An 88,678-nucleotide genomic window follows, 5' to 3' on the forward strand; every position below is an offset into this window, starting at 1 on the left:
TATTTAACGGTAATAAGCTTGTGTTCATTATTAAGCCCAATCCTAAGAAAATACAAGCTAAAACTGGTGAAGATACAATGGTGGTCATTGCGTAAGAGGCCGCACCAACAAGTAATACTGTAATTAATACACGGTCATAAGATTTGATAAGGCTTTTATTTTTCTTGAATAAGTAGTCTGTAAATTTACCTACACCAATTGCGAATACTGTACCTGTAATACCCATTCCAGCGAATATTAAGCCCATACTTTGTGGTTTGAGACCAACGATTTTTGTTAAGTAAGTTGGTGCCCATGTAAGAACCCAAGTTGTAATCCACATTGACACGAAACCTACAAGTACAATTGATAATACATACGGGTTGGTGATTACATTTACAATATACTTGAACGGTACTTCCTTGTTAGAAGCTAAAGACTTTACGTCTTCGACCAGTGGCTGCTTTGGCTCGTCTCTCATAAACAAGAAGAAGAGTGCCCATACAAAGCTTGCTACCCCTAACAATGCGAAAGTATGCTGCCAACCAAAGTTTGTAATACCCATTACTAAAAGTGGTGCAGCTAAATACGTACCAACTGTTGTACCAGAAGTCATAATAGCTGTAGCGACACCACGCTGTACACTAGTGAACCATCGTGCAAGGTGTACTAGGCAAAAACTGAGTGTAGCACCCTCGAAGAAACCTAAGACAATGCGCAGCAAAATTAATTGTGTTAACGTTTCGACAAAATAAGCACTTGCTAATGAAAGTGTCCATCCAGCAGCAATCATCATTAATAAATATTTTGAGTTGAAGCGATACGTTAACGTCCCTAAAATAATACTTCCGACAGCGTATGCAGCGAAGAAGCTACTTCCCACTAAACCAAACTGATCGTAAGATAAATTTAGTTCAGTCATGATTGGTTCTGCGGCTAATCCTAGTACTGATTTATCAGTATAGTTTAAAACCGATAGCAAGAATAAAAATCCTAATACAACCCAACGCATGAAAATCCCCCTTGTATCACCGTATTTTACCATCCACTTTGTTTCCTTGTTAAATTGTTAGTTTTTTCTGAATTTAAAAAAGAAAATTCATGTCTCATATTCTCTCTTAGGTGATGTCAGCGTTTTCAAAAAATGATTTGGTTCGTTTCACACCTCCATTTGTTTCGCAAGAAACTCATTCATTTCAGCATTTTTTTTACTTTCTTAAAAAAAATACTAGTGTCTAATCGGAAAATTCGGACTACGAATCTTCCATGAAAAGAATTCTATTTGAAAAAAAAGAGATTTACAAGAAAAAAAAGAATGATACTAATTTGTGTTTTGATAGAGAACAAAAAAAACAAAACCAAATTCTAATTCCAAAAAGGGTAATTTTTGACATTGTGATATATTGATAAATCTGAGTTTATCAAAGAAAAAATTCACAAAAAATTCATATTTGGTTTTGTGTAAATTTTATTGCTATTGACTGAATTTTCAATAAAAAATACCATGATAATATTTAATAGACTCAATTATGATTAAATTATTCGATTAAGAATGGAGGAATTGGGATGGATGATCGTTTATTTAGAGATGCAATGGGAAAGTTTGCTACAGGCGTGACGGTTCTATTAACTGAAAACGAGGGAGAAACGCATGGAATGACAGCAAATGGTTTCATGTCAGTATCATTGGATCCGAAGCTTGTCTTAATTTCTATTGGACATAAAGCAAAATTCTTAGAGAAAGTTTCACAATCTAAAAAATATACAGTAAATATTTTAGCGGAAGATCAAGAGCATTATTCACGTCATTTTGCTGGGAAACCTGGCGAAGAAGTAGTGTTTGAAACGTTAGCTGGGCTACCGGTATTAAAAGGGGCTATCACTCAAATCGCATGTCAAGTCGTATCAGAACATGTAGAAGGTGACCATACATTATTCATCGGTAAAGTAGTAGGTCTACATCTTGAGGATAAAGATCCCTTATTGTTCTTCAGTGGTAAATATCGTCAATTGACTGAGGTAGAAACAGTTAAGTCATAAAAGGAGAATTGTCTATGAATATTAAAATAATGGCAGAAGCATTGCTTGAAGCAGAACGTACGAAACAGCCAATTGCACCATTAACTGAAACCTATGAAAATATTACAGTTGCTGATGCTTATGCAGTGCAATTAGCGCAAATTCGTCAAAAGATTGACACAGGGGCGACTGTAAAAGGGCTAAAAATTGGTTTAACAAGTAAAGCGATGCAAGAAATGTTGAATGTATATACACCAGACTACGGATTTATTTTAGATACGATGGTATATGACGAGGCAGGTGGTTTAGTTGCTGAGTCTTTTATTCAACCAAAGATAGAGTTTGAAATTGCATTTGTTTTCAATAAAGAGTTAAAAGGGCCAAAAGTGACGGTGCAGGATGTAATCGATGCAACGGATTATGTTGTACCAGCAGTAGAAGTAATCGATAGCCGTATCGCGAATTGGAAAATAAAATTCGAGGATACAGTGGCAGACAATGGTTCTTCAGCAGGTGCAATTTTAGGTGAAAAGCGTACACTACTTAAAGATATCGAAGACATTACAAATATTCCAATGATTGTGAAGAAAAATGGTGAATTTTTAGACGAAGCAACGAGCTCGGCAGTGTTAGGTAACCCACTCAATGCGGTTGTTTGGTTAGCAAATGAAGTGAGTGCATTTGGCATTTCTATCGAACCAGGCATGTTTGTTTTATCAGGAGCCCTATCAAAAGCTGTTACCTTTGAAACAGACGATGAATTCGAAGTGGACTTCGGTTTACTCGGAAAAGTAAATGTTAACATCTCGAATGAAGTAGTGAAAAAATAGTAAAGCACAAAGTGGGAATGATTGGATCAGGACGGACTTAATGTATTAAATTGACACATAAACGAAAAAGGAGAGAATCGCAATGAAGGTAATCTATGTGGATGCTAATAACTTACATGAGATTAGACAATCATCTCCTAATTCAGCAATGGCGCTTGGTTATTTTGATGGTGTGCATTTAGGGCATCAAAGTGTAATTCAAACAGCTAAAGAAAAAGCACAGGCACAAAATTTATCACTAGCGGTTCTCTCTTTTTTCCCGCATCCAAAAAGTGTGTTATTTTCGAATATAGAAATCTCATATCTAGAGCCACTAGAACAAAAAGTTGAAAAGTTAGAAAAGTTGGAAGTGGATATTTTTTATATCGTAGAATTTACAAAGGCATTAGCTAAGGTAGAAGCGAACGATTTTTTAGATGATTATATTATAGGTTTGAATGCTAAGGAAATTATTTGCGGTTTCGACTATACATATGGGGCAAAAGCAAGTGGTACTGTTAAAACACTGGCAGTTTATGCAGCTACACAGCAAGTAGGCCTAACTGTTGTCGAGGAGCTAAAGTGGAATAATCAAAAGATTAGTTCGACTTTGATTCGGAAGCACTTAACAGAACGAAAGCTTAGTGAATTGCCCAATCTATTGGGAGGCTTTTATAAAACTAAGTATTGTCAAAAGAATGGTATACTACCGAATTATTCGTTACCGAATGTAGGCAGTTATAAAGTATTGATTGAAGATCGTCATTCTTTTATTGAGTGTGTGGCGACCGTAAAGTGTAAAAAATATATTCAGATTCATCATGAAATATCCAGACTACCGAATTTATTAACGATACAATGGGTTGATCGATTCGAAACAGTACCAAGCTGATTACCCCGGCTACCATTATAATGAAACCAATTAAAAAATGGTTAACAAAAATATAAACTGTACCCGATAGAGTAGACACTAAAAAAGGTCTGCCCTGTCGGGTACTTTTATAATGGAAGTAAAGATTTCCGATCAATTTGATAAAAAGTGCCTAAGCATGGTATAAGTGTAAGAGAAGCAGGGACATTCTGCTTTTTTATTTTGGGATAAGGGATTGGTCTGGTATCCGATAATGAGAGGATTTGAATATAAATATGATAGAAAATTTTTGGCGTGATTTACCACGACCATTTTTTGTACTTGCACCAATGGAAGATGTGACAGATGTTGTTTTTCGTCACGTAGTAAGTGAGGCCGGTCGACCGGATGTATTTTTCACAGAGTTTACCAACTCGGATAGCTATTGTCATCCAGAGGGCATGAAAAGTGTGCGTGGCCGTTTGACTTTTACAGAAGATGAACAGCCAATCGTGGCACATATTTGGGGGGATAATCCCGAAAATTTCCGTCAAATGAGTATTGGCATGGCAGAGCTAGGATTTAAAGGCATCGATATTAATATGGGCTGCCCTGTACCGAATGTGGCATCGAGAGGCAAAGGTAGTGGCCTTATTCTGCGTCCAGACGTTGCGGCAGAACTTATTCAAGCAGCAAAAGCGGGCGGACTGCCTGTCAGCGTGAAAACACGACTTGGCAATAAGGATGTTCAGGAGTGGGAGGAGTGGCTAACGCATATTTTTAACCAAGATATTGCGAACCTTTCTATTCATTTACGTACAAGAAAGGAAATGAGCCAAGTAGATGCGCATTGGGAGCTAATTCCGGAAATCAAAAAATTACGTGACCGTATCGCACCAAATACGCTGCTAACAATCAATGGAGACATTCCTGACCGTCAAACTGGGCTGCAGCTTGCTGAACAATATGGTATTGATGGAGTTATGATCGGGCGAGGTATTTTTAAAAATCCTTTTGCTTTTGAAAAAGAGCCAAAAGAGCATAGCAGTAATGAATACCTTGATCTTTTAAGACTGCAGCTTGATCTTCAAGATCAATATGCGGAAGAACTGCCACGTTCAATCACAGGGCTTCATCGCTTTTTCAAAATTTATGTCAAAGGATTCCCTGGAGCTGCTGAATTAAGAAATCAATTGATGAACACGAAATCAACAGATGAAGTGCGTGCATTGCTTGATAACTTTGGAAAAGAATGAGTCCCAATAATTTAACACTCCCTCATTTATTATACATACCTTATTATGTAGGATTTATTAAGGGAGTGAGGTATGTGTTTTGGAATAACACTTGGACTGCAGGGTATCGAACCATAAATTATGTTGTGCAAAAGGGAGATACGCTGTATTCAATTGCAAAGAGATTTAATACAACCATTCAAAATATAAAGAATGCAAACCATTTAATAAGCGATTCAATATATCCTGGACAATCGTTAACTATTCCAGAAGCTATATCTTATGTTGTAAAACCAGGAGATTACTTATATACAATTGCTAATAAGTTTAATACTACTGTCCAGAATATAAAGATTGCTAACCATTTAACAAGTGATTTAATATATCCCGGACAAACACTAATAATCCCTGCACCACTTGGAATAACCCTGCCAGAGGGAGTATTTGGTATTGGAAGCCATGGTCCCAATGTAGTAAGAATACAACAAGCATTGGTATCTATGGGTTTTAATATTCAACCGGACGGTGTTTATGGTCCTATAACTTCAAAAATTATCTTGGATTTACAAAATAAATACCCTGAAGTATTAATTGCTGATGGCGTATATGGACCCAAAACAAAAGAAATTTTACAAAAGCTGTTATCTTCAAACTATAAAGTAGTACAAAATCCCGATAATACAATGGTGTTAGTAAATAAATTTAATGCACTCCTCCCTTCCTATGTTCCTAAAAATTTAACTGTAACAGATATTCCATTTTACTTTTCAGAATTCCGGCAACAAAAACTAATGCGACCAGAAGCGGCTAAGGCAGTTGATGCTTTATTCGCTAAAGCAGAGATAGACAAAATCAATTTAACTGGTGTTTCGGGCTATCGTTCTTACGACTATCAAATCGATCTTTTTTCTAGAAATATAAAGGCGAATCCAAACGCCAATCAGGTTAGTGCTCGACCTGGCGAAAGCGAACATCAAACGGGCTTAAGCATAGATATTTCCAGTCCATCAGTAGGTAATTCTCTCAGCCAATCCCTTGGTGATACAAAAGAAGGTAAGTGGTTAGTACAAAACGCACCTGATTTTGGTTTTATTATACGATTTCCAAAAGGAAAAGAAAGTATCACGGGGTATCAATATGAGCCTTGGCATATTCGTTATGTAGGAAAAGAGGTAGCAAAGGAAATAGCTGGTCGAAACATAACATTGGAAGAATATCTCGGTCAACTACCTATTAATCGAACGGATTCTATTTATGGATAAGGTGTTCAAAACTGTTTGTTTTAAAATACGAATCTAAAAGATGGAGTGGAGCTTAAGCCCACTCCTTTTTGTTATATATATTTATTAACATACTACTTATATTTATTTTTTTATAATACCTATAGCCCTCTTCTCCAAAAAGTTCTTAAAATTTATGACGGCAGGAGACATATATCCATTCAATCTCCATACCATTTGGATTACTCGAAAGCATTTTGGAGATTGTACACGGACCATTGAAATTTTACTTTCGTCTAGATTAGGGATGTAAGGTACAATGGCAACACCCAATTTGGCTCCTACTAGGTCAGAGACTGTTCTCTCCTCATATCCTTCAAAGATCTTCCTAGGGAGAAATCCTGCTTCATTACAGAGATTTTGTATTAAATCATGAAGGGCTGTTTGAGGCTTGAAAAAGATAAACGGATCATCGGCTACTTCACTTAAATTTACTTGCTTTTTTCCCGCCAGCCTATGGGTAGCTGGAACAATTAGGAATAATTCTTCGGACAAAACTGGAATGGAACACAGACCTTCATGAGGTTCGAGCGGCGAACAGAAACCAATGTCAATGTTAGCTGCATCTATTTCTTTTAAGATTTTACTTGAAATATTTTGAGATAATTGAAATTGAATGTTCGGAAATTCCTTTTGGAAATCACTGATTAAATCAGGGACAAAACTGGAACCAAGTGTTTGGATAAATGCAAGTGAAATGGTCCCATGGTGTGGATCGACCATATCATGGATTGTTTGTTTTGCTTCTTTCATTTCTGATAATACCTGGTTTGCATGGCTTAGAAAAACCTTCCCATATTGGTTTAAAACGACCCCGCGGCTTTTTCTTTCGAATAAAGGGACACCAATTTCTTCTTCAAGACGCGAAATTGAACGGCTTAACGCCGGTTGTGAAAGATTTAATTCTTCGGAGGCTTTTGTAAAACTATTATATTTTGCAACTGTATGGAAATAAAAAAGTTGGTCAAAATCCATTTGGCATTCTCCTCGGTAAATCAGTGGTATTACTATTATGCATAGATACTATAAAAAATACAATTATGTGTGCATGGCAAATAGATATATACTAAATAAGTCACTTATATTTCAAGGAAACCATCGTTAAATAGATCAGTCAATTGACAAGAGAAAAAAGGAGGAAACATGAGATGGATAGACCAAAATTATGGACGAAGGATTTTATAAATATCACTACTATCAGCTTTTTTATCTTTTTAGCATTTTATATCTTATTAACAGCACTTCCAATTCAAATAACGAAAGAATTTGGCGGGGGTGCGGATCAGGCTGGTTTATTATTAACCTTATTTTTAATTGCGGCTATTATTATTCGACCATTTGCAGGGAAGTGGGTAAGTGTAGGATCACAAAAGAAAATACTGATTTATTCTGCATTAGCATTTTTTATTCCCACACTATTTTATCCATTTGTAACAAATATTTGGACATTATTTATCCTAAGGATTATTCATGGAATCACTTTTGGGGTTATAACTACGGTAAAAGGAACAATCAGTGCGGAAATCATTCCAGATTCAAGACGTGGAGAGGGAATGAGTTGGTTCTCATTAGCAATGGGACTAGCGATGGTTATTGGACCGGTTATCGGTCTTAACTTAGCTAATATTGGAGCATACAAAACAGCGTACATTATTTGTATTATCATTTCAGTACTAAATATCCTTCTATCAATGGTTATTCATGTTCCAGAACAAGGGAAGCAAGAAAAAGTTTCTAAAACAAGTAAAGGATTTGATCTTAATGATTTGATTGGTAAAAAAGCTGCACCATTTGCCATTGTCGTATTTATTTTAGCATGTGCATATTCAGGTATTGCTTCATTCTTAGCTTTGTATGCACAAGAAATTAATCTTGTAAAAGCCGCTAGTACGTTCTTTATTCTTTATGCGGGCTTAATGTTTGTATTCCGGCCTTTTACAGGTGTGTGGGCTGACCGTTACGGGGCAAACAAAATTGTTTATCCTTGTATTATTTTATTTGCAATTGGGATGGTTATGCTCTCATTGCCTCAAACAGCAGTCATTATGATTTTGGCAGGGGCAATCATTGGAATTGGGTATGGCTCTGTTACACCAATACTTCAAACACAGGTTATTAGTTCTGTTGAAAAACATCGTGTAGGAATCGCCAATTCGTTGTTCTTCAATTCAATGGATTTAGGAATGGCTATTGGTGCATTTGTGCTGGGAATTGCAGCAAACTCATTCGGTTATGGCAGTGTTTTTATCTCTGGTATTGCCCTTATTATCATAGGAGGCATAGCCTACTTCGCTTTAGCAAGCGGTAAGGAAAAAAAGACTCGCCATTCCGTTGGATTAAAGTCTGTCAATGATATTAAATATAAATAAAAATCTTTTTCAGGGTGCCTGTCTTCTGAATAATTGTTAATCTGGAGACAGGCTTTCTTTCTTAGCATAAGTAAAGGTTATATAATTAGTAAACATATGAAATTTGAAAGGAGAAAAATCTGAATGCAAGTACGTGATTTCATGATTCGAAAAACTATTACAGCCAAGACTTCAATGACTGTGAAAGAATTAATTTCTATTTTAGAAGGTAATCGAATTGGTGGTGTACCAGTCGTTGATGATAAAGGAAATTTAGTTGGTATTGTTTCAGATGGGGATATCGTACGTTTTCTTTCTCCACATAAAGAAAAACTATATTTAACTTACTATACTGTGTATGTAGAAGAAGCCCAAAAAATAGAAGATATTTTAAGAGAAAGAATGAATACTCCCATTGAGCAAATTATGATAAAGAAAAATATTAAGACCTTAGCACCTGATGATGATTTTGAAAGCGCTATACGATTAATATCCAGACATCATTTTAAAAAGATTCCAGTAGTGAATGGAGCAGGTAGAGTTGTAGGGATAATAAGCCGTGGAGATATTATCCATAGTTTATCAAAATCAATATTTAAGGAAGAATCAGTCCAGGAACAATAGACTAAATACTCACCAGCACCCCCTGTGTTGCCACATACATTCGGCACATGTGGAGTGGGGGTGCTATTAAAGGTAAAGGTGGAATAGTTTTGGTGGGTTGACCTCTTTCACACTAAAGCGTTTCCTTTTCCTCGTTGCGTTTACCAAAAACTAAATCTCAACCAATTCCTTCTCACTAATTCTCAAATTGAATTTTTTTAATCGACGAATAATATAGGATTGGGATACACCTAGTTTTTTGGCTGTTTTCCAAGTGCTATTCGTTTCGTTATAGGTTTTAATTAAAACGCTTTTTTCAATCTGATCTAAATAGACTGGTAAACTCACTTCTTCAACGTTTTGAAGGAGTAATTGTTGAGACTGCTGAATGGGGAAGTCGCTTGGTAAATCATCTATATCAATTTTTGGCCCAGCAGATGTAATCACTAATCGTTCCATTAAATTTTCAAGTTCACGAATATTTCCTTCCCAGCTGTAATTGTATAAGGTATCCATTAAGTTTTTGGATAAATAATGTTGATGGCCATATTTTTGGTCGAATTTACCTAAGTACAAATTCAAAAGTGGAATAATATCCTCTCTTCTTTCGCGTAATGGTGGAATTTTCATAGGAAGGATGTTTAGCCGATAAAATAAGTCCTTACGAAATGCTCCTTCCTTAACGCGTTCCATTAAATTTACATTGGTGGCTGCAATAATTCGCACATCCGCTTGTTGTACTTGATTATCCCCAATCATTCGATATGTCTTGTTTTGTAAAATTTGCAGAAGCTTTGATTGTAAATGAAGAGGGAATTCCCCGATTTCGTCTAAAAATATAGTCCCCTGGTCAGCCGCAGCAATTAAACCGAGTTTGCCATTCGCATTGGCCCCTGTAAATGCCCCTTTTTTGTACCCAAATAATTCAGATTCAATGAGGGATTCTGGAATTGCACCGCAGTCTAAATGAATAAACGGTTTATTATTACGACTACTTAGCTGATGAATTCGATAGGCCAAGGCTGTTTTCCCAACACCTGTTTCTCCATTTAATAGAATTGTTGTATCGATATCAGCAATCTTTTGAGACCATACAGAAATGGTTTGGGCAGCTTTACTTTTTCCGACATAGAAATCTTCATTCTGTTGATTTTTTTGCAAGATTAGTTCGCGAATTTGCTGTTTATATAGTTGTAAAATAGATTCAACTTTTCCTAATTCACTTGATTGATTGATAGCTTGGGATAGTTGTCTTGCATGGGTAACGATATATTGAATATCCCCGTTCTCGTCTGGAATGTAGTCACCAGAAACAAGCAACTGAACATTATTTTGAGTAATCTGGGCGGTACTAATAAACCGTTTTTGTTCGATAACAAGCCTTGCGATAGAAGGTGAAAATAATCCTTGTTTTTCCATTTTAAAAACATTTTGACCAATCAGTTCACCGATTGAAAAAAAATCATCGGCTGCTTGGTTCACCCACAATACATTCCCATTGTTTTCGATAATCCAAATAGGATCTTTTAATGAATTAAGAATCTTTAAAAGTAATTGCCCATCAAATTTTTGTAAGACTTTTGCTGTCAAAGTATTTCCCTCGATTCATATGTAATTACCGCATGCCAGAAAAGTTTTAAACCCTCAGTATTGATTCATAATCGACTCATTTTGAACTCCTATACAAGTAACTATAGCATATAATAAGGCGTAGTTATACGTTCTTCGACATAATTTGAGTCCAATTAGAATCATTAAGTCAGAATGGAATTATGAATCAAACATAGAATTATTCGAAAGTACTGATTTATCATTGTTTTATAATTGGCATGCTTCTTGCATCTTTATAAAATGTACTCAAATATATGGAGAATCTGGGAGAAGTCATGAATCGTATGAAACGGTTTGTAAAAACTTTATTAAAAGTAGAGGAGGTTGGTTAATTTGAAACCATTCTATTTTCTGGCGTTTATTCCGGTTGTGGCTTTCCTTATCGGTGTACCTTTAGTGAATCGGATTAAACCTTTTGTATTAGGGCTGCCTTTTTCAATGTTTTGGATCGTATTGTGGGTTATTTTAAGTTCTTTAATTCTATTTATTTTGTATAGGCTTGATCAGCATGATGAGGAGGTGTCATAATGAATATTTCATTAATGATTATGATAGCCGTTGTTATCTTTTGCATGTATACAGCTATAAAAGCAGGTAAAGGAAAAAATGACAAATTGGAAGAGTGGGCATTAGGTGGACGAGGCATGGGCGCTATCATTACTTTCTTCTTATTAGCTGGGGAGTTTTTTACCGCCTTCACTCTAACTGGGTTAGTAGGACTAGCCTATAATAGTGGGATTGCGACTCTTTATATCATGTCATATATTTCGATCGCATGTATTATTGGCTATTTTCTATTACCAAAAATTAGACATTATAGTAAAGAGCATAATCTAATTTCACAAGGAGACTTTTTTGAGAAGAAATATAATAGTCCGTTTTTAGGGAAGCTTATTACAATCGTAGGAGCTATTGCAATTATTCCAACAATAGTAATGGCATTAAAGGGGATGGGGCTGATTGTGTCTGTCGCATCCTACGGGGCAATATCTTCTAGTGCAGCAATTTGGTTTGGAAGTATTATTGTCTTAATCTATACATTAATTTCGGGACTTCATGGATCTTCTCGTGTAGCCATTATTAAGGATATTCTTATGTTTGGTGTGCTACTATTTTTGGGTCTTTACTTCCCATTCCATTATTATGATGGAGTTGGATCGATGGTTAAGGAGGTTGCAGAGGTTAAGCCTCAAGTATTAATATTTCCAGATACAGGTCTAAGTCTTGTATGGTATGTCTCTACTGTCATATTAATGTGTTTAGGGTTATATCTTTGGCCAAATTCATTTTTATCGACTTTTGCAGCGAAAAATGACAAAGCTCTTCGTAAAAATACTATTTTAATGCCGTTATATTCATTAATGCAGCTATTTGCATGTCTTGTCGGATTAACTGCGATATTAGCGATTCCAACTCTATCAGGAGCGGAAAGTGATTTGGCATTAATTAAGTTAGTATTTGAAACATTTGATCCATGGTTTGTAGGATTCATTGGAGCAGCGGGAGTATTGGCTTCTTTAGTGCCGTGTTCTGTTGCGCTCATTACAATTGGTTCAATGATAGCTTCAAATATTTATATGCCGTTGAAACCAGATACTTCAGTTCGGAAGCAAATGAATATTGCACGACTTTTCGCAATTGCTGCAGCGATTATTAGTATATACACATCATTAAATTCACACGGTGCAATCGTATTCCTGCAATTAATTAGCTATAACTTTATTATGCAGCTATTCCCAGCTCTTATTTTTAGTTTACAGAAGAAAAACTTTGTTACGAAGCAAGGTGCAATCAGTGGTATTGTCATAGGTGTATCATTAGCATTATACTCCGCAGCGACAGGTACAACTGCGGCAACACTATTCCCGAACCTACCTTCATTTATTTTAGATATTAATAATGGTTTAAATATGTTAATCATTAACGCAATCGTAACGGTAGTTGTCAGTCTTGTAACTCAAAAATCAACAGAGGAAAGTCAAAGTTTAGAAAGTGGGATTATATAAAATGAAAATTCAAAATTATAAATTGGCAAAAAAACTACGACACGAATTGCATCAACATCCTGAACTTTCTAACGAAGAGGTTTGGACAAAACAACATTTAGTGGATTTTTTGAAAGCGAATACAGAACTAGAACTTGTAGATAAAGGAAATTGGTTTTACGCAATATATCGAGCAGGAACAGATAAACCAAATATTGCTTTCCGTGCAGATTTTGATGCACTTCCTATGGATGAATTCATCGAACTGCCATGGGCTTCTCAATACCCTGGAAAAGCACACAAATGTGGTCATGATGGCCACTCAGCAACACTAGCAGGATTTGCACTTGAAATCGATCAAGTGGGTGCAGATAAAAATATCTTTTTTCTCTTTCAACCTGCTGAAGAAACAGGAGATGGTGCTATTCAATGTGTTGATTTCATTAAAGAACACAATATTGATGAAATTTATGCCTACCATAATATGAGTGGATTTCCTTACAAGATCATAGGGATTATCGATGGAACGATAATGTGTGCATCTAGAGGGATGACGATACATCTAGAAGGTGCTCCTACCCATGCCAGTCAGCCAGAAAAGGGGATCAATCCATCTTTCGCAATCGGTAATATTCTCGGAGCGATTCCTGTTTTCACCTCACCGAAAAAAAACAAAGGTCTTATCCTATGCACAGTTGTACAAATCGATGTAGGTGAAAATGCTTTTGGTATTGCTGCATCAAAAGGGGATCTTCGTATGACAATACGTGCTCTTTACGAAGAAGAGTTGGATCGACTACAAGAAAACCTTGAAAACTTTGCAAAAGTTCAGGCTGAAGAATTCGGATTAAAAGTAAGTTTCCAATATAATGATGAATTCCCGGAAACGTTCAATCATAAAGAAAGTGCAGATAAAATTCGTTTGGTTGCAAAAGCAAAGGGAATGGAATTAGTTGAAGTGAAAGAAGCATTCCGTGCTTCTGAAGACTTTGGCCACTTTACAAAGTTAACAAAAGGTGCATTTTGCTTTATTGGAAATGGGGAAGATTATCCACATATTCATACGCAGGAGTATGACTTCCGTGATGAACTGATTGAATCAGGAGTTGAACTATTCAAGGGGTTAGCTAAATAGGAATAAGCTGAACTAGTTCAAACCATTAGTTTAACTTTGAAAAATCCAGCCCCAATAATCTAATCAGGACTGGCTTTTAACCATATTAATCTCGGGCGTGTATTTGTCATTAAGTAGCCCTTATTGTTTTACACACTCCAGTTTCGGATCAAAAGTATCAAAAAACGGGACAAGCAGCGTCATATGTTCTGGTCCTAATTTATCTGTAGACTGGAGCATCCAGTCGAAGATAATTCCCCTAGTATAAATGAGAATCATGTGGGCGATAAATCCTGCATCCATATCGCGGCGGAATTCACTTTGCTCCTGTCCTTTTTGAATAATCACTTTAAAATGGGTAAACATTCGCCGTTCCTTCGAAATCATGTAGGAAGGTTGTTCGTCATTGATTTGCAAGGTATAGATTGCCTTCGTCCATTCTCTGCGGCTCTCATTTACATAATTGTACATTTCTTTGCATAGGGCGATCAATTCTTCTTTATTAGTTTGATAGGTTTGTGATGATACTCTGGTGATTACTTCCTCATCAAGATCAAACCAGGAACTAAGGATGATTTCTCCTTTATTTTTAAAATGATTATAAAAAGCCCCTTTGGTGACCCCGGCTTTTTTGCAAATGTCGTCAATTGTCGTATTCTGGTAGCCTTTTTTAATGAAGAGCTCCAAACTGATCTGGTTCAGCGTATTGCGCGTTTGTTTTGCTTCTTCCCTGCTTTTTCGAGCCATTTTGATATCGCTCCTTTACTCAAAATTCATTTTTTCCATATTGTGTAATCCATACGTAAATCATAGCACAGAATCAAATCTATCAAAATTAGAAAAAAATTCAATTGCACTTTTTATTTTTTTAAATTATTGAAAAATTCAAAAATCTATAGTAAGATTAAAAACATCAATTAGATACTAGGGTATCTAAAATGATAAAGTATATCTTTGGTTTTATCAATCAGAAAGGAGGTAAACAGGGAAAAAATTATTGTTTTTCTAAAAAAGATTAAGAGATTTAAAGGAGGGTTTTTTTATGGTCAAAAGTAAATTAAAGTTTTTATATCTTAATGTCATGATTGGTTTAATCATTGCTGTTATCCTTTCCGGCTGTTCGGGATCAAAATCCACTACCACAGATTCTGCATCCTCCTCGCAGAAGCAGGAAAATCCAGGAAATCCACAGTATGGCGGGGTATTAAAAATTTCCTCACCTATTGAACCCGCCAATTTAGGGCTGCCGCCTGAACAAGTTGGAAGCGGTTTCGTACACATGATGACACCAGTTCTTGAAACACTTGGAAAATTTGATGAGAAGGGTGAAATGCAGCCATTACTGGCCGAAAAGTGGGAAATGGATCCACAAGCAAAAACTATCACTTACTTTTTGAAAAAAGGCATTAAATTCCACGATGGCACTGACTTCAATGCAGAAGCTGTGAAATGGAATATTGAGTTATTCCAGCAAGCCAAACGCGGCGAAGTAGACGGGATTAAGTCGATTGATGTAGTTGATGAAAGCACAGTCAAGATAAATCTAGCCGATTGGAACAGCAGCTTGAACAACGCGCTCTGTTTCTGGATTCAAATGATTTCGCCGACTGCGTATGAAAAGAACGGAAAAGACTGGGCAACTACCCATCCAGTGGGCACCGGTGCATTCGCGTTTGACAGTTGGGAGCGCGGAGTTTCGATTAAATATAAGAAAAATAAAAACTACTGGCAAGAGGGCCTTCCATATCTTGATGGGGTAGAATACAAAATCATTCCAGATGCAATGACGGCCTCCGCTGCCTTCCAGCAAAGAGAAGTGGATGCATCATTCTATTTACCGGTTGATAGGGTCCTAGAATTAGAAAAGAACGATCAGTACAAAGTCGTCACACTTACAACAGGTCTTGGCAACAGAGAAAACGGGCTTATCCCGAATAGCGGAAATCCGGATTCTCCGTGGGCAAATGTGAAAGTCAGAGAAGCGTTAGCCTATGCGATTGATGCAAAAACAATCGTCGAAAAGGTCCTAAAAGGCGGCTATGAAGTAACAGACCAGTGGGGACCAATGACAGGTTCTTCTTACAATAAGGATGCAAAGAAATATGAATTTAACCCTGAAAAAGCGAAGAAATTGCTAGCTGAAGCAGGATATCCGAAGGGCTTCAAAACGAAGCTTCTCTCCTGGCCAGGCCTTGAGCATGAATCACTGCCGCCTGTTTATCAGAGCTATTTAAAGGAAGTTGGAATTGATGCGGAAGTTGTGCCTGTTGATACGGCTAGAATGTATGACCTGATTGGCACCAAGTGGGACGGGCTGATGTACTTTGACGTTATTACCTCCCCAGACCTGCCGCTATACATGGAACGTTACTTAAGCAAAAAAGCTAAATTATACGTAAACATTGACCATCCGGAAAAAGTCGAAGAGCTCATTAAAAAAGGTAAAGCTGCAACCGATCCGGAAACAAAGCAGCAGGCAAACCTTGATTTACAGAAGGCTGTCTTCGAGGAAAACCATATGTTCTTCCCATTAGCGGTTACGACGATGCCAATTGTCATGTATCCGAACATTCAAGACAGCGGATTTAATGAAACATATGGCAATGTGTATTCTCCAGAAAAGACATGGCTTTCAAAATAACGAAAAACTTTGGGGGGATGATGCTTCATCTTCCCCTCTTATCTAACAGAAAAGGAGAGCTGTCATGATTGCGTTTATTATCCGCAGGCTATTGCAGACCGTCATTGTTTTGTTTATGGTTACCCTCATCGTATTTTCCATTCTGCAGGTTCTGCCGGGCGATCCCGCACGGACTTTGTTAGGACCTGAAGCCTCACCGGAACAAGTAGAGCAAATTCGCGACGAATTAGGGCTAAACCGCCCGCTGCCAGTACAATATATCACCTGGGTTGAACATGCCGTCCAAGGAGATCTGGGCAAGTCGATTGCCATTAAAGAAGACGTAACGGGAATTATTGGCGAACACTTACCAAAAACCCTATATATCAGTATTCTTTCGATGGTATTAGCCATCGTTATCGGGGTACCGGCCGGTATTATTGCCGCCATTAGAAGGGGAGGAAAAATTGATTCCCTCATTTCCGTCGTCTCAAACTTTGGAATGGCAGTACCTGCTTTCTGGCTCGCTGTTTTATGTGTTTATTTCTTCAGCCTCAAACTGGGATGGTTTCCGGTGCAGGGATATACCTCCCCATTTAAAGATTTCTGGTTAAGTACACAGCAGGTCATTATGCCTGTTATCTGCCTTGCCTTTGCGGCGCTCGCTTCCTTTGCCCGCCAGACTAGGTCGGCCATGCTCGAAGTGATCATGCAGGATTTCACCAGAACGGCCCGTTCCAAAGGACTAAAAGAAGGAACCATTATTATCAAGCATACATTGAAAAATGCCATTATTCCTGTTATCACCTTAGTGGGGCTGCAGGTGCGAAACATCGTGGGCAGTACCATATTTGTTGAGCAGGTCTTCAATATTCCGGGTATGGGACGGCTAGTCGTTCAAAGTATCTTCAATCAAGACTTTGTTGTCGTTCAGGGCTGCGTACTCGTCATTGCCATTATCGTTGCCTTTACCAATCTATTGATTGATATTTCATATGGCTTTGCAGACCCACGGATACGGATTAAATAAGGAGGGACAAAGATGACAACAGAAATCATCGCTTCAGAAAAAGTGGTTGAACAAAAGGTAAAAAAGACAAGTAATAAAAAGCGGTTTCTTCGTGTATTTCTTGCCCGAAAAACGGTTGTTGCGAGTTTGGCCATTATCTTCATTATGATTATTTGTGCTATATTTGCCCCGTTAATTGCCCCGTTCGATCCATATAAACAAGACTATACGCAAATCCTTGCAGACCCATCTCTCGCCCATCCATTAGGAACGGACTTGATTGGAAGGGATGTCCTAAGCCGGATTATATACGGCAGCCAGGCAGCGCTGCTAGTCGGTATGGTATCCGTCGCCATTGCAAGTGTGATTGGGATCATCCTTGGATTATTTTCCGGCTATGCTGGCGGGTTGATTGATGCCGTTATTATGAGAGCAATGGATGCCCTCATGGCGATTCCTCCTATTATATTGGCGGTGGTTTTCGTCGCAGCCTTTGGCGGCGGTTTAAAGAACGTCATCATTACGTTAGGCCTTTCGCTTGTACCGACTTACGCACGATTAATGCGGGGCCAGGTACTAGCAATCAGGGAATCAGATTATATTGTGGCACAAGAGCTCATGGGCTCGACGAACATTAGAAATATGATCAAGCATGTACTTCCAAACTGTCTTTCACCGCTCATTGTCTTGATCACCCTAAACTTTGGTGTGGCTATTTTGGCTGAAGCTGGACTCAGCTTTTTAGGACTTGGAATTGTTCCGCCAAAAGCTGCTTGGGGTTCGATGATTAATGACGGATATAAATATTTATTATCCAATCCAATCCTTTCTTTTGCCCCTGGTATGGCAGTCGTACTGGTAGTGGTGGCCTTTAATATTGTCGGAGATGCATTAAGGGATGCCCTTGATCCGCGTTTGAAAGGTAGCTTGTAAGAAACAATGGGAGGTGTACATAAATGAGCCATTTGCTCGAGGTTAAAAATTTACAAACACAATTTACAGTTGACCGCAATGTCGTAAAAGCAGTTGATGGCGTTTCCTATTACGTGGATGAGGGAGAAATCGTCGCGGTCGTCGGCGAGAGCGGCAGCGGGAAATCCGTTACGCAATATTCCGGCATCCAGCTAATCCCAACGCCCCCAGGGAAAATTGCCGGCGGGGAAGTCCTGTTTAATGGGAAAAACTTGCTTCAGATAAGCGGGGAAGAACTGCGGCAGGTACGCGGCGGGGAAATCGGGGTGGTGTTCCAGGAACCGATGACGTCACTGAACCCCGTATTAACGATTGGTTATCAAATTATCGAGACAATTATCCTCCATTTAAAGATGAATAAGAAGGATGCCCGCAAACATGCGATTGAATTGCTGAAAAGTGTCGGGATACCAGATGCAGAAGAAAGGATTGACTATTACCCACACCAATTCAGCGGCGGCATGCGGCAAAGGGTGTGCATTGCAATGGCGATGGCCTGCAAACCGAAGATTCTAATTGCGGATGAAGCGACGACAGCGCTTGATGTTACCACACAGGCGCAAATCTTGGAGATGCTAAAAGATATTGTAAAGGAAACAAAAACTTCTATTGTATTAGTGACCCATAATTTAGGGATTGTGGCCCGCTATGCAGACCGTATTTATGTCATGTATGCCGGTGAAATCGTCGAATCGGGGACTACGAAGGAAATTTTTTCAAGTCCAAAGCATCCTTACACGATTTCCTTATTGAATGCCATCCCTAGATTAGATGACCCAAAAGGACGGCAGCTGATTCCAATTGATGGGATTCCCCCATCCCTGATTAACAAACAGGACATTTGTGCTTTTTTGCCAAGATGTCCGCATCGGACGGCGGCCTGTTCATTCAAGCCTGCGCCAAAGCTTGAGACTGTAAGTGGCAGCCATTATTCGGCTTGCCATGAAGATATAACGACGGAGGCGATTAAGGAAGTGGCCGCTGCTAGGGCCACTTCGGAGGATTCTTCTGCAGATGCGTTCAATGACAATCAATCGGATAATGAAAACCTTTTAGAGGTTAAAAACTTAAAAATGTATTTTCCAGTCACAAAGGGGATTCTGAAGCGCAAAGTGGCGGATGTCAAGGCCGTGGACGATGTCAGCTTTTCGATTAAAAAAGGGGAAACCCTTGGGTTGGTTGGGGAAAGCGGCTGCGGGAAAACAACGATTATTCGCAGTATTTTACGGATGTACGAACCGACTGCAGGTGATGTGATTTTTGACGGACAAAACATTGCCAAAATGCCAAAGCATAAACTGCGTCCCATCCGCCGAAACATCTCCCTTGTGTTCCAGGATCCGTTTAGTTCACTCGATCCTAGGCAAACGGCGGGAAGCATTGTCGGCGAACCATTGATCATTCATAAATTAACGAAAACAAAAGCTGAATATGAGAAACGCGTCAATGAATTATTCGAACTTGTGGGTCTAAATCCTGAATGGAAAAACAGAGTTCCCCACGAATTCAGCGGCGGGCAAAGACAGCGGATCGGAATTGCCCGCGCATTGGCGAGCAACCCTTCGTTTATTGTTTGCGACGAGGCCATTTCCGCATTGGATGTGTCGATTCAAGCGCAAATTATTAATCTATTAGAAGATTTACAGAAAAAGCTCGGTCTTACCTATCTATTTGTCGCTCACGACCTTTCCGTTGTCCGCCATATCAGCGACCGGGTCGTGGTGATGTATCTAGGCAAGATTATAGAGGTGGCAGATTGGAAGTCACTGTATGAGAACCCGCTTCATCCTTATACAAAAGGATTGCTTGCGGCAGTACCAATACCAGACCCATTTGTTGAAGAAAACCGGGAACATGTGATGCTGGAAGGGGAAATCCCAAGTGTGATGAATCGGCCAAAGGGCTGTGCCTTTTTTAACCGCTGTCCAATGGCAACCAAGGAATGCAGCGAAGCGGAGCCGCCGCTTGTTGAAACCGAAGAGGGGCATAGTGTCGCTTGTATTAAAGTTGGAAAGGAAGTTAGAGTATGAGCCATACGAAGAGAATCGATCAAGCATTACAAACAAGGGGATTCGCGGTTGGAACCTTTATTTCCTTTAACAGTCCTGACGTAGCCGAATTTGCCGGCCACGCCGGGTTCGATTTTATCCTGCTTGATGCAGAGCACAGCACCTTTGCTTTTGAAGGTTCAGTTGAAATGATCCGTGCCGCTGCGGCTGGCGGGACTGCTGCCGTCGTCCGGCTTCCATCTAGTGAGCATTCCGGCATTACGAAAATCTTGGATGCCGGCGCAGCCGGGGTACTGATAGCGAACGTCCGGACAGGGGAAGAAGCAAGAAGGATTGTGCAGGCAGCGAAATACGGACCTGCCGGCAAACGGGGATACAGCCCCAGCCTCAGGGCGATGGATGGTTATAAAAACAATAAGGAGTACCGCGAGTGGAGCGACAACAACCTCTTAATCTGGGTAATTATCGAAAGTGAAGAGGCACTCGAAAATATTGAAGATATTCTCGATTCCGGCATCACCGGCATTATGCCCGGCCCTTACGATTTATCGATGGCCATGGGGTACGAAGGAGACACGACACATCCGGAAGTCGTAAAAGCATTATACCGTGTAAGTGACCTTGCGGTTAAGAAGGGCGTCGATCTCGCCGTTTTTTCCGAGGTGCCGGAAGGGGAAGGTGCGCTAACTCCTTACGAAATCGCGGATTCTTGGAAAAATCGCGGAGCCCGGTTTATTCATTTTAGCACAGACCGGATGATCATGGCGTCTGGCTACCGAAGGATATTAGATGGGTTGAAGGAATCGCAGGGCGTTTAGTTTTATAAAAATTGGAAGGGGAAATATGAAAATGATTACTATAAATACTTCAATTAAAAGACCGGACCCTGAATTGGTAAGACAATTGGGGGAGATTACTCCAAGTGATTATGGCCATAATCTTAATTTTCAATTCATTACCGCAAGCAAAATGAAGCCGTTATTTCAGATTGAAACGCCTTTTGCAGGCACGGCGGTAACGGTACGAACCCCGCCCAACGATACGGCATTAACCTGTAAGGCACTGGATTATATCCGGCCCGGCGACATAGTCGTGATTGATGCAAACGAAGAGGAACGTTATGCATGTTGGGGTGAAGTGATAACCAGAATTGCGATGGAAAAAGGGGCAGTAGCCGCGATTGTCAATGGAGCCATTACGGACACCATTGCCATAAGAGATTTAGGGTTTAAAGTGTATTCGCATGCAGTGTCGCCTATGACGACGAAGTTCTACGGCCTCGGCGGCGATATCAATGTTCCCGTTTCTATTTCCGGCTGTGTCATCCAGCCTGGAGACGTGATTGTCGGCAGCAATGACGGGCTTTTAGTCGTGCCGCAGGATGAAATTGCATTGTATTTAAAGGTTGGGAAAGAGGCAAAGGAATTAGATGAGCAAAACCTCCGAGACATAAAAATGTTAGGAGCGGAAACTCTCTTGCGCCGCTGGAATGCAAATTGAGGGGATAAACTAGACTGTCTTTAATAGCGCCCTAGGGGGAAAATCAATAATTCACCATAATCTATAATTTAAAAATAAATAAAACTAGGGAGATGGTTGCAGATGCTTCATCTAGTCAACAAGAATGTCAGACAAATAGAATTATCCGGTATTCGAAAAGTCTTTAATAAAGTATTGAACGATCCAAGTATCGTTAATTTAACGGTTGGCCAGCCCGATTTTCCGACTCCTGAAAATGTAATTAACGCAGGAATTAGATCACTGGAGGAAAAACGGACCGGTTATACAACCAACTCGGGATTACCTGACCTGAGAAAAGCGATTGCAAGCTTTGTGGACCGCCGCTATGGGTTGAAATATGAGCCGGAGAATGAAATTCTTGTTACAATAGGTGCAAGTGAAGCTCTTGACATTGCGTTTCGTACCATTCTGGATGAAGGCAGTGAAGTGATTTTGCCCGCACCGATTTATCCGGCGTACGAACCACTGATAAGATTATGCGGTGCCATACCTGTTTTTATCGATACAAGGGAAACTAGCTTTAAGCTTAACGCAGAGATGATAAAAGCAAAACTCACGGATAAGACCCGTTGTGTCCTTCTACCTTATCCATCTAATCCTTGCGGAAGTATTTTAGAAAAAGAAGAGTTGCAGGAGATTGCTGATCTTTTAAGAGACAAGGAAATTTTTATTATCTCCGATGAAATTTACAGTGAATTAACCTATGGAACGAGACATCATTCGATTGCCTCTTTTCCAGAGATGAAAGAAAAGAGCATTGTGATTAATGGCCTTTCGAAATCCCATGCGATGACAGGTTGGAGGATTGGGTATGCACTGGCACCGAACTATCTAATAGAAGAAATGCTGAAAATCCATGTGTACAATACCGTTTGTGCAACCTCCACCAGCCAATATGCTGCCTTAGAAGCATTATCGGCAGACTTAATAGAAGTAGAGCTGATGAAGGAAGAATATCAAAAACGAAGAGATTATGTATTTGACCGAGTCAAATCAATGGGTCTTGATGTAAGTTGGCCGGATGGAGCCTTCTACTTATTTCCTTCGATCAAAAAGACAGGGATGAGTTCTGAGGAATTTAATGAAAAATTAATTGAACAGGCAAAAGCAGCGTGCATACCTGGCAGTGCCTTCTCAAGCTATGGTGAGGGATATATTCGAATTTCTTATGCTAACTCAATGGAAAATTTAGTAGAAGGGTTAAATAGGTTAGAAAAATTTTTGGAAAACACAAATATCAAAATGGATTGCTAGAATATTTTCCAAAATAGCAGTTTCAAACCTCTGAACCTGTTTTTTTAGTATTAAGCTACATATAGAAAAAAGCAAATGGCTCAGTATTGGACTGAGCTATTGTTTTTCATAATAATAATCTTGAATACATTTTCTTTTGCGATAAGAAAGACTTGGGGCGGATCCAATCGGATTTCGCCTCCTTTTCTATTTGTCCTTGCTTTTTTAGAACAAATAATAAACAAAACACATCAAATTCATTTGAAATTTTGCTAATATGGTAATAATAGATTAGAGGATGGAGAGGAGAATTAGTATGAACAATGAAAAAAGGATGTTGTCACCAGAACAACATGAAGAAATACTTAGGACATTGAAAGCCCGTTTTGAGAAAAACATGAATCGTCATAAAGAACTTGAATGGGCTAATGTTCAAACAAAGCTAGAAACTAATACTGAAAAACTGTGGTCACTTTTTGAAATGGAAAGAACAGGCGGTGAACCGGATGTTATCGATCATGATAAACAGGCGGGCGAATACATTTTTTACGATTGCTCAGTGGAAAGTCCTAAAGGCCGCAGGAGTGTTTGTTACGACCGGGAAGCGCTGGATTCAAGGAAAGAACACAAACCAAAAAACAGTGCTATAGATATGGCTGCTGACATGGGTATAGAGATTTTAACGGAAGAACAATACAGAGAGATGCAGAGACTTGGAAATTTCGATACTAAAACATCGAGCTGGGTGAAAACACCTGATAATATTAGAAAACTTGGTGGGGCCATCTTTTGTGATCGTCGCTACGACACTGTCTTTGTGTACCATAATGGAGCAGAATCCTACTATGCTGCCAGGGGTTTCCGTGGCTCGCTAAGGGTCTAAATTTTGGTGAGAAAAGAGTTGTATATGCCAAGATGGATCTTTCAAAGGTTATAAAGTGAATTTTTAAGTACCGCTAATTAATTATATTAGTGGTACTTTTTAAGTTGTGCTATCATGGCAATACTAGATTTAGAGAATGGGGAGGAGAGTGCTATGAAAATAAATCAATTAATTGCGAATAATATTAACAAATTAGATGCAGCACTTCCGGCTGATCAATCGTTAGGAATTGCTGGTTTGTCCGGATCTGGTAAAACAACTTTTTGCCAAACCATTGGAGAAGAATCCAAGAAGCGTCTTGTTTCCTTATTGCCAAAGGCCGAATATCAGTATTTATTTCCTAACATAATGGAAACCAATTTTAGTGCGATCAAGATGGAAGAAATGCCACTGGTGCTTTTTCTGGGGAGATCATCCATTTCCTCCAATTCACGTTCAACAATTGGCACACATACTGGCGTATTTACAGAGATTCGTGTGACTCTTGCTGAAAAATATAATCTATCTCCGGAAGTTTTTTCATTTAATAATCCGTTGGGCTGGTGTCCGGATTGTAAAGGACGCGGTACTACTAAAAATGTCGAATGTAAAAAGTGTAAGGGGAAGCGCTATAATCAAGAGGTTGAACAATATAAAATTGAATTACTTGATCAACTACATAGTATTTCCGATATCAACAACTTAAGTATGGAATCAATTTTATCACTAGCAGAAGTTTTACATATAAGTGAAGCGAAACAGCATATTCTCAAAAATATCATCAATATGAATATTGGCTACTTAACAATAAATCGAATCATGGGTACATTGTCAGGAGGGGAATTAACACGTCTTTACTTGGCTGAATTTATGGCAACCAGTGAAAATACTGTGATTATTATTGATGAAATATCAGTTGGTCTGGATCACCAAACACTATTGAAAATTTTAGAACAGATTAAACAATTAGGCTATAAGAACCAAATTTGGTTCATTGATCATTCTGACACCGTGCTAGATACAACGGATGAGAAAGTATTCTTTGGCCCCGGTAGTGGGAAATATGGCGGAAAAATTGTGGAAGAATCACCACGCCCCAAACCAATCATTTGGGAAAGAAATCAGGCAGTGCCAGCAGAATACTATCATTTTCAAGATCTTTACTTCCGTAATATTCAAATGGCTGAAATTCAGATACCCCAAAATAGACTTGTAACCGTTACCGGTGAGTCTGGATGTGGTAAATCTACGCTAGTCAATGAATGTATTGCCAAAGATTTTCAGAGACGTTATCCCAAAGATAAACTAGTAATGGTCGGGCAAGATCGGAACCAGTCGATTACTAGTCGTTCAACGGTTGCGACATTTCTTGATATTAAAAAGAAAATTACAAAATATAGTGAAGATATTGATGATCTTTTCGAGCGTTCGATTGAAGATATTATTGATGAACTTCCAAATCAAGACATCGCCCATAAACGTTTGAGTTTACTGATCAAACTGGGACTAGGTTATTTGACATTAGAACGAAAAACGCAAACCTTATCAACTGGTGAATTTCAATGTGTTCATTTAGTTTCGGAGCTGTTTGCGAACTCAAGAAACCCACATACACTTTTCATTTTTGACGAACCTTCAAAAGGTTTATCACAAAATATTCTAAATCAATTCATTGATAGTGTCAGAGGAATACTAAAAGATGAATCAGTTTCTATCATGATGATTGAACATAATGCCTATATGCTTGAAAGCTCAGATTTTATCGTCGATTTTGGTAAAAGAAAGATTGAAGCTGTAACGCATCTTGATGTTGTCAGTCATAACGAATATTACGAGCTTAAAAGTAAGGAGGATATTGCACTTCCTTCACAGATTTCTTCGACACTCAAAGCGCAAAATGGCATTACTTATTTAAAAGAAAATCATATCGACTATTTTAAAGATGCAGAAAATATCTATAAGGGCGGTATCTTAAAAAGCTTATCATCAATGGCCCGTTTAATTTACGGCGAATACGAATCTGACACTATTGCGCCTGTCATTGCTATAGATTTTGAAAGACATTTGTATAGTCAATATAGTTTTCTCTATGAAATGGGCGGGGTGATCAACCATATTGTGGCGGCGCATCCGACCAATAAAGATACGAGGAGCTTCGATTTCTATTCACAGGACAATCATTGTCCATCATGCTCAGGACGCCTTAAAATTGATATCTTTGATAAAGATCTTGTCATTCAAGAGAAAGCCGTTCCATTCTGGAATGGACTATTTTATCCTGAGGTGATGGAAGTATTAAAATATTATCAATATCCAAAAATAGAGTTTCTATTTGAGGAAATTAAGAATGAGCTCGGGTTTGATCTGACAAAAAGCTACAATGAGATGTCAGAAGAAGAAAAGCATGTTTTTTGGTACGGATATTTTGAAAAGACATTCTATGATAAAGCAGGCAAGACACAGAGGACCTGGGTAGGCTTTAATACCATCGTTGGTGGGTATATGGTCATTTCAAAATCAGTGATTAAAGAGAAAATGAAAGCATCAAAAGAAAAAATTACCTGTCCGATTTGTCATGGAACGGTACTTAATCATCATAAACAGCTTACATTTGGTGGCAAAGATATTCGTGAGGTAATCAATCAGCCACTTGATCAAGTGTTACAAATAGTTGGAGACTTACCTGTACTCATAAAGCTAAAATCTATTGTTGGCGGCGATATGACTTTGACAGAAGATGTCTCACTAATGCCTAGGGAAACCCAAGTCGGATTGAAAATGTTTGAATTGGAACTCGCCAGCTTTACAGGTTATGAAATGGTATTACAAAATGTCTTACCATTCTGGGGCAGTATTAAAGACAATCTCGAATCCATCAGTACCCATAATCAGATTAGCATCTGTGATTTTCCTAATATTTATGAAACAAGAGATACCATCATTGATAAGTACTTCACGAATGGAAAATACAAAAAACTAACGTATGTTTATGAAGCATTTGGTTTCAAAAAAATAGTCACTCAAATTAATAAAATTAATAAAAGTTATCCATGTCGATTCTGTAAAGGGAAGAAAGTCATTACAGAAGAGAATCTCCATGATGGCGTGTTTAAATTAGCAATACCCTGTGTGAGTTGTCAGGCAAGTGGCATCAATGATGAAGGCCGTAAGGAAATGGTTGAAGGTATACCAGTAGCAACATGGTTAACGGGCAAAGTTAGGGATGTTGTTGCTGAAAGCTTGTATACAGAAGCTGTCGCGGATATTCCAATTTATATTCGTATTCGTGAGTTAAATAAACGAGATATGATGGCGGTTTATCAATGCCTTGAACAAAATAATTAAATTAGAATGATTTTTTAGCAGCTATTTCATTACCAAGAAACAAGGAAGAGATTGTACTGGAATTCTTTAATAGTTATGTGAAGGGTGAAGGTAAATTTCAAGCAGCTAAAACGTACTAGAAACGACAAATATTTATGTTTGAATTGAGGGCTTCATTTCGATTCGCTGATAGAACATGAAAATTCGCTGATAGAACACAGGGATTCGCTGATAGAACACAGGAATTGGCTGATAGAACCTAATAATTCGCCGATAGAATGTTTTTCTCTCCGATTTCAGAGCATTTTGAAGGGGATAGTTTCAGAGTAGTCCATTTTTCTGGTATTCAAATAGTCAATTGACAAGTATTTCATTCAAAAAAACTATATTTTAATAAAAATTGAATATTATTCCATTCTTGTTATAATAATGAATAGACAATTATAAGCAATTACATTATGTCTTTAAGATATGTTAATTCTTGATAGGAGGATATTATGGGAAGATTAGTGCATTTCGAAATACATGTGAGTGACATGGAACGGGCAAAGAAGTTTTATGGAGAGGTTTTCGGTTGGTCTTTTCAAGATTGGAGTGAATATGCGGGTATGCCATACTTTGGTGCGGTGACTGGCGATGAGAATGAGCTAGGGATCAATGGTGCTTTAATGCAACGCCAAAGTGCTCCGCCGGAACCAAACCAACCTTTAAACGGATTTGCTTGTACAATGGGTGTGGAAAATTACGATGTCACGGAAGCCAAAATTATTGAGAATGGCGGCAAGGTCGCAATGGCCAAATATGCTTTGCCTGGTATGGCTTGGCAGGGATATTATATTGATACCGAAGGCAATATTATCGGAATTCATCAACCCGATGCAAATGCAAAATAGGTGTTACATAACCGCTAGAGAAAGGTAGAATCATCTGCCTTTCTATTTTTTTGCGGTCTTTTATCTTAAAGACATTCAGATACTTAGAAAAAGATTTGGAAATGTTGGGGACTTAGCCTTTCTTTTTTAAAAGGAAACATAAAGAAATTAATTATTATTTGACAAAAGATATCAAACTTCGCGAGATGCCAGGCATCGCTATTTATTTTAAATAAAATTGAATTCTTCACTTGTTCTTAATTATTGCATAAAATCCAACAATATTGGATGTGAAACCGTCCTAATAAGACTACTATATATTTAGATTAAATTGTGATGGTCTTGGAAATGAGAATATCATAAATATAAATAAATATTTAAAGGGACAAATACAATGGTTATTGGATTAAGAGAGGAACAAAAAAATGAAAAATAACAGAAATGATAAGTTATTGAACAGCCAATATATCGCTATCAATCTTATTACTTTTATCTTCTTCTTTGCTGACTATATTTTGATCACTACGATTCCCCTCTATGCCCTTGAAATTGGAGGTAACGCGTCTACTGCAGGTGCTTTTATATTTGTAATTAGCACGACTGCACTGGTTCTTCGACCGATTATGGGAAACCTGATGGATGCGAAAACTAGGAAGCTTATTATTCTAATAGGGACAATTGCTTTAGCTTTAGCGTCACTTTTTTATGGACTTGTGGTCTCCATAACATCGATTTTAGTTTTGGCGATTCTTCATGGCCTTTCCGCTAGTGCGATTACAACCTCAGCACCTACGGTTGTAGCGGATGTAACGCCTGCTTCGAGACTGGCAGAAGGGATAAGTATGTTTGGGGTTGCTACAAATCTTACAATAGCTGTTGGACCATTAGCGTCACTTTACCTTATCAATGCATTCAGCTATTCTATAACATTTAATGTAGCCTTTGTTTTGGTTCTATTAAGTATTGTCCTTACTTTTCTAATCAATTATGAAAAAAAGGAACAAAATTTTGCTGGAGAACGAATAAAAACAAAGAAAAAAATAAACATAAAAACCTTGTTTGAAAAAACAGCCTTGAAACCGTCAATATATCAACTCTTTTTAGCCTTTGGTTTGTCTGCCATATTGACATTTATCCCTATTTACGGAAAATCACGCGGAGTTGATAATATCGGCTTATTTTTTACATTCTATGCTGCTTCAGCGGTTATCGTTTCTTTTATAACCGGAAAACTCGTTCATACATATGGGGTACGCAAAGTGTTTATTGCTGGAATAATTATGCAGCTCATAACATTTCTATTCTTAGCATTTGCATACTCTTTGCCTCTTATGATTACTGCAGCTCTACTCTATGGGTTCGGGAGTGGCTCTGGTTTTGCAATAGTTAGTATTTTAGCAATGGAGTCAGTTGCCCCGGAAAGGAGAGGAGCAGCTAACGCTACCATTTTTGCTGCAATGGATATAGGTATCGCAGTGGGCTCTATTGTTTTAGGGGTTATTTCAACGAAATTTGGCTTTACAGTGACATTTATTCTTACAGCATCTATAATGCTGGTTGATATTATTGTTTTTAGTATTCTTCATAAGGAGCAAACAATAAGGAACGTAGCGTTGGAAGAAACAGAAGTATTATAATTCTTACCGAAGCAAGTAAAGCTATAACAATCTAAACAGTTTAACCACACCTCTTTACTAAAAGGTGTGGTTTTTTATTCCATCAGGCACTGGTTTAAGCTGTCTACTCTCTTGTCCTTTTATACTCTGTAGGTGTAATTCCCTTTACATCCTTAAAAACTTTACAGAAATAATTATAGCTACTAAATCCTACTTGTTCGCTGATATTAGTAATCGACGACATCCCTTGTTCAATGAGAAAGGCTGCCTCATCGATTCGCTTTTTCTGAATATAACCGATCACGGTAATGTTCATCTCTTCTTTAAATCTTTTAGCCAAATAGGTACGATTAAAACCTATTTCCTCTGCTACAGACTGTAAATTAATGTTTTCATGAAAGTGGAGGTTTATATACATGATTGCTTTCTTTACAGCCGAACTGTGACCTTTTATAGCAAAATTTTTGACTGCATTACCATATTCTTTAAGCATGGCTATTTCCAACATTTCTAGTTCGGAAATGGTTACAGCCTGTTCAATTTTGATGGCAAATTTCTCTGAAATTTCATGTAAGTATTGTGGTGGCACACCTCCCCTTCCGGCTGTGATTCTATAAATGGAATTGGAGCCAAAAGTAACATTCTTTCTTGCTCTCAATGGATTTCCAGGTACTCTATAATCAAGATCACCTGAAAAGTCAACTATCATTGCCAGTGCTTTTTCTGTATCACCTGTTTCAATGAAGTGCAAATATTTCTTTTCAAGTTCATATATAAAGTTAATATTCTTTTCTCTTTGTTCACCGTCTTGTAACGGAAGCACTTCATGATTTTTGTTTACATGATTACTATCAATTGTTATAAAATGGGACTCTAGATGAGGATTTGCTAATATATTCACAAAAACATCAGCTAACGCCATGGATGTTGACCCAACATTGGTAATGGATTTGTAGTAATTTTCTAAAGGTTTGATCCAGCTTTGCTCTAAATTATTCTTCTTCAAAACAATCCATAGAAAATGTTCATTAACTTTTTCAGTTAGAAATGGACCTACAATGGTCATTCCTTGATAGTGTTCCTCTTCTTTAATCCCAATTGTGATGTAGGATAGGTGAAAGGAATCTGTATAGAAACAGAAACTATTTTTTTTTGCTCCTAATAGTGCTTCTTGGAAAACGGGATACATACTCTTCCGTGTTTCTGTAATCACTAACGGCTCATCATCTTTAGAAATATGTAAAATTAGTTTCAAGTCTTTATCAATAAACTGTACATCAATTTTAAAAGCATTTTTAATTATCCGACATTTTTCTGTAAGTTCATTTATGTTCATACTGTAACCTTCTCTATCCCCATTTTTTATATAATACCACGGCTATGTAAATTATTAAATCTAATAAAGCGCTACCATATTTTTGTTCGATTTTGTAGAAAAAACAACAATATTAGATGTGAAACCGCTAACAAGAAAGTAATATTAACCTATCCTTAATATGAATATTACAAAAATATTTTTCCGGGGAATATTGAGTGATCTTCATTTAAGTACTTTAGGTTACTAGTAATTATTTTAATAATTGGGGGTTGGAACAATGGGTCAGCTTGCAGAAGTAAAGGAAGAACAATATGGTTCTCCTGTTACAGTCAGGAAATTCGGCTTAAGAGACAAAATTGGATATATGTTTGGCGATTTCGGGAATGATTTCTTTTTTGGATTAACTTCTATGTACTTAATGGTTTATTATACGGATGTTCTTCATATCGGCGCAGCTGCAGTGGGAGTTCTTTTCTTAGTTGCAAGGTTGTGGGATGCGGTTGCCGATGTTACTTGGGGCCGCTTCATTGATTCAAGAAAGCCTGGGAAATATGGCCAATTTAAACCTTGGATTCTAAGAATGTCTTTTCCACTTGTATTATCGGGTATTTTAATGTTTGTGAAAATCCCTGGTATGTCAGATGGTTTTCACTTGGTCTGGGCGTTTGCTACTTATATTATGTGGGGAACTCTCTACAGCACAGTAAATATTCCTTATGGTGCGATGGCGTCTGTCATCACCAATGATCCAGTAGAACGTACAAGCTTATCTACTTGGAGATCCCTTGGTGGAAACTTATCTTATCTAGTCGTTGGTTCATTAGCGCCGCTAATCTTGTTTGTCGATAATAAGGCAGATGAAAATCGTTTTTTAATAGGAGCTATTATTTTTGCCATTCTTGCTCTTTCTAGCTACATTGCCTGCTATAAATTATCAACAGAAAGAATTCTTGCTAATGATAAAAAAGAAAAACTGGACTTTAGAAAAACGGCGAGAGGCCTTATAAAAAATAAACCATTATTAGTTCTCTTAATATCAGCATTACTTTTATTAGTTGTATCTATGTTACAAGGAGCCGTAACCACTTACTTGATTAAAGATTATTTTGGAAGTGCAAAGTCATTGAGTTTAGTCTACACTCTTCAAATGGTTGCGGCATTGGCTGTCATTCCAATGATTACTCCATTAGCAAAAAAGATCGGTAAAAAAGAAATATCAGGTATATCCATGGTAATTTGCGGGGCTATCTATGCTTTGATGTATTTTATGCCGAATATGTCACTAACCACTTATATTATCCTTTCAAGCATTGCTTACTTTGCGATGTGCTTTCTTTCAACAGCAATTTGGGCATTTGTTACAGATTGTATCGATTACCAAGAATTCCTAACAGGCACTCGTGAAGATGGAACGATTTACTCTATCTACTCATTTTTCCGTAAAGTAGGGCAGGCAATTGCCGGAGGTATTGGCGGTTTTGCAATTGCAGCAGTAGGATATAACGCTTCCCTTGGTGCACAATCACCAGAAACGCTTAACGGAATATTTGCACTTAATACGCTTTGGTTGGGCATCGGCTTTTTAGTTGTTGGATTAATAATCATGTTCCTTTATCCATTAAATAAAAAACGTACAGAGCAGCTTACGATAGATTTAGCTAAGAGAAGAAGTGAAGGAAATTAATTTGTAAATTTCCTCTTAAATCATCGCTGGTTTGAGGGGATTTTATTTTTCACTATTTTTCACTACAAACTTCAATATGAAGCATTAATACAAATTCTAACAACTATCAAAAGCAAGGAGAATGCATAATGGAAAAAGTAAGATTAGGCATTATTGGAATTGGTGCACAAGGCGATGCCTATGCTGGCTTTATTGCTGAAGGAAAAGTTAAAAACATGGTAATCGGAGCTATTTGTGATATTGATCCTGAGACAAAAGCCATGTGTGCTGAAAAATATCCAGATGTTCCTTTTTACAACAACTATATCGACATGCTTGAAAGCGGCAATGTGGATGCAGTCGTCACAACTGTTCCACATTATCTTCACCCTCAAATGGGGATAGATGCGTTAAAAAGAAACATTCACATATTGTTAGAAAAGCCAGCCGGCGTTTATACAAAACAAGTTCGAGAGTTAAACAAATTTGCGGCAACAAAACCTGAATTAACTTTTGCTATTATGTTCAACCAACGCACAAATCCACTGTATATAAAATTAAAGGAAATCATTGATAATGGTGAAATTGGCAAAATCCGCCGTACAAACTGGATTATTACAACTTGGTGGAGACCACAAGGATACTATGATCAAAGTGCATGGAGAGCGACATGGGGCGGCGAAGGAGGCGGTGTTCTTGTTAATCAGGCACCACATCAAATTGACCTGCTTCAATGGATTTGCGGTATGCCAAAGAAAGTGTACTCCACTGTGAAATATGGATACCAAAGAAATATTGCTGTTGAAGATGAAGTCACTACAATCCTTGATTATGGTAATGGAGCAACAGGTGTCTTTATTACTTGTACTCATGATTTTATTGGCACTGACCGTTTTGAGATTCTAGGTGATAAAGGAAAAATTGTTGTCGATGACAGCAAGAGAATTACAATTAATCGCCTTAAAAAATCTGAAAATGAAATGAATGCTTCGATGAGTTGGGCAGATGCCTGCAGGATTTTCGAAATTGGAGACATGGGTGAGATCTACAGTGAAGAAGTACTTGAATTCGAAAGCGTTTGGGGAGCTCAGCATATAACTGTTTTAGAAAATTTTGCAGCGAATATTATTGAAGGAACACCACTAATTGCCCCTGGAACGGATGGAATTAACGGGGTAGGGTTTGCAAATGCGATACATCTATCAAGCTGGTTAGGAAAAGAAGTAGAACTTCCAGTTGATGAAGACCTGTATTTTGCTGAATTAAATAAGAAAATTGAAGAAGAAAATAAACAGCTGGTATTACAATAATTTTTCAAAAAGAAACTCATATTATTGGCATAAAAATGGGCTTGCCACTTGTTACAGGCCACAAGTTTTTTTTGGGAAAACTATGGCGGTTATTCAAATAATTGACGCATCCAGAAATCCTTCAAATTAAAGATATCAAAATGGAGTTGTAATAAGATGAATAAGGGAAAAATTGGCGTTCAAATGTACACTGTAAAAGACAAGGTTGCTGATCTTGGTGCATATGAAATAATTCGAAGAATAGCCGAATTAGGCTACCGTGCTGTAGAGGTATCACAAATTCCAATGAGGTCTAAAAATGTTGCAGAGTTAAAAAGGGCCAGTATAGATTTTGATATTAAAATTGCTGCACTATCTGCAGGCTTAGAACCAATAGTTCCTGGGGACCCTGGAGAAACACTGTCATCGGATTTTGATAAGATTGTAAATGATTGTAAAATATTAGATTGTAATTATTTAAGAATCGGCATGATGCCTATCCATCTAATGGACGATAGAGATAAAATTATGGGATTCATTGAAAGAGCAGAAGCAATGGCAAATCGCCTGGCAGAGCAGGAAATAGAATTATATTATCACACCCACCATCTTGAATTTCAAAAATTCGATGGAGTCTATCTATTGGATATAATTAAAGATAATACGACTAAACTAGGATTTGAATTAGATGTTCACTGGATTCAAAGAGCAGGTGAGAACCCGGTAGAGTTTGTGAAAAAGTATAAAGACCGTATTTCCTTATTACACTTGAAGGATTACCGCATCGGAAAACTGGATTTAAGTAATGTTGACTTTGAAAGTTGGGCTAATTTTGACGATGCCTTTATGAGCACCATTCAATTTGCAGAGGTAGGAGAAGGAAATCTTAACATACCTGCCATTATTGATGCCGGCCTTGAGGCAGGTGCCCAATATTTCTTAGTGGAACAAGACGAACAATACGGACGTGACCCATTTGACTGCTTAAAGATTTCTGCTGGAAACTTAAGAAAAATGGGATATGCTGATTGGTTCTAAACACAAATATCGCCAGTATTAAAACCAGATAAACCTATTTGTTTATCTGGTTTTAAACGTTTTAATTATACGAACTGTTTTTCCTTTGTTATTAATACGGTTTGGGTGGGCAACTGTGCAGTTCTATTTAGATTATAATAAGGAATTTCCACATCAGAAGGGTGAACTTCATGGAAATTGGTGTAGGCACTTATCTTAAAAAAATAAACAGAAGCTTGATTATAAGTAAAATTATTGAACATGGAAAGATTTCGAGGGCGGATTTATCTAATATAACAAAGTTAACGAAGGCTACTATTTCTTTACAGGTAGCAAATTTATTAGGGGAAGAGATAATTGTTGAATCTCAACAGGAGTATAACCATGTTGGAAGAAAGCCAATCATGCTTTCTTTAAATGCGGGTGCTGGTTATGCGGTAGGAGTTGATTTAGACTATCAGAAGATAATATTTACTGTATCTGATATTATGGGGAATCCAGTTTATTCTGATACTTTAAAGTTAGAAAAATCGAACTATGACGAGGTTCTTCAACTATTAATCGACCATATTAGAGAATATAAAGAAAAATATTCTACTAGTCGTTTTGGAATTGTTGGAGTAGTCATTGGAATTCATGGAACTGTGAAGAGTGAACAAACCATCGGCTTTGTTCCACAGCACCAATGGTATAATAAGGATCTAAAGGGCGATCTAGAGAAAAAATTAGGTATGAATGTAATTATTGAAAATAATGCAAATTTATGTGCATTTGCGGAAAAGGTATTTAACCGGCATCAAAGTGAGAACTTAATCAGTATCAGTATGTATTCTGGAATAGGTCTTGGGGTCTTGATTAATGGTAACCTAGTAAAAGGATATCAGGGATATGCAGGTGAAATAGGCCACATGATAATCGATCCTAATGGGGAATTATGTAATTGTGGTAATTCAGGTTGCTGGGAGCTTTATGCTTCTGAAGTCAGCTTCTTTAAACAATTATCTAAAAAACTAAATAAACCAAAATTGACCTATAAAGATATTGAAAATCTAATTATGTTAAGAGACCCAGCTGTTATGATTCAAATGGAAGAGTTTGTTAGCATATCTCTATTGGTATAAATAATATAATAAATATATTAAATCCTGATACAGTAGTGTTTAATAGTGCATTATTGCAACTGTTTCCTGATGTAGAGAGTAGAATTAAAGCTAACTTGAAATCCTCCATTAGTAATTATAAAGAGTTATTAATATCAGAGCTCGGAACTAATGCATGTGTATTGGGTGCCTGTACCCTAGCAATTAAAGATTTCTTTGAATTACCTGATATAAGCATAACAATTAATTGATATTCTAAGCCAAAAATGCCTCGAGAATGTTGATAAACCCATCAACATCCATTGTGTTGTCAATTACAGTCCACACAGGTGGAGTGCGTGTCGCAGCTTATCCTGAAGTACTCTGCAATCTACTATCAAGACATGTAAAAACTATTATATAACAAGTACAAAAGTAAAAAATATTTAAAACTAGCGAAAAATAATATGTGTAAAATTGAATTTCTATTGCTACAATAAAATGATGAGTAATAAAGAGAGAACTATTACTAAAATAATTCACAAAAATCAATCTTTAATACTTGGGTCGAAAAAGTTTAGGAGGCATTATTTTGGAACAGAATCATACACAACCGAACTTAGAAGTTAGAGTCAAGAACATCATTGAAGTGGATGGATTGAAATTTAAAGATTTAAATAACAGCGGCAAATTAGAACCATATAAGGACTGGCGATTGACTCCGAGAGAACGTGCAGAGAACCTTGTCTCATTGATGAATTTCGATGAAAAGGTCGGTATGATGCTTATTAATACTCGTCAAATGGGTCTTACTCAAAAAGATAAGAGTAAGACAAGCCATGATGGTTTGTTAGATGAAGGGATTGTCGAAAAGGGCGAAACGATTTTTGCTTTGGCAAAAGTATATGGTACAACGCATACGATTGAAAACATGCATTTGCGCCACTTTATTCTAAGAGACAATTGGAGCCCGTCTGAAATGGCAGAATGGGTGAATACCATGAATGAAGTATGTGAGGGGTCACGTCTTGGTATTCCGTGTTTAATCGCATCGAATTCAAGAAACGAAAATACAGAATTCATTTTTGGGATGAATGATGCAGCTGGGATTTTTTCCACTTGGCCTGGAACGTTAGGACTTGCTGCAGCGGCAAAGGGCGATGTCAAAAATGGCGGAGATGCCTCTCTTATTAGCCAATTCGCCCAAATTGCTCATGATGAGTGGGATGCTGTTGGTTTAAGAAAAGGATATATGTACATGGCGGATACTGTTACGGACCCAAGATGGCAACGGATATATGGTACATTCGGTGAAGACCCGGAATTTATTTCTGATGCTATCGGCCGTATCATTGATGGATTTCAAGGACAAACCCTCGGAAATCATAGTATTTCGATGACGACCAAGCATTTTCCAGGCGGTGGACCAAGGGAAAACGGGTTTGATCCCCATTATGAAGAGGGGAAATGGAACCTATACCCAACTCCGGGAAGCCTAGAAAAGTATCACCTGCCTCCATTTCGGGCAGCGGTAGAACATGGGACTTCTTCCATGATGCCATATTATTCGATTCCTAGTATTAGGAAAAGTGTGGAACAAGAATTTGAAGGGGAAGTCATTCCTTTCGAAGAGGTTGGCTTTACTTTTAATGATTATTTCTTAAATACGATTCTTAGAGGAAAATTAGGGTTCAAAGGCTATATAAATAGCGACAGTGGTGTCACAAGTAAAATGAGCTGGGGCGTTGAAACCTTAAGCGAGGCAGAACGTTTTGCTAAAGCGATTAATGCGGGGACAGATCTTATTTCTGACACGAATGATATTGAAAACCTTAAAACAGCGATCGAAAATGGCTGGATTAGTGAAAAGCGTATTAATGAAGCAAATGTACGTCTCCTTTCAGAAATGTTTGCTTTAGGATTATTTGATGATCGTACCTATGTTTCACCCGAAAAGGCTGCTGAAGCAGTGAAAAACCCAGCTAACTGGGAAGCGGCATATGAAGCGCATAAAAAATCAGTAACCGTGCTTAAAAATCATAATCAAACCTTACCATTAACAGGTGAAAAGCTTGCGGGTAAAAAGGTTTATGTAGAAGTGTTCCATAAGGAACCGGAGCGGGCCACTTCTTATACAGAAAAAGCAAGACAGGAATGTCAAGAGCTTGGCCAATTTACTTTGACCGATAACCATGAAGAAGCTGACATAGCTTTCTTGTTCTTAAGTCCAAAATCTGGAGCTTATTTCAATGCGACACCAGGACTGTTAGAACTTGAAATCTGTGAAGATAAAACGGTATCCGCTTTGGATGGTACAACCTATCAAGAAACGACTTTGACTGGTATGAACCATTTAAAGGAAGTAGCAGACAGTATCCATATTCGTGGTGGAAAAGTAATCATGAGTGTGAATGTCATTCTACCTTGGATCCTTGGTAATGTTGAACCTCTTGCAGATGTCTTAATCGCAGGATACGATACTTACTACAAGGCACATTATGAGGTAATTGCAGGCAATAGCCGTCCGGTAGGTGTTTTACCGTTAACATTACCAGCGAGTGAAGCAGTCATTGCGGTTGATGAAAATGGGGATTGCGTGTCGAGAAATGATGTACCGGGCTATGACAAAGATAAATATATGCCTGAAGGACTTAACTATGCATATAAAGATAGCGATGGTAATATCTATCAACTTGGCCATGGACTAACATTTTAATAATAGGTATCGATTAACTGTATAATCAAAATCATCATCTATCGCTCGAAAGGTATGGTATAATATCGTCAACTCAAAAGCGTTAAACCTTGAATATTGAAGGTTTAACGCTTTTTATCCATTGTCATAAATGTAGGTGATTTAATGATACATAATTATTTAGGTCAGAGTTTTCTTTATTTAGGAAACGAATATCCCATTCAGATCTCTCAAGAAATAGATATCAAGCAAGACTATGTAGTGTTTGATGGGGATAAGTTAAATATATATGTGAAACAACTTGAAGATGAGAAAATAAAACAAGCATTAAAACGGTTTTATTATCAGCAATGTAAAACATTAATCGAGAGAAGTATTCGTTCCTATCAAAGCAATTTTAAAATAAAACCGAGGTCTATTCGTATTACCGATAATAACAAGAACTGGGGAACTTGTGATTCCAGGCAGCAGTTAACATTCAATTGGAAGCTGGCGATGGCACCATTAAAGGTGATTGATTATGTAGTCGTTCATGAAATGTGCCATATGATTCATCTGAATCATGATCGATCATTTTGGCGACTTGTTGGAAAATTAGTTCCCGGTTATGAGCAAATGGAAAACTGGTTAGCATTATCAAGTTGGAAAATGACTGTCTAACTTAGTAAATTATTTCGTAGGAGGTTTTTAGATGGAGAATAACGATATATTAATTAGATTAAGATATGCTTTGGATATAAAAAACACGGAAATGGTCCAGATATTTAAACAGGGCGGTATTGATGTAACAAAGGAAGATGTATTAAAGATCCTCACAAAATCACCTGATAATTATGATGAAGATGATAATGGAAGTGAGTTAGGTGAGGATGAAGCGCACATAAAATGTAATAATAAGATGCTAGATTCCTTTTTAAACGGCTTTATTATTTTTAAAAGAGGTAAACAAGATTCAAACCCGGGAGAATCTGAAAGACCGGCACAGCCTGTAAATGAGAGTGTAAATAATATTCTTTTAAAAAAATTGAAAATCGCACTAACATTAACTAGTGAGGATATAATTGAAATATTAAATGAAGCAGGTGTCCAGATAACTAAAGGAGAACTAAGCGCACTATTACGAAAAAAGGGACATAAGAATTATAAAGAATGCGGGGATAAATACGCTAGGAATTTCTTAAAAGGATTAGCCCTAAAATATAGGGACTAGGCTGGAATAATTTCCTGGACAGGATTTGGATTTTGCTTAATAAATGGGGAGATTATTATAGAATGCGGTGATATTTCCACTAAGTAAAAATGACAAAAAAAAGAAAAGGGGATAAAATGTCTGAAGAAATAAAAGAACCAGGCTGGAACTTCGACAACAGTTATGCTCGTTTGCCAGAAATATTTTTTACCAGCACCAACCCAACTCCTGTCCGCTTACCACAGTTGATCATTCTTAATAATCGACTGGCTGCTTCCCTGGGCTTGAATCAACAGGAGCTTGAAAATGTAAATGGCCTAGCCGTGTTTGCGGGGAACCAGTTACCTGAAAGTGCTAAGCCGCTTGCCCAAGCATATGCAGGACATCAATTTGGGCATTTTACCAAGTTAGGGGATGGACGGGCTATTCTGCTTGGCGAACAGATTACCCCTAAAGGTGAACGGTTTGATATTCAACTCAAAGGTCCGGGGAGAACCCCCTACTCCCGCGGGGGAGATGGTCGAGCGTCTCTTGGCCCGATGCTGCGTGAGTACATCATCAGCGAAGCATTGCATGCACTTGGGATCCCAACCACCAGAAGTCTGGCAGTTGTGACAACCGGTGAGGAAGTCCTCCGCGAAACCGCTCTGCCTGGTGCAATTCTAACTCGTGTCGCTTCTAGTCATCTGCGAGTGGGTACCTTTCAATACGTTGCAAAATGGGGCACAGTTGAGGAACTCCGGGTTCTTGCTGACTATACATTAGAACGCCATTATCATGAGGTTGCCCTTGATGAGCGACGTTATCTTTCATTGCTTCAGGAAGTGATCAAACGGCAAGCTTCGCTCATTGCTAAATGGCAGCTGGCCGGCTTTATCCACGGGGTGATGAACACTGACAACATGACCATTAGCGGAGAAACGATCGACTATGGTCCCTGTGCCTTTATGGATACCTATGACCCGGAAACTGTCTTTAGTTCTATAGATACGCAAGGACGCTATGCTTATGGCAATCAACCCTATATTGCTGGTTGGAATCTGGCCCGATTTGCTGAAACCCTATTGCCGCTCATTCATGACAATCAGGAACAGGCGGTCCAAATGGCTCAGGATGAAATTTCAAATTTTATCGAGTTATATCAAAGGAATTGGCTAACTGGAATGAGAGCCAAGCTCGGACTATTTAACGAAGAGAAACAGGATGAATCTCTAGTTGAGGACCTGCTTAAAATGATGCAGACGTATAAGGCCGACTATACTAATACCTTCCGAGCATTAACTTTTGAAAAGCCGGAGGATACGGTCTTAAAGGATGCCCCAGAGTTTATACAGTGGTATAAGCAATGGCAGGAGAGACTTGACAGACAGCAGGATTCGAAGGATTCTTCGAAAAAATTGATGCGAAACAGCAATCCGGCAATCATCCCTCGGAACCACCGGGTAGAAGAGGTATTAGAAGCTGCAGTGGAACAAGGAGACTACAGTGTTCTAAAGCGGCTGCTTGACATATTATCAAGACCATATGCGCACTCCGAGGAACAATCTGAGTACTCGACACTGCCTGCCCAAACTGGTCAGCCTTACCGAACCTTTTGTGGGACATAAGTTCATCAAATTAAAATTTTTTTGGAATAGTAAAAAGTAGCGAAGCAAGGAATAAAGGGGAGGGGATGCTCGTGTTTATTTTAACTGAGAATGCCAAAACAGAACTGCAAAATAGGTTGAATTTAGCAGGCTCAAAACAATTAATTCGATTACAAATGCGAAAAAGTTGTTTTATGAAGGTAAAATTAACCTTCGAAGAATCAATTCACCAAAATGATGCAGAAATTACTAAAGGGGAGTTGCATTTTATTATTGACAATGGTGAGTGCCATTATTTCAATAATAAAACATTAGATTTTATCCCAGATACAACAGGTTTTAAGCAATTTGAGATTATATAAAAAGAGTCTGATTTCCATTGGAAATCAGACTCTTTTTTTGATGCAAAATAAATCATTAAAATATTGACAGAATAATGAACGAGAGTTACTATTAAATTGTCCTTAAGAAATGCGAATGCCATTCGGTAATGCCGAATAAAAGGAGGATGTTTGTGTCAGAACGATTAATTCAGTCTGTTGAAAGAGCCGCTGATATCCTTGAATTATTTTTGGTTACTAAACCAGAACTTAGTATCAAAGAGATTAGTGAGAATTTAAACTTATCAAAAAGTACTGTTCATGGAATTATCAAGACCTTGGAACATAGGGGCTATCTTCAACAAAATCCTGAAGATGCAAAGTATAGGCCGGGAATTAAACTGTTTGAACTTGGTAATTTTGTCGGAAAACATCTCGATATTGGGAAAGTTGCAAGACCATTTATTAGAGAGTTAGTGGATGAACTTAATGAAACCGTTCACTTAGTTTCCTTACAACGTGATGAAGTTATTTACATTGAAAAGGTAGAAGGGCATAGTACCCTTACTATTTATTCACATATTGGAAAAAGAGCACCTTTTCATAGTACAGGAGTTGGGAAGTCAATCCTTGCTTACTTAAATGAAAATGAGGCAAACAGAATCTTATCTTCCATCAAATTGGAATCGTTCACAAAGCACACGATGACAAATATTGAGGATATTAAGGAACAGTTACATTCGATCCGCGAGCAAGGCTATGCCGTAGATGATGAGGAAATTGAGCTAGGGTTGAAATGTATAGCCGCTCCCATTTTTAATCATCAAGGAAATGTAATCGCTTCAATCAGCTGTGCTGCGCCTAAAATGAGGCTTGATGAAAATAAGCTTCCTAAGGTTATTGCTGGAATTAAAAAGGCTGCAGCTGAGATATCTATTTGTTTAGGGTATAAAGGAAAGCACCTTATAGAATGACTAGAGAGAATAAAAAAACACATTAATTTTTAGGAGGAGAATTATTTTGTCAAAAGTAAAAGTTGCCGTTCTTGGCTCAGGAAACATTGGAACAGATTTAATGGTTAAACTTGGACGTTCAGAATTATTAGAGTTAACAGCTGTAATTGGGATTGACCCGCAATCAGATGGATTACGACGTGCCAGAGAATTAGGTTATGCAGGGGTTGATACTGGGATTGATGGTTTTCTTTCAGACCCAACATTAGAAGCTGACATCGTATTTGATGCAACTTCGGCCAAGGCTCATCTCTATAATGCAAAAGTATTAAAAGAAGCAGGAATTAAAGTAATTGATATGACTCCTGCCGCTGTTGGTCCATATGTATGTGCTGCCGTAAATATTGACGAACATTTAGATAAAGATAATATCAATTTAATTACCTGTGGCGGTCAAGCAACTATACCAATGGTCCATGCAGTTAACCGTGTCGCTCCAGTAGAATATGCAGAAATCGTTGCGACGATTGCCAGCTTGAGTGCAGGTCCCGGAACACGTGCAAATATCGATGAATTTACTGAAACCACTTCACTGGCTATTTCAAAGGTTGGCGGTGCGAAAAAAGGCAAAGCAATTATGATTTTAAACCCAGCAGAACCGCCAATTATGATGCGTGATACTGTTTATACACTTGTTGAAGAAGGAAAAATGGACGAAGCAGCAATTAGAAAATCGATTGATGAAATGGCTGAAGTTGTTCAATCCTATGTACCCGGCTATCGACTACGGACCGAACCTATTTTCGAAGGAAATAAAGTAACCATCTTCCTTGAAGTAGAAGGTGCAGGAGATTACCTACCTAAATACGCAGGAAACCTAGATATCATGACATCTGCCGGTGTTAAAATTGCCGAAGCGTTTGCAAAAAAACTATTAACGAAAGCAACAGTTTAAGCTGTGGAAAGGGGTAAATAAAAATGACAAATGAAAGAGATATTCTTATCACTGAGGTAGCCTTACGCGATGGAAGCCATGCCATCAATCATCAATATACAGTGGAGCAAGTACTTAAAGTGACAAAGGCATTAAACGATGCAAATGTTCCATATATTGAGGTTTCACATGGAGACGGGTTAGCAGGTTCGTCCTTACAGTATGGACTTTCACGTACAAATGAAATGGAATTAATTGAAGCAGCTGTTTCTGTTGCCGATAAATCTAAAATTGCGGTTCTTTTATTACCAGGTATCGGGACATTACATGAATTAAAAGAAGCAGCTAATTTAGGGGCAAAAATGGCTCGTATTGCGACACATGTAACAGAAGCAGACGTGGCGCCACAACATATTGCCTATGCAAAAGAACTTGGGATGGAAACTGTAGGATTCTTAATGATGAACCATATGGCACCTGTCAGTAAGTTAGTTGAGCAGGCAAAACTAATGGAAAGCTATGGAGCGGACACAGTCTATGTGGTTGACTCCGCAGGATACTTACTTCCTGATCAAGTTCGCGAACGTATTCGAGCCCTAAAACAATCGATTGGTGTTAATGTTGGTTTCCATGGCCATAATAATCTATCACTTGCAATGGCAAACACACTTGTAGCCATTGAAGAAGGCGCTACTCGTATAGATGGCAGCGTTCGTTGCCTTGGTGCCGGTGCCGGTAATACACAAACAGAAGTACTTGTTGCAGTTTGTGAACGGATGGGAATTAAAACAGGGGTAGATTTATATAAAATGATGGATTTATCTGAGGATATTGTCGCACCACTTTTACAAGTACCACAAGAAATTACCAAAGATAGCCTAACACTTGGATATGCCGGTGTATACTCGAGCTTTGCGCTTCATGCAAAACGTGCGGCTACAAAATTTGGTGTAGATTCACGTGATATCTTAATTGAATTAGGCAAGCGGAAAGTAGTTGGCGGTCAAGAGGATATGATCGTTGAAGTAGCAGCAGAAATTGCTAAAAATAAGTCAAAAATAGTTTTGGCCTAAAATTTTATATCTGACTAAAAAGAGATTAATAGAATAGGGTTTTTGGAAGAGGGGACAAAACTGTTCCCCTTCCATCAACTATTTTATATCGCAATAATAATTTTTTATTATCTATTTTTACTGCACTTGTAAGCGTTATACCCTTTTAAGAAGAGAGAGTGTGTGTCTTAATTTCATCTTAGCTGAAATTTACATTATAGGATTAGAGGAGAAATTTTATGGAATTAGTTGTTATTTTATTAGCTCTCGGAATGTTAATGTTTATCGCATACCGAGGATTTTCAGTTATCATTTTTGCACCTTTATGTGCATTGTTTGCTGTGCTTTTAACAGAACCCGGATGGCTTCTACCTGTTTACTCTAATGTATTTATGGGGAAAATGGTTGAATACATTCAGCTTTACTTTCCAATTTTCTTATTAGGAGCGATTTTTGGTAAAGTAGTAGAAATGTCAGGACTTGCTAAATCAATTGCTTCTACCATTGTTAACGTCGTGGGTCAAAAACGAGGAATGTTAGCCATCGTTTTACTTGCTGCCATTTTAACATATAGTGGAATTAGCTTAGTAGTGGTAGCATTTGCTGTTTATCCATTTGCTGCACACCTATTCAGACAATCAAATATTCCAAAACGATTGATTCCAGGTACGATTGCGCTTGGTTCCTTCACCTTTACGATGGATGCATTACCTGGTTCGCCACAAGTACAAAACGTAATTCCAACAACCTTCTTTAAAACAGATCTTTATGCAGCACCTACGCTTGGGATTATCGGAGCGATTTTTATCTTCATAATTGGAATGTGGTATTTAAACTCTCGTCGTAAAAAGGCAGAAAAAGCAGGAGAAGGTTATGATTGTTTCGGTACAATCAAAGAAACAAATGAAGTTTCCATTAATTTGGACGAAAATGAGAGTATTGGACGTAAAATTTTCGCCTTTTTACCTGTTTTATTAGTAGCTGTTTTAAACAAAGTATTTACAACGATTATTCCAAAATGGTATCCAAACGGTTTCGATTTTGAATCCATTGGAATGAATTTTCCAAGCATTGAAACGTCTAAAGTTATTGGAATTTGGTCTGTTGAAATCGCCCTTTTAGTCGGTATTCTTGCTACCATTCTTTATAATCGTAAACCTGTTTTGATGAATTTCAAAGATGGAATGAGGATCGGGGTAGCAGGTGCACTCCTTGCTATTATGAACTCTGCAACAGAATATGGATTTGGAGCTGTAATTTCAAATATGCCTGGTTTTGGTATGGCAAGAGATGGAATTGCAAAAGTATTCTCGCATCCTTTACTAAACGGAGCTGTTACAACCAACATTCTTTCTGCAATCTCTGGTTCAGCTTCCGCTGGTATTGCCATCACTCTTGGAATGATGTCAGAAAAATATATTGAACTAGCAAATCAATTCGGTATTCCACTTGAAGTAATGCACCGTGTCATTTCCATGGCTTCAGGTGGTATGGATACACTACCACATAATGGGGCAGTCATTACCTTGCTGGCTATTACAGGTTTAACTCATAAGCAGTCTTATCGTGACATTTTCGCCATTACCATAATTAAAACCATCGCAGCATTCTTTGTCATTGCCGTATATTTGGTAACTGGGATTGTTTAATAATCCAATGGTTAGATAAAGTATAAATATCTCTAGTCATAGAGGCATTTGCAAGTACACAAAGTCCAAGTTGGACAAGTTTACTTGCTTTTTTTAATTGAACATAAAAAAATTCTCCAATTCTTTTAGCATTAAAATCAGTGATAATTGACATCAATGATTAGAAATATTACACTCAAATCTTGGAGAGGTTAAGATCGAAATATTATATGGACTGAAGGAGATTGGATTATTTGAAAAAAACTGAAGAAAAAAGTACGTTACCGGAAAATTATGAGGAATTAAAGAAACAAGCCAGTCGAACATCTAATTGGAGAGAGCGTTTAGATGCGGTTGAAGAGTTAGGAAATTGGAAGAACAAACATGTTGTCGATATACTTATACGAATCATGAATAATGATTCAGTCTATAAAGTTCAAGAAGCGGCATTCCGGAAGTTGAAAAGTTTAGGAGAAGATGTTCAATTACCACAAAGGAAAAAAGGCGAATTTAATAAAGATATAAATAAAATTTTGTTAAGAATTAAGAAAAGTCTTCCTGAAGGTCATACCTTTGAAGAGTTTAAAGAGAAAGTAAAGAAAATGAGACTTGATGTGTATGATACATATGAAGGAAATAAAGGGTCTGATTTTGATAATTGGCTTGAAAATATGTGGGTGAAATAATGCTAAAAAAACAACACTTGAAACAAAAAGTGTTGTTTTTTTGTTATTGATTCATATAGTGCCATGTTGTAAGGTTAACGTTCCCGTTCTTTCAGCTTCCTATGCAATTGATTCAATCGCTCCATTAGCTGTTTGTATTCCTCAAGTCCAATATTACAGGATTGTATTTCGTTACTGACTGTTTTTGTAATTGCCTTCTTTTCATTCAGTGCTTTCTTTTGCAAAAAGATATAGACCCTGCGTTCATCAGTTTTTGAACGTTCTTTTCTAATCCATCCGTTTGCTTCCATCCTTGTTAGCATCGGAGTCAATGTTCCTGTACCTAAATGTAATTTTTTTCCAAGTTCTTTAACCGTTACACTATCTTTTTCCCATAGTGCTAATAAAACCAAGTATTGAGGATAGGTTAATCCATAAGGTTGAAGTGTACTGGAATATAACTTATTAAATTCACTCGCTGTTTCATAAACCGCAAAGCATAGTTGATTTTTTAAAAGCATGAAGTCTTCCATGATGATCACCTAACTTTAAATAACTATGATAATAAACTTTTTATATCCTTCTCAATTCTGCTTGGTTCCGTCGTTGGTGCATAGCGTTCAATCACCTGACCATTAGGGTCGACTAGAAATTTTGTGAAATTCCATTTAATATTTTTTGAAAGGGCTCCTGGTTTTTTGTTTTTTAAATGAGTAAAGAGGGGATCAGTATTCGTGCCATTTACATCAATTTTTGCAAATATCGGGAAGGTTACACCGTAATTTAATTGGCAAAACTGAGTTGTCTCATCAATATTTGCAAATTCTTGATTGGCGAATTGATCACATGGGAAGCCTAAAATTTCTAAGCCAAGCTCATGGTATTTTTCATATAATTCCTGAAGTCCTTTGAATTGAGGTGTCAATCCGCATTTACTAGCAGTATTGACAATTAATAATGGTTTGCCTTCGTAATCCATTAAAGATTTTTCCTCGCCATTAGTCATCTTTACACTAAAATCATATATTGTTGTCATTTTAGCATCTCCCTGGATTATTATTTATTTTTTAATAAATTAAATCGCCTACGATTTAATCTTACACAATTTACCTGAAAGTGGCAAGTTGAATATAATAATGCCACGTGGATATCTGGAAATATAAAAGAGAACGATAAAGGTGAAAAGGAGGTTTTGCAGATGGACTTAAATTTATTTAATAATAAAAACGATGAAGAAAAGAAAATTCTAAAAGACGTTCTTGAAGATTCCATCGCAACGGAAGAAAGTTTAATGCGGGACTATCTTATAACGGCAGAGCGAATTCATGATGATGATGAACTAAAAGAACGGCTCGAAAACTTTGCTGAAGGAAATGCGAAACGAACCAAACAACTGATTGATGAACTGAATGATATTAAAGAATAGTAAAATAAAGTGCTCATCTGACGCTAGAATAGGATGAGCCTTATTCATTTTTATTGTTGCTCTGATTACCTCTATTATCCAAACATAAACCTTTTCTTTATATACCAAAATAAGATGGTTCACTTATTCATTCCAAAGGAGTTGGTTGTGTTGAAATGGCACAAGACGATACTTTCAATGATTCAACAGCGTCAAGATAAAAAGGTTGCGTTAGCTGTTGACACTTCCACGAATGAAGCCCCAAGCATTTTAATCAATAACATAGTAAAACTGTTTGAACAGCTTAAACCAGATACCATTCTGGTGCAAGCCGACTTTAAAATTAGGAGTACTTCACCAGTCAAAAGTGATACAATTAAATACTATACACATGGTAAGTCTTCATATACTTTGGTACTTGAGTGGGCAGAGGAAGAAAATATCGATACGCTGTTTTATATTACCGATGTAACAGGCTTTATTGCTGAAGAAATTGACTCGGTTAGTTTTGAAATGATTTGGCTTGTACCTGGTGCTATCTTACCAAGGGTTCCTTTTGGTAAAGCAATTAAGGTTGCTTGAAAAGAAATCCCTCACGTTAAGTGGGGGATGAATTCGTTCGAAATGGAGTTTACGATGAAAGAATATTATTATGATAAATTATTGGGGATTAATACGGGAGGGGACCAAAACGGATTTAATAAGTCTTTCCATTACCATCGTTATGAACCCACACCCTATAGTGCGCTAGAAGAATTATTTAACCACTATCAATTGACTAGCAGCGATCGAATCGTTGACTTTGGGTGTGGTAAAGGGCGACTTAACTTTTTTATTTATTATCACTTTGGTGCAACGGTCGTTGGCATTGAAATGAATGAAGAATTCTATCAGGAAGCAATCGAAAATCAAAATAGTTATTTAAAGAAAACTAAAATAATTGATAGCCCTATTTATTTTTATTGCTGCCTGGCAGAAGAATATCAGGTTGATCAAATTGACAATCGCTTTTACTTTTTCAATCCATTTTCCATTCAAATTTTTATGAAAACAATTAATAATATATTACTATCAATTGAAAAATTCGAACGAAATATTGAATTGATTTTATACTACCCATCAGAAGATTATATTTATTATTTAGAAAATGACACTTCCTTTGAATTGAAAAAGGAAATTACGCTTCCTTACTTTTATGAGCATAATTCTAATGAAAGATTTTTAATTTATCAGCTATTAGTTTCACGATAAGTTAGTAATTTCATTAATTCCGCATCTAAATCTGTTGTGTATTCTAAATCAAGCATTTGTTCAGAAATGATGAGATAACGGCTGTTACTTCCTTTCAAATAGCTATAGATAATCTGCGCTGCATCTATCTCATCCTTGTTGATTTTCTTTGCGGATGTTTCGTTCTTAGTTTTAAAAGTGGTTAAAACAGTGGTCTTGATGGCTTCACGCAAAGTTTCAACCTCAGACCATTGATATTTTTTACTAAAAAGGACATTGTTTTTCTTGATCAGGAATAGCTTAAAAATCCTATCTGTTAAGGATTCGATGACGACCAAATTTTTATCGCTTTCCGCAAATTCAATCACTTTTTCCTTATTGAGTAGCGAGTGAATGGACTCCAACATGTCCCTATATTTTACGGCTTCTTCAAATTCGAATGTTTCTGAGGCCTCTATCATTCTTCGCTCAAATATCTCCAACAGGCTCGTATCCTTGCCTTCAAGTAATCCGATGATTTTGTTTATGCTGTCATTGTACTGGTCGAGCGCTGTGCCTCCCATACACACACCGATGCACAACCCTAAGGAATAGTTTAAACACGGATTATTCTTTTTTGAAGGGGTGCTGCAGCTTATCTTATAGAAATTCTTTATCCCTTGAAGTGCCCTTTCTACTGTATGTTTACTGGTATAAGGCCCAAAATAGAGATTATTTGGCTTATCGGGGGTACTACAAATTTCAATTCTTTGATAACTGTCATCCATTTGAATCCCGATGTAGATATAGGCTTGAGGACTTTTCATCATCCGATTAAAAATTGGCTTTATTTCCCTGATTAATTGACATTCAAGCATGAAGGCTTCAAATTCTGTATCTGTGAGAATATAATCAAAATCCTTTAGACTTGCTTTAAGCTTGATGATCTTTTGAGAATGAGATTGGGAATTTTGGAAGTAAGACCGTACACGATTTTTAAGATTCTTTGCTTTCCCTACATATATAATCTGTGCTCTGGAGTCCTTCATAAGATACACTCCCGGGGAAGAGGGGAGATTTTTTACTTTCTCTTTAAGTTCCATACGAATTCCTCCATTCTCAGTATATTTTATCACAAATAAAAAAGGTGCCCAGTCTTCATCATCCGTTAACATTGGATGAGAAGACTGGGCACCTCGTTTTCTTATTATCTAATACCTTTCATGTAGCCCTGAATTTTCGGTGCCAACACTAATAGGATAATACCTAGGACGATAGATGCTCCACCGATTACACCAAAATAGGTCATTTCAGTTTCAGGTGTATAGAATTTAACAACTTGAGCATTTAGGGCTTGTGCAGCAGCACTTGCTAGGAACCATAGGCTCATTGTTTGTGCTGAGAAAGCTGCAGGAGCTAATTTTGTTGTGGCTGATAATCCTACAGGTGACATACACAATTCACCAAATACAACAATTAAATAACTAATAACAAGCCACATTGGGCTTACCAATGAATCCGTACCACCAAAATAGGATGGGATAAGAATAACAAGGAATGACAAACCAGCAAATAATAATGATAATGAGAACTTTTGAGGTATCGTTGGCTGGCGCTTTCCTAATTTAACCCATATCCAAGCAAATAATGGCGCAAATATAATAATAAATAACGGGTTTAACGATTGGAACCACGCAGGTTTAATTTCAATTCCTGCAAAATGTAATTGCGTGCGAGTATCAGCATAACTAGCAAGGATGGTTGAGCCTTGCTCTTGGATTGCCCAGAACATAACTGCTGCAATAAATAATGGAATATAAGCAATAATTCTAGAACGTTCAACAGCAGTGGTTTTTGGACTGCGATACATCACAACAAAGTAAATCGTTGGAATTAAAATTCCAAGGAAAGTGACAATATTAATAAATCTAGCAAAAGTTAAAAGTCCCTTTGGTATTAATACTGCACATAAAACAGCAAGAATAATTACAGCTAATCCAAAAATAGTGAAGGTCTTTTTCTTTTCTGTAGGTGACAGTGGATTGGCGATCACCGTTCCTACTAGCCCTAGATTTTTTTTCTTTGTTAGAACGAACACAAGTAATCCAAAGAACATACCTACAGCTGCAATCGCAAAACCTATGTGGAAGTTAGCTATCGATCCAACGATTAATGGGGATAAGAATCCTCCCAGGTTAATACTCATATAGTAAATTGTGAAACCTGCATCACGTCGTTCGTCCTTTTCGCTGTACAATTCACCAACAGCGGAAGAAACATTTGGTTTAAGCATCCCAGTACCTAGGACAATCAATACCATAGAAACAAAGAACATAGCAACACTGCCCGGAATAGCGAGTGCTATATGTCCAAACATAATTAAAATTCCACCGTAAAACACGGCTTTTGAAGACCCAAAGATTCGGTCAGCCAGCCAGCCGCCAATTATTCCGGACATGTAAACAAGTGATCCGTAGATGGACATGATTGAAAGTGCGAGACTCTTATCAATACCCAAGCCACCTTTTGTGACTTCATAATACATATAGAAAACAAGGATGGCCCTCATTCCATAGTAAGAGAAACGCTCCCAGAATTCGGTAAAGAAAAGTGTAGATAGTCCTTTAGGATGTCCAAAAAATCCTGTTTGAGGGACACTATCCACAATTTTCTGTCTATTGATTTTTGACATGTTATTACCTCCCTTATATTATTCTATAATACTTTCTAGAGTTTTGAATTGTCAAAAACTTTTTTTGGAAAATAAGTTATAAAAGTTTAAAAACATTGATATTACTGAATTCTTGTCAGTGGTTTTTATAAAAGAAAGTTTTTTTAAAATAGTAAATAATTTCTGATTAAAGTGATTTTTCACTATAATAGAATAGTAGAAAATATTCACTAACAGAGAGTGTAAAGAGAATTAAATTAAAATGGGTGCCTGACACCACAATTGGACAAATGTCCATCTGTGGTGTCAGGCACTATTTTCCGAAAATAGGCATAATACTAATTGACATTGACGTTGCGTAAAGGAGTATCGTTAGCTTATGAGGAGGTGATTGAATGGAGTATACGGTGCAGAAATTAGGCAGTCTAGCAGGTGTGAGTACCAGAACCCTTCGGTACTATGATGAGATTGGAATTCTTAAGCCGGCAAGAATTAATTCGTCAGGATATCGAATCTATGGTCAAGCGGAAGTGGACCGCCTTCAGCAAATCTTATTCTACAGGGAATTAGGGATTAGTTTAGAAAGTATAAAAGAAATTGTTACCGCGCCTTCTTTTGATGGGGCTGTTGCACTGAAAGAGCATCGTGAAAAACTTCTCGAGAAAAAAGAACAGTTAGAAATGTTAATAGCGAATGTGGATAAAACGATCGCGGTAACAGAAGGGAGAATGAGCATGTCAAACAAAGAAAAGTTCGAGGGCTTTAAGAAGAAAATGATTGATGAGAACGAGAAGAAATACGGGAAAGAAATTAGGGAAAAGTACGGGGATGACACAGTTAATAAGTCAAATGCCAAACTACAAAATATGACTCAAGTGCAATATGATGAGGTCACAAAGCTAGCTGAACAGGTTACAGTAACTTTGGCCGAGGCTTATAAAACCGGGGATCCGGCAGGGGATTTAGCACAAAAGGCTGCTGACCTCCATAAGCAATGGTTATGCTACTATTGGAATGAATATAGTAAGGAAGCCCATGCAGGTCTTGCGCAAATGTATGTGGATGATGAGAGATTTACTGCTTATTATGACAAAGAACAGCCAGGTACTGCTGAATTTCTAAGGGATGCCATTCACATTTATACTGGGATGAAAAAGTAATTTTTGCAATAGGAACAGGAGATAAATCAATGGGTGCAAAAATACAGATTTACACAAACTTAAAACGATATTGAGATTTCCCTGTAAGACTTCGATAGTCGTACAGGTTTTTTTTATTTTGTTTTATTATTTTAATATTTAAAGAATAAAATTGCTTTTCTCATCACAAAAAACACCTTATTGCATTAACGCGGCTAAGCGCTATTGGAAAATATTGAACTTTTTTCACATAATTGACATACTTGGGTGTTACCACTAAAGTAATATATGTCATAATAATTTTAAAATTTACTATATTGTTATATTTCTGACTATAGGGAATACATAAATTAATCCATGTACAGGTAGGTGTAAGTGTGGAAAAGAATCCTATTCTTCATATAAAAGACTTAAAGGTATCATTTCAAACAGGTAAAAAACTTGTACCGGCAGTTGATGGCATCAGTTTCGAATTAAAAGACGGAGAGATTCTAGGGATTGTCGGTGAATCGGGGAGTGGTAAAAGCGTCACTTCGTTAGCGGCCATGGGGTTGATTCCTTCTCCGCCAGGAAAAATCGAGAATGGCGAAATTATTTTTGAGGGAAAAGACCTGAAAAATATTTCTGAAAAAGAGTGGCGTAAAATCCGGGGTAACCAGATTTCAATGATATTTCAAGAGCCAATGACATCATTAAATCCACTATTTACGATTGGAAATCAGTTAATGGAAGCAATCCGACTACATACAGACCTTTCAAAGCGAGAAGCAATTGTAAGAAGTATCGAATTATTAAAACTGGTCGGTATCCCTAGAGCAGAAGGAATTCTAAAAGAACATCCACACCAGCTTTCAGGCGGTATGAGACAACGGGTAATGATCGCCATGGCAATGGCGTGCAATCCTAAGGTTCTGATTGCAGACGAGCCAACAACCGCACTTGACGTTACCATTCAAGCACAAATTTTGGCATTAATGAAGGATTTAAATAAAAAGACAAATACAACTATCATTCTCATTACCCATGATTTAGGGGTTGTCGCAGAAATATGTGAACGTGTAATTGTCATGTATGCGGGGCAAATCTTAGAGCAGGGGGATGTAAGGACGATACTCAAAAATCCTCAGCATCCTTATACAAAGGGCCTTTTAAAATCCGTTCCTGATTTAAGAGGGAAAAAGGATCGGCTTTATAGTATTCCTGGCACAGTTCCTACTCCAGGGTCGATTCATAAAGGCTGCCGATTCGCCGCCAGGTGCACAGAGGCATTCGCTCAATGCCAGGAAGAAACACCAGATTTATTTCAAATGGAAAATGACGGACATGAAGTGCGTTGTTTCCTACATACTTTGAAGAAGGGAAGTGGCAGCCATGTCGGAGTTCCTTCTTGAAGTTAATGGGTTAAAAAAGTACTTTCCGATTACAGGCGGTCTTTTTGGAAGGAAACAAGGCGAAGTCAAAGCTGTGGATGATGTATCTTTTTATGTTAAAAAAGGTGAAACGTTGGGCATAGTTGGTGAAAGCGGCTGCGGTAAATCGACCACTGGCCGACTCCTGATGCGATTGATTGAGGCAAGTGAGGGCAGGATTGTTTTTGAAGATCAAGAGATTACTAGTATGTCAAAATCTGAATTAAGAAAAACCCGCCGAGATATCCAGATGGTATTCCAAGATCCCTATGCATCGCTTAATCCAAGGCATTCTATCGAACAGATTCTTGAAGAGCCACTCATTGTTCATGGAATTGGAACAAAAGAGGAACGCAAAAAGCAAGTGAGAGAAATGCTGGAAGTGGTTGGCTTAAGCAGTTACCATGCCAAAAGATATCCGCACCAATTTAGCGGCGGTCAGCGTCAACGGATTGGGATTGCCAAGGCGTTAATGACCAAGCCAAAACTAATCATTGCTGACGAGCCTGTTTCAGCACTCGACGTATCCATTCAGGCCCAGGTTCTTAATCTAATGAAGGATATTCAAAAGGAATTCCAGCTAACCTACATATTTATCGCGCATGATTTAGGAGTAGTCCGCCATATTAGTGACCGTGTGGGTGTGATGTATTTAGGAAGATTAATAGAATTAGCAGAAAGTGAAGAACTATATGAAAATCCGAAGCATCCATATACAAAAGCGCTGCTTTCAGCTGTACCCATACCAGACCCGGATATAAAGAGGGAAACGATTTTAATAGAAGGAGAACTTCCAAGTCCTGCTAATCCTCCTTCCGGCTGTGCCTTCCATACACGCTGCTCACAAGTGATGGATATTTGTAAAAAAACTAGACCAGTGGAGCAAAACCTTAACGGTCATTTTGTCGCATGTCACTTATATAACAAGTGATTTGCAGCATTTATGATAAAGGCTGTGTAAAGACGAATGTTGATCTTGTAGCTATGTTGATTGTAGCGGAAATCGCGAAGACTCCTGCGGGAGTACGGGGCTGGGGAGACCCCGCAGGCGCTTTAGCGCCGAGGAGGCTCCCCGGCATGCCCGCGGAAAGCGAAGCGACTGGAGCGGAAATCAACAGACTAATTTAACACAGCCATGATAAAAAAATATATAGGGGGGCAAAAAATTGATGAAGAAGAGATCTTTTAAAATGCTGTTAATAGCTTTATTAGCCATCAGTATGTTTTTAGTCGGCTGCAGCAGTAAAACGAATGAAAAAGCAGGAAGTAAGAAGGATCCTGCCGCCGGAAGTGAATCGAAAAAAGATACACTTGTATATGGTCGTGGTGGAGATTCTACATCTTTAGATCCTATCACAACAACTGAAGGTGAAGCATTCAAAGTAACAGAAAACATTTATGAAACATTGCTACAGTATGGTGATCAAGATACCACTATTAATCCGGGCCTTGCTGAGAAGTGGGAAGTTACTCCAGACGGTTTGACTTACACATTCCACCTCCGTCAAGGAGTTAAATTCCATGACGGTACTGATTTTAATGCAGATGCGGTTGTATTTAACTTTGACCGCTGGATGAATGGTAATGCCGATAGCTTCCCTTATTACACCATGTTTGGTGGATATAAAAAGGATGAGGGCCACGTTATTAAAGAAGTTAAAGCAGTAGATGCCAATACCGTTCAATTTGTGCTAAAACGTCCACAGGCACCGTTCCTTAAGAACCTGGCTATGTCTCCGTTTGGTATTGCAAGCCCTGAGGCTGTTAAAAAATACGGTGAAAAGTTTAGACAAAATCCAGTTGGAACAGGTCCATTTAAATTCGTTGAGTGGAAAGAAAACGATACAATTACGCTTGAAAAGAACCCGGACTACTGGCAAAAAGGCTTACCTAAGTTAAACAAAGTTATTTTCCGTGTAATTCCTGAAAATACTGCACGTTTAAACGCTCTTGCTAACGGCGAGATTGACGTCATGGATGGATTAAATAATTCAGATGAGGCGACCGTTAAATCAAATGCTAACCTCCAAGTGATTGAACGTCCATCAATGAACGTTGGCTATATTGGTTTAACAACCACTCGTAAACCATTTGATAATAAACTCGTTCGTCAAGCGATTAACTACGCAGTCGATAAAAAATCAATCATTGATGCATTTTATGGTGGAAAAGCTCTTCCTGCTGTCAATCCAATGCCGCCTTCCATCGAAGGCTATAATAAGGCAGTTGAGCCGTATCCATATGATTTAGAAAAAGCTAAAGCATTGTTAAAAGAAGCTGGTTATGAAAAAGGATTTTCAATTGACTTATGGGCAATGCCTGTAGCTCGTCCTTATATGCCAGAAGCACAAAAAGTTGCTGAAGTTATTCAAGAGAGCTTAAGCAAAATCAATGTTAAAGCCAAAATCCAATCTGTTGACTGGGCTACTTACTTAGACAAAGCAGCAAAAGGCGAATTTGACATGTTCATGCTTGGCTGGACAGGGGACAATGGGGACCCTGATAACTTCTTATACACATTGCTTGATAAAGACAGCATTGGAAGTAATAACTACTCCCAATACAGCAATGACAAATTACATGACATCCTAATTAAGGCACAAACTGAAATCGACCAAGCAAAGCGTAATGCACTATACGAGGAAGCACAAGTAATCATCCATGACGATGCTCCTTGGGTTCCACTTGTTCACTCAACTCCGCTATTAGCAGCAGGGAAAGACGTGGCAAATTACTTACCACACCCAACTGGATCAGAAGCATTGACAAAAGTTGAATTTAAATAATATTGGCTGAAAGGGGAGGGAGCTTAGCCTCCCCTTTTGTCAACTAGACCATCCGTTCTTTTTCGTAAAAAAATTGTTTAGCCGAGGCATTTTTTCAGGTGCTAACGCTTTTCAGTGAGGTGAAAAAATTGTTTACTTATACAGTCCGTCGTGTCTTTTCTTTAATACCCGTTTTGATCGGGATGACTCTCGTGGTATTTGCAATCATCCATGCTATTCCAGGAAATCCTGCGCAGGTAATTCTGGGGCAAAGAGCAACAGCAGAATCTATCGCCACGTTAACAAAAGAATTAGGGTTAAACAGGCCTTGGTACATACAGTATGCAGACTATATTAACGCTTTACTTCATGGGGATCTAGGAGTTTCATTGCGGACAAGGGGTCCAATTAACGAAGAGATCTGGTCCTACTTAGCTGCAACCGCAGAATTAACAATAGTGGCCATGTTAATTGCCATTATTGTTGGGGTAAATGCTGGCATTGTCAGTGCATGGTTCTCTAAATCATGGTTTGATTATATTGCCATGGTCCTTGCCCTTATTGGGGTATCACTGCCAATTTTTTGGCTTGGTTTAATGGAGCAATGGGTATTTTCAATTGAATTAGGCTGGCTTCCAACGACTGGAAGAGAGAATGTTCGAGACCCAGTTGCAGCAATTACTCATTTTTATTTAATTGATACGCTTTTACAAGGAAGACCTGATCAGTTTATAACGGTATTAAAACATTTAGTATTACCTAGTCTTGCACTAGCGACCATTCCAATGGCGATTATTGCCAGAATGACCCGTGCCACTATGCTGGAAGTAATGCAGTCAGATTATGTCCGTACAGCAAGAGCAAAGGGACTGAGCATGTTCTGGGTAGTTTATAAACATTCCTTAAAAAATGCCGTTATCCCTGTTCTAACGATCATCGGATTGCAAACTGGTCTTTTACTCGGGGGAGCCATATTGACGGAAACTATCTTTGGCTGGCCGGGAATCGGGAGATATCTATATGATGCAATCGGCTATCGTGATTATCCAGTGATCCAGTCAGGGATATTAATCATTGCGGCAATTTTTGTGCTCATTAATTTAGTTGTGGATCTATTATATGTGTTTGTTGATCCGCGAATTAAATATACCAAGTAGAGGAGGGGGATTTGAAAGTGGCGGAACTTGCAAAAAAAACGGCAAATTTTTCGGCGGGTATTGTTGAAGAAAAGCTGACGCCTCCCTGGAAGGAAGCATGGATTTCATTTTATAAAAACAGATTAGCACTAGCAGGTTTAGGAATTGTAGTCTTTTTTATCATAATTGCTATTATCGCTCCTATTATTGCTCCATATAGCTTTAAAGACCAAGTGCTGGCTGATCGAATGCTCCCGCCCTCAAGTGAGCATTGGTTTGGGACAGACGATTTCGGTCGCGATATTTTTTCACGTATTGTGTATGGTGCAAGAATCTCCTTGTGGGTAGGCTTTTTCTCAGTCCTAGGATCAGTTGTGGCAGGGACATTACTTGGAATTGTCGCTGGTTATTACGGCCGCTGGGTAGATGCTATTATTTCACGTATTTTTGATATTATGCTCGCCTTTCCAAGTATTCTATTAGCGATTGCTGTTGTATCTATTTTAGGGCCATCACTCCAAAACGCATTGATTGCAATTGCGGTGATTAATATCCCGAACTTTGGTCGACTTGTTCGCTCTAAAGTATTAAGTGTTAAACAAGAAGAATATATTATGGCTGCCCGTGCCGTCGGAATGAAAGATACACGGATTCTACTTCGCCATATTTTGCCTAATAGTATATCACCAGTCATCGTCCAAGCTACATTAGCGATTGCCACAGCAATTATTGAAGCAGCAGCCCTTGGGTTCCTTGGCATGGGGGCACAAGCACCGACTCCTGAGTGGGGGAAAATGCTGGCCGATTCCAAAAATTATATCACCCAAGCACCCTGGACGCTTTTCTTCCCCGGGGTCGCAATTATGCTAACCGTACTCGGATTCAACTTAATGGGAGATGGACTAAGAGATATCCTTGACCCGAAAATGAAGCAATAGATAGTGAGACTCCTATGTGGGTCTCTTTCTTTTGGTGTCAGGCACCGATAACGTTTGGAGAGAAGTCAATAATTAATAATTGTCTAATATCTGAAAATAGCATTATAATTATGACTAATAATTTGTTTAATATTATTGGGGGTTTGGAGTATTTTGGAGAATAGAGAAAAGAGTATTGTTTTTATCGGGTTTATGGGTGTTGGAAAAACTACGATTGGCAAGATAGTTGCTAGTAAACTAAATCGCGATTTTATAGATATTGATGAAGTAATTGAAAAAGAATATAACATGCCAGTGTCCGAAATCTTTTCTGAGTTTGGTGAGAAAGTTTTTAGAGAGAAAGAAAAAAGTTTAATTACAAGTCTCGCAAATCAGCAGCAAAAGATAATTTCCGTCGGAGGCGGAGCCTTCCTACAAGAAGAAATTAGGCAAACCTGTTTAGGATCTTGTATTGTTATTCTTCTAGATTTATCCTTGGATGGCTGGAAAGATAGATTAGATCTGATTATCGACAGCCGCCCTGTTTTAAAAGGAAAGTCAGTTGAGGAAATGGAAGATCTATTTTACAAAAGACAGGATATTTATATTAACCATCATTTAAAGATTTCAACGGATAGCAAGGATGCAAACGAAATTGCTGACCAAATTATTGACGAATTAAATTCAATCTAGGGAAAAATAGGCAGCAAAACATATGGAGGATGGGACAAGGAGTGGGAACAAATGACTAAAACTATAACGGTTAGAGATATCGTCATTGGGGAAGACACGCCAAAAATCTGTGTCCCCTTGGTGGGAGAAACTCTTGCACAATTAAAGGAAGAAGCCGAATTTCTAAAAACAATTGACTTAGATGTTGTAGAGTGGCGGGTCGACTTTTTTGACAAGGTAGAAGAGATTGAGCAGGTGAAAAAGGCTCTTGTTGAAATTCGCACGCTCCTGCCTAATACACCACTTATCTTTACCTTTCGAAGCCATAAAGAGGGCGGCAATAAGGAAATAACCACTTCCTTTTATTTTCAATTAAACAAGACGGCCGCAGAAACTGGCATGGTAGATATTATTGATGTCGAGCTATTCAATGATGAAAAAGAAGTCCAAGCATTAATAGAAAATGCTCATGCAAAAAATGTATTTGTTATTATTTCAAACCATGATTTTGATAAGACTCCTGCAAAAGAGGAAATTATCTCGCGTTTAAGGAAAGCACAAGCGTTAGGGGGAGATATTCCAAAAATTGCAGTAATGCCAACTAGTGCAGCCGATGTGCTAACCCTCTTAGATGCAACCAATACAATGAGAGAACAGTTTGCGGATCGGCCGTTCATTACCATGTCTATGGCGGGTAAAGGGGTCATAAGTCGATTGGCAGGCGAAGTATTCGGGTCTGCTGTTACTTTTGGGGCAGCAAAAAAAGCCTCCGCACCCGGGCAGGTAAATGTGAAGGAATTGCGTAGTGTATTAAACCTGTTACATGAAAGTCTATAAAAATCCGAAAAGCACTCAGATGAGTGCTTTTGCTATTTTGTAAGGAGACGGGCACGAATAGCCACTAATCGTTACCGTTTGCAGGTGTTTTGCAAGGAGACAGGCACGAATAGCCACTAATCGTTACCGTCTGCGGGTATTTTGTAAGGAAACGGGCACGAATAAGCACCCATCGGTTACAAGTGACTTCTTTATAAAATCAGCAGATTTACCTAAAAAACAAATAACTATACAATCTAAATCATTCAAGTTAAAATGACTTTAAGCATACAATTCCAATAAGAAAGGTGGGGATTTTGTTGGCAGATAAGATTCTTTCGATTCCGCAGCCTCTAGTTAGAACAAATCAATCCATTATAGTTCTTAGTGTGGTGTTAACATGGGTTTCAGGGCAAGAGTGGTTTTTATTCATTCCATTTATTACGGGGCTTATGGGGATTATCTTTGGTTATAATCCAATTATGGAGATTCGAAAACAATTTTTAAGAAAAGACCCAAAGTCCTATATTCCTGAAGATTGGGAGCAGCAGCAATTTAATCAGAAGCTTGCAGTTTCATGTCTTGGAATAGGCATCCTTAGCTTTATTTTTGGTTGGAATACAGTTGGGTATATTTTCACTGCTCTTGTTGCAGTCGCAGCTTTTGTAGCCATTTTAGGTTTTTGTATTGGTTGCTTCATCCATTTCCAATGGAAACAATATATATATAGACGATCGGTCCGATAAATATCAAGGAGGATTAATATCTCAATAAAATATGAAGAAACCTAAGTTCTTGCCATTGGCAGGAGCTTTTTTCAATTGGAGAAGTCGATTGAGGATTTATATTCAGAGATGAAATCGTAAATATTTTTCTTCGATAATATTATTCACCATGAGTTTATAAAACTAGCATCTCATGCTGGATTTTAGAGGATTTTTATACAGTTGGTGTCGTTGTTTAATGATATCTAAGCCACTACTATTTAATTAGATGTGTATTTTTAGATAAGGGAAGTGATGCTTATTTTCAAAAATACCAGAGAAAAAGTAATTGTTTTCAATAGGATGAAAGAAATGAAAGCGGAAACAAAGGAGGCGTGATCAAATGAAATTTATTGAACAAAAAAGCATTAGTAACTCCTTTGCACAAGAACTGATTCAAGCAGCAAAAATAAAAGCACAACAATTGAAGATAAATGTAAACATTGCAATCGTGGATCAAGGTGGTAATTTATTAGCTTTCTCCCGAATGGACCATGCTCCGCTTCTAAGTATAAACATAGCTCAAAACAAGGCCTATTCGGCAGTGGCATTTAGACTTCCAACACATGAATGGTATGGAATGATTAAAGACCAGCCGAGCTTAAAAATGGGGATTGTTCACACTGAAAAACTAGTGGTATTTGGCGGTGGGTATCCCGTCTATGATGGTGAACTATTGGTTGGCGGTATAGGGATAAGCGGGGGCTCAGAGGATGAAGACCGACAATGCTGTGAAGCAGCTTTGAAGCTTATAAAAAAAGAAATGTTTTCAAAAACAATATAAGGAGAGTAGAGAAAAATGAATGGAAATGGAATTTTAAGGGCCGGACGGTTAGAATTGCGTGTATTTGATTTAGAAAAATCGGTTGATTACTATAAAAACGTCATTGGTTTAGATGTTACTGCTCAGGATGAGAACCGAGTTTATTTTAAAGCCTGGGATGAGTTTGACCATCACAGTCTCATTCTTCAAAAATCTGATTCCGCTGGCATGGATCACATGGCCTTTAAGGTTGCTGACCATGCCGCCTTAGAATTATTAGAGTATAAAATTGAACAATTTGGCTGCAAACTAAGCCGTATTTCAAACAGAACTCGTGTTGCAGAAGGAGAAGCGATCCGCTTCCAAATTCCGACCGGACATTATGTTGAATTATATACGGATATTGAACATTTGGGGATTGCAACCGGTTCTGTTAATCCGGACCCATGGCCTGATGGATTAAGAGGGATTGCTCCGCACCGACTCGACCATGCTCTTCTAGTTGGAGATGATGTAAAAACTACTACTAGATTTTTCACTGAAATTCTTGGTTTTAAACAAAGCGAGAAAATTCTCAGTGTTGACGGCGAGCAAATGATAGGAAGCTTTTTAACAACGACAAATAAAGCCCATGATATTGCCTTTATTAAAGGCCCAGATGCCAAACTTCATCATGTTGGCTTCTATGTGGATAATTGGTATGAAGTTTTGAAGGCGGCTGATATTTTATCCAAAAACAAAGTGGAAGTGGAAATCACTCCTACAAGGCATGGAATTACCCGCGGTCAAACTGTTTATTTCTTTGACCCATCTGGAAACCGAAATGAGGCATTTGCAAGTGGATATATGACATATGCAGACTTCCCAACTATTACTTGGACTGAAGATCAAATAGGAGCAGGTATTTTCTATCACCGCCGTGAACTGGTGGAATCCTTCAATTTAGCTTTAACCTAAGGAGTGCTGAAGGTGATAAAAGGTTATAACACTCAAACTAGTAAGAAGGTGAACAAAAGATGATTGCCACAGAAAGTATTGAACAAATGGCAGATGAATTATTTTTAGCAGAAAAAAATGCAACCGAACTCGATAAATTAGTGGATAGATATCCTCAATTTGATGTTGAACTTGCCTATGAGGTTCAAAAACGATTAGTAAACAGAAAATGTATCGAGGAAAAAACGAGAGTTGCTGGTTGGAAGCTGGGATTAACTAGTAAGGCAAAGCAGGAAATGATGGGCGTCCATGAACCGACCTACGGTGTGCTGCTTCAGAATATGCAGCTTTACAGTGGTGAACCCATTTCTTTAGCACCATTTATTCATGCAAAAATAGAGCCCGAAATCGCGTTTATCATGAACCGTGAATTAAGGGGTCCGGGGGTTACGGTTGCAGATGTTTTAGCCGCCACGGAATATGTTGCACCTGCACTTGAGATTATTGATAGTCGCTACCGGGGTTTTTCGTTTACACTGCTGGATGTTATTGCTGATAATTCTTCCTCTTCCCGGTTTATAATCGGAGACAAATTAACAAGGCTGGGGGATCTTGATTTAAGTCTTGTAGGTATGATGTTTAAGCATAATGGAAAAATTGTTGCCACCAGTGCGGGTGCAAGTGTGATGGGACATCCTGCAAGAGCGGTTGCTTGGATGGTAAATAAGCTCGCCTTGACTGGACAATATGTGAAACCAGGAGAAGTAATCTTAAGTGGAGCCTTAACTGGAGCAGTGGCAATGAAAGAAAATGATGTCTTTTCATGCCACTTTGACCACTTAGGGTCGTTGGATGTATCGTTCATGAAATAAGGTAGGGAAATGGAGTGGTAGATTTGCCATTTATCCAGGTCAATATGATAGAAGGACGCTCTCCGGAAAAAAAAGAAAAACTAATCTACGAACTTACGAATATAGTTTGTGAAGTGTTAGAGGCACCAAGGGAGACCGTCAGAATCCTCATTAATGAAATGCCTAGCGAACACTGGGGTATTGCTGGAGAATCCGTGAGAAGGCGAGAAGAAAAGGTCGGAGGTTGAACGAAATGACCGAAGTAAAGACAAAAGTAAGAGAGGTAAAATTGTTTATAGACGGTGAGTATGTATGTTCGAGTGAGAATTCCCTCTTTGAAGTAAAAAACCCGGCAACCCAAGAAGTAATTGCGAAGGTTCATGAGGCTTCAAGGGAAGATGTCGATCGGGCTTGCCTTGCTGCACGGAGGGCATTTGAACAAGGGCCATGGCGGACGATGACTGTCCAAGAAAGGTCCAATAAGATTCGTAGAATGGCAGAAATAATCATAGAAAGAAAAGAAGAACTAGCAAGGCTGGAAGCACTTGATGTTGGAAAGCCCTATCCTGTTGCACTTGGGTTCGAAATACCGCGTTCAGCTCATAACTTAAAGTTCTTTGCTGACTTCATGGAACAACAGGGTGGTGAAGTCTATCCGATGGGAGAAGATTTTTTAAACTATACCCGCTATGAGCCTGTCGGGGTTGCGGCGTTAATTACTCCATGGAATCTGCCATTTATGCTGACCACATGGAAGTTAGGCCCTTGTTTAGCAACTGGAAATACAGCAGTAATCAAACCTGCAGAAGCCACTCCACTAACTGTTTCACTTTTGGGGGAAATTGCCAAAGAGGCTGGAATTCCAGATGGAGTAATCAACGTCATTCACGGCTATGGGGGGAATTCAGCGGGTGAATTTATGACTGCGCACTCAGAGGTTGATATGATTTCCTTCACGGGTGAAACGTCGACTGGGAAAGCGATTATGAAAACAGGTGCGGATACATTGAAGAAGGTATCGTTTGAACTTGGCGGAAAGGCAGCAAATATTATTTTTGAAGATGCTAATCTTGATAAGGCTATTCCTGAATCGATTCGAGCTGCTTTTATGAACTCTGGGCAGGTCTGCCTGGCTGGGTCAAGAATTCTTGTTCAACGGCGTATCTTTAATGAGTTTATCGAAAGGTTTAAGAAAGCCGCAGAAGAGTTAGTTGTTGGCGATCCTCAAGATGCCTTAACAAATATGGGACCCTTAGTCAGTGAAGAGCATTATCAAAAAGTAACAAGTTATTTTGAAATTGCTAAACTAGAAAATTCAACGTTGATTACAGGCGGAAAAAGACCAAACCTCCCTGAATACTTGAAGGATGGCTATTATTTGGAGCCAACTGTGTATGTTCAAGAAGATCCTAAAGCCCGAATCTGCCAAGAGGAAATCTTTGGACCAGTCGTGACTATTATCCCTTTTGATACCGAGGATGAAGCACTGCAAATTGCCAACAGTACGGATTATGGTTTGAATGCTGTGATTTGGACAGATAACCTTCAACGTGCCCATCGTGTTTCTCATTCGGTCCGTGCAGGTACTATTTGGGTGAACTGCTGGTTTGTCCGTGATTTACGGGCACCGTTTGGCGGCTATAAAAAAAGCGGAGTTGGTCGTGAAGGCGGTCACCACAGTCTTGAATTCTTTACAGAAGCAAAAAATATATGTATTGCGTTGCATTAAAGAACTTAGGTATAAAGCAGGGCTGTTTAGCATTTAGCGGACAGCCCTTTTTCAAATTAAAAAGTTCAGAAAAAGTTCATGATTATTAAGAGGAGTGGAGCAATATGTTTAGAATAAGTATCAATGATAAGTCTTTTTCTTGTTCGGAAGATAATAATCTATTAAAAGCCGCCCGTTCTCAAATGGTGAAGGTACCATATGGATGTGCAAGCGGTGGATGCGGGATGTGTAAGGTCAAAGTCCTCCATGGAGATTACCGGATGGATATGTACTCAAAACAAGCATTAACGAACCAGGAGCGGGAGAACCAACAGATATTACTATGTAAAACATATCCCTTAAGTCATTTAGAAATCAATTTGATGAAAGAGAGGGTGAAATAAATAAATGCAGCCAACGTCTACATTCTTAAATGGGAAGGGGGTGGAAACTTCTCATCAAATTTTGATTCCTAATGGATCAGTTCTAGTTGATGTTCATGCCTTTGGCTCGTTAAGAAAAGATCTTATTAATAATATTGGGCAGGATAGGGCAAATGGATTTTTATTTCGCTATGGTTTTGATTTAGGCATGCGAGATGCAAAGGAATGTAAAGAAAATGAGCCCCATCTTACCTTAAATGAATTAATTGAGTATGGCCCAAATATACACTCCAAGAAAGGATTTGTTTACTCAAGGACGACCAAATTAGTGATAAGAAAAGAAAAGAATACGCTCAATTTTCTTATGGAAAGTATATGGGAGAATTCTTATGAAGCCTCGGAACATTATAAACAAATCGGAAGAAGCACTTCACCAGTGTGTTTTACATTAGCTGGATATGCAAGCGGCTTTGTATCTGAAGCTACCGGTGAAAGAGTGATTTTTAAAGAGGTATGCTGCTGTGCAGCCGGAGGAAGTAATTGTCGGGCAATTGGTAAAACTGCGGCACAATGGGGGAACGAAATAAAGGATGAATCCTATTACTTACAAGCGACACCCATCCTTGAAGAATTAGAAGTTACCTATGAGAAATTGCTACAGGAACGGGATAATCGAGCAACTGCTAGTGAAATACATAAGAGATTAACAGAGGAGGTAATGAGAGGTAAGGGAATTGACTCAATTATTCAAGAAATATTTAAATTAACGAAAATTCCAATTGTCATTTTTACTAGTCATGGGCAATTGCTCGCTTATTCAGGTCTATCCTCGCTATCTTTGGATACTTCCACAAATGAATTGAAACATTTTTTTAAAGAAAAGATTAATTCAAATTCATTTTCTCATCCACATCATCTAGAAATTCATCAATATAAATCCTGTTTATTGCTAACCTCCACGTTCTCCATTCAAGAAAAACCTGCAGGGGTTTGTGTATTTATTTTTAATAAGCATGAAGATTACCAACCGCATTTTTCTAATATGCTCATCGAAAAAGTTACTTCAGTGATCTCGCTTTGTTTATTTTTAGAAAAGACTAAAATAGATTCTTTTGAACGGATGAAGGGCTTCTTCTTGGATGGAATCATTGGGGGTCATTTCGCCTCGAATGAAGAAATCATTGCGAAAGCAAGTTTAATCCAGCTGGATTTAACCATGCCTTATAGGGTAGGGGTTATCGACTTTTCTATCCCACATTCTGACTTTATGAATCTATTAGAAATTCATAAAGAAATAATGGACAGCATATCTGATTACTGCACAAAGCAAAAGCGTGATTTTTTAATTAGTCAAAGAGCCAAACAGCTTATCTTACTATTAACAGATAAACGGAAAAAGAAAAAAGAAAAAAATCTTTTTTTTGCGGATTTATATCAGTTTCTCCAGACTAAGTATCCAAATGGTGATTTTTATTTGGGGCTGAGTAAAAGATCAGAATCAATTAAGGAAGCTTCAAATGCCTATCAAGAGGCAATTACAGCAAGCAAAATGGTTTCAAAAAGTAACCCGATCATCGGATTTGAAAGCTTAGGGCTTATTGGGATATTAGTAAATGAAAATAATATGGAAGAGGTTAGAAAATGGGCAATAAATATGCTGGGGAATTTAAAAGGATCTAATCCCAGAAGTATTGAGTTAATAAAAACACTTTTTGCCTTTCTATTAACTGGTGGGAGTTTAGAAAGAACAGCTAATGATTTATCACTTTCAGTCGGCGGTTTACGTTATAGAATTTTTAAAATAGAAGAGCTGCTCCAAAAAGACATTCGGGACCCGATCATAAGTAACCAACTTTTATTATCAATCCAGGCACTAAACATAATTGGGGATTTGGACTTAAAATCGCAAGCTTTGTAAATGTTAATTCATATAGATAAGGACAGTGAATGTAACGGTATTCACTGTCTTTTTTAATACTTATTTATGCATAAAAATTGTATAATCTTACACTTAATAATGTAAGCGTTTCCAAAAATACAAGTGATATTTTTTAATAAAAACAGAAAATTAAGCTATTTTCTAATTGAATAATTATATATAACTGTGTATAATAATTCATTATTAAGAGAATTTAGGAGTTGGAGAAATTGAGGGCTGCAATTATCGGTGGAACTGGTTATGGATCAATTGAGTTAGTTAGGTTAATCAATAAACACCCTTTTTTGGAGATTGGTTCAGTTGTTTCTAACTCACAATCAGGGTCCAGCTTTAGTGAGATTTATCCACATCTTTCTGAAATTATTGATCAACCACTTGAAAAATTTGACGCAGATACATTAAGTGAAAATAACGATATCGTATTTTTGGCAACCCCGTCCGGTGTTAGCAGTAAGCTAGTTCCACAACTTTTAAAGAGCGGGATTAAATGTATAGATTTATCAGGGGACTTCCGGCTAAGGTCTATGGAAGAATACGAATCTTGGTATAAACATAAACCAGCTGATGAGGAATATTTAAAACAAGCAACCTACGGATTAAGTGAAATATATCCCGACCAAATAAAGTCGTCCAATTTAATAGCCAATCCAGGCTGTTATCCGACTGCGACCACAATCGGTCTTATTCCGATATTAAAAACAAATTTAGCTGATGAAAAGTCGATTATCATTGATGCAAAATCAGGTGTCTCCGGCGCTGGAAGAGGACTTTCCTTAACAGCACATTACTCGGAAATCAATGAAAACTTAAAAGCCTATAAACTGGGAGCACATCAACATATTCCGGAAATTGAGCAGGTACTTTCTGACGAGAGCGGAAATCCAATAACGATTACATTTACAACCCATCTTGTTCCAATGACAAGGGGAATTATGTGCACAATCTATGTGAACCTTAAAGAAGAAATTTCTACAAAAAAAGTTATAGATTTATATAAACAATTTTATCAAGAATCTCATTTTATTAGGGTACGGCCTGAGGGGAATATACCTTCAACAAAAGAGGTTCTAGGTTCAAATTATTGTGATCTCGGGCTACATGTTGACGAGCGAACCAATCGGCTGACAATCGTTTCAGTGATAGATAATTTAGTTAAAGGTGCTGCAGGGCAGGCTATCCAAAATGTGAATTTGATAAATGGCTGGAATGAGCGAACAGGGCTTACAGACATTCCACTGTATCCATGAGCATAACTACCTTTTAGGTGTAGAACAAAAGGGATTTGAAGGGGGAAATTAAATTGATGCAGGCTATATCATCTAATGAAATCATTATAATAGAAGAAGGTAGTGTAACTTTGCCGAAGGGGTACAAAGCAGGCGGTATGCACTGTGGACTAAAAAGAAAACGACTTGACCTCGGATACGTCGTTTCAGAGGTTCCGGCAACTGCTGCAGGAGTGTATACTACCAACCTCTTTCAAGCAGCTCCATTGATAGTTACCCAAGAAAGTATCGCAAAGGAAAAAAAGATTCAAGCTATTATCGTGAATTCAGGCAATGCTAATGCTTGTACTGGGGAGCAAGGGTTACAGGATGCATTCGCTATGCAACAGGGCTTTGCGAACGAATTAGGAATACAAGAACATCTTGTTGCGGTTACTTCAACAGGAGTTATTGGGGAATTACTTCAGATGGATAAAGTGATAAATGGGATTAAACAAATACTAAATAAAGAGCATGAAAATGAGAATAACTTTTTGGATGCTATCCTAACAACTGACACCTGTGTCAAACATACGGCAGTGCAAATGAAAATCGATGGAAAAACAGTTTCCATTGGCGGTGCATCAAAAGGGTCAGGAATGATCCATCCAAATATGGCAACAATGCTAGGATTTGTAACAACAGATGCAAACATTGAACAAGAAGACCTCCTTGAAGCACTTCGAGAGGTAACGAATCAAACTTTTAACATGATAACAGTGGATGGGGATACAAGTACGAACGACATGGTGTTAGTCATGGCAAATGGATTAGCGGAGAATAATCCACTTACAAAAGAACACCCTGAATGGAATACTTTTAAACAGGGGTTGAGTATCGTTTGCGAATCCCTAGCTAAAAAAATCGCAAGAGACGGAGAGGGCGCTACAAAACTAGTAGAGGTTCAAGTAAATGGCGGCTACAGTCAAAGCGCGGCAAGTGCAGTCGGCAAAGCGATTATTTCTTCTAATCTTGTAAAAACAGCAATTTATGGAACAGACCCTAACTGGGGAAGAATCGTTACTGCGATCGGCTACAGTGGTGTTCCAGTTGAAACAAACGCAATTAAGGTAGCAATTGGACCATTTACGGTATTCGAAAATGGTCTTCCAAGTAACTTTGTTGAGGAAGAAGTAAAGGAATACTTAGAATCAGAAAATGTAAAATTAAGTGTTGAATTAAACCAAGGTGAATATAGCGCAACTGCCTGGGGATGCGACTTAACTTATGATTATGTGAAAATAAACGCATCCTACCGCACGTAAGGGAGGACCTAAAAATGAAATATATAGTCATTAAGTGCGGCGGAAGTGTGTTAGATAATCTTCCAAGATCCTTCTATGAAGATGTCGTAAAGATGCATCAAGAGGGCGAGTTTATACCCATCATCGTTCATGGAGGCGGTCCACTAATCACCTCGTTATTAAAAAATCTAAACGTCGAAACCACCTTTGTGAATGGTCTTAGAGTAACCAATCACGAAGTATTAGATATAGTGGAAATGGTATTAAGCGGTTCAGTTAACAAACAAGTTGTTAGAAACATTGTAGAAGTTGGCGGAGAAGCCATAGGTATAAGCGGTGTTGATGGAAGTTTGTTAAAAGCGGAGCCAACTTCTGATTCAAAGAATTTAGGTTTTGTAGGAAACGTTATTGAAGTAAATCACAATGTAATAAATACAATCATTGAACAAGGATACATTCCAGTCATATCCCCCATCGGAATAGATGATAGCGGGCAGAGATACAACATTAATGGAGATATAGCAGCAAGTGCGATTGCCAAATCTTTGAAAGCAAACCTTTGTTTTATCAGTGATATTCCAGGAATTTTAATCGAAAGAAACGGAATAAAGACAAAGCTTGATAAAGCTTCCAAGTCGATAATTGAAATGTTAATCGAAAATAAAACAATATATGGTGGTATGCTTCCGAAGGTAAAAGCCGCGATAGACGGACTTGTTCATAACATACCAGAGGTTGGTATTATCAATGGATTTGAGAAAAATAGCTTGATAGATTATATGGATGGCAAAAAAGTCGGCACTAAAATTGTCCTAGAAGAGGGGATCGCGTAAATGGCAATCAATAATTCCATCTCACTAACATCACCAGTCATGGCAACATATACTCGCTTCCCTGTCACAGTTATTAAAGGGAAAGGCAGCTATGTTTGGGATGAGCTGGGAACACAATATCTTGATTTCACTTCCGGAATAGCGACCTGTAACCTAGGGCATGTTCCGGACGTCGTAAAGGAAGCACTTGAGGGGCAATTACAGAATCTTTGGCACTGTTCAAACCTTTACAACATTCCGAATCAGCAGCAACTGGCAGCCCTTCTTACAGCCAATAGTTGTGGAGACCAAGTTTTCTTTTGTAACAGCGGTGCGGAGGCTAATGAGGCAGCGATTAAGTTAGCACGTAGATATGCTAACAAAGTGAAGGGGAATGAAGTACCTGAAATTGTCACCTTTCAGCAATCGTTTCATGGGAGAACCCTAGCCACTTTATCGGCAACAGGCCAAGAAAAAATTCAGCAAGGATTTGCTCCGTTAGTATCCGGGTTTAGTTATCTTCCTTTTAATGATGAAGAGGCACTTGAATTGCTATATACAATCGAGCCTGTTGCCGTTCTCCTTGAACTCGTTCAGGGCGAAGGCGGAGTCATCCCAGCGAATCAAGAATGGATTAGTAAACTCGCAGAAATTTGTAAAGAACGAGAGATCCTCCTCATGGTTGACGAAATTCAAACAGGGATTGGCAGAACAGGTACACTGTTTGCCTATGAACAATATGGTATAGAGCCTGATGTCATTAGCATTGCAAAGGGCCTTGGCTCGGGATTCCCGATTGGGGCAATTATTGCTAAGGAAGAGGCAGCAAAAGGTTTTGACCCAGGAAGCCACGGCAGTACCTTTGGCGGAAATCCATTAGCAACAGCTGCCGGACTCGCAACGATTAAACATTTTGTTAACACTAACATATTAAATCAATCTAACGAAATTTCATCGTACTTAGAAAAAAAATTGCTATGCCTAAAGGAAAAGTACTCTTTTATCGAAGAAATCCGCGGGCTCGGCCTCCTCAAGGGAATAGTAGTTGAAACGAATGCCTTAGAAATTGTTCAAAAAGCCATCGCAAACCAGCTTCTTATTTTAACAGCCGGCCCGAATGTAGTAAGAATTTTACCTCCGTTAACTGTATCGAAAGAGGAAATTAATGAATTTATTAAAGCATTGGAAAAAACTTTCCAAAGTATAGAGAAAGGCGAGTGAATATTTTGCAGAATGGATACCTTACTTTGGAAACGGGAGAAGTCTTTGAAGGAGTACTAATTGGTGCCGATAAAGATTCTCTCGGGGAAGTAGTTTTTAATACTAGCATGACTGGGTATCAAGAGATCATTACCGATCCATCTTACGCTGGACAAATCATTACCTTTTGTTACCCGATAATCGGAAGTTATGGAATTAATGCAATCGATAATGAAAGTATCACACCTGCATTAGCGGGAGTCGTGATCGGGGATTTATGTGAAACACCGAGCCATTATCAATCTGTTAATAAATTCTCTGAAAAACTAAAGCAAGCAGGAGTACCAGGGATTGCTGGAATTGATACGCGTCTCTTAGTAAAAACCATCCGTAGTCGTGGGACGGTAAAAGGCTATTTAAGCAAAACAAAGAATAACGATAATTTAGGACCAGATAATCAATCATTTTGGGTGGATAAAGTATCAACAAAAAAGATCCAGTATTTCAAAAACAATGGACCGCATGTGGTACTTATGGATTATGGATTTAAAAAGTCAATTCTAAACGCTCTACTAGATGAAAATTGTGCGGTTACGATTGTTCCATACCATACACCTTATGAAAAAATTAAAGCATTGAATCCAGATGGAGTTCTGTTCAGTAACGGCCCTGGGGACCCAATGGAATTAAAAAAATGGTTTCCGGAAATAAAAAAAATTACCCAAAACTATCCTACACTGGGAATATGTCTGGGCCATCAGCTAATTGCCCTTGCATACGGTGCTAAAACGGAAAAACTAGCCTATGGGCATCGCGGCGGCAATCATCCAGTTAAGGAATTAATGACAGGAAAAGTGAAAATCACGGCTCAAAACCATGGCTATGTTGTTGTTGACGAGAGTATTGACAACAAATTATTTGATATTAGCTATCGAAACGTAAATGATCGTTCGATTGAAGGTTTAAAGCATAAGAATTACCCTATTCAAACGGTGCAATTTCATCCGGAGGCCCATCCAGGACCAAGCGATACCGAATATATCTTAAAAGATTTTATAACTCAGATAGCTTCTATGGGAGAGACTGTTTATGCCATTAAATAAAAGCTTAAAAAAAGTACTAGTAATTGGATCAGGCCCAATTGTTATTGGGCAGGCGGCAGAATTTGATTATGCGGGCACGCAGGCGTGTATAGCCTTGAAAGAAGAAGGTATTGAAGTTGTTTTGATTAATAATAACCCAGCGACCATCATGACAGATGAAGAGGTAGCCGATAAGGTCTATATAGAACCGCTTAACGTTGAATCCATTGAAAAAATTATCAAGAAAGAAAAACCTGATGGAATTATTGGTACACTAGGCGGTCAAACTGGTTTAAATTTAACCGTACAACTTTACGAACAAAATATTTTAGAAAAATACAATGTTGAATTATTAGGAACTTCTGTTGAGTCTATCCAAAATGGGGAGGACAGAGAAAAGTTCCGTAATTTGATGCTTCAAATTGGCGAACCAATTCCTGAATCAGCAATCATTCACAGCTTTGAGGAGGGCATAGCCTTCGTAAAAGAAATTGGATTCCCAGTTATTATTCGCCCTGCGTATACACTTGGAGGGGATGGGGGAGGCTTTGCTTATAATGATGAAGAACTAGAAACGGTTCTTAAGAAAGGTTTAGCAGCAAGTCCCATTCAGCAGGTATTAGTCGAAAGAAGTATCAAAGGCTGGAAAGAAATTGAGTATGAAGTCATGAGAGACGCAAATGATACATGCATCATTGTTTGCAATATGGAAAATATGGACCCGGTGGGTGTTCATACGGGAGATTCGATTGTCGTAGCTCCATCGCAAACATTAACAGATGTTCAATATCAAATGCTTCGTGATTCTTCTATTAAAGTAATTAAAGAACTAAAGATTATCGGTGGTTGTAACATCCAGTTTGCTCTACATCCAGAGTCAAATCAGTATTATATTATCGAAGTAAATCCACGGGTGAGTCGTTCATCGGCGCTTGCGTCGAAAGCAACTGGTTATCCAATCGCCCGGATGGCAGCGAAGTGTGCGATTGGGTATCATTTGGATGAGATTGTGAATCCGATAACAGGGAATACCTTTGCATCCTTTGAGCCAGCGATTGATTATATTGTGGTAAAACTACCTCGCTTCCCTTTTGATAAATTCCCTGAGGCGGACCGGACCTTAGGAACGCAAATGAAGGCAACCGGGGAAGTTATGGCGATTGATCGGACCTTTGAAGGTGCCTTAAATAAAGCCATTCGCTCAATGGAAATGAATGTTTATGGACTTTGCCTTGAGAAAAATAAATTTATTGCTGAACTGAACTTGAATGAACTACTTAAACAGGCAAATGACCAGCGTTTATTCATCATTGCTGAATCGTTTAGAAGAGGTATCACACTTGAAAAAGTACAACAATTGACCGAGATTGATCCATGGTTTTTGCACAAAATTAGTTCAATCGTAACGTTAGAAACGGAATTAGCTTCCTTTAATTGGAGCAAGGTTCCAGTTTCCTTGCTTAAAGTGGCAAAACGAAATAATGTTGCCGACAAGCTATTATCGCAAATATATGGAATTCCAGAAAAACAAGTAAGAGACAAGTGGAAGGAACTCGGCTGGAAACCAGGCTATAAAATGGTTGATACTTGTTCAGCTGAATTTGATGCTGTTACACCTTACTATTATTCAACCTGGCACGGGTTTGACGAGGTTGAGGTTACAGGTAAGAAAAAGATTCTTGTCATTGGCTCAGGCCCGATCCGAATTGGGCAAGGGATTGAATTTGATTACTGTTCGGTACATGCGGCAAAAGCAATCAAGAAAAAGGGCTACGAGGCAGTGGTTATTAATAATAACCCTGAGACAGTTAGTACCGATTATTCTGTTGCGGACCGTCTATATTTTGAGCCCCTAGCAGCTGAAGATGTACTTCATGTCATTGAAAAAGAACAGGTTGAAGGTGTGTTGATTCAGTTTGGCGGGCAAACGGCCATTAATTTAGCACATGATTTAGAAGAAGAAGGAATCAAAATATTAGGGACCACTGTAAAAAATGTTGATCGCTTAGAAGATCGAAAAGAATTTTACCAGTTGCTTGAAGACCTTGACATACCGCATATAGAGGGTCAAACTGTTTCTCATCCAGATGAACTCATAGAAGCAGCTACTAAACTGGGTTATCCAGTCCTTGTGCGTCCATCCTATGTCATTGGCGGACAATCAATGTTTACTCTTTTTTCAGAAACGGAATTGAGCCATTATATATTACAACTAGAAAAAAATTCACAAGCAACGATGTGGCCATTATTAGTAGATAAATATTTACCTGGACTAGAGTGCGAAATTGATGTCATTTGTGATGGGAAAGATATCGTCGTTCCGGGAATCTTTGAACATATAGAAAAAGCCGGAGTCCACTCTGGAGACAGTATCTCAGTGTTCCCGCCAGTATCAATGTCCGAAAAAATGAAAGAAACATTAATTGACTACGCCTGGAAAATCGCTAACTCTGCACCGGTGATTGGAATCATGAACATTCAATTTGTTATCTATGACGATCTGGTGAATGTACTTGAAGTTAATCCTCGATCATCCAGAACGGTACCAATCATGAGTAAGGTTACAGGAATCCCGATGATTGAATGGGCGACGCGAGTTCAATTAGGAGAAACACTCTCCGTTCTATGTTCAACAAAAGGACTATTGGATGAACCTGCTTATTATTCAGTGAAAACACCGGTATTTTCATCAAGTAAGCTTAAAGGTGTCGACCATGTGCTCGGACCTGAAATGAAGTCAACAGGTGAAGCGCTGGGCATGGGGGTAACCTATCAAGAGGCACTTGAAAAGTCCATTCCATCACTTGGCGGGCAAACCGAGGGAAATTATCTTTTCTGTTCCATCTCTGATCGAGATAAGCAAGCATCTCTACCAATTATGCAGGATCTTGTAAAAAAACAATACAAGATTGCGGCCACAGCAGGGACTGCTGCCTATTTTCAAAGCGCTGGAATTCAGGTTGAAAAAGTGATCAAGAATGAAGATGAGGTCATTGAACTTTTTCGGAATCAGCCCATGAAGGCAGTTATTAATATACCGAATCAGGGTCGTAATAAAATTAAATTTGGTTTCCAAATTCGCGAACATGCCGTCCGCTACAAGATACCGGTATTTACACACTTAGATACAATTGAAGCGATAATCGGCCTGGAAAAAGGGTATTCATCCGATTTTGAGGTTCGAGCTGTAAATGAATATTATAAGTTGGAAGAAAGAGGTGCTGTACATGGGTAAGGCGATTAAAATAAATGAGATTAGTACTATTAACAAGCCGAAGTTTAAAGGAAAAGATTTTATACAGCTTTCTGATTTCAGTACAGATGAAATTCTCTATCTTCTAAACGAGGCGATAGAGATGAAGAAACTCCAAAAACAAGGCAAGCCGCATTCGTATTTAAGCGGAAAGGTTTTAGGGATGATTTTTGAAAAATCCTCCACCCGTACAAGAGTTTCCTTTGAGGTAGGGATGCTCCAGCTTGGAGGACACGCGATCTTCTTAAGTTCAAAGGATATTCAGCTTGGAAGAGGAGAAAGTATTTCTGATACCGCAAAAGTGCTGTCCCGTTATGTGGATGGTTTGATGATTAGAACTTTTTCGCACGATTCAGTGGAAGAATTAGCTGAGCATGCAACAGTACCAGTCATTAACGGTTTAACAGATCTGCAGCATCCAACCCAAGTGCTTGCAGACCTTTTAACGATTCTCGAGCATAAAGGAAAACTGTCTGGCTTAAAGATGTGCTATATTGGTGATGGCAATAACAATATGACCCATTCATTAATGGAGGGCGCAATGAAAGTGGGAATGGATATTAGCATTGCCAGTCCAACGGGATATTTGCCAAATGGTAATATTACTGAAAAAGCTATTAAAGTTGGAAAACAAACGGGATGTTCACTCCTGATTACAAATGATCCGCTAGAAGCTGTTAAAGGCGCAGATGTCATCGTGACAGATGTTTGGACCAGTATGGGACAGGAAGATGAAACGGAAAAAAGATTGAAGGCATTCCAAGGATTCCAAGTAAATGATGAACTGTGCAAATTGGCGAAGGAGGATTTTATCTTTTTGCATTGTTTGCCAGCCCATCGAGGCGAAGAAGTAACAGCAGAGGTCATTGATGGATCTCATTCAGTCGTTTTTGATGAAGCTGAGAATCGCCTTCATGCCCAGAAAGCAATTTTAAAACTTTTACTAGCAAAATAGTTTCTTTTTCTATGAGACTTGTTGTATAATAATACTATAAGTTGAATAAAAATACACAAACGGTAAGAGGAGAATCATAATAATGACAAAAGAAAAAATTATTCTAGCCTACTCAGGCGGTTTAGATACATCAGTTTCAGTAAAATGGATTCAAGAAAAATATGGCTACGATGTGATTGCTTTAGGTCTAGACGTCGGCGAAGGAAAAGACTTAGAAGCAATCAAAAATAAAGCTTTGAATGTCGGAGCTATTAAAGCCTATATGATTGATGCAAAAGAATTACTAGCAAAAGAATATATTCTACCAGCGTTAAAAGCGAATTGCTTGTATGAAGGGAAATATCCATTATCCTCAGCATTATCTAGACCGCTTATTTCAAAATTATTGGTGGAAGTAGCTGAAAAAGAGGGTGCCACTGCTGTTGCTCATGGCTGCACAGGAAAAGGAAACGATCAGGTCCGTTTTGAAGTTTCCATCCAAGCCTTGAACCCAAGTTTAAAAGTGGTTGCTCCTGTTCGTGAATGGGGAATGACTCGTGACGAAGAAATCAAATATGCCGAAGAGAACGGAATTCCAATTCCAGTCGATTTAGATAATCCATTTTCCATTGATGCAAATATCTGGGGCCGTGCTTGCGAGGCCGGAGTTCTTGAAGATCCATGGGCTGAAGCACCTGAAGCTGCCTTCGATTGGACGAATCCGATTGAGCTAACTCCTGATTCTGCTGAATATATGGAAATTGAATTTGATCAGGGTGTACCAGTTGCTCTTAACGGTGAAAAACTACCACTTGTCCAATTAATTGAAACTCTAAATGCACTTGGCGGCAAGCATGGCGTTGGCCGTATCGATCATATTGAAAATAGATTAGTAGGAATTAAATCTCGTGAAGTGTACGAAAATCCTGCTGCACTCATTTTAATCAATGCTCATAAAGAACTAGAATTTTTAACATTGACTCGTGAAGTCAGTCAATTTAAGACACAGGTTGAACAGCAGATGTCTAAGATCATTTACGAGGGTCTTTGGTATTCCCCAATTAAACCGGCACTGGATGCCTTTATTAATGAAACACAAAAGACAGTGACTGGAACGATTCGTGTCAAGCTTCATAAAGGTAATCATACGGTTGTTGGAAGGAAGTCGCCATATAGCCTATATAACGAGGAACTTGCAACCTATTCTAAAGGCGATGCATTTGATCATAATGCAGCGGTTGGATTTATCAAGATTTGGGGTCTGCCAACAAAGGTCAATGCAGAAGTGAATAAAAAGGAATCCATTTTAAAATAAGTCGGATTGCCCTCGAATCCTTTTCGAGGGCTGTCTTGTTAGGATAAGGAGGAAATTACATGTCGAAGTTATGGGGCGGTCGTTTTACAAAAGAAACCAATAAACTAGTTGAGAAATTTACAGCATCAATTTCTTTTGACCAAAAATTGGCTAAGGAAGACATCGCCGGAAGTCTTGCCCATGTGCAAATGCTTGGTGAGTGCGGTATCATTCCAATGGAGGATGCTAATAAAATTAAGGACGGACTACTTTCTATCAAGAAAATGGTTGACGACCACACGGTTGAGTTTAAAGTTGAAGATGAAGATATTCATATGAATATTGAAAAATTATTAATCGAAAAAATAGGGCCGGTGGGCGGAAAGCTCCATACTGGACGCAGTCGTAATGATCAGGTGGCCACTGATATGCATCTATACTTAAGAACGAAAACAACTGAGCTTATTAAATTAGTAGAAGATGTACAACAGGCATTAATTGAGCAAGCGAAGGAGAATATCCAAACGTTAATCCCAGGGTATACGCACCTGCAGCGTGCTCAGCCTGTCTCCTTTGCCCATCATTTAATGGCCTATTTTTGGATGTTTGAGCGTGATAAAGAGAGATTGATTGATAGTTTAAAGCGTATCAATTGGCTTCCATTAGGTTCCGGGGCACTTGCAGGAACGACTTTTCCGATCAATCGTGAACGTGTCGCTGAACTGTTAGGCTTTGAAACGGTTTACCCTAACAGCATGGATGCAGTCAGTGATCGTGACTTTATTCTTGAATTTTTATCGATTGGATCGATAATTATGACCCATATTTCTAGATTATCTGAAGAGCTTGTGATTTGGTCTAGTCAGGAGTTTCAATTCGTGGAATTGGACGATTCATTTTGTACAGGTTCAAGTATTATGCCGCAAAAGAAAAATCCAGACGTACCAGAGTTGTTGCGTGGAAAAACAGGCCGGACCTATGGTAATTTAATCGGTTTGCTAACAGTCATGAAAGGATTGCCGCTCGCTTATAACAAGGATCTACAAGAGGACAAGGAAGGCATGTTTGATACGGTTGAAACACTTGAAGGTTCGTTAATGTTACTTGCACCCATGATTGAAACGATGACGATTAATAAAGACGTGATGCGTAAAGCCATTAACAATGACTTTTCTAATGCTACAGATATAGCTGATTACTTGGTGAGAAAAGGTCTGCCGTTCCGTGATGCCCACGAAGTGATCGGGAAAATTGTTTTATATGCGATCCAGTCTAACAAATTTTTACTAGATTTGAGTTTCGAAGAATATCAAGGCTTTAGTCCACTATTTGAGGAAGACATATATGTCGTTTTGGCTCCAGAACATGTTGTGGGTGTTCGAAATAGCTTTGGAGGAACAGCTCCTGAGCAAGTCGAGAAGCAAATCCAGCTAGCTGAGGGGAAACTGCAGCGATAAGTATGAATCTTAACATGCCCGCCATTTGGTGGGTTATTTTTTAGAATGAAATTTAGTATAGTTGCTTATAATAAAAAGAAATTTCGAATAATATTGACAATGACTTTTGTTTCCACTAAAATACTCTTTATAACTTGGAAATTTAATGAAAAATTAAATAAAACTCTTATCCAGAGCGGCGGAGGGACTAGGCCCGATGAAGCCCGGCAACCATCAAGATATTTCTTGAAAAGGTGCTAATTCCTGCAGGTTATTTTTAACCTGACAGATAAGAGGAGGAAATATACCCTCTTCTTATGAAGAGGGTTTTTCTTATTTATATGAATCTTTATTTATATGAATCTTAAATAAACAACCTATTGGTTATGTCTAATACTATTTGAAGGGTGGATCAACATGTCTGTTATAAAAGTGGCAATTCTAGGTTTTGGTACAGTTGGAGAAGGAGTTTATAAAACAATTCAATCTCATGCCGAAGAGCTTGAGAGAGTGTTAGGGAGAAAAGTGGAGGTTGCAGCCATTCTAATTAAAAATAAGCAGAAAAAGAGAAATATTAATGAAGATGTTCTGATCACCTCAGATTTCAATGAAATTTTAAGTCTTCCCCAGCTAGACGTTGTTGTCGAAGCAATCCTCGGTAAAGAACCCACTCTAACATTATTAAAACAGGCCATCCAAAGAGGCAGTCATATAATAACAGCAAATAAAGAGATGTTTGCACATCACGGTAATGAGCTGTTGAAGCTAGCAGAGCGTCATAAAGTTTCGATAGGTTTCGAAGCGACAGTAGCGGGTGGAATTCCTGTTATTCAAACCCTTAGGCAGTTATTAAATGTTAACCGTGTTCATACCGTACAAGGCATTCTTAATGGGACATCGAACTTCATCTTAACCGAAATGAGAGAGAGAAAGCAGTCCTTTGCAGATGCTCTAAGTTTAGCTCAAAAGAAGGGGTATGCTGAAGCAGATCCAACAAACGATGTGGAGGGCTTTGATGCCTTTTATAAAACAATGATTCTCAGCAGAATCGCTTTTGGGGAAGAGCCAAAGTGGCGGGATGTTGAACGTGAGGGAATTTCCTCGATTACAAGCGAGTTAATTGAAACGGCAGAAAAGCTGGGTTTAAGGTTTAAGCATATTGCAAGTATTAATAAGACTTGTAATCATATTAACGCAGCAGTTAAGCCAGCCCTTGTTGGAAAGTCTCACCCTTTTTATTCTGTAGAAGGCGTAGAAAATGCCGTAAATGTGCATTCAGATATTGTTGGAAGAATTACCTTGCAAGGACCAGGGGCTGGGATGTTCCCTACTGCAAGTGCAGTTATCGAAGATTTAGTCTATGTCTGTCAAAATCAACCGTCAAATAAGAATTTCACGATATCAACAGCAGAAAATAATGAAGTAAAAAAAGGGAACAAAATAGAATTATGGTTTATTCAAGGTCTTTCAAAGAATTATCATCACCCTTTAATTAAATGGGTAGCTCAAGCTACGGATGAGGCAGCGGTTATCCAAGCAACTAGGGAAGATATTGAAGAATTACTTATTCAGCAGAAGGCAACGTGCTGCTTTCCAATAATTGGGGAGTATGAACCAGAAAGTAAGAATCAAGAAGAAACTGTAGCAATCCTCTAATAGTGATTATTCCCGTAAAATAAAGAGCATAAGATGCTCTTTTTTTATTTCTAGAATTTCTATATGTTTAGGGTTTATAATAATGTCCTAAAAAAGAAAACAAAATAACTTAAAACTGGGGATAAGTCTAGTCAAAATCAACTGGTATTCATATTGTGTAAAAGCTCGACCAAATGGACTAGTTATTTAAAAGTAAATTGAAGAGGTGCATCATGTTAGGGAATAGCTTAAATGGACGTTTATTAACAGACCTGAAAAACACATTCACCTATGAGTTTTGGGTATTGCCTGAAGGTGTTCATCGGATCCATCAACAAACACGCGATAAGCCGGCAGAGGTAAATGGTAATAATTATATCATTGGACCAGCATATGGTGTATCCGAAAATGATGCCGGGATTAGTGTTTCAGTTGGACTAAATGGAATTACGGTCTATGAACATACTGAAAAAAATATCTACGCAGTGTTATCCTATGAAGGTAGGATTAATGACCTCATTCATATCGCTGTGGTCTATGATAATCGAGAGCCGCTGCTATACATCAATGGAAAGTTTGTCAAAAAAGGTGAACGAAGCTCTCAATCATATGTCTCCCCAGCAGGGATGATAGGTGGGCAGCCTGGTCTATTTTTTAATGGAGATATCAACGAGATTAGGCTTTGGGATCACTGCAGAACAGAGCAAAATCTTAATGATTATTTGAATAAAAAGCTCACTGGAAGCGAAGCAGGGCTATATGGTATTTGGCCTGCTCCACCTGTAAACGAGCGTGATACACAATGGACAATTACACAAACCAAAAACTCTCAAAATAAAAAGGACCTAAGCACTAAAGAGAATCAAAATGTAAACACTCCCGTAAAAAAGAAACAGGATATCGAAGTCAGTATTATTATTCCTTCCCTCAATAAATACCCACTCAATCTATTTACTCTATACTCACTTGAACTTCAAACTTTCAATCTTTCAAAAATGGAAGTAATTTTTATTGACGATGCTTCAACCGACCAAACGGAAGAAAAACTACATGGTTACACTCCCCCATATAATTTTAAATATATCCGTAATAAAAAGAATCTTGGAAGAGCGAAGGTCCGAAATTTAGGTATTCGTTCAGCAAGAGGGAACATTCTGATTTTTCTTGATGCCGAAATGATCACAGAACCTGACTTTGTTGAAAATCATCACAAGCTCCACAAGTTAAAAAATAATCTAATTTTATCAGGGGCAATGCATTCAAAAGTTATTTACTCAAGTATCTTTCCTGAGTTTACCAAAAAAGATATAAACAAAATCGCTACTTTAACAAAAAATAACAGAGAGATTTCTTCGAGGTTAAAAAACTTTAAATATCCATGTGAAGAGCCGTACCCGTTGTTAGAAAAAAATGATATTGCAAAGCAAGTTTTCAAGGATTTAGGTGTTGAAGGATACCCGTGGTTCCAATCAATAACCCGCAACTTTGCTGCTGACTTAAAAGGATTTGAATTTCCTTGGATGGCATTTCTTACAGGGAATGTTTCCATGCGTAAAGAGATGATTATTCAGGCAGGGTTATTGGATGAAGATTTTGTCCAGTACGGATACGAAGATTGGGAATTAGGGTATCGATTATATAAAATGGGTGCCAACTATATTGTAAGAGACGATTTGAAAACCTATCACCAAGAACATCCTGTTGGCGAAAGTAAATGGAAAGAGGCAATTAACAACTTAGGAATTTTTATTAAAAAGCATCATGACGTCGATATCCTTATTCTTGGATTAGAAATTTCTGGACTTGCCGATTTATTAACGATGAATAAAGTATTAAGGGAATATAAATTGCTCCTTCAATCCTATCCTGAGCGGTTTCAAGAATTCCAAGAAAAGTTCATTCATATTCTTGAAACAATCGTCCTTATACTTCAAGTCGACATCCGTCACATAAATATCTTGGGGGCTGCCGGCTATAGTTCTGTCGATAGAAAGGAGCTTCAAGCGGATATTAATTCTATCAAAGGGCTGAAAAAGTTTACAAATTTAACTTTCCTTTTGGAAAAGGTCATGAACTCTTAATCAAAAAATTCTCAAGCAATTTTGAAGGAGTGAGCGTGTGGTTTCCATTATTACTTGTACCATAAGAGAGGAAAATATCAATAATGTTTTCAAAAATTATAAACAGCAATCCTGGAAGGATAAAGAGCTGATCATCATCCTAAATAAGGATTCCATGGATATTAATAGATGGATTAAAAAGGCAAAGAAATATCGTAATGTCCGGATTTATCAACTACATGAAAAAGCAGCATTAGGCGACTGCTTAAATTTTGGAATTATGAAATCAAATTATGATATTATTGCAAAATTTGATGATGACGATTATTATGGGCCGGACTATATTAAAAGTTCGATGGATGCCTTTAGAAATAAAGATATTTCTATTATCGGAAAAAGTTCGTTATATATTTATTTTAAAAATAAGCAGGCATTGATCCATGTATCAGGTAATGAGAATGCAGTTACTGACACCGTTGCCGGGGCAACATTAATGTTTAGGAAAGAGGTATGTCAACAGGTTCAATTTGAAAAAGTAAATCGGGCAGAGGATTATTTTTTTATTGAAGAATGTAAAAAGAAGGGGTTTACGGTCTATTCAACGGATCGCTTTCATTTCGCAGTAATTAGGAACGATGCCGAAAATCATACCTGGAAGATTGCCGATAATGAGCTTATGGAATGGGGAGAAACAATCACCTATACAGAAGATTTTAAACCGCTAGTTTCAAAAAATGTCCCCAATTGATTAAAAGTCCTGTTCACTAAGTTATCCACCTATTTATCCACATCTAAATTCCTATAGTATAAGTCTTCCACAGACTTATACACATTATCCACAATAACGCGCATGTTTTATCCACGAAATATTCTGACGGGATTTTCGCATTACTAATATAATCAACTTGTTAAGTTCACATTCTCTTCAAATTTCTAACATTAATATGTTAAAGAACTGTGAAAGTCATTGGCAATTTTTATTGAGTGGAGTATATTAAAAAAGTAGAGTATCCAGTGAAGCAATTCACATACTTTCGCTTATCAGGTTTTTAAACGAGTTCAACAATTGTAATACCTCTCTTTGAACTCGGTGATCTTAGTTTTTCCCCCCTTATTATATTAAAAGAAGCAGGAGAACCTGCTTCTTTTTTTTGCTTACGTTATTTTCTTGTTTTTACACGTTGATTTGCTGCGTTGGCACGAGCAAGTGCCTCTAAGTCAGCATGATCCGCAAATTCTGCCGAATATTCTACGTCATTTCCATCCGTTTTTAGGTTCTTAGGTGTTTGTGGAAGCGAACTTTTGTTACTATTACCAGTTCCGTTATGCATACGACCCATTACTAAAAACCCCTTCCATTGTAAACTTTAAGGAGCCGAATTGCTCCCTTTACTATCATTTACATTTAGGAAGATAACCATGAATGGAAAAAACTTCAGTTGAACCGATTGCGCTTTTCTTGCTAAAGTCTCGTTTTCTTGTCGTGATACCCGCCTGCACGATCTGCCATTTTAAATTCTCTTTGGTAAGAAACCTCCTGCATACTCGTTAGGGAGTATTTGCCGCGATCCTTATCTTTTTTCTTTTTTTCCGCCATTTTGCTCATTCCTTTCAAACGTTTTTTCGTTAATCGTCATCAAGCTATGTGGTAAAAAATAAAAGCACATTATGTACTTATTTCCATTTTTACCTTTTGAGAAAGGAATGATACTTTTTTTAAGAAAATATATTTCTAAAAGCCATATTTAAATCCGGGTATATAAATTGATAACCATTTTCTAAAAGCATCTCTGGTAAAACTTTCTGACCCTCCACAACTAATGTGCTCATTTCACCTAAGAGCAGTTTTAGTGCAAAGCTTGGGACGGGGAGCCAATGGGGCCGGTGTAATACCTGTGCCAATGTTTTTCCAAATTCACTCATTGTTACCGGGTTCGGTGAAGTGAAATTGATGGGTCCCTGGATTTTTTCATTTTCAATTATAAAAGATATCGCGTGAATCACATCCTCGATATGAATCCAAGACATCCACTGACGTCCACTGCCAATAGGACCACCAATAAAGGCTTGATAAGGGAGTGCTATCTTTGGCAAGGCCCCTTGCTGCTTATCCAGGATGATTCCAAACCTGCATAGGACAGTACGTATTCCTAATTGGGAAGCTTTGTTAGCCTCATTTTCCCATTGGCTTACGGTTTGAGATAAGAAATCACTACTGAATCCATGGTTATCCTTTTCAATGAAAATTTTTTCTTCAGATGTTCCATAAATCCCAATTGCGCTTGCATTAATTAGGGCTTGTGGTTTTCTGTCTAATTTATTCATGATGTCTAACAGTGCTTGAACAGATGTTAAGCGGCTGTTTAAGATCTTTTCTTTTCTTTGTGTTGTCCAACGTCCACTATTAATCGATTCGCCTGCCAGGTTGATAAAAATATCAGTACCTTCGAGTTCTTGAATAGGGCTGGAACTATTATTTTGCCACTGAACGTATCGAATTCCATCGGCAGGAAGTGTGTCTATCGTTTTTCTTGATAAAATAATTACCTCATGATTGTTTTTCAACAAATGATCTGTTAGAGCTTTGCCTACAAAGCCTGTTCCACCAGCTATCGTAATTTTCATTTTTTCCGCCCCCTTATCACGTATATCTTACAATAAATAATGAGGAATATGGTAAAGTATTGTTGAGGTGAAAAACGTGGCCATTATTACAAAGATCACCACACAGCAGAAAAATACGGACCGCTTCAATATCTTTATGGATTACGGCAAGGGTAAGGGTGAGGAATTTGCCTTTAGTGTTGACAGTGATGTGTTAATCAAATTTCAATTAAAAAAAGGAATGGAGCTTGATGATTTTTCCTTTGTGGAAATTCAGTATCAGGACGACATTCGCAAAGCATACAACAAGGCTATTCATTATTTAGCGAGAAGAATGAGGTCGGAAAAAGAAATAAAGGATTATCTTTTTTCAAAGGAAATAGATGAACCTGTCATCAATGAAATTCTTCATAAATTAATTTCACTGAGATACATAAATGACGAAGAGTTCGCGTTGGCTTATGTACGAACTCAGGCCAATACCACGGATAAAGGTCCTAATGTAATTAAAAAGGAACTAAAGGAAAAAGGAATTGCTGAGGGTATTCTCAATCAGTCATTAGAAGAATTTCCCTTGGAGCAGCAAATCGAGAAGGCAACAAAAATAAGCACTAAGTTTTTCGATAAGCAAGCAAAGGACTCATTAAAGATTCAAAAACAAAAGCTTGAGCATTTGCTTCTAAGAAAAGGGTATTCTTATGAAGTCATAAATATTGCAGTTAATGAAACTTACATAAATAACGAAGCAGATGAGGAAATGGAAGCAATCCGATTTCAGGCTGAGAAGGCCCATCGGAAATTTTATAAATTCAGTGGTTTTGAATACGAACAAAAGATGAAGCAGGCCTTATATCGAAAAGGCTTCCCAATTGAGCTGATTGAAACATACTTATCGCAAAAAGAAAAATCATGACAAAAATGTAACGAGATTACAAAGATTATTGGATTTAATATTAATGGGTAACTTTCACGGGCATCTAGACACCTTCAGGATTAGTGGGGCTTGGGGAACCCCGCAGATGGAAGGTTCTCGCAACGCATCTAAATGAGATTCACTTGGGTTTTTTATATAAGAAGTCTTATCTATCCTTGATCGAGTAACAAGTAATACTTAAAA

At 38.1% G+C, this 88,678-nt stretch carries 79 protein-coding genes, 1 pseudogene and 1 riboswitch (1 of these 81 running past the window's edge); of the genes and pseudogenes, 68 read left to right on the forward strand and 12 right to left on the reverse strand.

Annotated features, from left to right (window positions below):
* Positions 1-991: the 5' portion of an MFS transporter gene (locus tag BDR01S_RS08175; RefSeq protein WP_066251378.1), read on the reverse strand. It extends 305 nt beyond the left edge of the window; the window shows 991 of its 1,296 coding nt (coding positions 1-991); its start codon is at positions 989-991; the stop codon falls past the left edge of the window.
* Positions 992-1,545: 554 nt separating this feature from the next.
* On the opposite strand from BDR01S_RS08175, the gene BDR01S_RS08180 reads away from it, so the two are divergent.
* The 5 genes from BDR01S_RS08180 to BDR01S_RS08200 all read left to right on the forward strand — a co-directional run bounded on the left by BDR01S_RS08180 (position 1,546) and on the right by BDR01S_RS08200 (position 6,154).
* Entirely contained in the window at positions 1,546-2,019 is a 474-nt protein-coding gene (locus tag BDR01S_RS08180) for a flavin reductase family protein (RefSeq protein WP_066251381.1), read from the forward strand.
* 14 nt (positions 2,020-2,033) lie between these two features.
* Positions 2,034-2,828, forward strand: coding sequence for a 2-keto-4-pentenoate hydratase (locus tag BDR01S_RS08185; RefSeq protein WP_066251384.1), 795 nt, complete (start codon positions 2,034-2,036; stop codon positions 2,826-2,828).
* Between the two features lie 82 nt (positions 2,829-2,910).
* The gene (locus BDR01S_RS08190) at positions 2,911-3,699 is read left to right on the forward strand and encodes an FAD synthetase family protein (RefSeq protein ID WP_066251387.1); all 789 of its coding nucleotides are present in this window, start codon (positions 2,911-2,913) and stop codon (positions 3,697-3,699) included.
* Between the two features lie 254 nt (positions 3,700-3,953).
* Positions 3,954-4,913, forward strand: coding sequence for a tRNA dihydrouridine synthase (locus BDR01S_RS08195; RefSeq protein ID WP_066251389.1), 960 nt, complete (start codon positions 3,954-3,956; stop codon positions 4,911-4,913).
* A gap of 74 nt (positions 4,914-4,987) precedes the next feature.
* Positions 4,988-6,154, forward strand: a complete 1,167-nt coding sequence (locus tag BDR01S_RS08200; protein ID WP_066251392.1) for a D-alanyl-D-alanine carboxypeptidase family protein — start codon at positions 4,988-4,990, stop codon at positions 6,152-6,154.
* Between the two features lie 102 nt (positions 6,155-6,256).
* On the opposite strand, the gene BDR01S_RS08205 is transcribed toward BDR01S_RS08200, so the two are convergent.
* Positions 6,257-7,147 (reverse strand): LysR family transcriptional regulator, encoded by an 891-nt coding sequence (locus tag BDR01S_RS08205; protein WP_066251394.1) that lies wholly within the window; start codon positions 7,145-7,147, stop codon positions 6,257-6,259.
* A gap of 173 nt (positions 7,148-7,320) precedes the next feature.
* On the opposite strand from BDR01S_RS08205, the gene BDR01S_RS08210 reads away from it, so the two are divergent.
* On the forward strand, positions 7,321-8,541 hold the full coding sequence (locus BDR01S_RS08210; protein WP_066251397.1) for an MFS transporter: 1,221 nt from the start codon (positions 7,321-7,323) through the stop codon (positions 8,539-8,541).
* Between the two features lie 123 nt (positions 8,542-8,664).
* On the forward strand, positions 8,665-9,144 hold the full coding sequence (locus BDR01S_RS08215) for a CBS domain-containing protein (RefSeq protein ID WP_066251399.1): 480 nt from the start codon (positions 8,665-8,667) through the stop codon (positions 9,142-9,144).
* Between the two features lie 150 nt (positions 9,145-9,294).
* On the opposite strand, the gene BDR01S_RS08220 is transcribed toward BDR01S_RS08215, so the two are convergent.
* On the reverse strand, positions 9,295-10,713 hold the full coding sequence (locus tag BDR01S_RS08220) for a sigma-54 interaction domain-containing protein (protein WP_066251401.1): 1,419 nt from the start codon (positions 10,711-10,713) through the stop codon (positions 9,295-9,297).
* Positions 10,714-11,067: 354 nt separating this feature from the next.
* Between BDR01S_RS08220 and BDR01S_RS08225 the strand changes: the two genes are divergently transcribed.
* From BDR01S_RS08225 to BDR01S_RS08235, 3 genes are read left to right on the forward strand one after another with little or no spacing between them, the layout of a single operon-like run.
* On the forward strand, positions 11,068-11,262 hold the full coding sequence (locus BDR01S_RS08225) for a DUF3311 domain-containing protein (protein WP_066251403.1): 195 nt from the start codon (positions 11,068-11,070) through the stop codon (positions 11,260-11,262).
* The gene (locus BDR01S_RS08230; RefSeq protein WP_066251406.1) at positions 11,262-12,740 is read left to right on the forward strand and encodes a sodium:solute symporter family protein; all 1,479 of its coding nucleotides are present in this window, start codon (positions 11,262-11,264) and stop codon (positions 12,738-12,740) included. The genes BDR01S_RS08225 and BDR01S_RS08230 overlap by 1 nt, the downstream gene beginning before the upstream one ends.
* Positions 12,741-12,762: 22 nt before the next feature.
* Positions 12,763-13,854, forward strand: a complete 1,092-nt coding sequence (locus BDR01S_RS08235; protein ID WP_235846519.1) for a M20 metallopeptidase family protein — start codon at positions 12,763-12,765, stop codon at positions 13,852-13,854.
* 120 nt (positions 13,855-13,974) lie between these two features.
* Here BDR01S_RS08235 and BDR01S_RS08240 read toward each other — a convergent pair whose 3' ends face one another.
* Positions 13,975-14,580, reverse strand: coding sequence for a TetR/AcrR family transcriptional regulator (locus tag BDR01S_RS08240; protein ID WP_066251412.1), 606 nt, complete (start codon positions 14,578-14,580; stop codon positions 13,975-13,977).
* A gap of 295 nt (positions 14,581-14,875) precedes the next feature.
* Here BDR01S_RS08240 and BDR01S_RS08245 point away from each other — a divergent pair, with 295 nt between their 5' ends.
* From BDR01S_RS08245 to BDR01S_RS08295, 11 genes are all read left to right on the forward strand, one after another.
* Positions 14,876-16,474, forward strand: a complete 1,599-nt coding sequence (locus BDR01S_RS08245; RefSeq protein ID WP_066251415.1) for an ABC transporter substrate-binding protein — start codon at positions 14,876-14,878, stop codon at positions 16,472-16,474.
* Between the two features lie 64 nt (positions 16,475-16,538).
* Positions 16,539-17,483, forward strand: coding sequence for an ABC transporter permease (locus BDR01S_RS08250; protein ID WP_066251418.1), 945 nt, complete (start codon positions 16,539-16,541; stop codon positions 17,481-17,483).
* A gap of 12 nt (positions 17,484-17,495) precedes the next feature.
* A complete protein-coding gene (locus tag BDR01S_RS08255; RefSeq protein WP_082797352.1) occupies positions 17,496-18,395 on the forward strand; it encodes an ABC transporter permease in 900 nt (299 codons plus the stop codon).
* Positions 18,396-18,418: 23 nt separating this feature from the next.
* Complete coding sequence (locus BDR01S_RS26580; RefSeq protein ID WP_066251419.1) at positions 18,419-20,464, forward strand: ABC transporter ATP-binding protein; 2,046 nt, start codon at positions 18,419-18,421, stop codon at positions 20,462-20,464.
* A complete protein-coding gene (locus BDR01S_RS08265; RefSeq protein ID WP_066251421.1) occupies positions 20,461-21,261 on the forward strand; it encodes an HpcH/HpaI aldolase family protein in 801 nt (266 codons plus the stop codon). The genes BDR01S_RS26580 and BDR01S_RS08265 overlap by 4 nt, the downstream gene beginning before the upstream one ends.
* A 31-nt stretch (positions 21,262-21,292) precedes the next feature.
* Entirely contained in the window at positions 21,293-21,943 is a 651-nt protein-coding gene (locus BDR01S_RS08270; protein WP_066251424.1) for an RraA family protein, read from the forward strand.
* Between the two features lie 102 nt (positions 21,944-22,045).
* The gene (locus BDR01S_RS08275; RefSeq protein WP_066251426.1) at positions 22,046-23,218 is read left to right on the forward strand and encodes an aminotransferase A; all 1,173 of its coding nucleotides are present in this window, start codon (positions 22,046-22,048) and stop codon (positions 23,216-23,218) included.
* A 295-nt stretch (positions 23,219-23,513) separates the two neighbouring features.
* Complete coding sequence (locus BDR01S_RS08280) at positions 23,514-24,080, forward strand: DUF4256 domain-containing protein (protein ID WP_066251429.1); 567 nt, start codon at positions 23,514-23,516, stop codon at positions 24,078-24,080.
* Between the two features lie 153 nt (positions 24,081-24,233).
* Positions 24,234-27,404, forward strand: a complete 3,171-nt coding sequence (locus BDR01S_RS08285) for an ATP-binding cassette domain-containing protein (protein WP_066251432.1) — start codon at positions 24,234-24,236, stop codon at positions 27,402-27,404.
* A gap of 476 nt (positions 27,405-27,880) precedes the next feature.
* Entirely contained in the window at positions 27,881-28,276 is a 396-nt protein-coding gene (locus BDR01S_RS08290) for a VOC family protein (RefSeq protein WP_066251434.1), read from the forward strand.
* A 404-nt stretch (positions 28,277-28,680) separates the two neighbouring features.
* Positions 28,681-29,892 (forward strand): MFS transporter, encoded by a 1,212-nt coding sequence (locus BDR01S_RS08295; RefSeq protein ID WP_066251436.1) that lies wholly within the window; start codon positions 28,681-28,683, stop codon positions 29,890-29,892.
* A gap of 103 nt (positions 29,893-29,995) precedes the next feature.
* Here BDR01S_RS08295 and BDR01S_RS08300 read toward each other — a convergent pair whose 3' ends face one another.
* On the reverse strand, positions 29,996-31,207 hold the full coding sequence (locus BDR01S_RS08300; RefSeq protein WP_066251442.1) for an AraC family transcriptional regulator: 1,212 nt from the start codon (positions 31,205-31,207) through the stop codon (positions 29,996-29,998).
* A 259-nt stretch (positions 31,208-31,466) separates the two neighbouring features.
* Here BDR01S_RS08300 and BDR01S_RS08305 point away from each other — a divergent pair, with 259 nt between their 5' ends.
* From BDR01S_RS08305 to BDR01S_RS08370, 14 genes and pseudogenes are all read left to right on the forward strand, one after another.
* Positions 31,467-32,873, forward strand: coding sequence for an MFS transporter (locus tag BDR01S_RS08305; RefSeq protein WP_066251444.1), 1,407 nt, complete (start codon positions 31,467-31,469; stop codon positions 32,871-32,873).
* 128 nt (positions 32,874-33,001) lie between these two features.
* Positions 33,002-34,162, forward strand: coding sequence for a Gfo/Idh/MocA family protein (locus BDR01S_RS08310; RefSeq protein ID WP_157406126.1), 1,161 nt, complete (start codon positions 33,002-33,004; stop codon positions 34,160-34,162).
* Positions 34,163-34,318: 156 nt separating this feature from the next.
* Positions 34,319-35,179, forward strand: a complete 861-nt coding sequence (locus BDR01S_RS08315) for a sugar phosphate isomerase/epimerase family protein (protein WP_066251448.1) — start codon at positions 34,319-34,321, stop codon at positions 35,177-35,179.
* 170 nt (positions 35,180-35,349) lie between these two features.
* A complete protein-coding gene (locus BDR01S_RS08320; protein ID WP_335582569.1) occupies positions 35,350-36,279 on the forward strand; it encodes an ROK family protein in 930 nt (309 codons plus the stop codon).
* Between the two features lie 550 nt (positions 36,280-36,829).
* Entirely contained in the window at positions 36,830-38,953 is a 2,124-nt protein-coding gene (locus tag BDR01S_RS08325) for a glycoside hydrolase family 3 protein (protein ID WP_066363118.1), read from the forward strand.
* Positions 38,954-39,115: 162 nt separating this feature from the next.
* Positions 39,116-39,592 (forward strand): annotated as a pseudogene (locus BDR01S_RS08330) (M48 family metallopeptidase); the annotation flags it as partial.
* 31 nt (positions 39,593-39,623) lie between these two features.
* Positions 39,624-40,142 carry a YehS family protein gene (locus BDR01S_RS08335; protein WP_066251454.1) on the forward strand — a complete coding sequence of 173 codons (519 nt, stop codon included), beginning with the start codon at positions 39,624-39,626 and terminating at the stop codon, positions 40,140-40,142.
* Between the two features lie 89 nt (positions 40,143-40,231).
* Positions 40,232-41,728, forward strand: a complete 1,497-nt coding sequence (locus tag BDR01S_RS08340) for a protein adenylyltransferase SelO (RefSeq protein ID WP_066251456.1) — start codon at positions 40,232-40,234, stop codon at positions 41,726-41,728.
* Between the two features lie 65 nt (positions 41,729-41,793).
* Positions 41,794-42,069 carry an iron-sulfur cluster biosynthesis gene (locus tag BDR01S_RS08345; protein ID WP_235846520.1) on the forward strand — a complete coding sequence of 92 codons (276 nt, stop codon included), beginning with the start codon at positions 41,794-41,796 and terminating at the stop codon, positions 42,067-42,069.
* A 152-nt stretch (positions 42,070-42,221) separates the two neighbouring features.
* The gene (locus BDR01S_RS08350) at positions 42,222-43,001 is read left to right on the forward strand and encodes an IclR family transcriptional regulator (RefSeq protein ID WP_066251462.1); all 780 of its coding nucleotides are present in this window, start codon (positions 42,222-42,224) and stop codon (positions 42,999-43,001) included.
* 46 nt (positions 43,002-43,047) lie between these two features.
* A complete protein-coding gene (locus tag BDR01S_RS08355) occupies positions 43,048-43,935 on the forward strand; it encodes an acetaldehyde dehydrogenase (acetylating) (protein ID WP_066251468.1) in 888 nt (295 codons plus the stop codon).
* 23 nt (positions 43,936-43,958) lie between these two features.
* A complete protein-coding gene (dmpG, locus tag BDR01S_RS08360; RefSeq protein WP_066251471.1) occupies positions 43,959-44,987 on the forward strand; it encodes a 4-hydroxy-2-oxovalerate aldolase in 1,029 nt (342 codons plus the stop codon).
* Between the two features lie 218 nt (positions 44,988-45,205).
* Complete coding sequence (locus BDR01S_RS08365; RefSeq protein ID WP_066251475.1) at positions 45,206-46,615, forward strand: GntP family permease; 1,410 nt, start codon at positions 45,206-45,208, stop codon at positions 46,613-46,615.
* 233 nt (positions 46,616-46,848) lie between these two features.
* Complete coding sequence (locus tag BDR01S_RS08370) at positions 46,849-47,280, forward strand: HEAT repeat domain-containing protein (RefSeq protein WP_066251476.1); 432 nt, start codon at positions 46,849-46,851, stop codon at positions 47,278-47,280.
* 74 nt (positions 47,281-47,354) lie between these two features.
* Here BDR01S_RS08370 and BDR01S_RS08375 read toward each other — a convergent pair whose 3' ends face one another.
* The gene (locus BDR01S_RS08375) at positions 47,355-47,792 is read right to left on the reverse strand and encodes a MarR family winged helix-turn-helix transcriptional regulator (protein ID WP_066251480.1); all 438 of its coding nucleotides are present in this window, start codon (positions 47,790-47,792) and stop codon (positions 47,355-47,357) included.
* Between the two features lie 23 nt (positions 47,793-47,815).
* Positions 47,816-48,295, reverse strand: a complete 480-nt coding sequence (locus BDR01S_RS08380; RefSeq protein WP_066251482.1) for a glutathione peroxidase — start codon at positions 48,293-48,295, stop codon at positions 47,816-47,818.
* A 162-nt stretch (positions 48,296-48,457) separates the two neighbouring features.
* Between BDR01S_RS08380 and BDR01S_RS08385 the strand changes: the two genes are divergently transcribed.
* The 3 genes from BDR01S_RS08385 (at position 48,458) to BDR01S_RS08395 (ending at position 49,915) form a co-directional block, all read left to right on the forward strand.
* Positions 48,458-48,685, forward strand: coding sequence for a hypothetical protein (locus tag BDR01S_RS08385; RefSeq protein ID WP_066251484.1), 228 nt, complete (start codon positions 48,458-48,460; stop codon positions 48,683-48,685).
* 150 nt (positions 48,686-48,835) lie between these two features.
* Positions 48,836-49,246, forward strand: a complete 411-nt coding sequence (locus BDR01S_RS08390) for a vWA domain-containing protein (protein ID WP_066251487.1) — start codon at positions 48,836-48,838, stop codon at positions 49,244-49,246.
* Between the two features lie 54 nt (positions 49,247-49,300).
* Positions 49,301-49,915: a methyltransferase gene (locus BDR01S_RS08395; RefSeq protein ID WP_066259727.1), complete on the forward strand. Its 615-nt coding sequence runs from the start codon at positions 49,301-49,303 to the stop codon at positions 49,913-49,915.
* Here the strand turns inward: BDR01S_RS08395 and BDR01S_RS08400 are convergent.
* Both BDR01S_RS08400 and BDR01S_RS08405 read right to left on the reverse strand, forming a co-directional pair.
* Positions 49,894-51,048, reverse strand: coding sequence for a GIY-YIG nuclease family protein (locus tag BDR01S_RS08400; RefSeq protein ID WP_235846521.1), 1,155 nt, complete (start codon positions 51,046-51,048; stop codon positions 49,894-49,896). The genes BDR01S_RS08395 and BDR01S_RS08400 overlap by 22 nt on opposite strands.
* A gap of 32 nt (positions 51,049-51,080) precedes the next feature.
* A complete protein-coding gene (locus tag BDR01S_RS08405; RefSeq protein WP_066251489.1) occupies positions 51,081-52,565 on the reverse strand; it encodes a peptide MFS transporter in 1,485 nt (494 codons plus the stop codon).
* Positions 52,566-52,939: 374 nt separating this feature from the next.
* Here BDR01S_RS08405 and BDR01S_RS08410 point away from each other — a divergent pair, with 374 nt between their 5' ends.
* The 29 genes from BDR01S_RS08410 to BDR01S_RS08545 all read left to right on the forward strand — a co-directional run bounded on the left by BDR01S_RS08410 (position 52,940) and on the right by BDR01S_RS08545 (position 85,705).
* On the forward strand, positions 52,940-53,704 hold the full coding sequence (locus BDR01S_RS08410; protein ID WP_066251491.1) for a MerR family transcriptional regulator: 765 nt from the start codon (positions 52,940-52,942) through the stop codon (positions 53,702-53,704).
* 356 nt (positions 53,705-54,060) lie between these two features.
* Positions 54,061-55,074, forward strand: coding sequence for an ABC transporter ATP-binding protein (locus BDR01S_RS08415; RefSeq protein ID WP_066251494.1), 1,014 nt, complete (start codon positions 54,061-54,063; stop codon positions 55,072-55,074).
* The gene (locus tag BDR01S_RS08420; protein WP_066251496.1) at positions 55,055-56,023 is read left to right on the forward strand and encodes an ABC transporter ATP-binding protein; all 969 of its coding nucleotides are present in this window, start codon (positions 55,055-55,057) and stop codon (positions 56,021-56,023) included. The genes BDR01S_RS08415 and BDR01S_RS08420 overlap by 20 nt, the downstream gene beginning before the upstream one ends.
* Positions 56,020-56,220, forward strand: a complete 201-nt coding sequence (locus BDR01S_RS25715) for a hypothetical protein (protein WP_169801422.1) — start codon at positions 56,020-56,022, stop codon at positions 56,218-56,220. Before BDR01S_RS08420 ends, BDR01S_RS25715 begins: the two co-directional genes overlap by 4 nt.
* A gap of 41 nt (positions 56,221-56,261) precedes the next feature.
* The gene (locus tag BDR01S_RS08425; protein ID WP_066259729.1) at positions 56,262-57,878 is read left to right on the forward strand and encodes an ABC transporter substrate-binding protein; all 1,617 of its coding nucleotides are present in this window, start codon (positions 56,262-56,264) and stop codon (positions 57,876-57,878) included.
* A 128-nt stretch (positions 57,879-58,006) separates the two neighbouring features.
* Positions 58,007-59,014: an ABC transporter permease gene (locus BDR01S_RS08430; protein ID WP_066251498.1), complete on the forward strand. Its 1,008-nt coding sequence runs from the start codon at positions 58,007-58,009 to the stop codon at positions 59,012-59,014.
* A 17-nt stretch (positions 59,015-59,031) separates the two neighbouring features.
* A complete protein-coding gene (gene nikC / locus BDR01S_RS08435; RefSeq protein ID WP_066251500.1) occupies positions 59,032-59,931 on the forward strand; it encodes a nickel transporter permease in 900 nt (299 codons plus the stop codon).
* 153 nt (positions 59,932-60,084) lie between these two features.
* The gene (locus BDR01S_RS08440) at positions 60,085-60,603 is read left to right on the forward strand and encodes a shikimate kinase (protein WP_268874663.1); all 519 of its coding nucleotides are present in this window, start codon (positions 60,085-60,087) and stop codon (positions 60,601-60,603) included.
* Positions 60,604-60,654: 51 nt separating this feature from the next.
* The gene (aroD, locus tag BDR01S_RS08445) at positions 60,655-61,419 is read left to right on the forward strand and encodes a type I 3-dehydroquinate dehydratase (RefSeq protein ID WP_066251503.1); all 765 of its coding nucleotides are present in this window, start codon (positions 60,655-60,657) and stop codon (positions 61,417-61,419) included.
* 299 nt (positions 61,420-61,718) lie between these two features.
* Positions 61,719-62,144, forward strand: coding sequence for a DUF4395 domain-containing protein (locus BDR01S_RS08450; protein ID WP_066251504.1), 426 nt, complete (start codon positions 61,719-61,721; stop codon positions 62,142-62,144).
* A gap of 361 nt (positions 62,145-62,505) precedes the next feature.
* Positions 62,506-62,946: a GlcG/HbpS family heme-binding protein gene (locus BDR01S_RS08455; protein WP_066251506.1), complete on the forward strand. Its 441-nt coding sequence runs from the start codon at positions 62,506-62,508 to the stop codon at positions 62,944-62,946.
* A gap of 15 nt (positions 62,947-62,961) precedes the next feature.
* The gene (locus tag BDR01S_RS08460; protein WP_066251511.1) at positions 62,962-63,882 is read left to right on the forward strand and encodes a catechol 2,3-dioxygenase; all 921 of its coding nucleotides are present in this window, start codon (positions 62,962-62,964) and stop codon (positions 63,880-63,882) included.
* Positions 63,883-63,941: 59 nt separating this feature from the next.
* Complete coding sequence (locus BDR01S_RS08465; protein WP_066251514.1) at positions 63,942-64,733, forward strand: 2-keto-4-pentenoate hydratase; 792 nt, start codon at positions 63,942-63,944, stop codon at positions 64,731-64,733.
* Positions 64,734-64,756: 23 nt separating this feature from the next.
* Positions 64,757-64,960, forward strand: coding sequence for a 4-oxalocrotonate tautomerase (locus BDR01S_RS08470; RefSeq protein WP_066251517.1), 204 nt, complete (start codon positions 64,757-64,759; stop codon positions 64,958-64,960).
* A gap of 5 nt (positions 64,961-64,965) precedes the next feature.
* Positions 64,966-66,441, forward strand: coding sequence for an aldehyde dehydrogenase (locus BDR01S_RS08475; RefSeq protein WP_066251521.1), 1,476 nt, complete (start codon positions 64,966-64,968; stop codon positions 66,439-66,441).
* Between the two features lie 104 nt (positions 66,442-66,545).
* Positions 66,546-66,824: a 2Fe-2S iron-sulfur cluster-binding protein gene (locus BDR01S_RS08480; RefSeq protein ID WP_066251523.1), complete on the forward strand. Its 279-nt coding sequence runs from the start codon at positions 66,546-66,548 to the stop codon at positions 66,822-66,824.
* A 61-nt stretch (positions 66,825-66,885) separates the two neighbouring features.
* Positions 66,886-68,721, forward strand: coding sequence for a XylR N-terminal domain-containing protein (locus tag BDR01S_RS08485; RefSeq protein WP_169801424.1), 1,836 nt, complete (start codon positions 66,886-66,888; stop codon positions 68,719-68,721).
* A 230-nt stretch (positions 68,722-68,951) separates the two neighbouring features.
* Complete coding sequence (argC, locus tag BDR01S_RS08490) at positions 68,952-69,989, forward strand: N-acetyl-gamma-glutamyl-phosphate reductase (RefSeq protein ID WP_066251530.1); 1,038 nt, start codon at positions 68,952-68,954, stop codon at positions 69,987-69,989.
* Positions 69,990-70,045: 56 nt separating this feature from the next.
* Positions 70,046-71,272 carry a bifunctional ornithine acetyltransferase/N-acetylglutamate synthase gene (gene argJ / locus BDR01S_RS08495; protein WP_066259733.1) on the forward strand — a complete coding sequence of 409 codons (1,227 nt, stop codon included), beginning with the start codon at positions 70,046-70,048 and terminating at the stop codon, positions 71,270-71,272.
* Between the two features lie 14 nt (positions 71,273-71,286).
* On the forward strand, positions 71,287-72,084 hold the full coding sequence (argB, locus tag BDR01S_RS08500) for an acetylglutamate kinase (RefSeq protein WP_066251533.1): 798 nt from the start codon (positions 71,287-71,289) through the stop codon (positions 72,082-72,084).
* Positions 72,085-73,284, forward strand: a complete 1,200-nt coding sequence (argD, locus tag BDR01S_RS08505) for an acetylornithine transaminase (protein WP_066251536.1) — start codon at positions 72,085-72,087, stop codon at positions 73,282-73,284.
* 5 nt (positions 73,285-73,289) lie between these two features.
* Positions 73,290-74,366 carry a carbamoyl phosphate synthase small subunit gene (locus BDR01S_RS08510; RefSeq protein WP_066259734.1) on the forward strand — a complete coding sequence of 359 codons (1,077 nt, stop codon included), beginning with the start codon at positions 73,290-73,292 and terminating at the stop codon, positions 74,364-74,366.
* Entirely contained in the window at positions 74,353-77,580 is a 3,228-nt protein-coding gene (carB, locus tag BDR01S_RS08515; RefSeq protein ID WP_066251538.1) for a carbamoyl-phosphate synthase (glutamine-hydrolyzing) large subunit, read from the forward strand. Before BDR01S_RS08510 ends, carB begins: the two co-directional genes overlap by 14 nt.
* On the forward strand, positions 77,573-78,553 hold the full coding sequence (argF, locus tag BDR01S_RS08520; RefSeq protein ID WP_066251541.1) for an ornithine carbamoyltransferase: 981 nt from the start codon (positions 77,573-77,575) through the stop codon (positions 78,551-78,553). The genes carB and argF overlap by 8 nt, the downstream gene beginning before the upstream one ends.
* A gap of 82 nt (positions 78,554-78,635) precedes the next feature.
* Entirely contained in the window at positions 78,636-79,847 is a 1,212-nt protein-coding gene (locus tag BDR01S_RS08525) for an argininosuccinate synthase (RefSeq protein ID WP_066251545.1), read from the forward strand.
* 59 nt (positions 79,848-79,906) lie between these two features.
* Positions 79,907-81,283 carry an argininosuccinate lyase gene (argH, locus tag BDR01S_RS08530; RefSeq protein ID WP_066251549.1) on the forward strand — a complete coding sequence of 459 codons (1,377 nt, stop codon included), beginning with the start codon at positions 79,907-79,909 and terminating at the stop codon, positions 81,281-81,283.
* A 163-nt stretch (positions 81,284-81,446) separates the two neighbouring features.
* A riboswitch (SAM riboswitch) is annotated at positions 81,447-81,558 on the forward strand.
* A gap of 121 nt (positions 81,559-81,679) precedes the next feature.
* Positions 81,680-82,918, forward strand: coding sequence for a homoserine dehydrogenase (locus tag BDR01S_RS08535; RefSeq protein WP_066251552.1), 1,239 nt, complete (start codon positions 81,680-81,682; stop codon positions 82,916-82,918).
* Between the two features lie 212 nt (positions 82,919-83,130).
* The gene (locus BDR01S_RS08540; protein WP_066251556.1) at positions 83,131-84,978 is read left to right on the forward strand and encodes a glycosyltransferase; all 1,848 of its coding nucleotides are present in this window, start codon (positions 83,131-83,133) and stop codon (positions 84,976-84,978) included.
* A 37-nt stretch (positions 84,979-85,015) separates the two neighbouring features.
* Positions 85,016-85,705, forward strand: a complete 690-nt coding sequence (locus tag BDR01S_RS08545) for a glycosyltransferase family 2 protein (protein ID WP_066251561.1) — start codon at positions 85,016-85,018, stop codon at positions 85,703-85,705.
* 412 nt (positions 85,706-86,117) lie between these two features.
* Here the strand turns inward: BDR01S_RS08545 and BDR01S_RS08550 are convergent, their stop codons facing one another.
* From BDR01S_RS08550 to BDR01S_RS08555, 3 genes are all read right to left on the reverse strand, one after another.
* On the reverse strand, positions 86,118-86,297 hold the full coding sequence (locus tag BDR01S_RS08550; RefSeq protein ID WP_066251564.1) for a YfhD family protein: 180 nt from the start codon (positions 86,295-86,297) through the stop codon (positions 86,118-86,120).
* A 122-nt stretch (positions 86,298-86,419) separates the two neighbouring features.
* Positions 86,420-86,554, reverse strand: coding sequence for a YfhE family protein (locus BDR01S_RS24830; RefSeq protein WP_082797355.1), 135 nt, complete (start codon positions 86,552-86,554; stop codon positions 86,420-86,422).
* Between the two features lie 119 nt (positions 86,555-86,673).
* Positions 86,674-87,582 carry a TIGR01777 family oxidoreductase gene (locus BDR01S_RS08555; RefSeq protein WP_066251565.1) on the reverse strand — a complete coding sequence of 303 codons (909 nt, stop codon included), beginning with the start codon at positions 87,580-87,582 and terminating at the stop codon, positions 86,674-86,676.
* 76 nt (positions 87,583-87,658) lie between these two features.
* On the opposite strand from BDR01S_RS08555, the gene recX reads away from it, so the two are divergent.
* Positions 87,659-88,474 carry a recombination regulator RecX gene (recX, locus tag BDR01S_RS08560; protein ID WP_066251570.1) on the forward strand — a complete coding sequence of 272 codons (816 nt, stop codon included), beginning with the start codon at positions 87,659-87,661 and terminating at the stop codon, positions 88,472-88,474.
* Positions 88,475-88,678: the final 204 nt, after the last annotated feature.

This window comes from Neobacillus drentensis NBRC 102427 (assembly GCF_001591445.1).
Taxonomy (GTDB): domain Bacteria; phylum Bacillota; class Bacilli; order Bacillales; family Cytobacillaceae; genus Neobacillus; species Neobacillus drentensis.

What these genes read in the sequence shown, in the direction of transcription:
- BDR01S_RS08320 (WP_335582569.1), top strand. Translation starts at nt 35,350, where the DNA reads ATGGAAATTGGTGTAGGCACTTATCTTAAAAAAATAAACAGAAGCTTG.
- BDR01S_RS08295 (WP_066251436.1), top strand. Translation starts at nt 28,681, where the DNA reads ATGAAAAATAACAGAAATGATAAGTTATTGAACAGCCAATATATCGCT.
- BDR01S_RS08210 (WP_066251397.1), top strand. Translation starts at nt 7,321, where the DNA reads ATGGATAGACCAAAATTATGGACGAAGGATTTTATAAATATCACTACT.
- BDR01S_RS08410 (WP_066251491.1), top strand. Translation starts at nt 52,940, where the DNA reads ATGGAGTATACGGTGCAGAAATTAGGCAGTCTAGCAGGTGTGAGTACC.
- BDR01S_RS08255 (WP_082797352.1), top strand. Translation starts at nt 17,496, where the DNA reads ATGACAACAGAAATCATCGCTTCAGAAAAAGTGGTTGAACAAAAGGTA.
- BDR01S_RS08180 (WP_066251381.1), top strand. Translation starts at nt 1,546, where the DNA reads ATGGATGATCGTTTATTTAGAGATGCAATGGGAAAGTTTGCTACAGGC.
- BDR01S_RS08480 (WP_066251523.1), top strand. Translation starts at nt 66,546, where the DNA reads ATGTTTAGAATAAGTATCAATGATAAGTCTTTTTCTTGTTCGGAAGAT.
- BDR01S_RS08400 (WP_235846521.1), bottom strand. Translation starts at nt 51,048, where the DNA reads ATGTTAACGGATGATGAAGACTGGGCACCTTTTTTATTTGTGATAAAA.
- BDR01S_RS08215 (WP_066251399.1), top strand. Translation starts at nt 8,665, where the DNA reads ATGCAAGTACGTGATTTCATGATTCGAAAAACTATTACAGCCAAGACT.
- BDR01S_RS08265 (WP_066251421.1), top strand. Translation starts at nt 20,461, where the DNA reads ATGAGCCATACGAAGAGAATCGATCAAGCATTACAAACAAGGGGATTC.
- dmpG (WP_066251471.1), top strand. Translation starts at nt 43,959, where the DNA reads ATGACAAATGAAAGAGATATTCTTATCACTGAGGTAGCCTTACGCGAT.
- BDR01S_RS08185 (WP_066251384.1), top strand. Translation starts at nt 2,034, where the DNA reads ATGAATATTAAAATAATGGCAGAAGCATTGCTTGAAGCAGAACGTACG.
- BDR01S_RS08310 (WP_157406126.1), top strand. Translation starts at nt 33,002, where the DNA reads ATGGAAAAAGTAAGATTAGGCATTATTGGAATTGGTGCACAAGGCGAT.
- BDR01S_RS08305 (WP_066251444.1), top strand. Translation starts at nt 31,467, where the DNA reads ATGGGTCAGCTTGCAGAAGTAAAGGAAGAACAATATGGTTCTCCTGTT.
- BDR01S_RS08385 (WP_066251484.1), top strand. Translation starts at nt 48,458, where the DNA reads ATGGACTTAAATTTATTTAATAATAAAAACGATGAAGAAAAGAAAATT.
- argB (WP_066251533.1), top strand. Translation starts at nt 71,287, where the DNA reads ATGAAATATATAGTCATTAAGTGCGGCGGAAGTGTGTTAGATAATCTT.
- BDR01S_RS08270 (WP_066251424.1), top strand. Translation starts at nt 21,293, where the DNA reads ATGATTACTATAAATACTTCAATTAAAAGACCGGACCCTGAATTGGTA.
- BDR01S_RS08420 (WP_066251496.1), top strand. Translation starts at nt 55,055, where the DNA reads ATGTCGGAGTTCCTTCTTGAAGTTAATGGGTTAAAAAAGTACTTTCCG.
- BDR01S_RS08195 (WP_066251389.1), top strand. Translation starts at nt 3,954, where the DNA reads ATGATAGAAAATTTTTGGCGTGATTTACCACGACCATTTTTTGTACTT.
- argJ (WP_066259733.1), top strand. Translation starts at nt 70,046, where the DNA reads ATGCAGGCTATATCATCTAATGAAATCATTATAATAGAAGAAGGTAGT.
- BDR01S_RS08335 (WP_066251454.1), top strand. Translation starts at nt 39,624, where the DNA reads ATGGAGAATAACGATATATTAATTAGATTAAGATATGCTTTGGATATA.
- BDR01S_RS08280 (WP_066251429.1), top strand. Translation starts at nt 23,514, where the DNA reads ATGAACAATGAAAAAAGGATGTTGTCACCAGAACAACATGAAGAAATA.
- BDR01S_RS08375 (WP_066251480.1), bottom strand. Translation starts at nt 47,792, where the DNA reads ATGGAAGACTTCATGCTTTTAAAAAATCAACTATGCTTTGCGGTTTAT.
- BDR01S_RS08395 (WP_066259727.1), top strand. Translation starts at nt 49,301, where the DNA reads ATGAAAGAATATTATTATGATAAATTATTGGGGATTAATACGGGAGGG.
- BDR01S_RS08245 (WP_066251415.1), top strand. Translation starts at nt 14,876, where the DNA reads ATGGTCAAAAGTAAATTAAAGTTTTTATATCTTAATGTCATGATTGGT.
- argH (WP_066251549.1), top strand. Translation starts at nt 79,907, where the DNA reads ATGTCGAAGTTATGGGGCGGTCGTTTTACAAAAGAAACCAATAAACTA.
- BDR01S_RS08250 (WP_066251418.1), top strand. Translation starts at nt 16,539, where the DNA reads ATGATTGCGTTTATTATCCGCAGGCTATTGCAGACCGTCATTGTTTTG.
- BDR01S_RS08290 (WP_066251434.1), top strand. Translation starts at nt 27,881, where the DNA reads ATGGGAAGATTAGTGCATTTCGAAATACATGTGAGTGACATGGAACGG.
- BDR01S_RS08230 (WP_066251406.1), top strand. Translation starts at nt 11,262, where the DNA reads ATGAATATTTCATTAATGATTATGATAGCCGTTGTTATCTTTTGCATG.
- BDR01S_RS08425 (WP_066259729.1), top strand. Translation starts at nt 56,262, where the DNA reads ATGAAGAAGAGATCTTTTAAAATGCTGTTAATAGCTTTATTAGCCATC.
- BDR01S_RS08540 (WP_066251556.1), top strand. Translation starts at nt 83,131, where the DNA reads ATGTTAGGGAATAGCTTAAATGGACGTTTATTAACAGACCTGAAAAAC.
- BDR01S_RS08340 (WP_066251456.1), top strand. Translation starts at nt 40,232, where the DNA reads ATGACAAAAAAAAGAAAAGGGGATAAAATGTCTGAAGAAATAAAAGAA.
- BDR01S_RS08315 (WP_066251448.1), top strand. Translation starts at nt 34,319, where the DNA reads ATGAATAAGGGAAAAATTGGCGTTCAAATGTACACTGTAAAAGACAAG.
- BDR01S_RS08460 (WP_066251511.1), top strand. Translation starts at nt 62,962, where the DNA reads ATGAATGGAAATGGAATTTTAAGGGCCGGACGGTTAGAATTGCGTGTA.
- BDR01S_RS08380 (WP_066251482.1), bottom strand. Translation starts at nt 48,295, where the DNA reads ATGACAACAATATATGATTTTAGTGTAAAGATGACTAATGGCGAGGAA.
- BDR01S_RS08300 (WP_066251442.1), bottom strand. Translation starts at nt 31,207, where the DNA reads ATGAACATAAATGAACTTACAGAAAAATGTCGGATAATTAAAAATGCT.
- BDR01S_RS08285 (WP_066251432.1), top strand. Translation starts at nt 24,234, where the DNA reads ATGAAAATAAATCAATTAATTGCGAATAATATTAACAAATTAGATGCA.
- BDR01S_RS08525 (WP_066251545.1), top strand. Translation starts at nt 78,636, where the DNA reads ATGACAAAAGAAAAAATTATTCTAGCCTACTCAGGCGGTTTAGATACA.
- BDR01S_RS26580 (WP_066251419.1), top strand. Translation starts at nt 18,419, where the DNA reads ATGAGCCATTTGCTCGAGGTTAAAAATTTACAAACACAATTTACAGTT.
- BDR01S_RS08465 (WP_066251514.1), top strand. Translation starts at nt 63,942, where the DNA reads ATGATTGCCACAGAAAGTATTGAACAAATGGCAGATGAATTATTTTTA.
- BDR01S_RS08555 (WP_066251565.1), bottom strand. Translation starts at nt 87,582, where the DNA reads ATGAAAATTACGATAGCTGGTGGAACAGGCTTTGTAGGCAAAGCTCTA.
- argD (WP_066251536.1), top strand. Translation starts at nt 72,085, where the DNA reads ATGGCAATCAATAATTCCATCTCACTAACATCACCAGTCATGGCAACA.
- BDR01S_RS08365 (WP_066251475.1), top strand. Translation starts at nt 45,206, where the DNA reads ATGGAATTAGTTGTTATTTTATTAGCTCTCGGAATGTTAATGTTTATC.
- BDR01S_RS08455 (WP_066251506.1), top strand. Translation starts at nt 62,506, where the DNA reads ATGAAATTTATTGAACAAAAAAGCATTAGTAACTCCTTTGCACAAGAA.
- BDR01S_RS08345 (WP_235846520.1), top strand. Translation starts at nt 41,794, where the DNA reads ATGCTCGTGTTTATTTTAACTGAGAATGCCAAAACAGAACTGCAAAAT.
- aroD (WP_066251503.1), top strand. Translation starts at nt 60,655, where the DNA reads ATGACTAAAACTATAACGGTTAGAGATATCGTCATTGGGGAAGACACG.
- carB (WP_066251538.1), top strand. Translation starts at nt 74,353, where the DNA reads ATGCCATTAAATAAAAGCTTAAAAAAAGTACTAGTAATTGGATCAGGC.
- argF (WP_066251541.1), top strand. Translation starts at nt 77,573, where the DNA reads ATGGGTAAGGCGATTAAAATAAATGAGATTAGTACTATTAACAAGCCG.
- BDR01S_RS08475 (WP_066251521.1), top strand. Translation starts at nt 64,966, where the DNA reads ATGACCGAAGTAAAGACAAAAGTAAGAGAGGTAAAATTGTTTATAGAC.
- BDR01S_RS08190 (WP_066251387.1), top strand. Translation starts at nt 2,911, where the DNA reads ATGAAGGTAATCTATGTGGATGCTAATAACTTACATGAGATTAGACAA.
- BDR01S_RS24830 (WP_082797355.1), bottom strand. Translation starts at nt 86,554, where the DNA reads ATGGCGGAAAAAAAGAAAAAAGATAAGGATCGCGGCAAATACTCCCTA.
- BDR01S_RS08535 (WP_066251552.1), top strand. Translation starts at nt 81,680, where the DNA reads ATGTCTGTTATAAAAGTGGCAATTCTAGGTTTTGGTACAGTTGGAGAA.
- BDR01S_RS08405 (WP_066251489.1), bottom strand. Translation starts at nt 52,565, where the DNA reads ATGTCAAAAATCAATAGACAGAAAATTGTGGATAGTGTCCCTCAAACA.
- BDR01S_RS08240 (WP_066251412.1), bottom strand. Translation starts at nt 14,580, where the DNA reads ATGGCTCGAAAAAGCAGGGAAGAAGCAAAACAAACGCGCAATACGCTG.
- BDR01S_RS08205 (WP_066251394.1), bottom strand. Translation starts at nt 7,147, where the DNA reads ATGGATTTTGACCAACTTTTTTATTTCCATACAGTTGCAAAATATAAT.
- BDR01S_RS08275 (WP_066251426.1), top strand. Translation starts at nt 22,046, where the DNA reads ATGCTTCATCTAGTCAACAAGAATGTCAGACAAATAGAATTATCCGGT.
- BDR01S_RS08550 (WP_066251564.1), bottom strand. Translation starts at nt 86,297, where the DNA reads ATGGGTCGTATGCATAACGGAACTGGTAATAGTAACAAAAGTTCGCTT.